Below are 104083 nucleotides of genomic sequence, written 5' to 3' on the forward strand. Positions count from 1 at the left end.
CAGTGATTGAGCGGTACACTTCAGTGATTGAGCGGTACACTTCAGTGATTGAGTGGTACACTTCAGTGATTGAGAGGTACAGCCCAGTGATGGATCAACACACCTCAGTGATGGAGCACCACAGCCCACTAATACACCATCCCCAGCATGTGCGTTAAAGCCTTAACATAAAGCGTGGCCAGGTTCTTATGGCAGTTTACAAAACCAAAACCTACAACAGCCACAAAACATCAGTCACAATCCATGTCACCTTCAACCATCTCCACAACAGGGGCAGGAGAGAGGTAAGGAATACCAAGTCCCAATCCTCTTACTATAAACAACAACCCAATAACAACCACAAACACTGGCACAGCCTTTTGTATACGCTGTTTTATATTGGCATTTAAAAATTTTCCCAAATAAATGGCAGTGGTCATTAAAGGAATGGTCCCCAAACCAAACAAAAACATGTACAAGCTGCCCTGTAAGGCGCTGGCAGTGGCCAAAGACCCAAAAACAGCCATATAAACCAAACCACATGGCAAAAACCCGTTTAAAAACCCAATGGTTAAAAACGTATCAGCCGATTTCTTTTTCATGGCCTGGCCCAAACCCGTTTTTACCCTGGAAATCACCCTGTAAATAGGCTTGGAAAAATTGTATTTATTGAATGTTTGGGTAGGGATAACAACAACCACAATCATTAAAACACCAATAACTATGGATAATTGCTGCTGAATCCCAAAAAGATAAAGCCCTTTGCCAACAAGTCCAAAGACAAGGCCTATAAAACTATAAGCAAGCAACCTCCCAAAATGATAAGTACTTATTTGAAGGACCTTTTTTAAAGAATGGCTTCTGTCAACAGGAAGCATAAAGGCAATGGGACCACACATACCAACACAGTGGAAACTACCTAAAAGACCCAGTACAAGTGCAGACCAAAGCATGTTTTTTACAATTAATATATATATCTATGTCAGGTAAAGCGCAGTGCATATCTATTCTTTAAAAAAATAACCAAAACGCTTTTTTAACTGCTTCCAGGCAACCTAAACTTTAATACATGATTTCTTTTTTATACAAATAGGCATCATCTTGATAGGTCCAATCTATTTTTAAATTCCATCTGCCTTCCAGCATTTTGTTCCCAGGAATAAGCATGCCATGGTTGTCAATAGCAATAGGCATATCAAAATCCAGCTTTTTATTGGAAGTTCTGTATAGATAAACAGTCCCAGAAATCTTGTCAGAATCTAAATTTTCCGGAAAAGAAATTAGCAAACCCTCTTCAGTTTTACTCCAACTAAGGTTTTCAGAAAGGTTTTTGGAATTTTTCTCCTTATTTATTTCATCCTGAAAGCCTAACTCTGCTTTGTAATATTCCTCTATCACCAAATCATGATCGTATTTACTATTGGTATTCATACTAATAATAAAATACATGATAAAGCTAATAAAGCATATAAAAGCAATAACAATACCTGTTCCCCAATTTATTTTCATATCAAAATTTATTATATCATTCCTTTTAAACCTGTTTGCAATAAGCAGATAAACAAATAATCTTCTTAAATTGAATAACCTTCATCTTATAATATCATCACCAACCTTGCCTGCCTGCCAAGCAGGTAAAAACCAACAACCAAAAACCAACAACCAAAAACTACCAACTAATGATAGCTTCTAGGAGCTAAAAAGTTTACGGTTGTGGTTTCAATCAATTCGTCGCCACTATAAACCTCTATCATCAATTTGTTTTTATCACCATCAAGGTCTTTTTTGTCAATTTCTATAAACAAAGTCCCTTCGGCCAAGCCTTGTTCTGGGACCGTAAACGTGTTAGAGTTGGAAACCAATTTAATTTCCCCTTTGTATTTTCTAAGTTTAAAACTTACGTTTTCTATGGTTTTGGTGGTTTTATTAATAAGCTTATAGGTAAATACGTTACTTATAATATCGCCTTCTTTATGTTCATAAAGCTGTCCTGGCAACCTTAAAACGGTCGCTTCAACATCATTTCTTAGCAAGAGCATGCCAAAAAGAACACCAATTAAAATAACAAGAACAGCAATATAACCTTTCATTCTGGCTGTTAACTTGAATTTTTCTTTCTTTTCAATTTCATCTTCACTGGCATACCTAATAAGGCCTTTAGGCAAATTAATGCTCTCCATAATGTGGTCGCACTCATCTATACAAGCTGTACAGTTAACACATTCCAATTGGGTGCCATTTCTAATATCTATTCCGGTAGGGCAAACATGTACACATTGCAAACAATCTATACAATCACCATGTCCCAAGGCTTCCCTGTCTTCCCCTTTTCTAAATTTCTTTCTGCCGTTTTCACCTTCACCACGTTTGTGGTCGTAAGCAACCACTATCGATTTATTGTCCAAAAGCACGCCTTGCAAACGGCCATAAGGACAAGCAATAATACATACCTGTTCTCTAAACCAAGCAAATACAAAGTAAAAAACAGCCGTAAAAATAATTAAAGGGAATAAGGTACCTGTATGCTCCAGAGGCCCATCTGTAATATACTGTATCAGTTTATCGCTACCTATCAAGTAAGCCAAAAACACATTGGCTATTACAAATGAAATAATCACAAAAATGCTCCATTTTAAAACACGTTTTCTTATTTTTTCGGCATTCCAAGGTTGATTGTCCAGTCTTCGTTGTTTGTTTCTGTCTCCATCTATCCAATATTCTATTCTTCGGAAAACCATTTCCATAAAAATGGTTTGCGGACAGATCCACCCACAAAAAATCCTACCAAAACTTACGGTAAAAAGAGCTATAAAAATAACTCCTATAATCATGGAAATTACAAATAAATGAAAATCTTGTGGCCAGAAAGGAAAGCCAAAGATATTAAAGCGTCGTTCTAAAATATTGAACATTAAAAACTGGTTGCCATTAACCTTAATAAATGGCGCAGCAATTAAAAACAGTAAGAGAATATAGCTAACTATCTTGCGATATTCGTAAAATCTTCCACTAGGTTTTTTAGGATATACCCAAGCACGTTTTCCATCTTCAGTTAGCGTGCCTATGGAGTCTCTAAATTATTCGTTTTCTGGAGTTTCCATGATTTGAGATTAATGAATCAAGAATTAAGACAGGTTGGTTGGAAGATGTGGTCTTAATTCTTGACTCCAATGTTGTTTTTATAATTTTTTTTACTCTTTCCAGACATCTCCTTCTGCCTCTTTAGGCTTGGCAGGAGTTGTCCCTTGAAATTGTAAAACATAACTGGATACTTGAGCAATTTCCGATGGTTTTAAACTTTGTTTCCAGGCAATCATCCCTTTTCCGTTTCTACCACCTTCAGAGATTGTTTTAAACACGTTTTTAATGCCTCCACCTAAAATCCAGTGCTCATCCGTTAGGTTGGGTCCAATACCTCCACCACCATCTGACATATGACAGGCCACACAGTTTTCTTCATAAATAGTTTTACCAGCGCTTAAATCGGAAGCACTTGTTAATACTTCCACCGTATTGAAATCCACTAAATCTTTAGCTGTTTTTTTGTATTCTTCAAGAGCTATTTTAGCTTCGGCATATTCCGTTTCCAATTCATCGTATTGGTTTTCTCCATCAAAAATGTGGAACCTTACCAAATATACAGCAGCAAAGACAATAGAGGCGTAGAAGGCATATAACCACCAAGGTGGAAGGTCGTTATCCAACTCCTTGATACCATCATAATTGTGGTCCAGGATAATTTCGTGTTCTTCAGTCACTGGTTTGGAACCTAAAGACTTTTGATACACCGAATTGATCCAAGCCATCAGTTTAGAACTTTGTGGTTTTTTGGCGTCATATCTTGCTTTACCTGCTTCGTCTAAACTTTGATATAGAATGTTCTCTAAGGAATTTACTATGGCTTCAATTGCAATTAATACAAATAGAACAAAAACCAAAAATAATAGTACCATGGGATACTCTATAAATGCAGGTTGTTTACCAGAACTAACAAAGTATTCTACTAGTCCGAAAATGATAAAGAATACTAAGGGTACTCTTACCCATGAAGGGATTAAATGTCTCATAATGTATTGTCTTTTTGGTTATCTAATGGTATGTTGCTTACTTCGTTTATGTAATCTTTTTTGGCAGTAAAAACCCACCAAAACAGAACCACAAAGAAGATAAAAAATATCAGTAAAGAAATAATAGGGAAGATCTCAACTCCAGCTATTGTTTCCATATGGTTTTTTACGTATTTTAACATGGTTTCTTAGTTTTCTGTGGTTGATACCTCGTCTAAATCCTGAACTTTAATATCTGTACCCAATCGTTGTAAGTAAGCAATAAGTGCTACAATTTCTCGATTACGCATTTCTATAAAATCTTCACCACCAGCTTGTTTGTCTGCTTCATAGGTTTCAGCAAAATCTGGATCGGAATACAGGTTCTTTTCTATTTGAGTACCTTGTTCCAACATGTGTTGTTGGGCATTGGCAATCTCTTCTTCTGTGTATGGAACCCCTAGTTTTACCATGGTTCTCATTTTGGTTTCCGTGTGCGATTTATCAAGTTCGTTCTTTACCAACCATTGGTATGCTGGCATGATGGAACCTGACGATGTACTTTGTGGATCGTACATATGGTTTAAGTGCCAGTTGTCTGAATACTTACCACCTACACGGTGTAAATCTGGTCCTGTACGTTTACTTCCCCAAAGGAATGGATGGTCGTAAACATATTCTCCAGCTTTGGAGTACTCACCATAACGCTCCACTTCACTTCTAAACGGACGAACCATTTGTGAGTGACATCCAACACAACCTTCACGAATGTAAATGTCACGTCCTTCCAATTCCAACGGCGTATAAGGCTTTACACTTGTAATTGTAGGAATGTTCGATTTTACCATGATGGTTGGAACAATTTGCACAATACCACCTATTAAAATTGCTATGGTAGCATAAATGGTTAATTTTATAGGTTTACGCTCTAACCAAGTGTGCCATCCTTCACCAGCTGTACGACTTTTTGATACGTTTTGTAATGCAGGTGCTTCAGCCAACTCATCGGTAACTGCACTACCTTTTTTAATGGTAACAATGATGTTGTAAACCATGATTAACATACCTGTTAAGAATAAAGTACCACCTATGGCTCTCATCCAGTACATTGGCATGATTTCGGAAACGGTTTCTAAAAAGTTTCCGTAAACCAAGGTACCATCTGGATTAAATTGTTTCCACATACTTGCTTGTGTAAAACCTGCTACATACAGTGGTAAGGCATACATAATGATACCCAAAGTCCCAATCCAGAAATGGAAATTGGCCAAAGCCGTAGAATATAATTTGGTTTTTACCAATCTAGGTATTAACCAATAAATCATCCCGAAGGTTAAAAATCCGTTCCAAGCCAAAGCACCAACGTGTACGTGGGCAATAATCCAGTCTGTAAAGTGTCCAATGGCATTTACGTTTTTAAGGGACAGCATAGGTCCTTCAAAAGTTGCCATACCATAACCCGTAATGGCCACAACCATGAATTTTAAAACAGGATCTGTACGTACTTTGTCCCAAGCTCCACGTAAGGTTAACAATCCGTTGATCATACCACCCCAAGAAGGCATTAATAACATCACAGAAAAGGCAACTCCAAGGTTTTGAGCCCATTCTGGTAAAGCTGTGTATAATAAATGGTGAGGTCCAGCCCAAATGTAAATAAATATTAAGGACCAGAAGTGAACAATAGAAAGTCTATAGGAATATACAGGTCTGTTAGCTGCTTTAGGTACAAAATAATACATTAAACCTAAGAAAGGCGTGGTCAGGAAGAATGCCACTGCGTTGTGACCATACCACCATTGTACCAAGGCATCTTGAACACCAGCATACACCGAGTAACTTTTAAATGCTGAAACAGGAAGCTCTAAACTATTGAAAATATGAAGTACAGCAACTGTTACAAATGTGGCTATATAAAACCAAATAGCTACATAAAGGTGTCTTTGTCTTCTTTTAATCATGGTTCCAATTAAATTGGCTCCAAAAACCACCCAAACCACAGCAATGGCAATATCAAAAGGCCATTCCAATTCAGCATATTCCTTTGAAGTGGTAAATCCTAGAGGAAGCGTGATAGCTGCTCCAACAATAATTAATTGCCAGCCCCAAAAGTTAATTTTACTTAAAACATCGCTATACATTCTGGCTTTAAGCAAACGCTGTGTGGAATAATATACTCCAGCAAAAATGGCGTTTCCTACAAAGGCAAAAATTACAGCATTTGTGTGTAAAGGTCTTAAACGGCCAAAGCTTAACCACGAAATACCGTCGGTTAGATTTGGGAATAAAAACATAAATGCCAATAGTAATCCTACCAACATACCCACAACTCCCCAAAGCATGGTTGCATAAAGGAAATTTTTAACGATTTTATTATCGTAATAGAATTGTTGTACTTCCATAATAGTTTAATTAGTCTTTTTTGGTTCTTTATTTGTTGATTTTGTTTGTTCTTTTACTAGTTCATCTTCAAAAAGCATCCTTACAGATGGCGTGTAACCATCATCAAACTGTCCACTTCTTACTGCCAAGATAAATGCAATAAAAAAGAATATGGCAACTATAATACTGATACTTAGTAATATGTAAATAACACTCATACCTATTGAAGTTATGCCTCAAAAATAATGTTGAGACTGTTTTAAAAACATGATAATTGTCATGTTCATTTTATTTGTAATCATTCTAACTTTCTACCTAATAAATTTGTTGCAATGGTAGTAAACACTACAATGCTAATGGAACTTAAAGGCATTAAAATAGCAGCAATAACTGGTGCCAATTGTCCTGTTACTGCAAAATAAAGCCCTATTACGTTATAGCAAAAAGATAAAACAAAACTCCATTTTATAATCTTAATAGCGCTTTTTGACGCTTTTATATATTTAAATAACTGATTGAACTTTGAAGCATCCAAAATGGCATCACAAGCTGGTGAAAACACATTCACGTTTTCAGATATGGAAATACCAACATTACTTTGTGCTAATGCTCCAGCATCATTAAGCCCATCTCCAATCATGAGAACTTTGGCACCTTCGGTTTGATGATATTTAATATACTCCAACTTGTCGTTTGGTTTTTGATTAAATATTAGCTTCGTCTTCGAAGGTAACAATTTTTTTAGATTTTCTTGCTCTCCTTCATTATCTCCTGATAAAATTACCAAATCGTACTCTTTTTTTAACTTATTGAAAAGCTTTGACAATCCCTTCCTGTAATTGTTGTAAAAAGTAAATTTACCTTTGTAAACATTATTGGTGCTTATATGTACCGAAGTATTCAGGACTGTGGTGTCTGAAGTGTTTCCAACAAAACTGGCTGAACCAATTTTTATATTGTTGTTGTTATGTGAAGCTTCAATGCCTTTCCCCAGATGTTCTTCAAAATGATTTAAGGTAATGATGTTGTGCTCGTCTAAAATATCATATAAAGTTCTGCTTAATGGATGATTTGATCCACGAAGTGTGTTTTTTAAAAGCATTTCTTCCGAAGCTGTAAGTGCATCTCCTTGATAGGTTGCATGACTTTTTTTATTGGTAGTTATGGTTCCGGTTTTATCAAAAATAATGGTATTTATTTCGGCCAGTTGCTCTATAACCGAAGCATTTTTCACATAAAACTTAAGTTTACCAAAAATGCGCAACAAATTTCCAAAAGTAAAAGGCGCAGAGAGTGCTATGGCACAAGGACAAGCAATAATTAAAACAGCAGTAAAAACGTTTATGGCTTTAGAGGGGTCTACATACAACCAATACGCAGTGGCTATAAAAGCAATGCTTAATACGGCAAAAGTAAACTTTTTGCTTATGGCATTGGTAAGGGTTGTAAAACCATCTTCTTTATCTTTGCTGAACACATCGTTGCTCCAAAGCTGCGTTAAATAACTTTGTTCCACTGTTTTTAACACGTCCATTTCTATAACTCCAGAGGTTTGTTTGCCTCCAGCAAACAGTTTATCTCCAGACTTTTTGGAAACGGTTTCCGATTCACCTGTAACAAAACTGTAATCTATGGAAGCCTTACCACTAATTAGAATACCATCTACAGGAATCAATTCTTCATTCCTTATCAGTAACCTGTCGCCTTTTTTAATATCGTAAACCTGAATAGGGATTTCTTTGCCATCTTTAGAGATTTTGGTTACAGCAATAGGGAAATACGATTTGTAATCGCGTTCAAAAGATAAGAAGGCATAGGTTTTTTGTTGAAAAAACTTCCCTAGGAGCAAGAAAAATATCAACCCTGTTAAACTGTCAAAAAAACCGGAACCATAATCGAAAATAATTTCAATGGTGCTTCTTAAAAACAGAACAGCTGCTCCAAGTGCAATTGGGACATCTATATTTAAAATTTTAGAACGAAGGCCTTTATAGGCCGATATAAAATAGTCTTGTGCCGAATAAAAAATAACCGGAACAGAAAAGGCAAACATGAGCCAACGAAACAAATGCTTGTATTGTTCCAGCCAGTATTCGCCAACTTCAAAATATTCTGGAAACGATAAAAACATCACATTCCCAAAAGCAAAGCCAGCCACTCCCAATTTGTAGATTAAAGATCTGTTTACATTGCTTTTTCCGGTTTTAAAATCCTCCAAGCTTATATAGGGCTCATATCCAATGGAACTTACCAAGATAACAACCTCTTTTAAGGAACATAGATTGGGATTATAGGTAATACGAACATTTTTCTTTCCAAAATTTACTTGAGAGGAAGAGATGCCAGGATTTAGTTTGTTGAGGTTTTCCAGGATCCATATACAGGAACTGCAATGAATATGAGGAATGTACAAGGTAACAATTTGCGTGTTGCCATCATTAAACTCCAACAACTTGTCTATAATGTTTTGCTGTTCCAGAAAATCGTATTTTCCTTGAATTTCTTTAGGAATGGCTCCAGGAGCACTCTGTAAATCGTAATAACAAGTTAAATCGTTTTCTGAGAAAATTTCATATACGGTCTTACAACCATTACAACAGAAAGATTTTTCCTGAAATGTAATGGCATGATTGCCACAAGAATCACCACAGTGGAAACATGACTGATGCTCCATAAATAATTTGCTCTTTTAAACCCAATACAAAGGTTAAAAGATAGTAAGAATTTAGATATGATATTTGTCATGTTTTGATTAATTTTACAAAACTTTAGAAAATAGGTATGAGTAAGTGTGAACAGTGTATTGTAAGGGAGTTTAATTCTTTAAAGTCGTTATCAAAAGAGGAGTTGATGAACATATCTGGATGCAAGACATCCAGGTTTATCAAAAAAGGGGAAGTTATTTTTGAAGAAGGCGAAACCTTAAAAGGGGTTTACTGTGTTAAGGATGGAATTTGCAAACTAACCAAGTTAAGTGCCAACGGAAAAGACCAAATTGTAAAGTTAGTTGTAAAAGGTGATTTGCTTGGGCAACGGTCCTTAATTAGTGATGAGTCTGTAAATTTAAGTGCTGTAGCTTTAAACAACATGGAAGTGTGCTTTATCCCAAAAGCCGAAATATTCAGCAATCTTAAAAACAATTCCGATTTTTCCATGGACATGCTAAAACAAATGGCACACGATTTAAAAGAATCGGACAATGTTATTGTAAACATGGCTCAAAAATCTGTTAAGCAACGTTTAGCCGAAGCACTTTTATATATACACAACAGTTTTGGCGTTAATAAAGATGGCATATTAAACGTGGTCCTTTCCCGTGAAGATTATGCCAGTGTGGTTGGAACTGCAACAGAATCTGCCATAAGGGTTTTATCTCAATTTAAAAAAGAAGGTTTGATATCCACTACAGGAAAGCAAATAAAAATTGAAGATATAGAAGGTTTAAAGCGTGTGGAATAATCTTAATTTTCCACTTTTTTCACTTCTACATAAAAATCTAAATCCACTTCCATAGTGTGATCTTCAATAGGCATGGTTTTCCATTCAGCAGTTGGGTATATCCATTGCTTGTTATTGTCCAATGTCACTTGAATTGGCATGTCAAAATCCTCTACTATATTGATCCAACGGTATCTTAACTGGTTGTTATCAATGGAGTATTCCAAGGTTGGAATGCGAGTGTCCCTCAAGTACTGATTAAAAAAAGCAGTTAAATCAATGCCACTTTGTTCGCTAATATAATTCTCTATTTGTTGGGTGGTGACTGTTTGATGGTAAAAGGTTTTGTTTAAACCACGTAATATGTCTCGCCATTTTTCATCGTCTTCAATAAGCTGTCTCAAAGTATGCAACATGTTGGCACCTTTGTAATACATGTCTCCAGAGCCTTCTTTGTTAACATTATATGGCCCAATGATGGGTTTGTCGTTCTTTATGTTTTTTCTAACTCCTATAACATATTCGGAAGAGGCTTCTTTCCCATAATAATAATCCACATATAAATTTTCGGAATACGATGTAAAACTCTCATGGATCCACATATCAGCAATGTCCTTATAGGTAATGTTATTGGCAAACCATTCGTGACCAGACTCGTGAATGATGATAAAATCGAATTTCAATCCCCAACCAGAGCCTGAAACATCGTTGCCCAAATATCCTTTTTTGTATTGATTGCCATAAGTCACGGAACTTTGGTGCTCCATCCCTAAATATGGAACTTCAACAAGTTTAAAGCCATCTTCGTAGAAAGGGTAGGGACCAAACCAATGTTCAAAAGCTTTCATCATTTTGGGTGCATCTTTAAAATGATTCTTAGCCCTTACCAAATTATCCCTTAAAACATAATAATCCATGGTTAAAGGACCCTTTTCACCTTCATATATTTCAGAAAAATGCTCGTAATCCCCAATGTTTACATTTACACCATAGTTGTTTATGGGATTGCTAACAAACCAATGGGAGGTTACTGTATTATCGCTATGTTTTTCAATGTTTCTTAATCTGCCGTTGGAAATATTTGTTAGGTTTTTAGGAACGTTAACACTAATCAACATGCTGTCAACCTCGTCGTACATATGGTCTTTGTTGGGCCACCAAACACTGGCTCCCAGACCTTGACAGGAAGTGGCTATAAATGGAAAGCCATTTTTGTCTTCTTCCCAAGTAAAACCTCCATCCCAAGGCGCTTTTTTGGCTTCTCTTGGTTTGCCTTCGTAATATACGTCTAAAGATTGTATGCTTCCTTTTTGTTGCTGGTCTATTAAGCTTATAAAATGCGCATTCCCATTATGTTTCACGTCCAATTCTTTACTATTTTGGACCACTTTGGTAATTTTTAGAGGTGCTTGCAAATCTATTTGCATGACCTTGTAAGGTTCCAAAACAGTGTATTGAATGGTGTTTTTACCAGAAATGGATTTGGTTTCTGGAGCTATTTTTACATCTAAATGGTAATAGGTTAAATCCCACCATGCACGTTCTGGGGTTATGGAACCACGTAAGGTGTCTTGATGGGTAAAACTGTTTTTTTCTGAAAGGAGTTCTTGAGCTTGGTTTGTAATAGAAACCAAGAATATGCATACAAAACTTAGGAATGTATTCTTCATGTGGATAATTTTGCACTAAATTAATGAAAATAAAAAAAGCCGTTTCAAATTGAAACGACTTTTTTCCTTCTAACCAAACTTAATTTAAAAGCAATATTTATTTTCAGCTTTTACTTTTTCTGCAATAGCAATTCTTAAATCAACGATATCTGGATAATTAGTGTATTTCACAAAACGTTTTAATCCCATAAGCAACATGCGTTGCTCGTCTCCTTCAGCAAAAGAAATAATACTTTCTTTTCCGTTTTTTTCAACAATAGAGACAGCATTGTATAAGTATAATTTAGCCATGGCAATTTGTACAGCTTGTGCATCTTCACCAAAACGTTTCGCATTTTTCTCTGTTCTTAATATGGCAGATTCAGCCATATAGATTTCAATCAAGATATCAGAAGCAGCTATCAATAATTGTTGATGTTCTTCTAAATCTGGGCCAAATTTTTGAACTGCAGCTCCAGCAACCATTAAGAATACTTTTTTAAGCTTGGCAATCATCTCTTTTTCTTCAGAAAACAACTCAGAATAATCAGGTGTTTCAAAAGATGGGATTCCCATTAATTCTTCCTGAACTTTTGTTGCAGGACCCAATAAATCCACATGGCCTTTCATGGCTTTTTTAACAAGCATACCTACTGATAGCATTCTGTTTATTTCATTGGTACCTTCATAAATTCTAGCGATTCTGGCATCTCTCCAGGCAGCTTCCATAGGCGTTTCTTCAGAGAATCCCATACCACCAAATATTTGGATGCCTTCGTCTGCACAATTTTGTACATCTTCAGAAACAGCTACTTTTAAAATGGAGCATTCTATGGCATATTCTTCAACACCTTTAAGTTCTGCTTCTTGGTGCGAATTTCCAGCGGCTACCCTTAAAGCAATTCTATCTTCAATATTTTTTGCAGCTCTGTATGTTGCGGATTCTCCTGCATAAGCACTTGCAGCCATTTCGGCCAACTTGTATTTTATTGCCCCAAAATCTGCAATAGGTGTATTAAATTGTTTACGCTCGTTTGCGTATTGAACAGCGGTTGTTAAAATACGACGTTGAGAATCCAAACAAGCACCAGCTAATTTTATACGTCCTACGTTAAGGGCGTTCATGGCAATTTTAAATCCTTCACCACGACCAGCTAACATGTTTTCAACTGGAACAACGGTATCGTTAAAGAATACCTGACGTGTTGAAGAGGCACGAATACCCAGTTTGTGTTCTTCTTCGCCCAAAGTGATTCCATTAGGATTGTCTTTATTATATTCCACAATAAATCCAGTAATGTTTTTATCGTTTTCAATTCTTGCAAACACAATCATTAAACGGCAAAATCCTGCGTTCGAAATCCACATTTTTTGTCCGTTGATTTTGTATGATTTACCATCTTCTGATAAGGTAGCCGTTGTCTTTCCAGAATTGGCATCACTACCAGCTCCAGGTTCTGTTAAGCAATAAGCTCCAAACCATTCGCCTGTGGCTAATTTTGGCACATATTTTTGTTTTTGTTCTTCGGTTCCATAAAGCGTAATTGGCATGGTTCCAATTCCTGTATGCGCACCAAAAGCAGTACTAAAGGAGCCAGTTCCACTGGATATGTAATCGCAAACCAATAAGGTTGACACAAATCCCATGTCCAGACCTCCATATGCTTCTGGAACAGCAACACCTAAAAAGCCAAGTTCTCCAGCTTTACGCATCACTTCTTCTGTAAATGCAAAGTCTTTAGCTTCAAATCTTGCCTTATGGGCAATGATCTCGCGTTCATTGAATTCCATAACGGCTTCTTTCATCATTTTTTGTTCTTCTGAAAAATCTTCAGGAGTAAAAACGTCTTCACATTTTGTTTCTTTCACCAAGAATTGACCACCTCTTAATAATTCTTTATCTTTTGTTTCCATATTGTAATTTTAGATTAAAGAAGATAGATAATAGAGAATAGACTCAATTTAGCCCATTTTGGAATCCCATTGTCATTCGTTGGAATTCTTCTATTTTTTCTTCAAGTATTTTTAATGTTTCGTTATTTATATAATTTCTGTGTTTTGCTACTAATAGTTGTGTGCCTAATTCGAAAGAAGAGCCTAAAGCAATATCTAGGAAATGACTGAAAGATTTATCTGTTCTTGCAGATCCTTCGGCAATATTACTAGGCATTGATATAGTACATCTGCTTATTTGTGAACTAAGATCAAATCTTTCATGCTTCGGAAAATTTAGTAATAAGTCTGATATATCGTTAGTAATTTCTAATCCAAGTTTCCAAATTTTAAGATTCTTATAATTATGTCTATTCTTAGCACACATCAGTCTTTTTTCTTTTTTCTATATTCTATTTTCTACTCAGGAAAGAAACTCAAATATCCCACAAGCACCTTGTCCTGTTCCTACACACATGGTTACAGCACCATATTTACCAGTCATATTACGCTTTCTCATCTCGTCAAATAACTGTACTGAAAGCTTGGCTCCTGTACATCCTAGAGGATGACCAAGTGCTATCGCTCCACCATTTACATTAATGATGTCAGGGTTTAAATTTAATTCGCGAATTACCGCTATGGATTGTGAAGCAAAGGCTTCGTTTAATTCTATTAGTGCTAAGTCGTCTTGTTTTAAACCAGCCAATTTCAATGCTTTTGGAATGGCTTTAACTGGACCAATTCCCATGATGCGAGGCTCAACACCAGCAGCAGCATAATTTACCAATCTTGCTATAGGTTCCAATCCCAATTCCTTAACCATCTCTTCGCTCATAATCATAACAAAAGCTGCACCATCACTCATTTGAGAGGAGTTTCCTGCAGTCACGCTACCATTGGCAGCAAATACAGGACGTAATTTTGCCAAAGCTTCAAGATTGGTTCCTTTTCTTGGTCCTTCGTCTTTGGTTACTGTATAAGATTTGGTAGCTTTTTTCCCGTTTTCGTCTATATAAGTTTGTTCTACTTCTATAGGTACGATTTGATCTTGAAAACGATTTTCAGCTTGAGCTTTTAATGCTTTCATATGTGAGTGGTATGCAAATTCATCCTGGTCTTCACGAGAGACCTTGAATTGTTTTGCAACTGCTTCTGCTGTATTTCCCATGCCCCAATAATAATCTTCGTGACCTGCTTTTACGGTATCGTAATTCAGTTCTGGCTTAAAGCCTGTCATTGGTACGGCACTCATGCTTTCTGCGCCACCAGCAATGATGCAATCTGCCATTCCAGCTTGAATTTTAGCCGAAGCCATAGCTATTGTTTCAATACCAGATGCACAAAAACGGTTAACGGTAACACCAGGAACATCCACGCTTTCTAAGCCAATTAGCGAAATAAAGCGTGCCATGTTCAATCCTTGTGAACCTTCTGGCATGGCGTTTCCAACAATCACGTCGTCGATGCGCTTCTTGTCTAAATTTGGCAATTCTTTCATCATGTGCTTGATGGTTTCTGCTGCCAACTCATCTGTTCTTTTAAAACGGAACACGCCTTTTGGTGCTTTACCTACGGCTGTTCTGTATGCTTTTACAATGTAAGCTTGTTTGCTCATAATAGTATTAAGATTTTAGTATCAAGTATTAAGACTGTTTAAGTGATTGTTGAAGAGAATAGTTCATTTTGGTAACCTCTAGAATTTCACTGATTATTGGTCTTACTTTTTCTTCTGTAATTAAATTTAATCGTTTGGATAAATAAAGTTGTGTTAATAATTCATATGAAGAACCGTTGGCAATTCCTAAAAACTGCATGAATTCCCCATTAGTATTTCGTCCAGCACCTTCAGCAATATTTGAAGGAATAGAAACTGCACTTCTTCTTAATTGAGATGTCAACCCGTATTTTTCTTCTACAGGAAAATTTTTAGTAGTTCTATAACAATTTTCTGTAATATTCATTGCTTTTTGCCATATTTTCAATTCTTCAAATCTGTGCATGATTTCCAGTATTAAGAAGTTCGTATTAAGTATTAAGACTTAAAAAATTCATTTAAATTATATTTTTTTAATTCCTTGTCTTTGTACTCAGTACTTAATTCTTTGTACCAAATACTTAGTACTTTTACAACTAGTTACGCAGTGGTTTTCCAGTTTTCAACATGTGCTGAATGCGTTCTAAAGTTTTTCTTTCAGTACAAAGTGATAAGAATGCTTCTCGTTCCAGATCCAATAAATATTGTTCACTTACCAAGGTTGGTTCCGATAAATCGCCTCCAGCCATCACGTAAGCTAATTTATTAGCTATTTTTTGGTCGTGCTCACTTATGTAATTACTGTCTTCCATAGAATCTGTTCCTACTAAAAACATTCCTAAGGCTTGCTTACCAAGTACTTTAACGTCTGTACGTTTTACAGGTTGCGTATAACCAGCTTCTGCCATTAATTTTGCATAAGCTTTGGCAGTTGCAATTTGTCTGTCTTTATTAACGACTACCACATCTTTTCCTTTTTGAAGAATGCCTAAATCGAAAGCTTCGTATGCCGAAGTGGCTACTTTAGCCATTCCGATGGTTAAGAAATACTCCTGCAACACATTTAATTTTACATCTCCTTTTTTAAAGGTATCAGAAGCTCTTAAAGCCATTTCCTTAGAACCTCCACCTCCAGGAATCACACCAACACCAAATTCTACAAGTCCGATGTAAGTTTCGGCAGCTGCAACCACTTTATCTGCATGCATGGAAAGTTCGCAGCCTCCTCCAAGAGACATGCCATGAGGAGCAGCAACGGTTGGAATTGCTGAATAACGCATACGCATCATGGTATCTTGGAAGTATTTGATGGCCATGTTAAGCTCGTCGTATTCTTGTTCGGCAGCCATCATGAAAATCATTCCAATGTTGGCTCCAACAGAGAAATTTGCAGCTTGATTACCAATGACCAAGCCTTGGAAATCCTTTTCAGCTAAATCCACTGCTTTATTCAATCCAGCGAGTACATCACCACCAATGGTGTTCATTTTACTCTGGAATTCACAGTTTAAAATACCATCTCCCAAATCTTCGATAACGACTTCCGAGTTTTTAAAGACCTCGTTTGATTTTCTAATGTTATCCAAAATAATGAAGGCATCTTGACCAGGAATTTTTTCTTGAGACTTGGTTGGAATGTTATAAAAATAGGTTGCTCCATCTTTAACTGTATAGAAGCTTTTGTTGCCTGTTGCGAGCATATTTTTTACCCAGGCATTAGGCTCCAGACCTTCGGCCTTCATGAGTTCGATGCCTTTTTCCACACCAATGGCATCCCAAATTTGGAAAGGACCATGTTCCCAACCAAATCCAGCTTTCATCGCGTCGTCTATTTTATATAATTCATCTGAAATTTCTGGGATTCTATTGGATACATAAGCAAACATGGCAGCAAAATTCTTTCTGTAGAATTCTCCAGCTTTATCTTTTCCAGAAACTAGAATTGGAAAACGGTCAATGACTTTATCAACGGTTTTGGTTAATTCCAAGGTGGCAAATTTTGCCGATTTTTTATCTCTATATTGAAGGGTGTTTAAATCTAAAGTCTTTATTTCCTTTCCTTCTTTTTTATAAAATCCTTGGCCAGATTTGCTTCCCAGCCATTTGTTTTCCATCATGGTATTGATGAAATCAGGCAGTTTAAACAGCTCATGAGCTTCGTCATTAGGACAATTTTCATAAATGCCGTTTGCCACATGAACCAAAGTATCCAAACCAACCACATCAACCGTTCTAAAGGTTGCCGATTTTGGACGACCAATCACTGGACCAGTCAATTTATCGACTTCTTCAACGGTTAAGTCCATTTCCTTGACTTGATGGAACAAACTTTGAATTCCAAAAATCCCAATTCTATTTCCAATAAAAGCAGGTGTATCTTTGGCAACCACAGAGGTTTTGCCCAGGAATTTTTCACCATATTCATTTAAGAAATCCAAAACTTCTTGAGATGTTTTGGGACCAGGAATGATTTCGAATAACTTTAAGTAACGCGCTGGATTGAAAAAGTGTGTGCCACAAAAATGTTTCTGGAAATCGTCGCTTCGTCCTTCACTCATAAACTTAATAGGGATTCCAGAGGTATTAGACGTAATTAAAGTTCCAGGCGTTCTATGTTTTTCAAGTTTTTCAAAAACTTGTTTTTTAATGTCAAGACGCTCTACAACCACTTCCATGATCCAATCTACATCTTTTACCTTTGCAATATCGTCTTCTAAATTCCCAGTAGTAATCCTGTTTGCAAAAGATTGATGGTAAATAGGAGAGGGCTTCGATTTTAAAGAAGCCGTTAGGGAATCGTTTACAATCCTGTTTCTTACAGCTTTATCTTCTAAAGTGAGACCTTTAGCTTTTTCAGCATCGGTAAGTTCTCTAGGAACAATGTCCAGCAATAGCACATCCACACCAATATTGGCAAAATGACATGCAATACCACTTCCCATGATTCCGGAACCTATAATGGCTATTTTTTTAATACGTCTTGTACTCATTTTATTTTTAAATGATTTATCTATTAATACTTGATGTTGTTAACCTCGTTGGTATATATTTTTTTATTTGAAATTAAATCGTTTATGGTTTCTGCTACTTCATAAAACGCCATTAATTTTTCCAAAGGAATATTTTTCTTGATGGCTTCGTTGAATTTTAACACCCTGTCTTTGGAGTAGGCCCTTTTTTCTTTTCCAAAATCGGTTAAGTAAATCAAGACACCACGACCATCTTCAGGATTGGGTTTTCTTTCAATTAAACCTCTGGTTTCCATAGTTTTTAATATTCTGGACAAACTGGTTGCCTCCATACCCATTTTTGGACCTAGGGATGTTGAAGGGGTTCCACCTTCTGGGTCTATACTTAATAAAGTAAAGCCAGTGGCCATGGTGCTATCAAATTTTGCAGCTTCTTCATTGTACATTTTTTGGACAGCTAACCATGTGGTTCTTAGAATATAATCAATGGTTTTATCTTTCATATTTAGTGTTTATGAAATCCAAAGATAAGTAAAATTTATTATGCATGCATAATAAATTTAAAAAATTTTAATAGGAAATGGGTTAAAAAAAACTCCTTTATCAAATAAAGGAGTTTGTGATTTAAGAGCGATATATTTTCTCGATGAGGTCTTTGTAAATTTCTTTAATAACCTTTCGTTTCATTTTCATGGTAGGTGTTAAGTGACCATCTTCAATGGTCCAAGCATTTGGTGTTATTTCAAATTTTTTGATTTGTTCCCAATGACCAAACTTTTTATTGGCCTCATCTATTTCTTCTTGAATTCTTTCCCTTAGTTTTTGGTTAGAGGCTATATCTTCTTTGGATTTAAATGTAATATGATGTCTTTTTGCCCATTCTTCAATAAATTCGTAATTGACTTGGATTAATGCTGCAGGCATTTTTTCGCCTTCACCAATCACCATAATTTGTTCAATAAAACGGGATTGTTTAAACTGGTTCTCCAATAGGGCAGGAGCTACGTATTTTCCGCCAGAGGTTTTAAACATTTCTTTTTTTCTGTCTGTTATTTTCAGGAAGCCATCACTATCTATCTCACCTATGTCTCCAGTATGGAAATAGTCGCCTGTCATAACTTCGGCAGTTTTTTCAGGTTCTTTGTAGTAACCTTTCATGACATTAGGTCCTTTTACCAAAATTTCGCCATCTTCAGCAATTTTAACGTCTACATTATCTATTATGCGACCAACAGTTCCAATTCTAAAACCACCATCCCTTTGATCGTTTACAGAGATTACAGGTGAGGTTTCGGTTAAACCGTAACCTTCCATAATTGGCATTTCGGCTGCTGCGAAAATCCTGGTTAATCTAGGTTGTAATGCTGCGCTTCCAGAGACCATAAGGTCCAACTGACCACCTAAACCTTCTTTCCATTTGCTGAAAATGAGTTTTCTAGCTAATTTAAGTTGTGTTTCGTACCACCAACCATTGGCTCCATAAGGTTCGTACTTAAGGCCCAATTCCACAGCCCAAAAGAACAAGGCTTTTTTAATGCCGCTAAGATCTGCTCCTTTAGCGATTATTTTATCGTACACTTTTTCATATAAACGTGGTACAGCTGTCATGACATGAGGTTGGACTTCTTTTAGGTTGTCACTCATTTTTTCTATGGATTCTGCAAAATATATTTCAACACCACAATATTGATATAGATACAGGATCATGCGTTCAAATACATGACAGACTGGTAGAAAACTCAACGATTTTGAATGTCCATAATCAAAAGGGACACGTTTTTCACTATCCAATACGTTGGACACGATATTTTTATGGGTAAGCATGACCCCTTTAGGTCTACCTGTTGTTCCGGAAGTGTAAATTAAGGTTGCCAAATCATCGGTTGTTACTGCACTTTTCCTGGTTTCAACGTCTTTTTGGTTGCTGTCGTCCTTTCCTAATTCCAAAACTTCTTTCCAGTTTTTTTCTCCAGCAACTTCATCAAAAGTATAAATGGCTTTTAGTTTTGTTTGACTTTTAATGGGGTTAAGTTTTTCTAAAATTTCAGCATCAGAAACAAAACAATAACTTGCTTCTGAGTGATTTAAAATGTATTCGTAGTCCTCCTTGGAAATGGTAGGGTAAATAGGTACATTTTGAGCACCAACCTGTAATACACCAATATCCAAGACATTCCATTCGGTTCTGTTGGTAGTTGAAATAACAGCAATTTTATCGTTAGGCTTCACTCCCAAACGTAACAAGCCTCTACTGATAGCGTTTGCTTGATTTACATATTCCTTTGAGGATATGGACTCCCAATTTCCGTTGCTTTTTGAAGTAAAAGCTTTTTCTAAATTGTAAGTTTTTAATTGGTGATACGGAAAATCGAAAAGTCTGGTAATTTGAGTCATCTGTTTATGGAATTTGAAGACTTGCAAATTATGAAAAAAAAGTGATATTTAATTGTTGCCATAAAAAAAGGAGCTTAAAAAATGAAAGCTCCTTGATTTATAATTATTTAAATATTCTATTTTTTGTTTTCCAGCCATTTTCTAGCATTAACAAAGGCTTCCAGCCAAGGGGACACTTCATCTTTTCTGTTATCAGGATAATTTGCCCAATTCCATTGAAACGTTGAACGTTCTATGTGTGGCATGGTTACCAAATGCCTTCCCGTTTTATCGCACATCATGGCTGTATTGTAATCTGAACCATTAGGATTGGCTGGATATTCTTCGTAACCATATTTGGCAACTATGTGATATTGATCTTCAGATTTTGGCAAACTGAATTTTCCTTCGCCATGGGAAATCCAAACCCCAAGAGTGGTTCCTTCTAACGTAGACAGCATAACTGAATTGTTTTTTTGAATTTTCACAGAAGTAAATGCGCTTTCATGTTTGTGTGAGTCGTTGTAGGTCATTTTTCCATGCACATCATGTTCTGGGTTAATAACTTCCAATTCCATAAATAATTGACAGCCATTACAAATCCCAACCGATAGTGTGTCTTCTCTTTTAAAGAAATTTTTGAGGGCAGTATTGGCTTTTTCGTTGTACATAAAAGCGCCTGCCCAACCTTTGGCAGAACCTAAAACATCAGAATTTGAAAAACCACCAACAGCGCCAATAAACTGAATATCCTCCAAGGTTTCACGGCCAGAAATTAAATCGGTCATGTGCACGTCTTTCACGTCAAAACCAGCTAAGTACATGGCATTGGCCATTTCGCGCTCTGAATTAGATCCTTTTTCACGGAGAATAGCAGCTTTTGGCCTGTCTTTGCGAGGAGCTCGTGACATGGCAATTTCCTTTTCTGAATCAGATTGCTTCGTTTCACTCGCAATGACGTCTGATAATTTTCCAGTAAAATGCTTCGGGAATTTATACTGTAAAGGCTGTTTTTTATAGTTGTCAAATCGGTCTTGAGCCAAGTTGTTTGCTGTTTGTTTTTGGTCCAGTAGGAAGGAGGTTTTGTACCAAACGTCACGTAATCTAGAGACAGTAAGTGTAAACACCTCTTGGTGGTTAATGATGCTTAAAACATCAGAATTTGTGACTTTTCCTATGTTAAAGAATTCAATATTGGCATTTGTTAATACCTGCTCCACCGAATTATCTGTAGCTTGGAAGACAATTCCAGAATTTTCAGCAAATAAAAGTTTTACAGAGTCTTTTTCTGCTAATTCCGTCAGGTCTAATTCGGCTCCCAGATTCACATCGGCAAAACACATTTCCAGTAAGGTTGTAATTAAACCACCAGAAGCCACATCATGTCCAGCAACAATTTTATCCTCTTTTATTAACTGTTGTATGGTATTGAATGTGTTTTTAAATTGTTGCGCATCTTTTATGGATGGAGTGTCATTTCCAATTTTATTGAGCACTTGCGCAAACGAACTACCTCCCAATTTAAATTGGTCTTGAGATAGATTGATATAATAAATAGTGCCAGTTCCAGAGGTTTCGGTTTTTTGGAACACAGGTTCAACTACCTTATGGATATCGTTGCAATTTGCAGCAGCAGAAATAATGACTGTCCCTGGGGAAATAACCTCTTCATTAGGATATTTTTGTTTCATGGAAAGCGAATCCTTTCCAGTAGGAACGTTTATGCCCAACTCGATAGCAAATTGTGATACAGCTTCTACAGCTTCGTATAAACGCGCATCTTCACCTTCATTTTTACAAGGCCACATCCAATTGGCAGACAACGATACACTTTTCAATCCGTCTTTTAAAGGAGCCCAAACCACATTTGTTAAGGCTTCAGCAATGGCATTTCTACTTCCGGCTTTGGGTGAAATCAAACCAGATATAGGTGCATGGCCAACAGAGGTTGCAATGCCTTCTTTCCCTTTGTAATCTAAGGCCATCACACCACAATTGTTTAAAGGAAGTTGTAAAGGGCCTGCACATTGCTGTTTGGCTACTTTACCACCAACGCAACGGTCTACTTTATTGGTTAACCAATCTTTACAGGCAACAGCTTCCAGCTGCAATACTTGATCCAGGTAGTCCAGAATATTTTTGGAATTATAGCTCAGGTCTTTATATATTCTATGAACCGTTTTGTCTGTCATGATGGTTTTTGGAGAACTACCAAACATATCTTCAAGTGCCAAATCCATAGGTTTATCGCCTTTGGTTTTAGACTCAAACGTAAACCGATGGTTTCCTGTCACATCACCAACAGTGTACATAGGTGAACGTTCACGTTCTGCAATTCGGTTTAGTGTTTCTAAATGTTTTTCGGCTATGACCAATCCCATGCGTTCTTGAGATTCGTTTCCAATTATTTCTTTAGCCGAAAGAGTTGGGTCGCCAACAGGTAACTTATCCAAATCGATTTTCCCACCAGTGTCTTCAACCAATTCTGAAAGACAATTTAAATGTCCACCAGCTCCATGGTCGTGAATGGACACAATATGATTTTCATCGCTTTCCACCATGCCACGAATGGCATTGGCAGCGCGCTTTTGCATTTCTGGATTGGAACGTTGCACAGCATTCAGTTCAATACCAGAAGCAAATTCTCCTGTATCTGCTGAAGATACAGCAGCTCCACCCATTCCAATTCGGTAATTTTCACCACCTAGAATCACGATTTTGTCACCTTCTTTAGGTGTGTCTTTTAAAGCTTGGTCTGCTTTACCATATCCAATACCACCTGCTTGCATGATCACTTTATCGTAACCAAGTTTTCGTAGTTTATATTCTTCGTTGGCACTCTGAACGGCATCGCTGTTTTCGTCATGCTCAAAAGTTAACACAGAGCCACAAATTAAAGGTTGACCAAATTTGTTTCCAAAATCTGAAGCACCATTGCTTGCTTTTATTAAAATATCCATTGGTGTTTGGTACAACCAAGGTCGTGCTTGCATGTTTTGTTCCCAAGGGCGGGTTTCTTCCAGTCTGGAATACGCTGTCATATACACAGCAGTTCCAGCAAGTGGCAACGAGCCTTTTCCTCCAGCCAATCTATCGCGAATTTCACCACCAGAACCTGTTGCAGCACCATTAAATGGCTCAACAGTTGTAGGGAAATTATGGGTTTCAGCTTTTAGGGAAATGACAGAATCAAATTCTTTCACTTGGTAATAGTCTGGTTTATCTGCTGTTTTAGGAGCAAATTGCTCCACCTTTGGCCCTTTAATAAAGGCTACGTTGTCTTTATAGGCTGAAACAATATCGTTTGGATGTTGTTTTGAGGTTTCTTTTATTAGTTTGAAAAGAGAGGTAGGTTTTTCTTTACCATCTATTACAAAAGTGCCATTAAAGATTTTATGGCGACAGTGTTCAGAATTCACTTGAGAGAACCCAAAGACTTCAGAATCTGTTAAGGGTCTCCCAATTTTTTTTGAAACACCATTTAAGTAGTCTATTTCCTCATCACTTAAGGCCAAACCTTCTTGTTGGTTATAGGCTGCAATATCTTCAATTTCCAGAATAGGCTCAGGCTGAATGTTAATGGTAAACGTTTCTTGATTCAAGCCTTGATATTTCTCTGAAATCATTGGGTCAAAATCTTTGAAGTCTGCATTTACAGCTTGAAATTCTTCAATTCTTGTAATGCCTGCTATTCCCATATTTTGGGTGATTTCAACAGCATTGGTACTCCAAGGTGTGATCATGGCAGCACGAGGACCAACAAAAAAAGCATCGAGAGATGCTTGTTCTATTTTTGGCTGGTTGCCAAATAACCATACCAATTTAGAGATGGTTTCAGTTGATAATTCTTTTGTTGCTTGAACAGCAAAAACTTTGCTGTTTTGGTTTCCGAAGAAATGAATCATTATGTATGAGTTAGGTTGTGCCTGCTTATTTGGCAGACAGGTTGTTTTCTTTTAAAGTGCAAATTTACTTTTTTTCAGCGTAATAATTGCTATTTACATTCTTGAAAATTTTGAGTTATTCACGTGGTTATTAACCAAAAAAAAAGCGACTGGTTATAGTCGCTTTTGTATTTATTTTTTAATAAGCTTCTTGCTTATGGTTGTATTTCCTTGTGTGAGTTTTAAAATATATACACCTGAATTTAAATTGTCAAGCTGAATGCTTTGAGACTGATGTATTGTTTTAGTTAGCACTCTTTTCCCTAGAATGTTATAAATTTCTATTTGAGTTTTTTCTGTACTATTCAATTGAATATTTAATTGATTTGAAACAGGGTTTGGATAGATGTTGAAAGTCTCTTGACTGAATTCTTCATTGCTTAAAAGCCCACAAGTCCATTTCAAATCATCGAACATTACACGATTTGAAGGATTAGTATTGTTATTGATAACAAATGATGTTACTTGAGAAATATTGCAAGGAATTGTAGTAGTTTGAGCTGTGTCACTATAAGGGATTGTTGCAATAATATTTCCGTTTATAACCAAATCAAAAGTTCCAGAATCTCCTCCAAAAACTCTTTGTGTCGTTATGGTTACACTTTCAATAAATTCAAAATCAGGATTAGTGTTTAGCATACCATTACGAATAGTAATAGCTCTTCCGTTTAGAGTTTGGTCTGTACGAGCATCCGTAGCATTCCAAGTATATCCTTGATCTCCAGTCCACGTTCTATCTGAATATGAACTTGAATTTGCTGGGATATCGTTAAAAGTTTCATTTATACAGTATAGACCTGAGCCATTTTCTTCTTGAGTTGTTTCGCAGGCTTCATTGCTAAATCCAGACTCATTCCCAGCAGCATCTCTAGCTTTTACTTTAAAACAATAAGTTGTATTTACTCCTAAATTTAAAACTGTAATTGATGTTTGATTTGTTGTAAAATTAGTATAAACATCATCAATATAAATATCGTAAGCAATAACTCCAATATTGTCTGTTGAGGCAGTCCAAGAAAGTTCTATCGAATGAGGTTGAGGATTAAAAGCTACCAAGTTTATTGGATCTGTAGGTGCTTCGGTATCTGGAGTTGGGTTCCAGATCATATTGGCATAACTAGGATTGTCTATAAAAGGGTTTCTGTTTCCTTGATGAATGTATGCTGCGTTGTTTCTGTTCAATTCCCTTTGGTTAACGGCATCATTATTGTGCCAATCCAAAAGTAAGGCAATAAACCAATCCTCATAAACTTGATCGTTAGTGCCATTTAACATAGGGTGGCTCCATGAATCCACTTGGTCTTCATATCTTACAGCAAAATACAACAGGCATCTTGCAATATCTCCTTTAAATTCGTCTATAGGTTCAAAAACAGTTCCCGAATAGCCAGAGATACTGCTAGGGCCTCTTTTAGAACCATTCATATAGGTTGTAGTGGCTGAATTTGTTTCACCAAAAGCCAAACTGCCTCGTCCATTGTTTACATAACCATCGGTTGGGATTACTTGATGTATGTCTCCAACCATTGGCATGGCACTTCCATAGACACTTTGAGGCATTAAATGTTCGCCGTTATAGCAATCCATTTCGCTGTTGTAGTTTCCACACTTGTCACTTGGGTTGGCATAATAGCTGTAATTATAAGGATCTGTTGAGGTTGGATTCTCGGAGTACATATCCATTACAGATCCATCGTTTTCATAAAAATCATCGACATCTGTTGCTCTGTAACCTGTTGCCAAATCAAATAATTGATCGTAGGTTTTAGGACTATGGCCATTGGTGATTATATTTTTTAATTGTGTTTTTAAGGTGTAACCGCTTCCTGTTGCAGTGCTATAATAACCAGCTGGGATTTGAGCGAAAGTAGTTACTGAAACCAGTAATAATAGTAAGGTGTAAAAATGTTTCATTCGTATTATTTTTTCTTTTCTAATAAGGCCATGTAAAATCCATCATAACCCGTTTTGTGGGACAAGATGCTTTTGTCTTTTACAAAGGTAAAATCTTTTCCCATTTCAGATGTTAAAAAAGTCTCCACTTGCTTTTTGTTTTCTGAAGGAAGGATAGAACAAGTAGCATAAACCATTTGTCCTGCAGGTTTTACCATTCTGGAGTATTGTTGTAATATTTCTTGTTGTGTTTTTTTTATGTTTTCCAGAAACTCTGGTTGCAGTTTCCATTTGGCATCTGGATTTCTGCGTAAAATACCAAGTCCGGAGCAAGGTGCATCTATAAGTACGCGATCTGCTTTATCGTATAGTTTTTTTATAACTTTAGTGGAATCTATATGTCTTGGTTCTATGTTGTGAGCTCCATTGCGTTTGGCTCTACGTTTTAATTCCTTTAATTTGTTATCGTAGATGTCCATGGCTATAATTTGCCCTTTGTTTTCCATAAGTGACGCCAAGTGCAATGCTTTGCCACCAGCTCCTGCACAAGCATCTACCACGCGCATACCTGGTTGCACATTCAGGAATTCGGCCACTAATTGTGAGGAAGCATCCTGGACTTCAAAAAGGCCATTTTGGAAAGCTTCTGTAGTAAAGACATTGGCACGTTCCTTAAGTTTTAGTGCATGGGGATAGTCTTTAATAAATTCGGTTTCAATATCTAAATCAAATAATTCGGATTGTAGTTTTTCTTTGGTTGTTTTAAGGGTATTGACTCTTAAAATAACGTCAGCTTGTTCGTTTAAAGCTGCAATTTCTTTGGTCCAAACGGCTTTGCCTAGCTCTTTTTCGCCAAGTTCATCTAACCAATCTGGAATGGACTCCTTGTATTTTCTAATTTTGGAGAGTTCGTCGAAACGTCCTTTTATTTTACGGGTTGGCGTGTTTTCAAAATATTTCCAATCAGGAAGTTTAATGCCTCTTAAGGTGGCCCAAACTGCAAAAATACGCCACAGGTTGTCTCTGTCGAATGGTTCCTTCACTTCAGCAATTTCAGCGTATAAGCGTTTCCATCTTACTATGTCGTAAGTGGTTTCGGCTACAAAAGCGCGATCTCTTGCTCCCCAACGTTTGTCACGTTTTAATAGTTGTTGTATAACTTTATCTGCATATTTGTCTTCATTGAAGATTAGGGTCAATCCATCAATAACGGCAAAGCATAAATTTCTGTGTAATCTCATTTCAATTTTATAAGCTTGCAAAGTTACGTTAAAAGAGATGAATTTTCGAATGTTTTTATTATTTAGATGAATAGGCTTATCTTTCCTGAAAAATTTTTAAGATGAGGAGCATTATTTGTTTGGTTTTGATTTGTGGTTCTATGGTTTCCTGTAAAGATGAAGCGACTTTTATCCCAAGGGATTTTAATACTGTAGAAATAGAAACCATATTGGAGGATTCTTTGCTAAGTATTCGAGCCATAGACATTTTAAATGATGGCAGTTTGACATTTGCAGCCAATAATGGTGCCTATGGACTTTATGATCCAAAGAAAGAAAGTTGGCAAATTTCAAAGCAGGTTTATGATACTTTACAACTGGAATTTAGATCTGTTGCGCATACCACTTCTGATTTTTTTATGTTAAGTGTGGGAAATCCAGCCATGTTGTTTAAAACTGGAGATCAAGGGACTATGGAATTGGTTTATTTTGAAGAGCATCCAAAGGTTTTTTATGATTCTATGATTTTTTGGAACGATCAGGAAGGTATTGCCATTGGAGATACTACAGAGGATTGTTTAAGCATCATAATTACAAGGGATGGAGGGAACACATGGCATAAGCTTTCTTGCGATGTGTTGCCAAAAGCTAAGGAAGCTGAAGGTGCGTTTGCAGCCAGCAACACCAACATTGCAGTTAAAGGCAATAATACTTGGATTGCCACAACAGCTGGAAGGGTTTATTTTTCTGAAGACAAAGGTGAGTCTTGGAGCGTTGTACAAACACCTGTTATTAATACCAAAGAAACTGAGGGCATTTATTCCATGGCTTTTTATGACAACAATAATGGATTTGCCATTGGTGGAGATTATACCAATCCGGAGAGCAATACATCCAATAAAATTATCACCAAAGATGGAGGAAACACCTGGACGCTTATAGCTTCTGGAAAAGAACCAGGTTATAGAAGTTGCGTACAGTATGTTCCAAATGGAAACGGAAAAGAATTGGTGACTGTAGGCTTTAAGGGCATAGATTACAGTAAGGATGGAGGTGATTCATGGAAAAGCATAAGTAAGGAAGGGTTTTACACGCTTCGGTTTTTAAACGATAGTGTGGCCTATGCTGCTGGCCAAAATCGCATAAGTAAATTAATGTTTAAATAAAAAAAGAAGCCATTGGCTTCTTTTTTGTTTAATGTCCTTCCTTCCTGTCAGAATGATGTCGTTTTCTATATTCCTCAAACATTTTTTTGTTGAAATCGTCTTCAGCTTTTTTTAACTGAACAATTTTTTTTGCAGAAATAACTTTTTGTAAATCAATAATCAAACTGTTGTATATCTCGTTTCTTCTATTGTTTAAAGCCTTCATGCCTTCCAACATGTCTTTTGCTTGCGCTTCGGTCAAGCTTTCTATATCCACTTTTTTTCTGCTTTCATGTGCCTCTTTTTTAAGGGCTCTTTTCTCTTCTTCAAAATTATTGTAAATAGGCCAAAATTTTTCGGCTTCGGCTTTGGTTAAATTCAATTGTTCTGTTATGTAAGCAGTTTTAAGGGCTTTTATTTTTTCGTGTTTGTCCTGGGCATGCAGGTTTATGGCCAAACTAACAAAGACTATTAAAAGAATTGATTTTTTCATATCCAATATGTTGTTATTCAGAAATAAAATCATCTAAATCTGATGTGTTGTATAAATAATTTTCTAAAGATGCATCGCTAATGGATTCTTCTAAAATAAAAGAGGAAATATCTATATCTTCTATAATTTCAGTTTCCAAATCCATGTTTTCAAACTCTTGATTGGACACATAATTTTCTAAAACTTCGGTTTCTATAGTTTCAAAACTAAGGTTCTTGTTAAAGAGGTTCAAATTAAAAAGCAATATTACAGCTGCAGCTATACTGCTTATGGTTATCATGTTTCTTTTTGAGAACAACGTGATGACTTTGCTTTCTTGTTTTTCTGAAACTTGACTGATAATTTTGTCTTCAAGGGTTTCAAAATAATTTACAGGAGTTTTAAAACTTGTTTTGTTTATTTTTTCGTCCAGTTGAATTTGAGACCACAGGGTATCTTCCAAATTTGTAAAATAATCTGGAGGGGTTTTAAACCCTGTTTTTTTAATGGTATGTATCTTTTTCTTTTTCATTTTAACAGTTAGACTGTTTTTTGTTGTAAAAGTTTAATTGTTAGTTAAATAGTCTTCCAGTTTTTTTATGGCAATGTGGTAAGATGCTTTCAAGGCGCCTTCACTGGTATCCAATATTTGTGCCATGTCTTTATATTTTATATCCTGAAAATATTTCATGTTAAAAACCAATTGCTGTTTTTCCGGCAAGGTGGCAATGGCGAGCTGCAATTTGTATTGTATGTCGTTTCCTTCAAAATACACATCAGCTTTTAGGTTGTCTATGGCCAATTGTTTTATGTCTTCGTTGGACATTTGTAATTGTTTAGCCCTTTGTTTTATAAAGGTCAAGGACTCGTTGGTGGCAATTCTGTACATCCAAGAAAAAAGTTTGCTATCTCCTTTAAAGTTATGAATATTTTTATAGATTTTTATAAAAGTGTTTTGAAGTACATCGTCTGTGTCGTCATGAGATTTAACTATATGACGAATATGCCAATACAAGCGTTCTTTATAAAGAGTGATGAGTTCTTTAAAAGCACTGTCTTTATGCTGGTTGGATTGAAGCTGTTCTAATAATTTAGATTCGTCTGTCACCTGATAATTTTAATATTAGACCTTACAAAGTAATGAAAGTTTAATTTTAAAATTTATCAAAAAGTTAAATTATTGTTAATCAAAAGGTTAATTTGTTAAACATCGATAAACGGCATCATTACTACGATGAAAAACATTTTTTATTTGTTTTCTTAAAATTTTTGTATTATGTTTACATCAATCAACCTACTTAATTGTTAGTTTCTCCCCAAGTCTAACAATAGCAAAAAAGGACAATATGAAAGTATTGTCCTTTTTTATTTTGTTTAAACCACTTAGCCCTAATATTTTTATGTTTGTTATATTTTTATGAATGGTTTTTTAACAAGAAATTTTAGCATCTAGATTCTAGAGCTGTTTTATGTGCTGTTTTAATAACGAAATTGTACAAGATCAAATTGTAATTTTTTTAAGTTAAGGTTCGCAATCTCTTTGAATTGCCTTAACTTAATGAAATTATTGCTCAAAACTCTGCATTTCTACCAGTTTTTTGTACATGCCATTTTTTGCCAATAATTCATGGTGGGCTCCTTGTTCTACAATTTCCCCTTTTTGCATCACTATAATTTCGTCGGCATTTTGTATGGTGGATAATCTATGGGCAATAACAATAGAGGTTCTGTTCTTCATCATGTTCTCTAAAGCTATTTGAACCAAACGCTCACTTTCAGTATCCAGGGCAGAAGTGGCTTCGTCCAGAATCATGATAGGAGGGTTTTTTAATACAGCTCTTGCTATGCTTAAACGCTGTTTTTGGCCTCCAGAAAAATTATTTCCTGCATCTCCAACATTGGTTTCTATGCCGTTTGGTAAGTCTTTTACAAACTCCCAGGCATTGGCAATTTTTAAAGCCTCCATAATCTCTTCGTCGGTAGCATCTGGTTTTCCAATCAGGATGTTATTTTTTATGGTATCGTTAAAAAGTATGGAGTCTTGCGTGACCAATCCCATAAGGTTCCTTAGAGAATTTTTTGTTACATTTTTAATATCTGTTCCATCTATGGTTATGCTACCCTCATTAATGTCGTAAAACCTGGTGACCAAGTTTGCTATGGTACTTTTTCCACTTCCCGATTGGCCAACAAGAGCTACGGTTTTTCCTTTAGGGACTTTTAGGCTAAAGTTTTTCAAAACCAACTCGTTATCGTACTTAAAAGAGATGTTGTTAACAGATAATTCATTTTGGAAGTCTTGAAGAACAGTGGCATTTGGCAAATCGGACATGGTATCTTGCTCATGTAAAATTTCAAACACGCGATCTGCTGCTGCAATACCGTTTTTAACCCTGTAAGATGCTTTGCTTATGGCTTTAGCAGGTGTTAAAATGGCATATGCCAATCCCATGAATGCTAAAAAATCTGTACCTTCAATTACTTTTTCAACAAGTACCAATTGACCACCATACCATAATAATACTGCAATGGTAGTGATGCCCAAAACTTCGCTAACAGGTCCAGCAAGATTGTTTTTCAATCCAATTTTATTTGATAATTTAAGAATTTTATTGGCAGAATTGGTAAAGTTGTTTTTAAAAATGGTCTCTGCATTATAACTTTTTACAATCTTTAGCCCTGTTAAGGATTCTTCAACAATGGAGATTAATTTTCCAGATTCTTGCTGTGCTTTTAAAGAATTGCTTTTTAGGCTTTTTCCCAATCTTGAAATTAAAAGCCCAGCAACTGGAATAAAAAGCAATACAAAAAGCGTTAGTTTCCAACTGAAGGTAAACATGAAAATTAAAGAGAAGATAATGGTTGCAGGTTCCCTAACTATAAGTTCCAAAACAATAAAAAAGGAGTTTTGCATTTCGTTGATATCACCCAAAATTCTGGCCATGACATCTCCTTTTTGTCTTTTTGAATAAAAACTTAAGGGAAGTTCTATAATTTTTTTGTACATATCTTTTCTCAGGTTGTTCAAGACACCATTTTTGAGATACATCATGTGTTGCATGGATAAATAACCGAATAAATTTTTAAGAAGAAAGGTTGAAATAACCAATGAAATAACAATCACCAAAGCCATTTGTGCATTGCCGTTTTCCAAATAATTGCTCACTTTATAATTTAAAAGCTGCTCGCCATAGGTTTTAATGCCTTTAATGCCATTCCAAACCGGAGCTTCCCTAACTACAGCTGTTTTATCGAATAAAACATTTAACATGGGAATAAGCGAAATAAATGCAAGTGCACTAAACAAAGCATATAATAAATTAAAAAAGACATTTAAAAAAACGTGTTTTTTAAAGGTTTTGATAAAAGGCCAAAGTTGATTTATTATTTTCTTCATTTAAATAAGGTGCATATCCTTAATGATAGCGTTGATCTTGGTTTCCAATTGTTGTTCCTTAGCTTCAAAATCAGACACAGAGTCCAATGTGGTGTTAACGCTAATATAGAATTTGATTTTTGGTTCTGTTCCACTAGGTCTTAAAGCTATTTGGCTCCCATCTTCAGTATAATAAATCAACACGTTAGATTTTGGTACAGAAATAGGTGCTTCTTTTCCGGAAATTGGGTTTAAGGCAATGGAACTTTGATAGTCTTCTATTTTAATGACTTTGGAATTATTTATTACCGAAAGTGGTTTGTTCCTGAAGTCAATCATCATTTGTTTGATTTCCTGGGCACCTTCAATTCCTTTTTTAGTGATGGATATCAATCGTTCTTTATAAAAACCATGAGTTACATACAATTGGATCAATTCTTGGTACATGGAACTGCCTTTGGCTTTTGCCTGAGCTGCAATTTCGCAGGCAAGTAAAGTTGAGGTTACAGCATCTTTATCCCTTACAAAATCACCAACCATAAATCCAAAACTTTCTTCGCCTCCACCAATAAAATCAAGTTCAGGGAAGTCTTTGATCATTTTGGCAATCCATTTAAATCCTGTCAAGCCTATTTTACATTCCACATTGTATGCCTTTGCCAACACGTTCATCATGGGTGTGGAAACAATGGTGGAGCCAATAAATTCCTTTCCTTTAATTTTTCCTTCTGTTTGCCATTGTTTTAACAAGAAATCCGTCATCAGTAACATGGCTTGGTTTCCATTCAGTAAGGTCATTTTTCCATTAAAATCCCTAACAGCAACACCAATTCTGTCACTATCTGGATCTGTACCAATTACCAAGTCTCCTTGTACTTTGTCTGCCAATTCCAGAGCCATTTTTAAAGCTTCGGGTTCTTCTGGGTTTGGAGATTCAACCGTAGGGAAATCGCCATTTGGTTCAGCTTGTTCTTCAACTATATGGAGGTTTTTGTATCCAGCTTGTTTTAGGGTATCTGGTATGATGGTAATGGAAGTGCCATGTAAAGAAGTAAATACAATATTTAACTGGTCTTTAGCTTGTTGCTCTGTATTAAAACTTCCGTTTTTTATGGATGCCTTTATAAATACATCGTCAACTTCTTTTCCAACAACTTGAATTAAAGCCTTGTTGGCTTCAAATTTAATTTCAGAATAATCCAAGTTGTTTATTTCGGTTATTATTTCGGCATCTTGAGGTGGTACCAATTGGCCTCCATCTTGCCAATATACTTTGTAACCATTGTATTCAGGCGGATTGTGAGATGCTGTAAGTACAATACCACAATGGCAACCTAAATGTTTTAAAGCGAATGAGAGTTCTGGTGTTGGACGTAAATCCTCAAAAATATAGACCTGAATGTTGTTGGCTGAAAACACATTGGCAACAATATTTGCAAGGGTTTTACTGTTGTGTCTGCAATCGAAGGCAATGGCCACTTTAAGGGGTTCATTAGGAAACGATTTGTGTAGGTAATTGCTAAGCCCTTGTGTGTTTTTCCCTAAAGTATATTTGTTTATCCTGTTGGTGCCAATGCCCATAATGCCACGCATACCTCCAGTACCAAATTCTAAGTTTTTATAGAAGCTTTCTTTAAGCAATTTTGGGTTGGTGGCTATTAAGTTTTTTATGTAGTCTTGCGTGTCGTTATCAAAAGTTGGTGTTAGCCAAGTGTTTACTCTTTCTAATAATTCAGGTTCCATGTAAATCATATTCAAAAAAAAATGTCATGCAAAAATAAGGATTTCAAAAAAGATAATGGGGCAATACAAATTAAAAAATCCGGAACGCTTAAATATTTAATTCATCTTTAATTAAATAGCGTTTTTTTTCCTGCTTGGTCCTAAGAATGATTTCCCCTAAAAAACCAGCTACAAAAAATTGTGTACCTATAATCATGGTCACTAAGGCAATATAAAACTGAGGACGTTGAGTTATTAATCTGCCATAAGGATTTAGGTACAGCTTATCAATTCCGAGATAGATGGCGAAAGCAAAACCAATAGCAAACATTAAAACTCCCAAGGCTCCAAATAGGTGCATGGGTCTTCTACCAAAGCGCGATAAAAACCAAATGGTGATTAAATCCAGAAAACCATGAATAAACCTATCCATGCCAAATTTGGTCACACCATACTTTCTTGCCTGATGTTGCACCACTTTTTCTCCAATGTTGGTAAAACCTGCATTCTTTGCCAAAACGGGAATGTATCTGTGCATTTCACCATTAACATCAATATTTTTTACCACATTTTTGTGATAAGATTTTAAACCACAATTAAAATCGTGAAGTTTGACCCCAGAGGTTTTCCTTGCTGCATAATTAAAAAGCTTGGAAGGTAGGTTTTTAGAAATCACAGAGTCGTAGCGTTTCTTTTTCCAACCGGAAACCATATCGTACTTATCGTTAACTATCATGTGGTACAGCTCTGGAATTTCTTCAGGATTGTCCTGAAGGTCTGCATCCATGGTAATGACAACATCTCCTTGTGCTTTATCAAAGCCAGCATGTAAAGCTTGCGATTTTCCAAAATTCTTTAAAAACCGAATGCCTTTAACATGGCTGTCTTTTTCTGCCAATTGTTGTATGGTAGCCCAGGAATTATCTGTGCTGCCATCGTCTATGAATATGATTTCATAAGAAAAACCATTGGATTGCATGACGTTTGCAATCCAATGGTATAATTCGTTTAAAGATTCTTGTTCGTTAAGTAGTGGTATGACTACTGATATATTCATATAAAAAATGTCGAGATTGAAAGCTCAAAAATAATGAATTTAATTAAGCTTCTGGGTTATCTTTCTTCACTACCAAGGCTACAATAAGACCAACCACGCTAAACCCAATAAGTTGGAAAGCTATAGACTGCAGTACTTTAGATAAAGCAAACATATTGTCTTCTTTCTCCATTTGTTCTACAACTTGGGCAATGGCATCTTCAGGAGCGTTAAAACCACGCATCATTTCTACTTGAGAATCCAATATTTTTTCCTGTAAGAGCGTAGCCGCTTCAGGGTCAATAACGTTAAAAACAATATAACTAACCAAAGCGCTAATAACAATTCCAATGGCTACAGTTATAAAATAGGATGAAAAGGCACCTTTAAAATTAATAAAACCACCCAATAATTTTTTTGAGCTCATGGAAGAAATAATTCCAAAAACTATAACCAAAATCATTAATCCAATACCATACCACCATTTTGTAAATAAGTCTAGGTTTACAGCATAAGCAATAACAGTTAGTAAGGATAAAGCGCCTCCTAAATAAAGGCCATAGTTAATTCCATTAGATTTAATTGAAGTTTCCATATTAGTTGTAAGTTTATTATTTTATAGTTAGTTAGTAAACAAATATAGTAAAACGTTACAGCTAATTTTCTAAAAACAATAAATCTTCAAAAAATAAAATTAAAAGTATTGTTCATTTACAAAAAATTCTTAAATTTGCACCTCAAAATTTGTGAAAGAAATTAAAGCTTTAAGCGATGAAAAAAGATATACATCCAGAAAATTATAGAATAGTAGCCTTTAAAGATATGTCTAACGACGATGTGTTTTTAACAAAATCTACTGCGAAAACCAACGAAACCATTGAAGTTGATGGTGTTGAATACCCATTGGTAAAAATGGAAATTTCTAGAACATCTCATCCTTTCTACACAGGAAAATCTAAATTGGTGGATACTGCTGGACGTATCGATAAATTTAAAAACAAATACGCTAAGTTTAAAAAATAAACCTAGTCTCAATATATTTTAAAAGCCTTAAGATTTATCTCTAAGGCTTTTTTTGTTTTCTATTTTTACGTTACTTTTGAATGGAATCAGCTAGATTTATTTCCATAATCTTAATTTTATCTTCTCATGAACTATATTCTTTTTGATGGTCCTTCGCGCAATAATTTATTGCCTTTTACCTTTACTCGTCCAGTTGCAGATATTAGAATTGGTATTTTAACCATTAGGGAAAAATGGGAGGCATATTTGGATTTTACAACTACAACGGTAACCGAAGATTATCTTTCAGACAAATTCCCTATGGTGGAAATGGATGAAAACATCATGATCAATGCGTCTTTTTTGCCCAACCAGACCTTGGCAGAAATGGTTAAAAACCTAGAAGCCAATCAGGCCATTTTCAATAATGAGGATGTTATAGCTTTTTATACCAAAGATACGCAAGACGATATTGACTTTGATGCGTACGAAGCCATAGAATATGTTGACGATGTTTTAAAAATAGAACATACTTGGGATATTTTCTCAAAAAATGGCGAAGCCATCCAGGAAGATTTTGAACTGCTCACCAAAGGCAGGCAATCTCAACCCATTCCAGAAATGACAGTCGCTTTTAACAGATCTGATATTTTTATAGAAGAAGGTGCCAAATTGCCTTTGTGCTCCCTTAATGCCGAAAATGGCCCAATTTACATTGGTAAGAATGCCGAAATCATGGAAGGCAGCATGATACGAGGGCCTTTTGCTTTATGCGAAGGAGCGACGGTTAAAATGTCTGCTAAGATTTATGGTCCTACAACGGTTGGACCTTTTAGTAAAGTAGGAGGAGAGATCAATAATTCGGTGATTTTTGGCTATTCCAACAAAGGTCACGATGGGTTTTTGGGAAATTCGGTTTTGGGAGAATGGTGCAATCTTGGAGCAGACACCAATAATTCCAATTTAAAAAACAATTATGCAGAAGTAAGGCTTTGGGATTATCAAACCGAGAGTTTTGCTAAAACAGGCTTGCAGTTTTGTGGTTTAATGATGGGAGATCACAGCAAATGTGGCATCAATACCATGTTCAATACTGGAACCGTAGTTGGTGTAAGTGCCAATATTTTTGGGAGTGGGTTTCCAAGAAATTTTGTTCCAAGTTTTTCATGGGGAGGAAGTTCCGGTTTCACAACCTATTTAACCAAAAAAGCTTTTGAGGTGGCCAAAGTGGTTATGTCCAGAAGGGATATAGAGTTCACAGAGGTCGATGCAGCTATTCTGGAGCATGTTTTTGAAGACACTAAAAAGTTTAGACGGAACAACCATAAAGTTATTGATTAAACTGTTTTTAGGGGTTTGGTATATCCATAGGCTCCAATTATTGGTAATTTGCAGAAAAAAAACGCATTTTATCGAGAGTTTAATTACTTTTGTCGGCAATTACATTTTCATAGTTTTATATGTTTAGCCTTAAATTTAAGAACCTTACGCAGTTTACATTCATATATTTTTTGGTGCTTGCTATAGATATTCTAGTAAAACTTTATGGACCTATTGAATATAGGTATTTTTCCAAACCCTTTTTAATTCCTCTTTTGCTGTTATATTATTATCATAACAAAGAAACCCATAATAAAAGAGGGCAATTATGGGTGTTTTTGGCGTTGACCTCCTTTTTAATTGGTGATATTTTAATCATTAACCATCTCAATCAGGTTTCATTAGCTGCGAGTTTGCTTTTTTTTACGCTCGGAAAGTTGTTTTTTAGTCTTAAATTCATCCATAAAGAAGATTTTAATGTTGTTAGGTTAATTCCTTTTTCAATACTTCTGTTTGCTTATATTTTTCTCTTGGTTGGTTTTGTGTATCAAGATTTAAACGTGTTTTTTTCAGCAGCCATATTTAGTTTCTTTTTTACCTTGGTGATATTTCAATTCGCCTTTTTAAGAAAGGGTGTATATTCTTCAAGAAGTTATTATTATGTATTTTTTGGGGTTCTGTTATTTTTGGTTAGTGAGAGCATCATGGCCATAAAGACCTTTAAACAAAACATACCATATCAGGACTTTTTAATTATGCTGGCTTATGGTAGTTCCATATATCTTATAACTATGGGAATTGTATTTGAGAAAGATGCAGTGGGAGACAATGAAAAGGTAACTTAATTTTTCTTTACATATTTTAAATCCAATAAATTTATGGGGTTGATTCCCAAGCCTTCTACGTTTTTTCGTGTAAACCTAACTACTTCATCATAAAATAAGGGCACTATAGGAGTTTTGCTCATAACCAAACTATCCATTTTTGTATAAAGATTTTCTCTTTTTAATGTGTTGGTTTCAGTAAATGCCTGTTCATACCACAAATCAAATTGTTCATTTTTAAAATGGGTATAATTTGGCCCATTTGGAGCAAAATTCTTGCTGTAATATAGGGATAGGTAATTTTCAGCATCTGGATAATCGGCAACCCAACTGGCTCGAAACAAATCTAATTTTCCATTGGCTTTGGCATCTTTTAAAGTGGCAGCAGGAATGACATCTATATGCACGATTAAACCGGATTTTTGTAATTCCCTTTGTATGAATTCACAAAAGCTTAAATAATTACTGGTTGTTGTAATGGTGATTTCTGGATTTTTAATGCCTGTTTCTGCTTTGAATTGTTCAATAAGTTGTTTGGATGTTTCCGGTTGATATGTAAATCCTATGGACTCGTTAAAACCTGGCAAACCCTTTGGTATGAAGCCTCCATAGGCAGGAATTCCAATCCCATTTCTTAAATATATCATCATTTTTTTTCTGTCAAAACCCAAATTAACAGCTTTTCTTAAAAGTGCAGATTGAATTTCCGGAACGTTGGAGTCCATGTAAAAAGCTAAATACTCTGTGTTTAAATAAGGGCCTCTAAGCATGTTCACCTTGTTGGCATATTGTTCTCTAAGTTCTCCTTTTGCAGTTAGTATTTCGTCTTTATAAGATGCATCCAAACCAGATACATAATCTAAATTCCCTTGGGCAAATTGTAAAAACTCACTTTGTTTGTCTGGCAAAAACGTAATGGCTACAGCTTCTAAATAAGGTAATTTTTGTCCTGTTTCATCGGTTTCAAAGTAATGGTTGTTTTTTCTGAACACCAATTTGATGTTTTCTTCCCAACGCTTAAATTTAAAAGGGCCAGTTCCAATAGGATGCGATCGGAATTCACTTTTGTAATGCGATACAATTTCTTTTGGGACTACGGAACAGTATTTCATGGTTAACAATCCTAAAAAAGCAGGAAAAGGTTGTTTTAGGGTAATTTGAAATAACGTATCGTTAATGGCATGGAATGATTCCACTTTATTGAGGACCCAACTTCCAGGAGATGCAATTTGTTTATCCAACAATCGATTAAAACTATATTCAAAATCACTGGCCTTGACCGTTCTGGTAGCGTTTTTCCCAAACAAATCATGCTTATGAAAAAAAACATCGTTTCTAAGTGAAAAAGTATAAGTAAGTGCATCCTGGGAGATTTGCCATTGTTTGGCAATACAGGGCTGCACATTTAAATGCTCATCCATTTGAACCAAACCATTAAACAATTGGTTTACGGCCCAAATATCTGCATTGTCTTTGGCAAAAGCAGGATCTAAAGAGCCTATGTTTTTATGTTCGTTGTAGCGAAATACGTTAGTTGAAAGGTTTTCTTTACTGTTACAGGCAAAAAAAAGTAAGAAAAGTATGAGTATAAATTTCATTTATAAATTTAAAAGGCTATATTTATTTTTAAATTCAAACTCTAAAATTATGAAAAAAAATTACATTCTATTTTTATTAACTGTTTTATTTGCTTGGGTAGGTCATGCCCAAACAACTTTAACACAATCTGTAGATCCGGTTAACGTAACAGATGGAGGTGTGGCCTGTTGGTCTTCTGGAACTGGAGAATATCGTGAAAACTCCTTTTTTAGAGCTTACAACTTGGCAGATTTTTCAATTGTGGACGACTTTCAAGTAAGTTCTGTGCAATATGGGCAAGGAACTGCTGATGATGGCAAGGTTATTACAGTAAACCTTTATACTGCAACTTCAGACAACCTAACCTCTGCAACATTAACACTTGTAGCGACAGCTACCCATTCTTCAAGTTCAGCAGATGATTTATCTTTGGTAACCGTGCCAATTGCAGCAACCATTCCTGCTGGTTCCACCATTGCTTTTGAAGTTATGGCAGGAGACAGTGGCACAAATACTGGAGAAACATTTTTTCCAGGAATCAATGCTGCTGGAGAAAATGATGATAGTTATTTAAAAGCTACTGGCTGTGGTATCACTGTACCAACGACAGCAACAACTATTGGTTTTCCAGACAACCAATACGTTATGAATGTGGTTGGAAACATTCTTGGAATAGAAGAGTATAGCTTAAATAACATATCCATATTTCCAAACCCAGTTCAAAATGAGCTAAACATTCAATTGCACAATTCCATTACGGTAAAACAAGTGAATGTTTATTCAATAACTGGACAAGTGGTTTTAAAAGCTCAAAACACAAGAAAATTAGATGTTTCTGATTTATCTCCTGGCGTTTATTTAATGAAAATTGAAACAGATAGAGGAGATGTAACCAGAAAAATAATTAAAAACTAGACCCATATATAATACATGTTTCTAAAAAAAAGAGCGCTTTAACTGTTTAAAGCGCTCTTTTTCATTAATTTTGCAACCCTCTTTCTATTCAAGAGGATGATTTTTAATTATTTTTAATATCCAGACATGATGTTATTAGCATGTCATGTCATAAAAAAAATCCAAAGGGTTTCTATTTTTAAGGAAACGTGTATTTGATTATGAGAAAAAAAGTTGCATTCTACACCTTGGGCTGTAAGCTTAATTTTTCGGAAACGTCCACCATTGCCAGAAATTTTAAAGATGAAGGTTTTGATAGGGTTGAGTTTCATGACAAAGCCGATATTTATGTTATAAATACCTGTTCGGTTACCGAAAATGCAGATAAGCGTTTTAAAACCATTGTTAAACAAGCTCAAAAATTGAATCCAGATGCTTTTGTGGCTGCCATTGGTTGTTATGCGCAGTTAAAGCCTCAAGAATTGGCAGACGTAGATGGCGTGGATTTGGTGCTTGGCGCCACTGAAAAATTTAAGATTACAGATTATATAAACGACTTGTCCAAAAACGATTTTGGTGAAGTACATTCCTGCGAAATTGAAGAGGCCGACTTTTATGTTGGAAGTTATTCCATAGGAGACAGGACGCGTGCCTTTTTAAAAGTACAGGACGGTTGCGACTATAAATGTACCTATTGTACCATTCCGTTGGCCAGAGGTATTTCCAGAAGTGATACCTTGAACAATGTGCTTAACAATGCCAAAGAGATTTCTAAACAAGACATTAAAGAAATTGTGCTAACAGGAGTTAACATAGGCGATTACGGAAAAGGGGAGTTTGGTAACAAAAAGCACGAGCACACCTTTCTGGATTTGGTAAAGGAACTTGATAAAGTTGAAGGTATAGAAAGGTTGCGTATTTCTTCCATCGAGCCTAACTTATTAAAAAACGAAACCATAGATTTTGTTTCCAAAAGCAACACATTTGTCCCTCATTTTCATATCCCTTTGCAAAGTGGCAGCAATAAAATATTAAAACTCATGCGAAGACGTTATATGCGCGAACTGTATATAGATCGTGTTGCCAAAATTAAAGAGGTCATGCCACATGCGTGCATAGGTGTGGATGTAATTGTAGGATTTCCCGGGGAAACAGACGAACTGTTCTTGGAGACCTACAATTTTTTAAACGAATTGGATATATCTTATTTACATGTTTTTACTTATTCTGAAAGGGACAATACTTTGGCAGCCAATATGGATGGTGTTGTACCAAAAAGGGTTAGGGCCAAAAGAAGTAAAATGCTAAGGGGATTATCTGCAAAAAAACGACGAGCTTTCTATGAAAGCCAATTGGACACTACAAGAAAAGTGTTGTTTGAAAGTGAAAACAAAGAAGGTTATATACAGGGCTTTACTGGTAATTATGTAAAAGTAAAAGCACCTTGGAATCCAGAGTTGGTGAATACCATTCATGAGGTTTCCTTAACCAAGATTGATGACGATGGCCTGGTAAGGCTGGAGTTTTTAAAAGAAATGGTAAGCTAAAAATAAAAAAATCCGAAACTTAAAAATTTCGGATTTTTTGTGATGTTACATATCTTTAATTTATATTCTAACGCCAACAGGAAGCATGCGTTTGTATTTTCTGTTTTTTCTCACAAATTTGGCAATTTCAGGACTAGTGGGAACCACACTTAGGTTGCGCTCTTCAATATCTTGGAAAACAGTCACTAAAAAGTCGTTTTGAAACGCTTCAGAATTAATCTCGTCTGGGATGATAAGCTTGGTTAAAAATATCTTTCGTTCTTGTAGCGAATACTCGATTTTTGCTAAATGATCATCAATTTTCAATTCATACTGACGTAAAAAGTCATTGTCCACAAGTTCAGATGCTTCAATCATAATAAGAAAGTTTTTTATTTAAATGGAATTTATAGGAGTCAGTGCTATTTTTCAATAGTTTTGTAACGCAAATTTACGAAAAAATATTGTAAAAATTCATTTTTTACCTACTTAAAAGCTTATGAGTCAAGATATCATACATGTTTATTTTGTTCCAGGAATGGCTGCCAGTCCATTGATTTTTGAAAACATTAAATTACCCAAAGACCAATTTAAGATGCACATGTTGGAATGGTTGATACCTGCTAAAAATGAGTCCATTACGCAATATGCCAAACGCATGGTGGAACTTATAGAACATGATAATGTGGTGTTGGTGGGAGTTTCCTTTGGTGGGATTATGGTTCAGGAAATGAGCAAACACATCAAATTAAAAAAACTAATTGTGGTTTCCAGTGTGAAAACAAAGCACGAGTTTTCCAAACGCATGAAACTTGCCAGGATGACCAAAGCCTATAAAATAATGCCAACCAGTTTGGTTAATAATATAGATGCTTTGGCAAAATACACATTTGGCAACACCATAAAAAAGCGTGTTGCTTTATATAGAAAATACCTTTCTGTTACCAATAAGCAATACCTGGATTGGGCCATTAAACAGGTTATTTGTTGGGATCAGGAAAAACCGTTGCCAGAAGCCATTCATATCCATGGAGAAAAGGACGCCGTTTTTCCTCATAGATGTTTAGGCGAATGCATTACTGTAAAAGGAGGTACACACATTATGATTATTGATAGATATAAGTGGTTTAACAAAAATTTGCCAAAATTAATTTTAGATGAAGAATTGGCTTAAATATTGCTGTAATTTTATTAAATTTATAAAAACTTTTTAAGATGAAATGGGTTAAAAACACACTGGCTTTCATAGGGTTAACCAGTTTAATGATGATTTTTGTGTATGCACTGCAAGATGCACCTACAGACGAAAATTTCGAAAAAAAATTAATTAACGACTATAATGTTTATGCACTACAAATTCCAGAACATTTAAATTTTGCTGGAGAAGATATCCCTTTGGATGATCCAGATATTTTGGAACGAATGGATAGGGAACTGTTGGTTAACACTTATTGGCAATCAAATGGCTTGTTGATGTTTAAGAGAGCCCATAAATATTTTCCAATTATAGAGCCTATCCTTAAAAAGCATGGTGTTCCAGACGATTTTAAATATTTGGCCGTTATTGAAAGTGGATTGATGAATGTGGTGTCTCCAGCTGGAGCCAGAGGTGTCTGGCAAATCATGCCAACCACTGGTAAAGAGTATGGCCTGGAAATTAACGATAATGTTGATGAACGCTACCACTTGGAAAAGTCTACTGAAGTTGCTTGCGAGTATTTAAAAAAATCCAAAGAACAATTGGGGTCTTGGACTTTGGCAGCTGCTGCCTACAATGCTGGTAATTATGGCGTTTCCAAACGTTTGCAAGAGCAAGATGTTACGGATTATTACGATTTGCTTTTAGGGGAAGAAACTGGTAGGTATTTATTTAGAATTGTAGCCTTAAAAGAAATCCTGTCCCATCCAGATAGGTATGGTTTTAACTTTAGAGAGAAGGATTTATATACTCAAGTGCCAACTTACAAGGTGGAGGTTGATACAGCAGTTACAGATTTTGCGTCTTTTGCCAAAGGGTTTGGAATAAATTATAAAATTTTAAAAATCCACAATCCTTGGTTACGGGAACCACATCTAAACAACAAGTCCAGAAAACAGTATTTCATAGAAATCCCTAAAGAGGGATATTATAAAACAAAATCGTAACACCTAGGTTTGGACATAAAAAAAGCTTAATCCCAAAAAGATTAAGCTTTTTTTAAGGACCTTAGTCTCTGTTATCTTCGTTTTCCAGCACGTGGCTGTCTGTGTCCACCAAAATGTTGGTTGGGCATTTGCGCTTTTTTCATATTGTCTTTCATCATCTTGATTTGCTCAGTAAGCATGTTCCTTTTATCCAGTTTTTGTGCTTCACTCAATAATAACTGCGCTTCATTTTTTCTACGTTTGCTAAAAGCAATTCCAGCCAAGTTTAATTTGGCCATTGCCATATCGTGATCCATGCTTAAACCTAAAGCAACAGCCTTTTTAAAATATTTTTCGGCTTCGTTCATGTTTTCTTGAGACACCATAATGCCATGAAGGAAATTATAATAACCTTGCTGCTTTTTTACCAAAGCCGTTTCTGGGTTTTTTATCCTGTTTAACCATTTTTTGGCACCAGTAAAATCTTGTTTACGCAATCTTAAAAAAGCCAATAATATAATTTCATTCTTAAAATATAGAAAAATAAAAATTGTAGATAGTAAAAGGTACATAATACCATTACCTATGAAACCTTCTGTAAATTGGTATATGGCATAAGCAATTATTAAAGCTGCAATAATTAATTTAAATACTTTATTGTACATGTTTTTTAGTTTTATAAGTTGTTTTTGAAATAATAGTTGTTGGGATTTCCACAGTTTCCATTTGGTTCATAACTGTTGTTCCTTTGGTTGTGGAAGTAACCGTTATGAGTTCTGGAAAACCAGAAAGTTTATTTGCAATCACATGGGTATCTTGAGAGCCTTTAAGTTTCATAACATGAGATTCCTCTTCTGAAACCATGGAGATATTGCTCGTAGCATCCAGAACAATGCTTTTGTTGAATTCTTTTAAGGTCCAATTGTTTTTTGCCGTTATTGCTCCAGAGTAGGTGTTTGTCCACTGGTCGCCAACCAATACTTTCTTGTTAGGGTAAAGGTAGGTCATCTGTTCAAAGCTCCTGGAAAGGCTTTCGTTGCCATACTCTTCTTTTAAGGCCTCTATGGTTAGCTCTTTGGTAAACTGGTCTTCTATGCCTGCATTTTCAACCATTTTTTTTATCATGGCCTGAGTTCCTGAGACATTAAGGATTTTACCTGTTTTAAGCATTTCAATTTTTAGGACAGAACTTGTTAATCCAGAAAACATTTTAGACTCTAAATCGTCTTTTTTATCTTCCAAATGGGTGTCCACATTCATTAAATCTCCATAAATATTGGATGTTGTTTTTAATTTAAACCTCTTAAATTTAAAATTTATTAGATAAGAACTGTCTGTTTTAGCAGTCACAATTAAATTAAAATCGCATTCTAAATTGTTGGACATTTCATGTTTGGAACCATTCATATCTTGGGTAATCTGTTGTGTTGAAATTTGTGTAATGGTCAGGTTATCACCAATATTAAGCTTGTATTCCAATGTGTTTTGCGAAAAAACAAGATTAGAGATAACCAGTAAACAAACAGTTATTTTAACAACAAAAGGGTTCATTTTATGAGCATGGATTTTGTAGTGCAAAGAAACTAAATTTTTATTGAAAAAATATTTTTAAAATAAGGTTTGTCAAATAAAAAAGGGTTTGTATATTTGCGCTCAGTTTTAGATAAAGGTTAAAACAGATTATTTAGATAAAATAAAGAAGATATTAAAGATAATAAGTAATGAGTAAAAGAACATTTCAGCCGTCAAAGAGAAAGAGAAAGAACAAACATGGCTTTAGAGAAAGAATGGCTTCTGCCAATGGTAGAAAAGTACTAGCTCGTAGAAGAGCAAAAGGTAGAAAGAAATTATCTGTATCTTCTGAAGCAAGACATAAAAAATAATGATTAACAATTGTTGATATATAAAAGGTGTTACTTTACGGTAACGCCTTTTTTTATATCTACAAATCAGTAATTTTGCAAACACAATTATAACAATACATTACTAAGAAAATGCCTAAAAATTCAAAACTAAAGTCTATTTTAATTATTGGTTCTGGTCCAATTGTCATCGGCCAAGCATGTGAATTCGATTATTCTGGAACCCAAGCATTAAGATCGTTAAGAGAAGATGGAGTTGAAACAATTTTAATCAATTCCAATCCTGCAACCATCATGACCGATCCATCTATGGCAGATCATGTTTATTTGTTGCCTCTTACCACCAAGTCCATTATTCAAATTTTAAAGGAACACCCTCAAATAGATGCTGTTTTACCTACTATGGGAGGTCAAACGGCTTTAAATTTATGTATAGAAGCAGACGAAAAAGGCATTTGGAAAGATTTTAATGTAGATATTATTGGTGTTGATATTGATGCCATCAATATTACAGAAGATAGAGAAAAGTTTAGGGAACTTATGTTAAAAATAGGCATACCTATGGCACCTCAAGCAACAGCCACATCTTATCTTCAAGGTAAGGAAATTGCACAGGAATTTGGTTTTCCATTGGTTATTAGGGCTTCGTTCACACTTGGTGGCGCAGGAGCATCGTTTGTATATAAAGAAGAAGAGTTTGATGAATTGTTAACACGTGGTCTGGAAATTTCTCCCATCCACGAAGTCATGATCGATAAAGCCTTGATTGGTTGGAAAGAATATGAACTGGAGTTGTTGCGTGATGCTAACGACAATGTGGTGATTATTTGTTCCATAGAAAATATGGATCCTATGGGAATTCACACTGGAGATTCCATAACTGTGGCTCCAGCCATGACTTTAAGTGATAGAACGTATCAAAAAATGCGAGATATGGCTATCCATATGATGCGCAGTATAGGTGATTTTGCAGGAGGTTGTAATGTGCAATTTGCCGTGAGTCCAGACGACGAAGAAAATATCATTGCCATAGAAATTAATCCACGTGTGTCACGTTCTTCAGCTCTTGCCAGTAAAGCTACAGGATATCCTATTGCAAAAGTAGCAGCTAAGTTGGCCATTGGTTACCATTTGGACGAGTTGGACAACCAGATTACAAAATCTACTTCAGCTTTGTTTGAACCCACTTTAGACTATGTGATAGTGAAAATTCCTCGTTGGAATTTCGATAAATTTGAAGGAAGTGATAGAACTTTAGGACTTCAAATGAAATCGGTTGGAGAAGTAATGGGTATAGGTCGCTCTTTTCAGGAAGCATTGCACAAAGCCACCCAATCACTGGAAATAAAACGCAACGGTTTGGGAGCAGATGGAAAAGGCTATAAAAATTACGACCAGATCATCAGTAAATTAACCTATGCAAGTTGGGATCGTGTGTTTGTAATTTACGATGCCATTCAAATGGGAATCCCTTTAAGCAGAATACACGAAATCACCAAAATAGATATGTGGTTCTTGAAACAATACGAAGAACTCTATCATCTGGAAAAAGAAATTTCCAATTATTCCATTGAAACCCTCAATCGGGAATTATTACTTGAAGCCAAACAAAAAGGGTATGGAGACAGACAGATTGCTCACATGCTCAATTGTTTGGAAAGTCAGGTCTATAAAAAACGAGAAGAATTGGGCATAAAACGTGTTTATAAACTGGTTGATACTTGTGCTGCAGAGTTTAAAGCCCAAACACCATATTATTATTCCACGTTTGAAAATGAAATGGAAACTGCAGATGGAACACTTTATCCACATAATGAAAGTATTGTTTCCGATAAGAAAAAAATTGTGGTTCTTGGTTCAGGACCAAATAGAATTGGACAAGGCATTGAGTTCGATTATTGCTGTGTTCATGGTGTTTTGGCAGCTGCCGAATGCGGATACGAAACCATTATGATCAACTGTAATCCTGAAACAGTTTCTACCGATTTTGACACAGCAGACAAACTGTATTTTGAACCTGTTTTTTGGGAGCACATTTACGATATCATCAAACATGAAAAGCCTGAAGGCGTTATTGTACAACTTGGTGGACAAACAGCTTTAAAACTGGCAGAAAAGTTGGATAGATATGGTATTAAAATTATAGGTACTACCTATCAATCTTTGGATTTGGCAGAAGATAGAGGGAGTTTTTCAAAACTGCTTAAAGAAAATGACATTCCTTACCCAAAGTTTGATGTTGCCACAACTGCTGAAGAAGCCCTTGCTGTTGCCGATAAATTGGATTTCCCTATTTTGGTAAGGCCATCTTATGTTTTGGGAGGCCAAGGCATGAAAATTGTAATCAATAAAAAAGAACTGGAAGAACACGTGGTAGACTTGCTTCGAAGCATTCCAAACAATAAATTGCTTCTGGACCACTATCTTGATGGAGCTATAGAAGCCGAAGCAGATGCCATTTGCGATGGTGAAAATGTTTACATTATAGGGATTATGGAACACATAGAGCCTTGTGGTATTCACTCTGGAGACAGCAATGCCACTTTGCCTCCTTTTAACTTAGGTGAGTTTGTAATGCAACAAATTAAGGACCATACCAAAAAGATTGCCCTGGCTTTAAACACGGTTGGTTTAATTAATATTCAGTTTGCCATAAAAGATGATATTGTATACATTATTGAAGCCAACCCTAGAGCATCCAGAACGGTTCCGTTTATCTCCAAAGCATATGGAGAACCTTATGTAAATTATGCTACCAAAGTGATGTTGGGAGAGAAAAAGGTAACCGATTTTAACTTCAATCCTCAATTAAAGGGATATGCAATTAAACAACCTGTTTTCTCATTCAATAAATTTCACAACGTCAATAAAAAACTGGGTCCAGAAATGAAAAGTACTGGAGAAAGTATCTTGTTTATTGAAAGCTTGAAGGACGATGAATTTTACAACTTGTACTCTAGACGCAAGATGTATCTAAGTAAGTAATGGATTTATTCGGTAAAAAATATCTTTAATATTGCTAATAATTATTACATTAGCTATGTAAATCAAATCTATTTCATGAACCGAAGGCAAATTTTATTTATAGGATGTTTATTGACGTCTCTTTTAAACTTTGCACAAAACGATATTTTTAACATTGCTCGCTCTGGTTCTGTTGCAGATGTACAGACTTTAATGAAAATAGATTCAGACACCATTAATGCCGTAAACGATAAAGGGTTTACTGCTTTAACCTTAGCTTGTTATCATGGAAATGAAGCGGTTGCACTGTATTTGTTGAATCATGTAAACAATGTTAATGGTGTCAGTAAATATGGTACACCATTAATGGCAGCAGTTTTTAAGGAGCAAGTGGTACTTACAAAAGCTCTGTTGGAAAAAGGTGCCAACCCCAATATATCCGATGTAAATAAAACAACACCTTTGCATTATGCTGTACTGCTGAAAAATAAAACCCTTATTGAATTATTATTGGATGCCAATGTAGATAGGACTTTAAGGGACAGCCGTGATAAAACTGCTTTAGATTATGCCTTAATGGATGACAACAAAGCTATCATTGAACTTTTGAAAAAATAATATTACCTATGAAAAACATTACTTTTGCCTTAATAGGTGTTTTTACCTTCATGAGTACCTTTTTATACAGTCAGACTTATACTACAGGTGTTATTGAACTGTTTAACGACCAAACTAATTTATATACAGCACAAATAGACGTTAGCAGCACTCTTGTTACCTTAACCTTAAGTGGTCCAGATAATAAATATTTGGGGTTGGGATTTGATGCCATGAGCATGACAGCAGGAAAGGATGTGGTTATTTGGTTAAATGATGGCACTTTTAAATTAACCGATAGATCTTTTATAGGTGTTGGTAGTGAACCAGTAATGGATGCAGAACAAGATTGGACCATTGTTTCCAATACCACTTCTGGAGGACAAAGACAAGTGGTCGCAACAAGACTTCCAAATACTGGAAACCCTAACGATTATGTGTTTTCAACATCAGCTTCCTCTATAGATTTGGTATGGTCTTTTGAAGCTGGTACAGGATATATTATGGGTTGGCATGGAGCCAATAGAGGTTCTACAAGAGAGTCTTTTACCTTAGGCACCCAAGAGGTTGTAAAAACCGAGTTTTCTATTTATCCTAACCCAAGTAAATCCCGTTTAAACGTCAATTTAAAAACCTTAAGCAATGATGCCAGAATTGAAGTACTGGACATACTTGGAAAAAAAGTTTATTCAAATTCCTTAAACACGTTACAAAATACCATTAATGTCTCCAAATGGCATTCTGGTGTTTATTTGGTTAGGATTTCCCAAGCGAACCAAGTGGTAACCAAACGGTTTGTTAAACAATAACAGATGTTTTTTAACATCGTTCTCAAACCATCACGTTTGTGCTTGATGGTTTTTTTATTTGATATAAAGATATAGGATACCTGTAAGTATGGCTATTCCAAAGCTAATTAGCGTTCCTATCAAAATATATTCTGTTAACTTTCTGTGTTTGCTTTCTTTTAAATCCCCAAACCTAAATACCGATTTTGCGGTTATTAAAAACCCAACAGCTTCCCAGTGATTTGTTATAATAAACACAAATACCAACATACGTTCCAACATGCCTATATATCTGCCAGCATCCTTTAAGGATTCATTTCCCGTTGTCAACTTTTCTATGTCCCATTTGCTAAATATGGTCATCATGATTATGGAAACAGGTTGTGTTAAAAAAAGCACACAAGTTATTAGCAACAAGCTGTTTTTTGTTACAAAATTTGCCAGATGAAAGCTGTTGTCCGTAAATAGAAAGTAAGCAACAAAAATTACTATTATATGTAATAACTGATCTAAAAAAAACCATAAACGCTTTGTTTTTTTCTTTTGAAATGTGAGCTTTAATACATCTATGATAAAATGGGATATTGTAATACCTACAACAACAGGCCATAAAGACAGGTCCCAAAGAAGTAATACCAATAAGAGGAAATGAATGGCAATATGGGCATATAGTACAGGGGATTTTAGCTTCTTTTTTTCTTTTTTCTTGATTGATTTTTTTGTTTGAAAAACAAAATCGCCAATTAAATGAGCCAAGAAAAGTTTAATTAAAAGTATCATAATTCCTTAGATATTTTTTGTTGATACATGTTGTTAAGCTCTAAAACCTCTTCCAAATTAGCTCGTTTTTGCCTTCTGCTTATAGTATTTTGGTTAATGCCCAAACGTTTTCCCAATTCTTCTTGAATGGCATTGGGATGTTCTAAACTCAATTTTACAATTTCGGCTTGATGGACTGTCCATCGATCCATACTTATGGCAGCCAATTTAAAATATAAGTTTAATTCTTGATCTAAAGTTTTATTGGAAGTTTTTATTTTAAGGCTTTGTTTGCTTTTTTTTAGGGTTTCTAAAGTTGTTCCAGAATTTAGAAATGCTTCTCCTTGAGATTCTGTTACAAACTCACCACTATACGTTTTAGATCCAAGGCCTATGGCAAGCCTGACATCCAAACCCTTTATGGTTTTTATACAAGCTTTGATATATACGGCAGCTTCAAAACTTTTTTCAACCTGTTTTATTTCTATTTGAAAACTATCACCTCTATAAATTTCCCATAACGAATGATCCTTTTCTATGGTCGCTAAAGCATTTTTTAATGTTTGCAACCATAATTTTGGGTTGTTTAAGGACCTTGATTTAATGATGTCTCCTGTTATTACACTGGTCATGGGTCTTGTTGCCATTCTTGCTTTTTTATATGTGATAATTTAAAATATCCTTTTATTACGTGATAATTTAAAATATCCTTTTATTACGTGATAATAAAGATAACTTGTTTTGTTTAAAAAGCAAATAAATTTCTTGAAAATTAATAATTTCAATTGAAAATCAGAGGGATATAACAATTAAAGTTCAATTTTCACCTTGTAAGGTTCCAAGATATGTAAGTAGTTTTCTGCTGCAAAGGTTTTATGGTTAAACACTTCGTGTCTGTTTTCTTTAGATTTTATAAGTTCAATGGCTTTTAAAAAACGTCTTATTTCTATGGAATTGCTTAAAATTAAACCAGGAACAGCCACAGATTCATTATCGTCGTTTTTGGCAACCATGGTAAAATAGGAGGAGTTGCAATGTTTCACGTTTCCTGTTCGTATGTTTTCTGCAATAACACGAATGCCCACAACCATAGAAGTATTGCCAACATAGTTCACAGATGCTTTCATGGTAACCAATTCACCAATTTCAATAGGATTGAGAAAATCGACAGTATTAACAGAAGCAGTTACACAATACGCTTCAGAGTGTTTGGATGCACAGGCAAAGGCAATTTGATCCATTAAATTAAGAATGTAACCACCATGAATTTTGCCATTAAAATTGGAATGGGATGGTTGCATTAGCTCAGAGATTGAAATACGTGAATTTGCTGCTGGTTTGTATGTTTTTTTCATTTAATAGCGTCTGTTACTGCGTTCTTTGTCTTCTTCCACTTTAGTTATAAAGTATTTTGTGTCTCCAAGCCAGAAAATCTTGCTATAACGTTCAAAGTAATGAAGTTTTACGTATTTTCCTTGTAAATCCTTTAAGTCCTGAATGACCTCTTTTTCTTTATCTTCAACTGAAAACTCAAACAATTGTGCTTCGGAAACACCTTGGCTTATTTCGCCTTCCCATGTTTTTATGAACACACCTTTACTGCTAAACTTAACCAGTTCGCCAGCACGAATCCCTTCGCTATAGCTAGCAAAATAAATAAAGGCAAAATAGCCTGCCAAAGCTAGAATAAGTACGATACTAAATTTTATTAAAAATCTTTTCATGGGATTTGCAATTTAATCGTCTGTGTTTTCGGCTCTTTTTAAGAGTTTTTCATTTTGTTGTTTACTGGCTTTGGCACCTAAGGTTTTTAGTGTTTCCACGCGTTTTATTAAGTTTCCTTTACCAGTAAGCTTTACCATGGCACTCTCGTAGGATTTTTGAACTGTGCCAATTTGGTTTCCAACTTTAATAAGTTCTTCGGTTAAATTAACAAAAGAATCGTAAAGTCTACCTGCTTGTGTGGCAATTTCTATAGCATTGGCTTTTTGTTTTTCGTTTTGCCACATGCTGTCAATGGTTCTTAAAACAGCCAACAATGTTGTAGGTGTTACAATGATGATGTTTTTTTCGAAGGCATCCGAATACAGTGCAGGATACTCCATAGATGCAATGGCAAAGGCCGATTCTATTGGTATGAACAACAACACAAAGTCTGGACTGTCCATCTCATAAATTTGATGGTAATTTTTTTCGCCCAATTCATTAACGCGCTTTCGTACAGAAAGCAAGTGGTTTTTTAAGTGCGTGGCTTTTTCGGCATCTTCCACTTCATTAATATAACGTTCATAAGCCACAAGGGACACTTTGGAGTCCACTATCAATTTCTTGTCTCCCGGTAAGGAAATGATAACATCTGGCATGACACGCTTTCCTGTTTCTGTGGTAAAGCTTTGTTGCACAAAATATTCGCTGTCTTTTTTTAATCCACTGCGTTCCAGCACACGTTCCAAAACCAATTCGCCCCAATTTCCTTGCATTTTGGTGTCTCCTTTTAAGGCTTTGGTTAAATTGCTGGTCTCTTTGCTCATCTGTTCGTTAAGCTCTTTTAGACCTAAAATTTGTCTACGTAAATCGGCACTTCTGGTAATGTCTTCTTTGTTGGTTTCTTCTACGCGTTTTTCAAAATGCTTGATTTTTTCTTCCAAAGGTTTTAAAATGGCATCTAGGTTGTCTTTGTTTTGTGAGGTAAACTTTTTGGATTTTTCGTCCAAAATCCTATTGGCAAGATTTTCAAATTCCTTGGAAAATTTTTCCTGTAGTTTTTCTACTTCGGCCTTTTGTTCTTTTATTTTTTCCTGAAGATTTTCAAATTCTGTATTGCGTTTGGTTAATTCAGAACTTAATTGGTCTTTTTCATTTCGGATGTCGTTGCGTTCTCCTTCAATTTTACTTGAATGTTGTTTTAAGTCCTCGATGATTTGATTTAATTGCTTCTGACGTTCTTCCAAAGTGCTTAATTCCCCTTTGCTTTTCAGTTTTGCAATGGTTAGGCCAATGTATGCGCCAATGCCTCCAGAAACCAGGATGGAAATAATGAGAATGATGTTGTCGTTCATGAATTGAAATTGAATTTTATCAAAGATAGTTAATTTGTTATTCAGAGCGAAGCGAAGAATCTTAAATAAGGCACATTAAAAAGTTCAATAATAAGTTATTTTTTCACCCTAAAACTTCCTGTATGTTTGTCGAAAACAATTAAGTCTTCTGGGAAAAGCGTGTTAAAAACCCCCTTGGAAATAAGGTTGCAAGGTGCATCTGTGATAACCGTTTCTTGTGTCATCACAATCATTTTATCACAAAGTTGGATGGCTAGATCTATTTCATGGGATGAAAAGAGAATGGTTTTGTTGGTCTCTTTTACCAATTTTTTAAGCAGTTTTAAAATATATGCTTTGTGGTACATGTCTAGATGTGTGGTTGGTTCATCCAATATTATTAAATCTGTGTCTTGAGCCAAAGCACGAGCAATCAAGACTTTTTGAAGTTGCCCATCGCTTAGTTCAAAACATTTTTTGTGTTTTAAGGTTTCAATATTGGTTAGGTTTAAAGCTTGATGAATGCTTTCCATATCTTTGGTGTTAAGGTTTCCTACCCAATTGGTATATGGATGTCTGCCCAAAGCCACCAATTCAAAAACAGATAGGTTTCTTGAAGCAATAGGCTCTGTTAATACCAAGCTCATGGATTTTGCAAGTTCTTCGGAAGTATAATTTGAAAGTAATTTATTGTGAATGTAAATGTTACCTTTTAAACTTTCCTGAACATTGGTAAGAGTACGTAATAGAGTGGATTTACCAATCCCGTTGGCACCAACCAAACCTATTAGCTCACCTTTTTGTAGCTCGATTTGAATATTTGAAGCTATTATAGTAGGAACTTTCTTGGACTTATAACCTATGGAAAGTTGTTCGGTTTTTAAAATAATATGTAAATTTTTATGAGCCACGAATTCACGATTTGTTTTTCTTTCCTATTTATTCTATTTCCGATACTTTTTAAAAAATCATTTTACGTTTTCTAACCAACAACCAAATAACCACTGGAGCTCCAATTAAAGAAGTTATGGCATTGATAGGCAAGGTGTAATCACTAGTTGGTAATTGTGCAATGCTATCGCATATAAGCATGATAATGGCTCCAAACAAAAATACAGCAGGCAACAAAATTTTATGGTTTGAAGTATTGAATACTTGTCTGGTAATATGAGGAATGGCCAAACCAATAAAAGCAATTGGTCCAGCAAAAGCAGTTATGGTTCCTGCCAACAAGCTGGTAGCCAAAATAATTACGAAACGACTTTTCTTAATGTTCAAGCCCAAACTTTTAGCATAATTTTCACCTAACAATAACGTGTTCAATCCTTTTATGGATAATATGCTTAAAAGCATTCCAAAACAATAAACAATTAAAAAAATAAAAAGCTCGTTCCAAGACAGATTGCCCAAACTGCCAAAGCCCCAAAAAATGTATTGCTGTAATTGTTCGGCTGAACTAAAATAGGAGAGGACACTTACAATAGCAGCCGTTATGCTGCCAAACATGAGTCCTATAATTAAAATGGCCATAGTGTCACTTACTCTGGAGGAAACCACCAAAACAGCAAGCAGCACTAAAAAACTTCCCAAACTAGCAGCAATAACAACAATCCATTTGGAGATTAACAACGAGGCAAACATACCACCAAATATTCCAGATCCTAAAATAACCAAAGCAACTCCCAGACTGGCTCCAGAACTAATACCCAAAACAAAAGGTCCAGCTAATGGGTTTCTGAATAAGGTTTGCATCAATAATCCAGAAATGCCCAATCCAGAACCAACCAGAATGGCTGTAATGGCTTTAGGCAATCTATAATCTTGTATGATATAAGGCCAAGATTCATGGTCCAAAGTTCCTATAAAGCTTTTAAAAACGGCTTGTATGGGAATGGAAACGGACCCTAAACCAATGTTCACAAAAAAGCAAATAATCAATATAAAGATTAATGCTATAAAGGATAAGGTGTATGTATTGGTTTTTGGCAATTAATGTAATGGTTTATAAAAATAAGGTTTATAATCTGCTAGTAAATCTGGATGACAAATTTTAATAATATCTTTTAAAACTAAATCTGGTCTGGCAATCCCTAATTCGTAATATAACACACCTCCAGTGCTACCAGTTGTGTTTGCAAAGGTATAAATGCTTTTGCTTTTATAGGCATCGAATTTTGTATAATGTTGGTTGGCACTTTCCAAAGCTTCGTAGGAGGTGTAATAGGATGGGTTGATCCATATATCTGCATTTTTGGCTTTATCAAAAACCACTTCAAAATTTAAAGACAAACTTCCATTTCCTTTAGTGTCAGCCCAAAGATAATTAACGTTGGCATCCTTTAATATCTCTGCTTCAGTACTAGTGCCATTGGGCAAATACCAGATGTCCTTGTGCATGGCACCACTTAACACACTTGGTTTGCTTTTGGCATCCAAAGCTATTGATTTGGCTTCTAAATAATTTTTTTCAATGGTATTAAAAATAGAATCGGCTTTCTGTCTTTTGTTAAACAGAACACCAAAAAACTTAATCCATTCTGCTTTTGCCAATGGGGAATGTTCTATCCAATCGCCATTGTAAATAACTGGAATCCCAGATTTTTTTATGGTTTCAAACGTTTTATTGTTTCCATCTATGCCAAAACCTATAACCACTTCTGGTTGTATTTCAAGTAACACTTCAGTATTGATGCCTTCGTTTTTCCCCAACTCCCTAACTTTTCCCTTATCAACCCTAAAGCGTGTTTTTTCAGAAGAAATATAATCTGTTCCAGGAAAACCAACCAAACTCTTTTCAACGCCCAATAATTCCAGGGCTGGAATGTGTGTAGTGGAAGTAACCACTATTTTTTTTACAGGAATAGTAATAATACCATCAAATTCATCATTGTTTAAAGTGATTTTGGGCAACATGTTTTTATGGACCAAGGCATACCGATACGTTTTTTCGGCATTTGGCCAAGGACTGTTAATGGTTAAGGTGCTGAAATTTTCATGATGCGTTATTTCAAATCCTTCAGCATAGGACAATGGTACTTTGAATACATCTGTTATGGTAACCGGTTGATAATCTTTGTTTTTGCAGTTGAAAAGCAGCAAACAAACACCTAAAAATAAATATCGCGAAATCATAAATTGTGTAACTTTTGTAACTGTCCATTATGGTATGGGTTTATATTTTTATAAAAAATAAAAACCATGAGAGACGGTTCAAATTTAACAATATATATAGTAGCAGGAATCATAATATTTCATTTTTTAGTTGGGTTTATTTATCTTATCTACAAACTCAATAAGAAAAAGTAATCTTTTTATAGAAATACATTTTTATTCCATTACTTTTGCAGAGAATTTTGGTTTGATGTTGCCACAAAGAATTTTTTTCGAGGATTGTTTAAAAGGTCCCCAAACAAGTTCGGGATGGTTTCGCCAATTAAAAGGGAATCAAGTGAAAAGCTTGTTGATTACAGATTGCCGATTGAAGGACAACGGGTTCCAAAATCAGTAATCAAAAACAAATCATCAATCTTCATTCTTGAACTGTTCCCGCAACTGTAAGCTATTAAGCTTCATGTAAACTTCAATGTCACTGTCCGATGTTTCGGAATGGGAAGACCTAACATGAAGACGCAAGTCAGGAGACCTGCCAAATTCAAAAAAAATAAGTCAAACTTTCGGGACAAAAGTTGGGTATGAAATTCATGCTATTCTCGAGCAATTATTAATTGAAATGAACAAAAAAACATTTGTTTTTGGCGTACTTTGTGGTATGTCATTATTTACTGTTGCACAACAACAAGCCGTGTCAACAGAAGTAGAAACCTTAGAAGAAGTTGTAATAACAGATTCTAAATTTTATTTAAACCGTGAAAATTCCGGAAAGGTTATTACCAAAATAACTTCAGAGGAGCTTGAAAAGCAGCAAGGAAAATCGGTTGCTGAAATTATTAATGCAACAGCAGGAATTGAAATCAATGGTGCCAATAGCCAAGCTGGACAAAATTTAAATTACTATGTAAGAGGAGGAAAAAACCGACAGGTATTAATTCTTATAGATGGCATAGCTGTATCAGATCCTTCACAAATAGCTAACGATTACGATTTACGTTTATTAAATGCCAATCAAGTAGAATCCATTGAGATTTTAAAAGGTGCTTCCAGTACACTTTATGGATCTGGAGCTGGAACAGCAGTGATTAACATAAAACTGAAAGAAGCATCCAAAAAAGCGATATCTGCAAATTTTAAAAGTACTATTGGTACCAATCAGTCCCAAGAAGACACCAATTACAACTTAAATAACTTTCAAAATAATGTTTCTGTAAATGGTACTTTAAATAAGTTAAGCTACTTGGCGAGTTTTGGAAATCAGTATACAGATGGTTTGTCGTCTTTAGCAAATGGCACCGAAACAGATGTGTACAACGCCATTAATGGTAACTTGAAATTGGGTTATAGATTTTCTGAAGCGTTTAAAATGACAGTGTACGGAAGTTGGGATAAGTTTAAAGCCGATTTTGACGATGGGTTTGCTAGTATGGATTCCAACGACCTATCAACAACCAAACAACAGAGATACGGATTTTCGCCAGAATACACCTATAAAAAAGGGAGTCTCTCCTTAAATGCAGCCTATAATAAAGTAGAACGTGACATAGAATCCAGTTATCCTGCTTTATACAATGCTGAAAGTTTTACAGCCGATTTGTTTAACAGATATACTTTTAGCAAAACACTTTATACAGTTTTGGGTGTACAGGTAAAACAAGACCATATGGAGAGTTTTACCATTCCTTTTGGTGGAACCGATTTTGAGCAAGGTATTGATCCGGAGATTGCCAAATATACAAATGTAGATCCTTATGCAAATGTGGTTTATGTCTCAGCATTTGGTTTACAAGTAAATGCTGGAGCACGTTTAAACAATCATAGTGAATATGGCAACCATGTGGTTTACAGTTTAAACCCTTCTTATAAAAAGGATTTTAATTTTGGCTATTTAAAAGGGTTGGCTAGTTATGGTACTGCCTATATTACACCTTCATTATATCAACTTTTTGATCCCTTATATGGCAACAAGGACCTGCAGCCTGAAGAAAATGCCACGTTTGAGGTTGGAGCAGAAATTCATTTCAATGATAAAGCTACTGTAAGTGTGGTTTATTTTAACAGAAAGGAAGAAAATTTTATAGATTTTGTTGATTTGGGAAGTTGGGTTTATCAATATCAAAATGTTAATGAAAACTTTACGGCAAGTGGTATTGAATTTGTTGCCGATTATAATATTACAAAAGCATTAAAACTTTCGGCAAATGCCACTTACACAAAGGTGGACGAAGATTTAAGTTTAAGAATTCCAGAATTGAAAGTAAATGGTTTGTTGGGCTATCAGCTTTGTGAATCAACCTTTATGAGTGTTTCTTACCAGTTTACAGATAGTAGAACAGATTCATTTTATAATAACATAAGCTATATGAATGAAGAGGTTAATTTAAAAAGTTATAACCTGTTGGATTTTTATGTGAGCCATAACATTTTAAATAATAAAATGACTCTTTTTGCTAATGTTACAAACATTTTAAACGAAGATTATCAAGAATTGTATGGCTATTCTACAAAAGGCAGAAATGTGAATATTGGATTTAGTCTTACTTTGTAAGTATAATTGAATTTGTCAATCAGAAACCTACCTGTCGGGAGACAGGTAGGTACAACTGAAGCATCCTTCATTTAGTTAAAATGAGATTCATCACTTTTTATTGAATGACATTGCTATTTTCCATCAATATACATCCTGTTTTTTGTCAAAGTGAAATCCTTGCTATCTCCAACCAGTTCCAGGTTGCTAAACGGTTGCAAGGAAATCTTACCAGTATCAACAATATGTTGTAAAGCAATGGCCAACAGAGTTTCATCAGGATCTCCTAAAACCCCTAAATTCCCATACGTCTCCTTAGCAGGGAAATTTGGATAAAGACCATCAATATAGTCTGTGTTTCCAACAGCATTCAGTGTTTTTAAAACCAAGGGTTGCATGGCATAGGTATGTGTTGGGTTAATATTTTGACCACTAAAATCGGGAGAATCGTAAAGGGTTATGGAGGCTTGGTACTTTCCAGTGGTAGCTGTTCCAATTTGTATAACCTCAATATATGGATTTAAACAATTAATCACCAATTCACTGGCAGAAGCAGTGCTTTTGGATGTAAGTACATACACCTTTCCAAGATTTAAGCTGTTCAATGGTGTGCCATCATCATTATTTGTAAACGTGTAAATTAAAGCATTTGGATCCAATTGCGATTGTATGTCGCTATTCCATTGTTGTGTTGCAAAAGTCTGTCCTGTAAATTGTCCGGTAATCATACTGGATAATAAAATAGCAGTATTAACAGATCCACCAGAATTGTATCTTAAATCCAGTACCAAATTCTGAATGTTTTGGGATTGAAAATAATTAAAGGTATCGTTTAATTGCGAATCAAAATCCCTTGTAAACCCATTATACATTAAATAACCCACATTTTGATCTGCTATTTGCAGAACTTGTTTGATGAAAATAGGGTTTTCGGTATAAGGTGATTTTGTTAGGTTCACACTCGTGTTGGTAGGTACTACAAAATCATCTTCGGTCTCTGGTGTGCCATTATCATTATAGGTAGCAAGATTAATAGTGTAATTATTTGGGCTTAATAACTGTCTGTAATTATCTAGGTTTAACGAGACACCATTTACTGCATTAAAAATCATACCTCGTTGTATGCCTTTGTTTTCGGCATCTGTATTGGGTAACACATAACGTACATAAGCAAAAATATCATAGCTGGTACTGGAAAACCTCACCAGGCCAAACTCCATGCCGTTATTGTAGGTGGTTCCGTTTAGTTGTTGTTGTAACTCTATGTAGTTATCGGTTATCCAACTAAACCTATCTATGGTTTGTCTTTGGTACATAAGACTTTCAAAACAGTCTTCGGGAGCAGTAAAACTATTTAAAAAAGTTTCGTATTCAGAAGCTGTAAATCGATCATCTGCTAAATCTGGTACGTTATCTTTATACAAGTAATACCTGTTTAAACCTTTCCAAACAAAGTCGTTTAGGTCTTTCGTGGAAATAGGACTATCGTCCAAATCTTCAAAGCAACCTACAGTTATAAAGGAAATAAAAAATAATATGAAGAGTAATTTTAGGTTTTTCATAATTATAGCAAGGCTTTTCTAACTTTTAACAGGAATAAAAATACTTACTTTATCTTAGACTAAAAATTTTTTGTAACAAAACAATACATGTATCGTCGTAATAGTAAACAGGCATAAACCAACTGTTTCAAACCAAACCAAACAAAACTATGACACAGGCAGAATTTTTACATATTGTCATGCCTTTTAAAGACAAAGTATTTCGTTTAGCAAAACGCTTGCTGGTTTCAAAAGAAGAAGCTGAGGACGCTACACAGGAAATTTTGTTGAAACTGTGGAATAATAAAACAAAAATTGAGGAATATAAAAATGTGGAAGCATTTTCTATGACGATGACAAAAAATTTTTGTTTGGATAAATTAAAATCAAAACATGCACAAAATTTAAAAATTGTACATAGTAATTATCAAGACAACAACACGTCTTTACAAAAACAAATAGAATTAAACGACAGTGTTGATTGGGTGGGGAAAATAATAGAAAATTTACCTGAACAACAGAAAATGGTCATTCAATTAAGGGATATAGAACAATATGAATTTGATGAGATTGCAAAAATGTTGGATATGAACAACACTGCGGTTAGAGTGGCTTTGTCCAGAGCGAGAAAAGCAATAAGAGAACAATTAACCAATACGCATAGTTATGGCACCAAATAAAATAGAAAAGTTACTAGAAAAGTACGAAAATGGGGAAACAAGCCTAGCCGAAGAGCAGCAGTTAAAAAGCTATTTTTCACGAGAAACCGTTGCGCCTCACTTAGAAATGTACAAACCTATGTTTGCCTACTTTTCAGTAAATCAAAAAGAAACGTTTACCAAAACCGTTCCATTAAAAACCAAAAGAATCTTTAATTACAAGTGGATTTCGGTTGCAGCTGTGGCAGTTCTTTTATTAGGTTTCTATTTTAGCATGCCACTGTTTCAAGAAGATGACGATCTAGGAACTTATGACGATCCTATGATGGCTTATAACGAAGTGGTTAAATCTTTGGAGTTAATTTCCACCAGTCTTAATAAAGGCACCCAAAAAATAAGTTATCTCAATCAAGTGGAAACAGGCATGTCTAAAGTTAATTATCTAGGCGAAATGGAAACCAAAAGCAAAATTATATTTAAATAAACCTCCTTTACGCCAAGCTTAAAGGACTAAACAATGAACAAAAAATGAAATCGATTAATAATTTAAAAACAAGTAAAATGAAAAATAAAGCAATCCTTTTTTTAATGGCTATCATGTTATTGCCATTAACATCCATGGCACAGGATATTTTTGCCAAATACAGCGAAAATCCAGATGTAACGTATGTGTCCATTAAACCAAAAATGTTTCAAATGTTAGCTAAGATGGACATCAATTCTGATGATCCTGAAGCTCAAGAATACATTAAAATGGTTAATAGTATAACCAGTTTTAAAGTGATCACTACAGATAACAAAGCCATTTCCAGTGATGTATCCAAATGGGTTCAATCCAGAAAAAGTTCTTTAGAGGAATTAATGGTTGTAAAAGACGATGGCGTAAACATGACTTTCTATGTAAAAGAAGGTAGAGACGCAGATCATGTGAGTGAATTCCTTATGTTTGTTGATGGTTTAAGTGCTGTTACCAAAGACGCAAATATTAATATGAATGGCGAAAAACGAGAGTTTGAAACCGTTGTGGTGTCTTTAACGGGAGATATAGATTTAAACCAAATATCGAAACTTACCCAAAAAATGAACATTAATGGTGGTGAACATTTAGAAAAACAAGAAAAAAAATAATTCCATGAATCCATCAATCAAATTAACATTTTTTAGCTTACTGGCATGTATCATGCTGGTAAGTTGTAATAATGGGGAATCTTTACAAACGTATTTTGTAGATAATCAAGAAACACCAGACTTTATTTCTGCCGATATCCCTACAACCATTGTGGAATTGGATCAAACCACCTTAACAGAGGACCAAAAGGAAGCATATAATTCGGTTAAAAGATTAAATTTTTTAGGATTTAAACTTACCGAAAACAACCAAGATGCCTATGCCCAGGAACTTTCAAAAGTAAAATCTATTTTAAATGACAAAAAATACATTGAACTTATGGAGTTTAACGATAGAGCTGCAAAAGTAGTGGTTAAATATATAGGTGATGATGATGCAGCCGACGAATTTATTGTGTTTACCAGCTCCAAGGATATGGGCTTTGGGATTGTAAGAATTTTAGGAAACAATATGAGACCTGAAAAAATGGCAACCTTAGTTGGTGCCATACAAAACGCAGATATAGACAGCTCGCAATTAGAAGATATTGCAGGATTTTTTAAATAACAACCTTTAAAACACCCTTTCAACAGGCTTGAAAGTAATAAAAAAGGCTTCTAAATAATTAGAAGCCTTTTTTGTAAATTATAAAATATCCTCTTCGTTTAGGGCTGAAACGGTTTCCTCTTCAACCTCCTGACTTTTTTGTTCTTTTTCAAATAATTTTTTGTTGGTGAACAAATTAATAACAACCAATAGAAACAGAATTAAAAGCACAGCTACAATAACATAATTACCTAAGATACCAATTATTCCAGAGATAGAAAACCCTAAAACCACCACAGTACAGAGAATTAGCGATTGTTTGTCTGTAAGTATCATGTTATATTCCTGTATAGTTACTTGGTGTAATGGCTTTTAATTCTTTTTTAATGGCATCTGAAACCTCTAAGGTATCGATAAAGTTTGAAATGGAGGTTTGAGTGATTTTTTCGTTGGTTCTGGTCAAACCTTTTAAAGCCTCATAAGGATTTGGGTACGCCTCACGACGTAAAATGGTTTGAATGGCTTCAGCCACAACAGCCCAATTGTTTTCTAAATCCTCTGCAAACTTACTTTCATTTAGCAATAATTTGTTGAGACCTTTTAAAGTGGATTTAAACCCAATAAGTGTATGCCCAAAAGGCACACCTACATTACGTAACACAGTACTATCGGTTAAATCTCGCTGTAATCTGGAAATAGGAAGTTTGGCTGATAAATGCTCAAAAACGGCATTGGCAATACCCAAATTGCCTTCGCTATTTTCAAAATCTATTGGATTTACCTTATGTGGCATGGCACTACTGCCAACTTCACCAGCTTTTATTTTTTGTTTAAAATAATCCATGGACACATAGGTCCAGATGTCTCTATTTAAATCAATTAAAATGGTATTGATGCGTTTTATGCAATCAAACAATGCAGCCATGTGGTCGTAATGCTCAATTTGTGTGGTTGGAAAAGAGTGTTGTAGGCCTAGTTTTCCTTGCACGAAATTTTTCCCAAAAGCTCTCCAGTCTATATGTGGATAAGCCACTTTATGAGCATTGAAATTTCCAGTGGCTCCACCAAATTTTGATGCACTTGGAATATCGTTCAACAAATTAAATTGCTCTTCCATTCTTACAACAAAAACGTTAATTTCCTTTCCTAAACGCGTAGGGGAAGCCGGTTGGCCATGGGTTCTGGCTAACATTGGTATCTGTTCCCATTCCTTGGAAAGCTCTTTAAGTTTGTTTAGAAGTATGTTGAATTCTGGAACATACACCTGATTCATGGCCTCCTTGATACTTAAAGGAACTGCTGTGTTGTTTATATCTTGTGAGGTCAACCCAAAATGGATAAATTCCTTGTATTCTGAAATGCCCAAACCATCAAACTTTTCTTTTATAAAATATTCAACAGCTTTCACATCGTGATTGGTCACTTTTTCAATTTCTTTAATGGCAGAAGCATCTATGGTCGTGAAATTTTTATAAATAGCCCTTAAATCTTCAAACAAACCAGTGTTGAAGGTTTTTAGTTGTGGTAAAGGCTGTTCGCATAAAGCAATAAAGTATTCAATTTCTACTTGAACACGATATTTTATTAAAGCTTCTTCAGAAAAAAATGGTGCCAATTCGTTTACTTTATTTCTGTAACGGCCATCAATAGGAGAAATAGCATTTAAGGATGTTAAAGACATGTGTTGTGTTGGTTTTGTGCATTTTCACTACCGTTTGAATGCGAATTTGAAAGCTGCAAAGATAAGGAAATCATTAACGATAGACGCTTAAAGCATAACGATTTTTTTCTATTTTTTATAACATATTCCTAAAGGATTTTTAAATTTTTTGAACCTATTTTTTTATTTTCTTTAAAATATGTTTTGCTCTTGCTTTAAAACCGGAACTTTGCATTTGGAAATCCCGTTCTAAAATGAGCGCCAACTCTGGATGGATCCATTCAACATCTTTTCCAAACAAGTAAAGCGTGTTCATGGAATAGGCTTTGGGAGCAATTTTTTCATCGTTTATCATGTAATCAAAACACGTTTCAATAATCCGTTCTTTATGTTTGGCTTTTAAGGTTTGTTTTAAGGCATTTTGCTCTTTGGAGTAGTAAGCTTTTGCAACATGCTCACAAATTTTGGCTATGGGTCTTACAGCTGGATCTAAATGAACTTTGTGGATGTTTTCGGTAAACACATCCAGATAAGGTAAGAGCATTTTCAAATTTTCACCACATACAAATTCCAGGACCCAAGCAGCACGACAGGACATGTCATCATTTACCATAAATAGTATTTCCAATAATTCTGGCAACAAATCTGGGTTCTCAATAATATAATTGGCATAATGCAAACGCTTTTCCCGCGAATGGTTTACATAATTTAATTCGTTATAAAGTTGTTCTTTAGTCACTGGAAATTCATATTTTTAGGTTTTAAAAATAGTTAAAATGAAATCAACATGTAAAAATCATGTATTTATTATGTGTTTTGAATGCTAATTTTCAACATTCAAAGTATTAAGAAACCATTATAGAATATAAAAAACAGAGATATGAAAATCATTAAAAAAATACTCATTCTATTGCTTGTGGTATTTGTGGTTGCACAATTTTTTGGGCCAGAAAAAAACGTAGGTGAACTGGCTTCCATTGAACCTTTTTTGTCAGAGACCAATCCACCAGAAAATATTAAGGCCATTTTAAAGGAAAGTTGTTATGATTGCCATAGCAATGTTACCAGATATCCTTGGTACAATAACATTACTCCTGTTAATTATTGGTTGGCAGATCATGTAACCGATGGTAAGAAGCACTTTAACATGTCTAATTGGGAAGGCTTATCCACAAAGAAAAAGGACCATAAGTTTGAAGAATTAATAGAAATGGTTGAAGAAAAAGAAATGCCTTTGCCTTCTTATACATGGACTCATACAGAAGCCAAACTTACCGATGCTCAAATACAGGATATGGTTTCTTGGGCAAAACAAGTGCGATTTAAATATAGCTTGGAACCAAAACCTGATTAAATAATGTTAGTTGTGGTTTATAGATTTAGTGACTGCCACATTAACAAAATACATTCGAGTATTTGTGACAAAAAAACTTCTAATCATTGGTTATGTATGGCCAGAACCCAACAGTTCTGCTGCTGGAAGTAGGATGCTGCAACTTATAGAGCTCTTCCTGTCGTATAATTATACCATTACTTTTGCGAGTCCTTGTGCCAAAAGCGACAAAGCTTTTAATCTGGAAACAATAGGCGTGAAGCAAGTTGCTATCGAGCTCAACAATGTTAGCTTTGATGTTTTTGTGAAAACACTTGATCCACAGATAGTCTTCTTTGATAGATTTATGATGGAAGAACAATTTGGTTGGAGAGTGGCAGAGCAATGTCCTAATGCCATTAAAATACTAGACACTGAAGACTTACATGGTCTTAGAAAAGGAAGACAAGAGGCTTTAAGGGCAGGAGAATCGTTCAATTTGAATCATTTATACAACGACACTTCAAAACGTGAAATTGCAAGTATTTACAGGTGCGATTTAAGTTTGATTATTTCTGAAGCAGAGATGGAACTCTTGAAAACAGATTTTAAAGTTCCAGAATCTTTGTTGCTATACGTGCCATTTTTACTTAACCTCCTTTCGACATCTAAAATTGAAAAACTTCCAAATTTTCAAGAAAGACAGCATTTTATAACGATTGGGAACTTTCTTCATGAACCTAATTTCAATGCTGTTTTATATTTAAAGGAAACCATTTGGCCTTTGATACGTAAACAGTTGCCTAAGGCAGAATTACATGTTTTTGGAGCTTATGCGTCTCAAAAAGTGACCAATTTGCATAATGAAACCCAAGGTTTTTTAATTAAAGGGTTTGCTGAAGATGTATCCAAAGTAATGGAAAAAGCAAAGGTGTGTTTGGCTCCCATTCGTTTTGGAGCAGGCTTAAAAGGAAAGCTGGTTGATGCCATGACGTCTGGAACACCATGTGTTGTCACATCAGTAGGAGCTGAAGGAATGTTTGGTTCTTTAAAACCCAATGGTTTTGTGGTGGATAACCCTATAGATTTCTCGAATAAAAGTGTGAAATTATATCTGGATGAAACGTTATGGTTTGAAAAACAACAAAACGGTATTGAAGTTTTAAACAAACGTTTTCAAAAAGCGTCCTTTCAAAACAATATATTGGAAAGAATAGAAGGGATTAGCATGCAACTAGAAACACATCGATTAGAAAATTTTACAGGACAAATGCTGCAACATCAATACCTGCAAAGCACAAAATATTTAAGCAAATGGATTGAAGAGAAAAACAAATAATAAGATGTTACTCTTTCCATTTAATGTTACAGCCAATACTTGGTTTTTGAGTATTGTTGTTGTTTTTGTTTTCTATTATGCAATTCAAGGCATGGCGCACATCTGCTCCTGTAACGGGAATATTGTTTTCAGGTCTGGAATCATCCAGTTGCCCTCTGTAAATCAATTTTAAATCTTGGTCAAACACATAAAAATCGGGTGTGCAGGCAGCTTGATATGCTTTTGCCACTTGTTGGGATTTGTCATATAAATATGGAAAAATAAAACCTTGCTCCAAGGCATTTTGTTTCATTTTGTCTGGTGCATCTTCTGGATAATTTTCAACATCGTTGCTGGAAATAGCAATAAAATTCACCCCTTTGCTTTTGTAATCTTTCGCCATTTGGCTAATTTCTTTATTCACGTGTTTTACAAAAGGGCAATGATTGCAAATAAACATGATAACCGTTGCCTTTAAACCTTTTAGTTTTTCTAAAGAATAATTTTTTTCCGAAACGGTATCCAATAAATTAAAAGTAGGTGCTTTTGTTCCTAAAGGAAGCATGTTTGAAGGTGTTCTAGCCATATGTTGTAAATTTAATCTAAAAATATAAATTACAATTTTATAATCAATAATCCAAATGGAAAGGAATTACTTGGATATACTTATATTGCAACTTTATTTGTTTAAAATCAATATAATTTTCACTAAAAAAAACGAACCAATCAAATTTTTAAAAATGAGTGATACCATTCAGTTTGAAGACTTTGCAAAAATAGATTTACGGGTTGGAACCATTATAGAGGTAGCCAATTTCCCTGAAGCTAGGAAACCAGCTTATCAGTTAACAATAGATTTTGGTGAATTGGGAATAAAAAAAACCTCTGCACAAATAACAACACTTTATAAAAAAGAAGAGTTGCTGCAAAAACAAATCGTAGCCGTTGTAAATTTTCCAAAAAAACAAATTGCCACTTTTATGAGCGATTGTTTGGTTTTAGGAGCAGTAAATGGACAAGATGTTGTTTTGTTGAACCCTGAAAATAAGGTGAAAAACGGCTCACCAGTCTCATAAATTCATGTTGGAACTTGATAAGGTGAAAATTAATTTCGATAACCAAAGCCTTTGGGTATTAAACATAGCCTTGGCAGTGATTATGTTTGGTGTAGCATTGGGGATAAAACCAGGGGATTTTAAACGCTTGTTCAAACAGCCCAAACTGGTGTTGATTGGAGTGTTGCTGCAATTTGTTTTATTGCCATTGATTACTTTTTTACTGGTTTTAATTATACAGCCGCAACCAAGCATAGCTTTGGGTATGATGATGGTTGCAGCTTGCCCTGGAGGTAATATTTCCAATTTTATGACGCATCTTGCCAATGGAAATACAGCACTATCGGTTAGTTTAACTGCGTTTGCCACTTTTATTGCTGTGTTTATGACGCCATTTAACTTTCAGTTTTATGGATATTTGTATGAGCCAACCTCTTTACTGTTAAAAGAAGTTCAGTTAAATCCTTTGGAGTTATTGGAGCTTGTGGTTGTTATATTAGGAATCCCTTTGGTCTTGGGTATGTTGTTTCGGGCAAAAAACGAAAACTTGGCAATATTAATTTCAAAACGTTTAAAACCATTATCTATTTTAGTGTTTGTGGTGATAGTTGTTATAGCTTTTACCAATAATATTGATGTATTCAATACCTATGCTCATCATGTAATTGGTATTGGAGTCCTGCATAATTTTTTGGCCATTTTACTTGGTTTTATGGTTGCAAGAGCCTTTAAGCTGTCATATCAAAATCAAAAAACATTGGCTATAGAAACTGGAATTCAAAATTCTGGATTGGGATTGCTGCTCATTTTTACTTTTTTCAATGGTTTGGGAGGAATGGCCATTATGGCTGCATTTTGGGGCATATGGCATATAGTTTCAGGCTTGGTTATCTCTTATTATTGGTCTTATAAAGAAAAGAAAATATTGGAAGTATCTTGAAAAAACTTTGGTTACATATGGTTAGGGTTTACCTAAGCATGGGACTTTTTTTTTATTACAAAAAAATAAGTGTTGTTAAGGAAGAAGTTATTCCTAAAAACAAACCTATTTTGTTATTGTCCAACCACCAGAATGCTTTAATTGATGCTTTATTGATAGCTACCACTTCTGGAAGGTTTTCTTATTTTTTAACGCGAGCTAGTGTGTTTAAGAAAAAGTTGGTTTCAAAATTGCTATACAGTGTAAACATGTTACCAGTATATAGGGTTAGGGATGGTTGGAGTACCATAAGTAAAAACAATTACATATTTAAAACTTGTACCCAGAAGCTTAAAAACAACGAAGCAGTTGCGCTTTTCCCTGAGGGGAATCATCATATAAACAGAACGGTTAGGCCCTTAAGCAAAGGGTTTACCCGAATTATTTTTGAAACTTTGACCACATACCCGGAATTGGATTTGCAATTGGTTCCCATTGGTTTAAATTACAAAGAAGGGACTACTTTTGGAGATAGCGTGGCCTTGTATTATGGCAAACCCATTCCAGCAAGAACCATGGTTTCTACATTTTCCAATCAAGAAATAGTAGCTTTAAGACACATTGTACAAGAAAAATTAAAGGGCTTAACCACACATATAGATGCAGAGGTTTACAAGCAAACCATTGAGAAATTAAACTTGTTGCAGGTTGATTTTTTAAATCCGATAGCAGTTAACAAATGTATTGAATCACATTTCAAAGATTGTCAAAGTACAGTAAAAACCAATAACAACGTAATCAAGCAAATTTTTAGGGGCTTGCTCGTTTTAAGTCTTTTTGTGCCTGTATTCATTTGGAGATATTATGTAAAGCCTAAAATAGTTGAGGTAGAGTTCATCGCTACATTTAGGTTTGCCATTGCCATAACCTTGGTGCCTATTTGGATGTTGCTTTGTGCTGTATTTATGGCATTTTATTTTGGTTTGGTCTATGCCTTGGTCTATTTTATAACTGTCTTGATTATAGCTTTGCTAAGTGTCAAATTGTAATTTTTATGTATAAAAAAAAGCCACTACGGAGTAATGGCTTTTTAGGTATAAGTTTTGTTTTTTAAATGTCGTCAAAATCCACATCCGTAAATTTTTCAGTAGAAGAGCCATCCACAGACGTTTCCACTGTGTCTGTATCATATTCTTTTTTAAAGTCTTTTTGATGACGCTCACTGATGACTTCATCTCCTTTTTCGTTAATGATATAATCTGTCATTTCATTTAAAATACTGTTGAACTCTGTAAAATCTTCTTTGTATAGATAGATTTTATGTTTTTTATAATGAAACGAACCATCATCGTTTGTAAACTTTTTACTTTCAGTAACAGTTAGGTAATAGTCTCCAGCTTTAGTAGATCTAACATCAAAGAAATAAGTTCTTCTTCCAGCTCTTAATACTTTAGAAAAAATCTCTTCTTTCTCCATCATATCATTATTATTCATAATCGTATTGTTGTTTATAATAGTTTTCCAAAAATCTAAAAAAAAGAGTTACCAACCAACATTTTGTGTTATTTCTTTTCATTCAATTTACAACAAATGTTTAGAATTAAAACAACTTTTATTGTAACTAACTGTCCTTTAATAGTTATTGATTGGTTTCGCTTAATTGCTTTAAGTATAGATTTTTGTAGTAACCATCAGTGTTTATTAAGCTTTCATGATTTCCAGATTGTACAATGTTACCATCGTCCAGGACAATAATTTGATCGGCATTTTTAACCGAAGAGACTCTGTGGCTCACAATAATGGTTGTTTTACCTTGAGCCAAATCTTGCAGGTGCTTTAATATCTGTTCTTCGGTTTCTGTGTCTACAGCAGATAAAGAATCGTCAAACAATAAAATCTTTGGGTCTTTAATTATAGCTCTTGCAATTGAAATACGCTGTTTTTGACCTCCTGACAAGGTGATGCCCCTTTCTCCCAAAACGGTATCGTAGCCTTTGGAAAAGCCCATGATGTTATTGTGTACTTGTGCATATTTTGCTGCTTGAATAACTTCTTGGTCTGTAGCATTTTCTTTCCCAAATTTAATGTTGTTTTTTATGGTGTCAGAAAACAAAAAAGCATCTTGAGGTACATAACCAATGCTGTCCCTTAAACTGGTTAAATGAAGTTTGTCTATAGGTTTTTGATCTATGAGTAACTCGCCTTTATCAATATCATAAAGCCTTCCTATTAAATCTAAAATGGTGGATTTTCCCGATCCTGTTTTACCAATAATGGCCAAGGTTTTACCGTGTTTTAGTTTAAAAGAAATGCCTTTCAGGGCTTCAATATTCGTATCGTTGTAGGTATAATGTACATTTTTAAACTCAATGTCACCAATAATGTTTGAAGGTTCTTGGGCTGTATTGGTAATTTCCGGTGTAATTTTTAAAAATTCATTGATTCGCTTTTGGGAAGCTTCTGCTTGCTGGACAATAGAGGTTACCCAACCAACGGTTGCTACTGGCCAAGTAAGCATGTTTACATATATGATGAATTTTGTAATAACACCCAAGCTAATGTCGCCATGAATATATTGAAGTCCACCCACATAAATTACAATCAGGTTGCTAATACCTATAAGTAAAATCATCATAGGGAAGAAGAAGGCGTTTACCTTTACAAGGTTTAATTGTTTTTGTTTGCTGGTTTCTGATAAATCATGGAAGTTTTTTGAGGTTATGGTTTCCAAACCATAGGCTTTAATGATGGAAATGCCACTAAAAGACTCCTGGGTTGAAGAGGATAAATGCGACAAATATTGTTGGACTATGGTACTTCTTTTATGTATTTCCTTACTTAACTTATAAATAATAAAAGACAATATAGGTAAAGGAATAATGGTGTAAAGCGTTAATAAAGGCGCTTGTTTGTACATAAAACCTATGGATATGGCAAATAAGGTAATGGTGTTGATACTGTACATAATGGCAGGACCTACATACATGCGTACACGCCCAACATCTTCACTTATTCTGTTCATTAAATCTCCAGTACGATTGTTTTTATAGAATTTTAAAGGCAGCACTTGGTAATGCTTATAGATTTCATTTTTTAAATCGTATTCTATGTATCGCGACACATTTATTATGGTTTGCCTCATAAAAAAGGTTAAAATACCAGTAATCAAGGCAGCTCCAATAATGTATACTATGTTTATTAATAGCTCTTTTTTAACAGTAGCAATATCTGAAACTTCACCTTGAAGGTATTCGTTAACCACATCAATGGAACTCCCAATAAGTTCTGGAGTGAACAAGAGAAAAATTTTAGAGACAATGGTTATTAGGATCCCAATAATTATTTGCCATTTATACTTAAAAAAATACTTGTTAAGATGTTGTAGTTCTTTCATTTAACTTATGGAAACAGATAAAGTTTTTAACAATTTCGCTTTTTAGCATTAATAATTTGTGTAAACCTTAATAATGGACTAATTTTGCACGTTGTTTTTAAAAAAAATCTAAAAACACAACCTATAACTTTAAAATATAAAAAAATGGTTACAGACGTTATCAACGCAAACGAACTTCACAAAGCTGATCCGGTTTTCGGTCAACTTTCATTCGATAATCATGAACAAGTTGTGTTTTGCAACGACAAAGATACAGGATTAAAAGCAATAATTGGAATCCATAATACTGTTTTAGGTCCAGCACTTGGAGGAACCAGAATGTGGAATTACACCAATGAATGGGAAGCTTTAAATGATGTGCTTCGTCTTTCTAGAGGTATGACATATAAATCTGCCATAACCGGATTGAACCTTGGTGGTGGTAAAGCCGTTATCATAGGAGATGCAAAAACTCAAAAAACGCCAGAGTTAATGAAAAAATTTGGTGAGTTTGTTCATTCTCTAAGTGGAAGATATATTACTGCTGAAGATGTTGGAATGGAAACAGCAGATATGGATTTGGTAAGACAGGTAACCCCTTATGTAACAGGAATATCCGAAGAGTTGGGTGGAGCTGGAAATCCGTCTCCTATTACAGGCTATGGAGTTTTTATGGGAATGAAAGCTGCTGCTAAATTTAAATTTGGTTCAGATGTCTTGGAAGACAAAACGGTTTTTGTTCAAGGTATTGGGAATGTTGGGGAAGCCCTTGTAGAGCATTTAGTGGACGAAGGAGCCAAAGTAACCATAGCAGATATCAACCAGGAACGTTTGGAAGCCATCAGAAAAAAATATGGTGTTACCATTTATGGTGGCAGCGATTTATATTCAGAAGACATGGATATTTATGCGCCATGTGCTTTAGGAGCCACTATTAACGATGATACCATATACAAACTTAAAGCCAAAGTTATTGCTGGAGCAGCAAACAATCAGTTGGCTGTTGAAGAAAAACATGGTAAAATCCTTCAAGAAAGAGACATTGTATATGCACCAGACTTTTTAATTAATGCTGGAGGTATCATAAATGTGTACGCAGAGTTGGAAGGTTACGATAGAAAGGAGATTATGCGTAAAACCGAAAATATATACAATACTACCTTGGAAATATTATCAAATGCTAAAACGCATAACATCACAACCAACCATGCAGCTTTAAACATAGCTCAAAATAGAATTGATACAAGAAAAAAAGAGAATAAGAGATAATTCTTTAAAATAATATTATTTTTGCCAGGCGAGAGTTACAAAACTTTCGCCTTTTTAATTGAAAGCAGATTGTTGTTTATATAAAACAGGAATTTCATATAAAATTACACATTAAAGTTCTTTGTACATATGCTAAACAGAAGACATATTAGAATTAAAGTCATGCAAACTATCTATTCCTTTAAAGGAGGTGAAAGTGATAGTTTTGATAAAGAGCAAAAGTTTTTGCTACACAGTTTAGATAATATTTACAACTTGTATTTATTATTGATTTCCTTACTAATAGAAATCCAAAAAAAATCTGAAGATTACCTGGACAAAACCAGTAAAAAACACCTTGCTACCAAGGAAGAAAAAAATCCCAACAAAAAACTGGTAAACAACGAAGTGCTTTTAATGCTAAAAAACAATGTCTTGCTTCAAGATGAATTGGAACAGAGAAAGATCTCCAATTGGGATTTGGATTCCGAATATGTGGATGTTATTTTCCGTGAAATATTGGCAAGCGATCTGTATGCTCAATACATGCAAACCAAAACCACCAGTTTTAAAGAGGATAGAGCTTTTGTGGTAGATATTTTTAGCGACATTATAGCTCCAAATGACAAATTGTACGATTATCTGGAAGATAAGAACTTGACATGGATAGACGATCTGCCAGTGGTTAACACTGCCATTTTAAAACTTTTACGTAAAGTAAAACAAGACGCCTTGGCAACGTACTTTTTACCAAAACTCTATAAAGACCTGGACGATAAAGCTTATGCTATTGAACTGTTTAAAAAAACACTGTTAAACCAATCCAAATTTTCTGAAGTCATCAAAGGCAAGACCCAAAATTGGGACTCAGAGCGCATTGCCAGTTTGGATACGGTTTTATTGAAAATGGCTATTTGCGAAATCCAGAAATTCCCTTCTATTCCTATAAAGGTAACCATAAACGAATATTTGGAAATCGCTAAAGAATACTCCACTCCAAAGAGCAGTATTTTTATAAATGGGATTTTGGATAAGTTGGTAAAAGAATATCAAGAAACCGATACCTTAAATAAAACAGGTAGAGGGTTGATGTAGTTAGAAATTATTATTACTTTTACAAATTAAATTAAACAAAAAAAATAATTTATCATGAAAAAAGCAATCTTAGGGTTATCAGCTCTTTGTTTAATAGCATTTTCATCTTGCAAAGAAGATGCTTCAAAAAAAATCAATGAAGAAAACGTTGCTGTAGCAGCAGAAAGAGATGCAAATTCTTCAAAATTTCCAGTAATTACATTTGATAAAACGGAACACGATTTTGGTGAAATTGAATCCAAACAAAACGTTGAAACTGTTTTCAATTATACAAATACTGGAGAAGCACCACTGGTAATAACAGATATTAAAAGTTCTTGTGGTTGTACAGTTCCTCAAGATTGGAGTAAAGAACCATTACAACCAGGGGAATCTGGTCATTTTACTGTAAAGTTTAATGGAACTGGAGCCAATAAAGTTTCTAAAACAGTTACCATTACTGCCAATACAGAAGCAGGAAAAGAAACTGTAAAAATTACTGCTTTTGTTAAACCAGATCCTAATGCACCAGTAAAACCAGCTCAAGCAAAAGCACCAGTTGGAGCCATGGGAGCACCAGCTGCCGTAAAATCCAGTACACAACCAGGTCACGAAGGTCATAACCACGATTAATTACATGGGAGAAGGAATTAGTAGTTTTTTGCCGTTTATTTTAATGTTTGTAGTAGTGTATTTCTTTATGATTGCACCTCAAATGAAACGTCAAAAACAAGAAAAAAAGTTTGCTGCCGAGTTAAAACGTGGCGATAAAGTAATTACTAAAAGTGGCATGCATGGAAAAATTGTTGAGTTAAACGATGCTGACTCCAGTTGTGTTATTGAAACACTTGCTGGAAAAATAAAATTCGACAAATCTGCCATTTCAATGGAAATGAGTAAAAAGTTGAATGCTCCTGCAGAAACTAAAAAGTAATTAGTTTAGATACTAATATAATAGAAAAAAGCTTTAGAAGACAATTCTTCTGAAGCTTTTTTTAATAAAGGTTGAATCGATAACATTAGGTAGCTGGAAATTCATTAACGGTTTTTGTATTTATCGTTTAATCCAACACCTTTTAAAATCATGGGTTTTATTTTTTCCAATCTGGACATTTTGGTTTTTTTCTGCTTGGCCAATTCTATATATTCACAATATTCACGTTGTTTTCCTGGAGTAAGTGCCTTAAAAGCTGCTTGAAAGTTTTTATTGGTTTCCAATGCAATTTGTAACTCTTTGGGAATAACAATCGTTTTCCCCATTTTTTCTGGTTTTATCTCTTTGCCCAATTTTTGATTTTCTATGGCTTCTGTCACATAAGCCAAAACAGCATGTTTGTCTACGTCATCTATGGATTCAAATCGCATTTGTCTTAAGCCCTTTGTTTTTTCTTGGGCTTGTTCCAAGAGATTGTTTTTGTCTTTTAAAAAAACACCATTAAAAAACCATATCCCAAAATGATTTTTAAAAGCTCCAAGTCCAACCACATTCTTACCATTTAATGTATAAACAGGAGCATTCCATTTGAGGGTTTCTTCCAATTCAGTAGTGTTGATAAGATCTCTTAAAAGCGATAAAGCCTCACCAAAATGGGAGTTTTCTTCTATATACTCTTCAACAGAACTTACTTTTTTCATTATGGGGTTTTTTGAAATTAAAAAATCACAATTTTTCTAAATCCGTTAGTTTTTGGCTTTTAAAGCCGTTAATTCTGCTATTTTGCAAATTACTTCTGTTGCTTTTATCATGCTTTCCACAGGAACATACTCATAACGACCATGAAAATTATGACCTCCAGCAAAAATATTGGGACAAGGTAGGCCCATATAACTTAATTGTGAACCATCTGTTCCACCACGAATGGCTTTTATTAAAGGTTTGATGCCAAGTTGTTTCATGGCTTCTTCGGCAATATCCACAATATGCATAACAGGTTCCACCTTTTCTTTCATATTGAAATATTGGTCTTTGATGTCTATGGTAATAACCTCTCTTTCGTATTGTTCATTGATATCGTTGGTTAATTTAACCATAACTTCTTTCCTGGCTTCAAAATGTTGTTTGTTGTGATCCCTAATAATATACTCCAAAATGGTTTCTTCAACTTCCCCTTGAATGGAGTACAGATGGAAAAAGCCCTCATATCCTTCGGTATGTTCTGGTGTTTCCAACCTTGGTAAGGAATTGATGAATTCGGTTGCTATATACATGGAATTAACCATTTTTCCTTTGGCATATCCTGGATGTACAATCTTGCCTTTTACCTTTACCACAGCTCCAGCAGCATTGAAGTTTTCGTATTCCAACTCACCAATTTGGCTGCCATCCATGGTGTAGGCCCAATCTGCACCAAATTTTTCAACATCGAATTTATGGGCACCACGACCAATTTCTTCGTCTGGAGTAAAGCCAACACGAATAGGTCCATGTTGTATTTCCGGATGATTGATCAAATACTCCATCGCCGAAACAATTTCTGTGATCCCAGCTTTATCGTCTGCTCCTAAAAGGGTTGTACCATCTGTGGTTATAAGTGTTTGCCCTTTGTAAAGCAGCAAGTCTTCAAAATAGTCTGGAGACAATACAATATCTTCTTCGGCATTTAAAACAATGTCCTTGCCATTGTAATTTTCCACTATCTGAGGTTTTACATTGGCTCCTGTAAAATCTGGACTGGTATCAAAATGCGATATAAAGCCTATGGTTGGTACTTCATGATCCACATTGCTTGGTAAGGTTGCCATAATGTAAGCATTCTCATCTATGGTAACATCTTGCATACCAATGGCTTTTAGTTCTTCAGCCAATTTGTTGGCCAAATCCCATTGTTTTTTGGTGCTTGGTGTGGTATCGCTTTTTGGATCGGATTCCGTGTCTATGGTTACGTAGCTTACAAATCTGTTTATTATATGTTGTTTGTCTATCATCTTGATATGTTTTTTGTAGGAATGTGATGTTGATAACGTTGTCAAAAATACCAATAATTTATAAAACTAATGTTAGCATTTTTAATCAAATGAATAGTATTTTTGCCAAACAACACAACCACTATGTACAAATTACTTATTAGACCCGTTTTTTTTCTTTTTGATCCTGAGAAAATTCACCATTTTACATTTTCTTTGCTTCGTTTCATCAATAAAATCCCTTTAATCCCCAGCCTTTTAAGAGGTTTATATATTGTTGAAGATTCGCGTTTGGAAAGAACCTTATTTGGTTTAACATTTAAAAACCCTGTAGGATTGGCTGCAGGATTTGACAAAGATGCCAAACTTTATAATGAGCTTGGAAACCTAGGGTTTGGTTTTGTTGAAATAGGAACTCTGACTCCAAAAGCACAACCTGGAAATCCAAAAAAGCGGTTGTTTAGATTAAAATCCGATAAAGCCATTATAAACCGAATGGGTTTTAATAATGGAGGTGTGGATGAAGCTGTTACAAGACTTAAAAAACCTTCGAAATCTTTTAAAGAACGTGGGATTTTAATTGGAGGGAATATTGGAAAAAATAAGCTCACTTCCAATGAAGAAGCTGTAAACGATTATAAAGTTTGTTTCAACGCTTTATATGATTATGTTGATTATTTTGTGGTAAACGTAAGTTCGCCAAATACACCAAACCTTCGTGAGTTGCAGGATAAGGAGCCTTTAACAAAGCTTCTTAAAGAACTTAAAAGTGAAAATTCAAAAAAACAAAACCCAAAACCAATTCTTTTAAAAATAGCTCCAGATTTAACAGATTCTCAATTAATGGATATCATTGCCATAGTAAACGACACTAAAATTGATGGTGTAATTGCAACAAACACAACCATTTCGAGAGAAGGCTTAACAAGTGACAAGAAAGATGAAACTGGAGGTTTAAGTGGAAAACCATTAACAAACCGTTCTACAGAAGTTATTAGGTTTTTAGCAGAAAAAAGCAATAAAGCCTTCCCAATTATAGGAGTAGGAGGCATACATACTGCCACTGATGCCTTGGAAAAACTAGATGCAGGAGCCGATTTAATACAGCTTTACACAGGTTTTATTTATGAAGGGCCTAAGTTGGTTAAGACTATTAATAAAGCGTTATTGCAGTAGAAAATAAATTTACTGCTTTATGTTTACAGAAATTTGTTACCTGAATTACGACATTCTCATATCGTTTATAATTGCTACTTCGGCCTTGGCTATTTCTCCAGGACCTGATAACATTTATGTGCTCATGCAAAGCATATCACACGGAAAATCTTCTGGTTTGGCAACGGTTTCCGGATTGATTTCTGGCTGTTTGGTACACACTACTCTAGTGGCTTTTGGTGTTTCGGTATTGATTAAAGAGAACGATTATTTGTTTTTAATTATTAAGCTTTTTGGTGCTGCTTATTTGTTGTATTTAGCTTATAAGGTTTTTAAAAGCGATGCTTCCTTACATTTAAAATCTGGGCATGTGCCAAAGAAAACAGTGTTACAATTGTTTAAACAAGGTTTTTTAATGAATGTTTTAAACCCTAAGGTTTCCTTGTTTTTTTTGGCCTTGTTTCCAGGATTTTTGTTCAGTACCACTTTAAGTGATGTCACACAGTTTTATGTTTTGGGCTTTTTGTTTATGGCAGTGTCCTTCATTATTTTTTCATCCATTGCAATTTTGGCTGGCACTATTTCTAATTACATACAGCAACATAAACACATAGGGAGTTATTTAAAATGGTTGCAAATTGTTGTGTTTGTTGGAATTGCTGTTTTCATCTTGTTTTCTAAAAAATAGTACTATTTTTACATCTCCAATGAAGAACTAATGTCAAAACACGTTAAAGTTATAGAATGCCCTCGAGATGCCATGCAAGGCATTAAAGACTTTATTCCTACAGAAAAAAAAGTTCAGTACATTCAGTCTTTGTTACGAGTTGGTTTTGATACCATAGACTTTGGGAGTTTTGTGTCCCCAAAAGCCATTCCACAAATGGTGGATACAGCCAAGGTACTAGAACAACTTGATTTAAGTAAAACAGAAAGCAAACTTCTTGCCATTATAGCCAATACTCGTGGCGCACAGGATGCTTCAGTACATCAACAAATTGATTATTTAGGGTATCCGTTCTCCATTTCTGAAAACTTTCAAATGCGAAATACACATAAAACCATTGCGCAATCTGTGGTGACGTTAAACGAGATTTTGGAAATTGCAGATAAAACAGATAAAGAAGTGGTAGTTTATATATCAATGGGCTTTGGAAACCCTTATGGAGATCCCTGGAATGTGGACATAGTAGGAGAGTGGACCGAAAGACTCAATAACATGGGAGTTAAAATTTTGTCCTTAAGCGACACCATTGGTAGTTCCAATCCAGAAAACATCAGTTATTTATTCTCAAACTTAATACCTAAGTATCCAGAAATTGAATTTGGAGCACATTTACATACCACGCCTACTACCTGGTTTGAAAAAGTGGATGCAGCCTATAACGCTGGCTGTACTCGCTTTGATGGAGCCATTCAAGGTTTTGGTGGTTGTCCAATGGCCAAAGACGAGCTAACAGGTAATATGCCTACAGAAAAGTTGCTTTCATATTTCACTCAAAAAAAAGTTTCCAACCTGAATGCTTTAAGTTTTGAAAGCGCTTATAACGAAGCCACCAAGATTTTTTCAGCATACCATTAAAATTTCTTTTCATATAATTTTCATGTTTTCAGCAAGTTAAAAATTTTGTTAATTTTTTATTTTAAATTAATCTAAATAAACTTTGAAGATTTGATATGAGGTATTACTTTTGCCGAATATTTATCAAAATTATTTATAATAAATCTAAATAAAAACAAATTAACTAAAAATGAAAAACGTATTATTGGTCGTGGCCTTACTTATATCAACCATGACATTTTCGCAAACCGTTCCAGACTCTTTATACACAAATCCACAGCAACAGGAAAATGCTGCACAACGTATTTTATCTGGGAATGTGAGTTCTGGAGTAACCGTTGGAGGTTATGGAGAGATAACTTACAACCAACCAGAAGGAGACAATGGTGAGTTGGATGTGCAACGTCTTGTATTGCTATTTGGTTACAAATTTAGTGATAAAGTACAGTTTGTAACAGAAGTGGAGTTGGAACACGTAGAAGAAGTATATGTAGAACAAGCTTTTTTACAATATAGCTTATCTGATAGAGTAAACCTTAGAGGAGGTTTAATGTTAGTGCCTATGGGCATTGTTAACGAATATCACGAACCTACTACTTTTAATGGTGTGGAGCGTCCTAGCATGGATAAAAGTATTGTGCCAACTACCTGGAGAGAAATAGGGGTTGGGGTTTCCGGTAGATTCGATGAGATTTCTCTAGGATATCAAGCATATGTGTTTACAGGTTTTGCTTCAGTAAACGGTTCTAAAGTTTTAGGAGGAAAAGATGGGTTAAGAAACGGAAGACAAAAAGGGATTCAATCTACGGTAGATTCTCCTAACCTTTCGGCAAAATTGGATTATTACGGACTTCCTGGACTACGTTTGGGATTATCTGGATATGTTGGTCGTTCTCAAGCACAAGACGATGTTGAAGATATTGATGGCTCTAGCGTTGGTTTATCCATGGTTGGATTGGATGCCAGATATGCTTATAAGAGACTTACAGCTCGTGGACAATTTGTTTATGCAGGTTTAACAGATACTGAAGCTTACAATGAGTTGTATTACGATTTAGATGCAGATCCTACCCAAGGCTTGGGAAGTGCTATGCAAGGTTGGTATTTAGAAGCTGCTTTTAATTTATTGCCTTTAACAAAAGAACAACAACTATATGCTTTTGCTCGTTATGAAGACTATGATACCAATGCAAAAGTAGAAGGGGACCTGTTGGTGAATGACGCTTTTAACAGAACCGAATGGACCTTGGGTTTAAGTTATAAATTGACTCCTGGAGCTGTTGTAAAAGCAGATTATCAGTTTAAAAACGATGCCACAAATAACGACTTACCAAACCAATTGAATTTTGGAATTGGTGTTTGGTTCTAATTCAAGAATTAGTTTTTAATTGTCCTATAGCTAAAGTTGATATGCACATGTCACTTTAGCTATTTGGCTTTTTAGTTGTTAAGCCTAAACATTTAAAATATCTTTGTAAAATGAATTTGAAATATATTGTCATGCTAGTGGTTATTCTGGTTTATCAAAATATAAGCCTGCCTAAAAACATCCAAAAGAAAGTGGATAAGGAAATATCTGAAACCTTTCAGGTAGAAACCTTCCAATTTAACCCTTTTAAGGTTCCTGCTGAAATTTCCAAGCAGCTGCCTTCTGAATTTGGATCAGATAACTTTTTTCAAATTCAAACTAATAACAAACTACTTGGATATGCTTATGTATCCAAAGCGCCAAGCAAAACAGACCAGTTTGATTACTTGGTACTTTTAGATGCAGAATTGGTGGTGCTAAATGCCAAAGTTTTAGTGTATAGAGAAGATTATGGTGGCGAGATAGGAAGCAAACGTTGGTTAAAACAGTTTGTGGGTAAAACACAAAACGACGATTTAAGATATGGAGACAATATCATGGCCATTTCTGGAGCAACCATTTCGGTAAGATCCATGATTGCTGCAATGAATAACTTGTTGCAATCACTTAAAATACTTCATTCCAAAGAAATTATATAACATGCAGCTAAACGGATTGTTACATATCTTCCCAAAAGAAATAAAGCTATTGATCGCAGCTTTTGTTATTGTGTTGAGTGTTGGTTTTTATACAGGTTTGCTTTTTGTGGGCGAAACTTCAACGGCAAACCCAAATGGGATTGAAGAGCAGTTTTTGGGAAACGAATCCAATGAAGATGCCACTGTAATGAAATTCAAAAAAAGCGAACAAGAAATGCTTACCTTGGTTCATAACCACATTCTCTCCATGTCCCTTATTTTCTTTTTGGTTGGTCTTGTTTTAAGCACGACCAAGCTTCATAAAAAACTGAAACTGTTTTTAATGATTGAACCTTTTCTTTCTGTTGTACTTACTTTTGGAGGCCTCTATTTGCTTTGGTCAGGACTTGTATGGATGAAATATATTGTAATGGTTTCCGGTTTTTTTATGACAGCAAGTTACTCTCTTTCAATTTTAATTATTTTATATCAACTTTTTGAAAAAAAGACTTCATAATTTATTTTCTTGTACTTTTAACAAGACAAATGATTAATTTTTATGAGGCATTTTTTTATTTTATTGTGTTTTTTTTCAACATTAAACAGCCATTCCAAAGAGTGGAACTGTTTAAAAACCTATCAATCCCAAACAGGAAACACAGAACTTCAAGCTTCCGATTGGCTTCGGAAAGACAGAAAAAACAACACCTTGGTTTGGCAACAGGCCAATGTGTATAATTTAAAGCACAATCTCTCTTCAGAATATCAAACCATTAAACAGCGAACCGATTTTTACTTATGGCTCAACAAGGCTTTAAATGAAAAAAAAATGGACGTGGTGTGGCCTAAAATGGCACATTTCATTTCAAATAAATTAGAAAAAATCAAATCCTTTCCTTTTAGCATCTTTACTGGAAATGAAGTGAAACATTATGCAGAAAAAGGTAGCGAAACGGTTTTTATGAAGGCTTTTGAAACGGTTCGGGAACTTTATTTTTCAGATTCGGTATTACAATCTGATGAAGCATTGACTTGGGATGAAAACATTATTTACCAGGAACAATATGTCTGGTTGGATGAAATTTATAAAGAGGTTGATGCCAGGACCTTAAAAACCATCGACAAAATGGCCAAAGGAAAATGCATTTACACGTTTATGGTACCGAAGGAAGTCGCATTTACTGGCGATTTATCAAACAAAGAAAATAGATATGACTATGCTTTAAACACTTTAAGGGTTTATTGTAAAACCGAATACCAATAATTTAATAAAAACTTAAAACTTAAATCGCCATAAATATTGTACATTTGCACGCAATTATAAATGTAATTGCATCATGACATCACATTCAAACAAAATTGTTGGCGAAGGTTTAACCTACGACGACGTCCTATTGGTACCTGCTTACTCAGAAGTATTACCTCGCGAAGTAAACATTCAAACCAAATTCACTAAAAATATTACCATAAACATCCCAATAGTCTCTGCAGCTATGGATACGGTTACAGAAAGTGCTATGGCTATTGCCATTGCACGTGAAGGTGGCATTGGTGTGCTTCATAAAAACATGACAATAGCACAACAAGCCAACGAAGTTAGAAAAGTGAAACGTGCAGAAAGCGGTATGATCACAGACCCTGTAACGCTTACTACAGATGCCAAGGTTGTTGATGCCAAACAAAACATGAAAGAGCACAGTATAGGAGGTATTCCCATTGTTGATGACCAAGGGTTTTTAAAAGGGATTGTAACCAATAGAGACTTGCGTTTTGAAAAAGATGGTGAAAAACCCATAGTAGAAGTAATGACTAGCGACAGATTGGTAACAGCACCAGTTGGAACCTCTTTACAGCAAGCAGAAGTAATTTTGCAAGACCATAAAATTGAAAAATTATTGATTGTTGACGACAATTATAAATTAGCAGGTTTAATAACCTTTAGGGATATTACCAAACTAACTCAAAAACCTATTTCAAATAAAGATGTATATGGACGCTTACGTGTAGCTGCCGCTCTTGGAGTAACAGCAGATGCTGTGGAACGTACCGAAGCTTTGGTAAAGTCTGGTGTGGATGCTGTTATAATAGATACAGCTCATGGCCATACCAAAGGGGTTGTGGCAGTTTTAAAACAAGTAAAAGCTAAATTTCCAGAACTGGATGTCATTGTAGGAAATATAGCCACAGGTGCAGCAGCCAAATATTTAGTGGAAGCAGGAGCAGATGCAATAAAAGTTGGTATTGGTCCAGGTTCTATTTGCACCACACGTGTGGTTGCTGGAGTTGGATTCCCACAATTTTCAGCTGTTTTGGATGTGGCTGAAGCCATTAAAGGAAGTGGTGTTCCCATTATTGCAGATGGAGGTATTCGTTATACAGGCGATATTCCTAAAGCCATTGCTGCAGGAGCAGATTGCGTGATGCTTGGCTCTCTATTGGCAGGAACCAAAGAAAGTCCTGGTGAAACCATTATTTATGAAGGAAGAAAATTCAAGTCTTATAGAGGTATGGGTTCTGTGGAAGCTATGAAACAAGGTAGTAAAGACCGTTATTTCCAAGATGTAGAAGATGATATTAAAAAGTTGGTGCCAGAAGGCATAGTTGGACGCGTGGCTTATAAAGGGGAATTGTTTGAAAGCATCCATCAGTTTGTAGGAGGGTTGAGAGCTGGAATGGGATATTGTGGTGCAAAAGATATTGCTACCTTAAAAGAAACTGGACAGTTTGTAAAAATTACAGCCTCTGGAATTAATGAAAGCCATCCTCACGACGTGACCATTACCAAAGAATCGCCAAATTATTCCAGATAGATATTTTTTTTAGTCTATCTTTTAATTTTTATAATTTTGTAATAATAAATAAGTTAGAATTATGAAACCTGAAGTAACAACAGATTTTCAAACCGGTCAGGCAGAAATATTTAAGAATCCCTTTTTGGAACGGTTAACCAAAACAGACCCTATCTCAAATATTATAGTTTATGGTTTGGTTAATGCCATTTTGGTCTATATAGCTATAGGTGTTATAGGATTGAGTGTTTGGGCTTTTTTAGGTTTGTTTGTATTTGGTTTGTTCTTTTGGACGTTTGCTGAATATATGTTACATCGTTTTGTGTTTCATTGGGTTACAGAAGCTAAATGGTCTCAAAGGTTTCATTTTATCATGCATGGAGCGCATCATCATTACCCAACAGATAAAGAACGTTTATTAATGCCACCAGTTCCTGGTATCATCCTGGCTTCTTTGTTGTTCGGGATGTTTTATGTTGTTTTTTGGATGATTGGGTATTCAAATTTGGTCTATGGGTTTTTCCCTGGCTTTTTTATAGGCTATTTAATGTACTCTTTTGTGCATAGAGCCACACATGTAATGCGTCCTCCCAAACGTTTTAGGGATTTATGGCACCATCATAGTCTGCATCATTACAAATATCCCAATAAAGCGTTTGGTGTTTCCAATACGTTTTGGGATAGAGTATTTGGAACCATGCCTCCTAAAAAGGAAAAAAAGAAAGCTTAAATTTAGTAGTCTGTCTCAATTTTCATGGGTTTTTTAAAAAATCCAATAAATTTTTCACCCCTTCAGTAGCCGATTTTGGGATAACCGTAATTTTCTGGTAGCGAACCCTTGCAGGTTTAGGGTCTATATAGTAAATAGGTGTTTGGCTTGGAACAAAATCCATTAAACTGGCAGCTGGATACACTTGCATGGAAGTGCCTATAATAACCAAAATATCTGCTGTTTCACAAATATCAATTGCTTTTTCTATCATTGGCACAGCTTCTCCAAACCAAACAATATGTGGTCTCATTTGGTGTCCTTGTTGACACAAGTCTCCTAATTGGATGTCTGTTTTCCAGGTTTTAATATCCTCTTCGTTCATACTGCTTCTGGCCTTGAGCAACTCGCCATGCAAATGAATGATGTTGGAACTTCCTGCACGTTCATGTAAATCATCCACATTCTGGGTGATTATGGTTACTTTATAAGTGCTTTCCAAGGCAGCCAAAGCTATATGGGCTTTGTTTGGTTTTACAGAAAGCAATTGTTTTCGTCTTTGGTTATAAAAATTTAAAACCAATTCTGGATTTTTGGCAAAACCTTGTGGTGTGGCCACTTCCATAACATCATGTCCTTCCCAAAGTCCGTCGGCATCTCTAAAGGTTTTAATGCCACTTTCGGCACTTATTCCTGCTCCTGTAAGTACAACTAGATGTTTCATTTGGTGAAACTATAAAATTTAGTTCATAAATAAAACAAAAAAGGAAGACGACTTCATTTTAAAAATTTATATATTATGTGTAATATTACAGATAATTAATTTTTGAATATGAAGAAGCTACTTAAGTTGCTAAATGTCTTGTTACCATGTATGGTGTTAATGGGTTGCAGTAGTGATGATCACATTACACCTATTCCTTCAAGTTTAACTTCTAAAACCTATGCTGTATCCTCAATTTTCGATAACAATGTCAATGGAACAGCAAAGTTTATTAAAAACGATGATAATTCTACAACCGTAGAAATTCGTTTGACTGGAATTTCTACTGGAACATCGCATCCTGCATCCATAAATTTCAATACTGCTGCTGAAGGTGGTGACATTGCTATTACATTAAATGATGTTAATGATACTACTGGCTTCAGTACCACCACATTTTCAACATTAGATAGTGGAACAAGCATTACCTATGATGATTTGTTGAGTTTTGATGGATACGTGAATGTGCTTTATAGTGAGTCGCAACCAGACCATATTCTTGCTCAAGGTGATATTGGACAAAACGAACTGACAGATGTTTCCAAAACATACAGTTTAAGTGAAAAGGATGTGCCTGGAATATCTGGACTGGCCACTTTTTATGAAAGGGAAAATGGTGAAGCCCTTGCCATTATTCAAATAACCAATGCAGTAAATGGGATGATGCATCCTGCACATATCCATAACAACACTGCTGTAGAAGGTGGAGATATAGCATTTACCTTTAATCCTGTTGATGGGAACACAGGAATAAGTGCAACCAATATAGCTGCTTTGGATAACGATGTTGCGTTTTTATACATAGATATCATAAATTTTGATGGTTATATTAATGTGCATGAAAGCGATATGAGTTTAGGAACCATTGTGGCACAAGGTGACATTGGACAAAACGAATTGTCTGGTGTTTCCACATCTTATGTTTTAAACGAAGTGAATACCTCAGGAATCTCTGGAACAGCTACATTTTACGGTAGAAATAATGGTGAGGCTTTGGCTGTAATTGCGTTGCAAAACACACCTTTGGATGGGTTGCATCCTGCCTATATTTACTCCAATGATGTTGCTACAACTGGTGATATTATCTTCACTTTTAATCCAGTGGATGGTAATACAGGAATAAGCGAGACCAATGTATCTGCTTTGGACGATAATGCTGTATTTGAATACGATGATGTATTGGGTGTTAATGGTCATATAAACGTACTTTTAAGTGAAGCACAACCCACCATTGTTTCTCAAGGCAATATAGGGGCAAACGATTAAGATGTTTAAGTTTTAATACTGAAGACCTGATGTCACAGTCAGGTTTTTTTATTTTTATGACATGGTAGATTTAAAATTATTGGCATACCTGGAAAGTTACCTAACCGAAAACAGAAGGCAACGTTTTGATAAGGTTTTAGAGGAACGAACCAAACATTTTACGGTGGCTACAGAAGATGTGTACCAACTTCACAATACCAGCGCAGTCATTAGAAGTTGTGATGTGTTTGGAATACAGGAAGTGCATATTGTGGAAGAAAGAAATTCCAAACGTATTGATAGGGAAATTGCCATGGGAGCCCAGAAATGGGTGGATTTAAACAGGTTCCATTCCGTGAAAACCTGTATTCAGGATTTAAAACAAAAAGGCTATCAAATTGTAGCTACCTCACCTCATGCCAACAACTGTTTGCTTCATGAATTTGATGTGACTAAAAAATCTTGTTTTTTCTTCGGAAGAGAAACAGAAGGACTGTCTCAAGAGGTTATTGGCCAAGCAGATACGTTCTTGAAAATTCCTATGTACGGATTTACAGAAAGTTTAAACATTTCGGTTTCTGCAGCTATTGTTTTACAGCATGTAACCACCAAACTAAAACAAACAGATATAGACTGGAAACTTAGTTTGGAAGAACAGCAACAAAAACGATTGGATTGGATCAAGAAAACCATTAAAAGTTATGATGAGATTGTGGAGCGGTTTTATGAGTCATCTTAGCAGTTGTTTCAATATCGCAGAAAACATAAATTAAAAAAACCGAAAGAATTTCTTTCGGTTTTTTTTATGGGTTTATAATTTGCCGTATTTCCTATTTCGGCTTAGCACTTTATACTCTTCATAACATTCGCTAATGGCGTCCAGGATTTGCAGGTCGTTTGCAGTTTCAATAAAATTCTTGGAATAATTGCATTGTCTGATAATTTCATCCAAATCCACTCGATCCACTTGTAACAGTGCCACCAACATTTCCCTATCGAACCTATTGGCCAAAAGGGTTCTTATTTCGTCGTCTTGCTTCATTTTCTTTAGCTTACGCATTTCGTTGGGTTGTTTGCCAAACATGCTATGTAAAAAATCGGCTGGATTAAAAACTGCGCCAAGGACTCGGGTTACAGCATTTGATGATGAACCACCAGCTTCATATCCTGTTTGTAATCCGGAAATACTGTAACGATAATTGGTGTTCATAGGAACTTGTTGAATATCCACTTCCAAAAAACCTGTAAGTTTAAACTCGTTGACTACTACTTCTTCCAAGGCAAAAGCCAATTCAGTCAATTCTATGGTAGAACTGCCAAACTTTATCCAGTCGTTCGTAACCCGAACACGAATGGACTTAAACCCTAAATACGAAAAATGAAGGGTATCTGTTGCTTTGGCTTTAATTTCAAATTCCCCTCTGGCATTGGTAGTTGTTCCTTTTACTTGATTGATATTAACAATATTAACACTTTCCAAAGGCACACCTTCGGTAGCATTAATAACAACCCCTTTAACAGTTGTGTCTTCCTGACCAAACATTAGGGAGGTTCCTAAAAAAAGAGTAAAAAGAAAAAATAGTTTTTTCATTAAAGCCATATTGAGCATAAAAGTACTAAACTAAACGAAAATACGTCTAGGGTTCTTATATTTTGACTAAAAATTAACAAAATTACTGACTGTTAAGGCAGTAAAGTTTAACGTCTGGATCGTCTAGGCCTTGATAAGCCAGCTTCAGACTTAGAACGTCTTGGTCGGGATTCGTTGCTTACAGAGCTGCGTCTGTCGCTTCTGTTACCCTCGCCTCTAGAACCAGAACGTCTGTCTCCTCTTGGTTTATCTTCACTACGTCTTTTGCTTCCTCCACCATCACGACGTCTTTTGTTCCTACTGGTTCCTTTACCTTTGTCTTCGCTTATTTCAACATTTACAAAGCGTCCTTCATGTTTAAAATCTGTAAAGAAAGCCAATACTTTTTCCTGAAGTTCTTTTTCAGTATTGAAGAATGAGAAACTTTCTTTTACATCTACTTTAAAAACATCGTCCCTTCCTAAGTCTAAGGCTTCTTTTAAGAAATCTTTCAATTTCATCCAGTCGTAACCATCCTTTCTTCCTACGTTAATAAAATAACGTGTGTCGTTGCTGTTTCCACCAAAACCACGCCCACTTTCACGACTATCTTCACCACGTGAGGTATCAGTTATATTCAGGTTTTTGGTTTTTTGGTAGTAATTAAAGAATCTGGTAAACTCAACCGAGAAGAATTTTTTAATCAATTCGTCTTTGGTAGTGTCAGCAAATAGCTTGTTGATGCTTTCCAAATATTTATCAATTTCATGATTGATTTCTGTATGGTGAATTTTATTGGCAAGCGACATTAATTGAACTTCGCAAATTTCCATCCCATCTGGTATGTCTTTTTTTACAAAATCTTTTTTTATAATGCGCTCAATGCTTTTTATTTTCCGAACCTCACTTTTTGAAACAATAACCATGGAAACACCTGTTTTTCCGGCACGTCCAGTACGTCCAGACCTGTGTGTGTAGGTTTCAATTTCGTCTGGTAATTGATAGTTTATAACATGTGTAATATCGTCCACATCTATCCCACGAGCAGCTACATCTGTAGCCACCAACATTTGTATTTGTTTGTTTCGGAAGGATTTCATGACCAAATCACGTTGGTTCTGACTTAAATCGCCATGTAAAGCGCCAGCACTATAGCCATCTTCTATTAATTGCTCGGCTACTTTTTGAGTATCGCGTTTGGTTCTACAGAAAATAACCGAAAAAATATCTGGATTGGCGTCTGCCAAACGTTTTAAGGCTTGATAACGGTCTCTGGCATTTACCAAATAGTATTCATGAGACACCTGATTGGTACTTTCGTTTTTGTTCCCTACGGTTATTTCAATAGGGTTTTTCATGAATTTTTTAGCAATATTGGCTACTTCTTTAGGCATGGTAGCACTAAAAAGCCATGTACTTTTATCTTGTGGTGTATGCGATAAAATATCTGTGATATCTTCATAGAATCCCATGTTCAACATTTCATCAGCTTCATCCAACACAGCATATTCTATTTTTGAGATGTCAACCATGTTACGACTAATCATATCTTTCATTCTACCAGGAGTTGCAACAATAATTTGGGCACCTCTTTTAACTTCCCTGGCTTGCTCTGTAATGCTGGCACCACCATAAATGGCAACCACATTAAGTCCTTTGCAATATTTTCCGTATTGTTTAAGTTCGTTGGTGATCTGTAAGCAAAGTTCACGGGTAGGAGATAGGATCAATCCTTGGGTTGTTCTGCTATCTATTTGAATTTTTTGCAGCATGGGAAAACCAAATGCAGCAGTTTTACCTGTTCCGGTTTGCGCTAAGGCAACCAAATCGGTTTCTTTTTCAAGTAAAATAGGGATGGCTTTGGCTTGGACATCACTTGGGGTTTCAAAACCCATGTCTGTAATAGCTTGCAATAGGTCGTTGTTAAGACCTAAATCTTGGAATGTGTTCATTCGTTTAAATAAGTATTCGATTATATTTTGTGGTGTTACAAAAGAAGCGAATCGACATACTTAAACCTAAACCTCCAGTAACACATCCTCTCTCTGAGGAATTTTTTTTCAGAACTTTAGGCTCTGATAAATTTCGTGCAAAGGTACACTTTTATTTTATATGTTAATGGTAATTGTGTGAGAATCTAAATATTAGTTGCATGAGAGGTTTGCAAGAACAATTTTTAAATGGATATAACTGTAGTTCTTATGTGTATTGATTTGTTAATGTGTTAAGATAATCAACCAACTGTCCAACAGCTTTTCCACGATGTCCAATTTGGTTTTTTTCTTCTAGGGGTAATTCTGCAAACGTTTTTGTGTTCCCTTCGGCTTTAAAAATAGGGTCGTACCCAAAACCGTGTTCACCATGTTTTTCTTTGGTAATGTTCCCTTTGCAAATACCTGTGAAGGTTTTTAGTTCTCCATCTAGATGCAATGCTATAACCGTTTTAAACTGGGCTTGTCTGTTGGTTTTGTCTTTTAATTTTTCAAGCAATAAATTCATATTGTCATCGGCATCGCGTTGTGGTCCTGCATATCTGGCAGAATACACTCCTGGTTCACCATGTAAAATTGGAACTTCCAAACCTGTATCGTCTGCAAAACAGTTGTAACCATAATGTAATTTAATGTATTCTGCTTTTTGTATGGCATTGCCTTCTATGGTGTTTTGGGTTTCAGGAATATCTTCCAAACAGCCAATATCTTTTAAGCTAAGCAGCTTAATGGATGCTGGTATCAATACTTGAACTTCCTTGAGTTTGTTTAGGTTGTTGGTGGCAAATACGAGTTGCATAGGCGATACATTGTTAAAAAGACCTGTTATTTTATTTCAAAACAACGGAAAATAATATTAAATTCATTGAAAATTTTAAAAATTTACAATCTCCAAAATCTTTATGGTGAAACAACCACTTATATTTATCTGTCTTTTGTGTTTTTGCATGTCTATGCAAGCCCAGAAATTAAAAGAGTTGGATTCGTTAAGTGCCAGGGAAGTATTGGATACCTTGCTAATAGATAGGGATATGAACAATTGGTCCATTAGGTTGTTTACCAATTACAAAGGGCAAAGTTTTAATTTGATAAACGATAACGACAAGTTGTCTTTTAAACCCAATAACAGAGCTGGTGTGGGTTTTGGTTTGGGAACCAGCAAATTAATTATAGATATTGCTTTTAATTTAAAAGGTCAGGAAAAACATCCTACGCAACGTTTTGATATGCAAGGTTCTTTGATTGTAGGTTATAATCATTTGGTAAGTTTGTACGTTCAGAGGTACAAAGGGTTTAATGTAAAAAACAATTTTAATGCTCCTGAATTTTTTAGGGACGATATCACTTCACTATCATTAGGTCTAAGTTATTTGTACACGTTTGATAGAATTTCGTTTTCTTCTTCAACGTTAAGGGCAGGTTTGGTTAAAGAAGAAAGAAAGCATTATATAACAGGTGGTATTGGTGGATTTATGGTTTATGATAATTTTTCTGGAGACAGCTCTTTGATTCCAGACAATGAGACATTTAATCCTGATGCCTATTTAAACGAATTTAAAGGAACTGGCTTGGGGATTTCGGGAGGTTTATTGGCTGTTTTTGTTTTGCCAGCCAACTTTTTTGCCACTTTAAATGTCATCCCAGGAATTGGAGTTATGTATAAAAAAGCACAATCAGACGTAAATGATTATAGGGTCTCCAATCCTTTGTTGTATAAATTGGATTATAATGCAGGAATTGGTTATAGTTATAAGCGTTTTTATGCCACGTTGGTTTATGGAAGCAGTATTTATACCACTAATTTAGATTATGGCTTAAATTACTTATTCAGTAATACCAAAGCCAAAATTTCTGTAGGATATAAAATTAAGGTGGATAAAAAGCTTAAAACACCTTTTTAATTTTTTTGATGTTTTATCATCTTTAAATACAGGTTCTCAACTTTGGTTCTGGCCCAAGGCGTTCGTCTTAAAAACTTTAAACTGGATGTTATGGATGGGTTGTCTTGAAAACAACGAATACGTATCTTTTGTCCTAAATACTCCCAACCATAGTGGGCTTCAAGTTTTGTTACAATTTGCTCCAGTTTAATACCATGCAAGGGATTGTTGGGTTGTGTGCTCATTTATAAATCTTGAACCAATTCTTTTATTTTCACAGCTTTTTCAAAATGATCCAATTTTTGGGTTAAAATCCACCAGGTGGCAGCTTCCATCAGTAATTCCGGATTATCGTTTTTATTTGCGAAAAAAGCATAAAAGGACAAACCAACATGAGTGCCTTTTTGTGCTATTTTCTGATTACAGACAGCTATTATTTTATTTTTTAATTCTTGTGTCACAACAAATTTATCTTCTGCTTTTTGGTGCCCTATTGGGATTCTGTTTGGCTTTGCGATTACTATTCTTGCCTTTGTTGGAGGAAGCTCTGTTGGAATTCCTGTTTTGTCCACCACCTCGTTTTTTTGGTTCTGTTGACGCATTTGGATCCGGTTCAAACCCTTCCAGGATATCTACAGGGATTTTCATGCCTACCAATTTTTCAATATCCCTTAAATAGGTCGTTTCGTCTGCACTTACCAAAGATATGGCTTCTCCACTGGCTCCAGCACGACCTGTCCTGCCAATTCTATGCACATAATCCTCTGAAATGTTTGGCAATTCAAAATTAACCACATGTGGTAACAAAGGAATATCCAAACCTCGAGCTGCAATATCTGTGGCTACCATAACACGAACACTTCCATTTTTAAATCCAGCCAAAGCTTTGGTCCTGGCACCTTGACTTTTATTGCCATGGATGGCTGCTGCAGAAATATTGGCACTCACCATTTTTTTGCACAGTTTGTTGGCGCCATGTTTGGTTCTTGTAAAGACCAATACTTGCTTCCAGTTGCCTTCGGAAATTAACTTGATGATTAAATCGGTTTTTTTACCACTTGCAACACGATATACTTTTTGGTTAATGGCATCAACTGTTGAGTTTTCTGGTGTCGCTTCTACTTGAACAGGATGATGTAAAATGCCGTTTGCCAATTTCCTGATGTCTTTTGAGAAGGTTGCCGAAAACATTAAGTTTTGGCGTTTGGCAGGCATTTTGCTCATTATTCGTTCCATATCGCGCAAAAAGCCCATGTCCAACATCCTATCGGCTTCATCCAAAACAAATATCTCTACTCTTTTTAACGATAACAACCCTTGACTTTCCAAATCCAGCAAACGTCCTGGAGTGGCCACCAAAACATCTATACCTTGACGTATGGCTGCTGCTTGCGGTTTTTGGTTGACACCTCCAAAAATAACGGCACTTCTTATGTTTAAAAATTCACTGTATTCTTTTACGTTGGCATACACTTGGGCAGCCAATTCACGTGTTGGGGTTAATATCAAGGCACGAATTGGCCTAAATTTAGAGTTTTCACTTTCAGAAAGAATATGAAGTAAAGGCAAGGTAAATCCTGCTGTTTTTCCTGTTCCGGTTTGGGCAGAAGCCAAGACATCTTTACCTTGTAAGATAGGAGGAATGGCTTTTAGCTGAATAGGAGACGGTTCATTATATCCCTTTTTACTGATTGCCTTAAGAATGGCTTCAGAAAGGCCTAATGTGTTAAATGACATAGATTGTTTTTGTTGAATGACAATTTGAATGCCATTTTAAATTTGCTGCAAAGTTACAGCTAATTTTCCCGATGTCACTTTTTATTTCATGTGTTTATATTTATTTTTTTTACAAGGTCACATGCAACATCCATATAATCATTTCGCTATGTGACAAAATTTTTGGTCAAAGATGTTTCATTTTATTAAAGGCATAGACAGGACAAATCGATTAAATATGTGTTAAACAGCTTATCATAGGTTAAAAGCACTCCTTAAATTACACAGGTTTTTCAGTTAAAACACAAAGGATTTGTTTTTATTGTAAAAAGAATTAACTTGGTCAAACAACATTTTTTAGCAAACAAACAACTAGTTATCTGAATGTTATGTTGTGGATTTTAATTAAAAATAATCAAAAATAAAATAGAGATATGAGACTTAAAAAGATGGTAAAAAAAGCCATGCCAAATTTTATAATGAACCAGATTCATTCGTATAAGAGAGCAGCAGGACTAAAGAAGGATGCTGAAGAATTCAGTAAGCTTGAAACAGTTGCTTGTGATGCTTCCAATTTACGTTCTGCACATGGTATATCGCTTTCAAGTATCTTAAATTCGGATACTATTGAAGCTCAATGGGCTCAATCCAAAAAAGAAATCGAACAATTTACCATTCCTGGTAATACTGGTGGAGTCAATTATGGTGACAGAAGAGCTATCTATTATTTAATTAATTATTTTAAACCTCAAACCATTCTGGAAATAGGAACTCACATAGGAGCTTCCACCTTAAATATTGCTTCTGCACTTTATCACAGTCAAGTTAAACAAGGTAACAAGGTAGATTTTACCACTTTGGATATAAGAGATGTTAATTGTACCAAAACAAAGCCTTGGTTGGATTATGGCACTAAATATTCACCTTTGGAAATGATTGAAAATTTTAATTACGATTCCTTCGTTACTTTTATTTCCAATACCTCTTTGGAGTTTCTGTCCAAAAACGATAAACAATACGATTTTATATTTTTGGATGGAGACCATTCTCAAGCCACTGTTTACAAAGAAGTCCCTTTGGCCTTGAGTAGGCTTAAGAAAAATGGTGTTATCTTATTGCACGATTATTTTCCAAACTCAAAACCGTTATGGTCTAACGGAACTGTTATTTATGGACCTCATGTGGCCGTTGAAAGACTCATTAAAGAAGGAGCCGATTTGGTTGTATTGCCATTGGGCGAACTGCCTTGGCCAACCAAATTAGATTCCAATGTAACCAGTTTGGCCTTGCTTATGAGAAAGAGTGATTAAACTGTTTTTAAATTGTTTAGGAAGAATAGATATTTTCACTATGTGAACCAACTTTTAAAAAACGAACACGAGATTTGTAGTTTTTTTAAGAAATTTATAAGATGTATTTTTTATGTAATTGATAAATATCAGTTGAAATATGTTTCTTTTTAAATAATATTGTAATAGATTATAAATTCAATAAAAAACAATTATCATGAACATTATCATTCAATACGTAAACATGGATTCCAGCGAATCCCTATCTCAATACACAACGGAAAAATTAGAAAAATTAGCCAAAAAATACGATTGGTTAATTTCTTGTGATGTGTTTTTTAAACAAGATAATAATCAAAAAGAACAAGGTAAAATTTGTAATATGGAGCTGAGTTTGCCTGGACCTAGAATATTTGCTACTTCAACAGAGAAAAATTTTGAGATGGCAGTAAAAGAAACCATTCACGATTTGGATATTCAGCTTAAAAAAAGAAAGCAGACTTATTCCACACATTAGTTTCTTTAAATTCGTTTTTAAAAAAATAAAACCACAAGTTTACTGGTAATAGTGAATTTGTGGTTTTTTTGTGAGTATTTGTTATTTTTTGGTTTCCCATAAAACATTGTTTTCTAGCATAGGCGCAATGATGTTAAATGTCAAAACACTTGGTTGTTTTTATAATTAGATAAAGCAATTTTAATATAGAGTTGTTGGTTAAGACAAAGGTATTTGTTGTAGCGTTAATGTGTTTGGGTTTAGGAATTTTATTTTAGGGTTTGGGTTTATTGATGATGATAAGGCTCGTTCCTTAAAATGGTAAACCCTCTGTAAAGTTGTTCCACAACAAACAACCGAATCATTTGATGTGAAAAAGTCATTTTAGAAAAAGATAGTTTCCCTTGGGCTTTGCTGTAAACCTCATTGGAAAAACCATAAGGGCCACCAATTGCAAAAACCAATTGCTTGATACCAGAATTCATGTGTTTTTGTAAATATTCCGAAAATCCAACAGAACTCAATTGCTTACCGTTTTCATCCAATAATATCAATATGTCCTGATTTTGCAGTTTGCTTAAAATCAGTTCGCCTTCTTTTTGTTTCTGTTGGTCTTCGCTTAAATTTTTAACCTTCTTTAAATCCGGAATAATCTCAAATTCAAATTTTACATAAAAGCCCAAACGTTTCTGATAATCGTCTATTAAAGCTTGAAGTTGCTTGTTGTCTGTTTTGCCAATGGCTAAAAGTTTTATTTGCATATCTTGATAAGTAGGGCTTAAACCCCAATCCTGTTAAAAATTAAAAACAAATTTACGTTTTAATTGGAATTAAGAATTTAGAATGCCAAGAATTTACTTTTCAATTAGTATTTTTACGGTAAATTATTTCGCAAATGATTAGTAAAGAACAGTTCCAAAAAGAAATAGAATTAATAGTTGCAAACGCCATTCGTGAAGATGTAGGAGATGGAGACCATAGCTCGTTAGCATGTATTCCGGAACAGGCTACAGGAAAGGCCAAATTATTGGTCAAGGACAATGGCATAATTGCTGGCGTGGAGTTTGCCAAAACAGTGTTCCAACATATAGACAAAGACCTAAAAATGGACATCCTAATTGAAGACGGTTCTAAGGTGGCATATGGCGACATTGTATTTTATGTTGAAGGTGCTTCCCAATCTATTTTAAAGGCTGAACGATTGGTGTTGAATGCCATGCAGCGCATGAGTGCCATAGCTACCAAAACCAAGCAGTTTGTAGATTTGCTGGAAGGTACAGGAACTAAAATTTTAGACACTAGGAAAACCACTCCTGGCATTCGGGCTTTAGAAAAATGGGCTGTTAAAATTGGAGGAGGCGAAAACCACAGGTTTGCACTTTACGATATGATTATGTTAAAGGACAACCACATAGATTTTGCTGGAGGCATTACAAAAGCCATCAATAAAACCAAAGCGTACCTTAAAAACACCAATAGGGACTTAAAGATTATTGTAGAAGCAAGAAATTTGGAAGAGATCCAGGAAATTCTCCAAAACAAAGGTGTTTACAGGATTTTGATAGACAATTTTAACTATGAGGACACCAAAAAGGCAGTGGCTTTAATTGGAGATACTTGTTTAACAGAATCTTCTGGAGGCATCAACGAAAAAACCATTAGAAAATATGCCGAATGTGGTGTGGACTACATTTCTTCGGGAGCATTAACCCATTCTGTTTACAACATGGACTTAAGCCTAAAAGCAGTATGATTCTTAATTTAAAGTTTCAAATTCAAAGTTCAACATTCAAAATTTGTCTAAAAACAAGAAAATCTTGAATCTTAAATTAAAAATCTTGAATTAATAAATGACCAAGCCCATAGAAGATAAATTAAGCAAAATCCCTGTTTTAAACTGGATTGTAAGCTTTTTGAAAAAAATTAAATTACCTGGTTTGGAAGGGCTTTCGTTGTACGATTTAATGGAATTGTATATTATAGGTATTGGAAAAGGCGCGTTAACAACCAGAGCAAGTGCCATTGCATTTAGCTTTTTTACAGCTTTGTTTCCTTTTTTGCTCTTTATATTGATTATAATCCCATTAATCCCAATTGACGATTTTAGAATAGAGTTTTTAAATTTTTTAAATTCATTTTTACCACCTACCACATCCGAATTTTTCTTTAAAAATATTTTCGAGAATATTGAAGCTACAGAGCGTGGAGGTTTATTGTCCTCTGTGTTTTTAGTGTCCATTTTTTTAATGGCAAATGGTATTAGCGCAGTATTTGCTGGTTTTGAAAGTTCTTACCACGAACAACTCACCAGAAATGTGGTAAAACAATATCTATTTGCCATGGGAGTGGCTTTAATATTATCTTTTTTGTTGATAATCACTGTTGTGGTGCTAGGGTATTTTGAAATTTATGTGTTGGGGAATTTAGAAAGTCATGGAATTTTGGAAAAAAGCAATCTGCAATTCTGGATTCCTTTTGCTAAATATGTGTTTTTTGTAATTATGGTTTACCTGGCAACAGCTGTATTGTATTATTTTGGAACCAGGGAAGGTAAAGAATCCAGGTTTTTCTCTGTTGGCACTTTGTTTACAACCATTTTAATTATTTTAAGTTCTTATTTATTTGGAATATATATTGAAAATTTCTCCAAATATAATGAGCTTTATGGTTCTATTGGAGCCTTATTGATCTTGCTGTTTTATTTGTGGTTGAATTCCAATATTTTGCTTTTGGGCTACGAGTTGAACGCCTCATTGAACCGATTGAAAAAAATAAAGAGTAATGTTTATATTTTAAATACCAATAAACCAAACGATACGGATAAACAACCTTAAGGTTCCCTTTTTTTAACAGATAGAAAAAACTTAACAAAAACACCATTCAGCCTTGCACTTTATAGACGTCATACTTCCCTTACCACTTCCAAAACTGTTTACCTATAGCATTACGGAAGCTGAAGCCGGTTTTTTAACACCAGGAATGCGTGTGTCCGTGCCTTTTGGAAAAGCAAAAATTTATACAGCTTTGGTGTTTAACATTCATACTACCGAACCACATGCCTATGAGGCCAAGGACATTCATCAAATTTTAGATAACGAAGCCATTGTAACCAAAAAACAATTGGAGCATTGGAAATGGATTTCAGAATATTACATGTGCACATTGGGCGATGTCATGCGAGCAGCCTTGCCAAACGCCTTCTTGTTGGAAAGTGAGACCATCATCACAAAAAACACCGAAACACAAGTAAATGAGGCAGAACTTCAGGATGAGGAGTTTTTGATTTTTGAAGCTTTAAACCATCAAACATCCCTTAAAATTCAAGATATAGTAAGTATTTTGGATAAAAAAAATGTGCTGCCTGTTATTAAAAGCATGTTGGATAAGCGCATTGTTCTGGTTGAAGAGGAAATTTATGAAAAATACAAACCCAAACTGGTACGCTATGTAAAATTACAGACAAAATTTTCTTCGGAAAAACATCTGCAAGATCTTTTGGAAGACCTTGGCAGAGCACCAAAACAAAGAGAGGTCGTACTAACATTGTTTACTCTTTCTGCTCAAACCAAAAAGCCCATAAAAGTTTCGGAATTGACAGACAAAAGCAATGCGTCTTCAGCCATAGTAAAATCATTGATAGATAAAGACATTCTAGAAGAATATTACATTCAAACAGATAGAATTCAATATTCTGGAGAAAAAAACAATCCTTTAAAAACCCTTAATGAACCTCAAAAAATAGCCTTTCAAGAAATTAAGGCATCTTTTGAAAAGTACCATATTACTTTGTTACATGGTGTCACGTCTTCTGGTAAAACAGAAATTTATGTCAAATTGATTGAAGAGGTTTTACAACAAGGGAAACAAGTTTTGTACCTGTTACCTGAAATTGCTTTAACAACGCAATTGGTAAATAGGTTACAGGATTATTTTGGAGAAAAAGTAGCGGTATTTCATTCTAAATATTCATCTCAGGAACGTGTTGAGGTTTGGAATCACTTAATACGTCATTCGTATAAAGCACAAATAATTTTAGGGGCTCGTTCTTCGGTTTTATTGCCTTTTCATGATTTGGGATTGGTTATTGTGGACGAAGAGCACGAATCGTCTTATAAACAATTTGATCCAGCTCCAAGATATCATGCAAGAGATACAGCTATTGTTTTGGCACATTTGTTTCAATGTAAAACACTTTTAGGCTCTGCAACTCCCAGTATTGAGAGTTATTACAATACCAAATTGCAGAAGTATGGGTTGGTTGAATTATCCACCAGGTACAATAATGTATTGATGCCTGATATAGAGCTTGTGGATATAAAGGACAAGCATAAGCGCAAACGCATGACAGGACATTTTAGCGACAGATTGATTGAAGAAATGACAGAAACGCTTAAAGAAGGTCATCAAATTATTCTGTTTCAAAACAGGAGAGGTTTTTCGCCCATTGTAGAATGTCAAACCTGTGGTGTGTCTCCACAATGCCCAAATTGCGATGTGAGTTTAACCTACCATCAATACAAAGATCAACTGCGTTGTCATTATTGTGGCTATCACTCAGTAATGATTAAAGCCTGTGAAGCCTGTGGGAGCGTGGATTTGGATACCAAAGGCTTTGGTACGCAACAAGTAGAGGAGGAGGTAAACAAGCTTTTTCCCAATTATAAAGTGGCTAGAATGGATTTGGACACGACCAGAGGGAAATATGGTTACGAAAAAATAATCACGGCTTTCGAACAGCAAGAAGTGGATATTTTGGTTGGTACACAAATGCTTACCAAGGGCTTGGATTTTAGACATGTAAAATTGGTAGGCATCATGAATGCTGACAACATGCTTAATTTTCCGGATTTTAGGGCTCATGAACGTAGTTTTCAACTTATGTTGCAAGTGTCTGGACGGGCAGGAAGAACCGAAAAAAGAGGGAAAGTGCTCATTCAAACCTATAATCCATACCATAAGATTTTACAGCAAGTAACTACAAATTCTTACATGGAAATGTATGAGGAGCAAATGGACGAACGCCGAAACTTTAAATATCCACCTATTTACAGACTGATTAAAATTACCTTTAAACACCGTAATTACAATAAGGTAAATGTTGCTGCCGACTGGTATGCCAAATCCTTACGTATGGTTTTTAAAACCGATATTTTAGGGCCGGAATTTCCACCTGTTTCTAGGATAAGAAATCAATTTATAAAACATATAATTGTTAAAATTCCACCAAAGCAATCTGTATCTAAAACTAAAGAAGCCATTATTAAAATTAATAATAGCTTCTTCGCTGTAAAAGATTTTAGGGCTGTAAGAGTAATTTTAAATGTTGATAATTACTAGTTTTAAGAGATGTTGTTTAAAGCATCTACCAGTTGGGTCTTTTTGTTTCTGCTTAAAGGGATTTCGTAAGCGCCAACTTCAACATTCTTACTGTTAAACCTGTCTATTTTATCTAAATTGACAATATAGGATTTATGGATTCTTAAAAACTTGCCTTCAGGAAGCTCACTTTCAAAAGCTTTCATGGTGGAAAGTACTACCAAGCTGGTTTCTTCGGTAACCAGTTTTACATAATCGCCAAGCGCTTCAATCCATTTAATGTCTTTAATGTAAACTTTACGTTTTTTAAGGTTGCTTTTTACAAAAATGTGCTCGCCTTCGGTTTCGTTAAAGTCTAATTTTAATTTATGTTGCTCTACAGCTTTGTCAACAGCAGTATTAAAACGTTCCCTGGTTATCGGTTTGTGCAGGTAATCTGTGGCATCATAATTAAATGCCTTAAAAGCATACTCGGTTTTTCCGGTAACAAATATAATTTGAGGCTTGTTGTTTAATACATCTAAAAGTTCAAACCCATTTAACACTGGCATTTCAATGTCTAAAAAGATTAAGTCAACTTTATGGGTATTAAGTCCATTTTTAGTCTCTAGAGCACTATTGTATTCTGCAATTAGGTTAAGGGATGGATGATTTTCAATCAACTTAACAATTGAGAGGCGCTGAATTGCTGAGTCATCAACTACTACACAGTTTAAAGTCATAACATTTAGTTTATTTCGGTTAAGATATCGACAATAGTACGAAAAATTCGGTTAAAAACCAAAAAACATCGGTAAAACGTTAATTTTAACATAATTTAACATTTCAAATTTAAGCATTAAATATGTTTCTTTTAATGTTGTAATATATAAA

The 104083-nt window shown here is 35.1% G+C and carries 100 protein-coding genes and 1 riboswitch; of the genes, 44 read left to right on the forward strand and 56 right to left on the reverse strand.

Annotation, left to right across the window (positions count from 1 at the left end; all coding sequences use genetic code 11):
- Positions 1 to 230: 230 nt before the first annotated feature.
- The 8 genes from AACY93_RS04755 to AACY93_RS04790 form a co-directional block, all read right to left on the reverse strand.
- A complete protein-coding gene (locus tag AACY93_RS04755) occupies positions 231 to 932 on the reverse strand; it encodes a sulfite exporter TauE/SafE family protein (RefSeq protein ID WP_286853275.1) in 702 nt (233 codons plus the stop codon).
- A gap of 109 nt (positions 933 to 1041) precedes the next feature.
- Entirely contained in the window at positions 1042 to 1488 is a 447-nt protein-coding gene (locus AACY93_RS04760) for a FixH family protein (protein WP_286853274.1), read from the reverse strand.
- Positions 1489 to 1655: 167 nt separating this feature from the next.
- Positions 1656 to 3044 carry a cytochrome c oxidase accessory protein CcoG gene (gene ccoG / locus AACY93_RS04765; RefSeq protein WP_339611351.1) on the reverse strand — a complete coding sequence of 463 codons (1389 nt, stop codon included), beginning with the start codon at positions 3042 to 3044 and terminating at the stop codon, positions 1656 to 1658.
- A gap of 126 nt (positions 3045 to 3170) precedes the next feature.
- Entirely contained in the window at positions 3171 to 4046 is an 876-nt protein-coding gene (locus AACY93_RS04770) for a cbb3-type cytochrome c oxidase N-terminal domain-containing protein (protein WP_286853272.1), read from the reverse strand.
- The gene (locus AACY93_RS04775) at positions 4043 to 4228 is read right to left on the reverse strand and encodes a hypothetical protein (protein WP_007649826.1); all 186 of its coding nucleotides are present in this window, start codon (positions 4226 to 4228) and stop codon (positions 4043 to 4045) included. The genes AACY93_RS04770 and AACY93_RS04775 overlap by 4 nt, the downstream gene beginning before the upstream one ends.
- A gap of 6 nt (positions 4229 to 4234) precedes the next feature.
- Complete coding sequence (gene ccoN / locus AACY93_RS04780) at positions 4235 to 6427, reverse strand: cytochrome-c oxidase, cbb3-type subunit I (RefSeq protein WP_007649828.1); 2193 nt, start codon at positions 6425 to 6427, stop codon at positions 4235 to 4237.
- A gap of 6 nt (positions 6428 to 6433) precedes the next feature.
- On the reverse strand, positions 6434 to 6625 hold the full coding sequence (gene ccoS / locus AACY93_RS04785; RefSeq protein ID WP_007649830.1) for a cbb3-type cytochrome oxidase assembly protein CcoS: 192 nt from the start codon (positions 6623 to 6625) through the stop codon (positions 6434 to 6436).
- Positions 6626 to 6705: 80 nt separating this feature from the next.
- The gene (locus AACY93_RS04790; protein ID WP_286853271.1) at positions 6706 to 9081 is read right to left on the reverse strand and encodes a heavy metal translocating P-type ATPase metal-binding domain-containing protein; all 2376 of its coding nucleotides are present in this window, start codon (positions 9079 to 9081) and stop codon (positions 6706 to 6708) included.
- Between the two features lie 107 nt (positions 9082 to 9188).
- Between AACY93_RS04790 and AACY93_RS04795 the strand changes: the two genes are divergently transcribed.
- Positions 9189 to 9866, forward strand: a complete 678-nt coding sequence (locus AACY93_RS04795) for a Crp/Fnr family transcriptional regulator (protein ID WP_286853270.1) — start codon at positions 9189 to 9191, stop codon at positions 9864 to 9866.
- 2 nt (positions 9867 to 9868) lie between these two features.
- Here the strand turns inward: AACY93_RS04795 and AACY93_RS04800 are convergent, their stop codons facing one another.
- The 11 genes from AACY93_RS04800 to AACY93_RS04850 form a co-directional block, all read right to left on the reverse strand.
- Entirely contained in the window at positions 9869 to 11515 is a 1647-nt protein-coding gene (locus tag AACY93_RS04800; protein ID WP_286853269.1) for a M1 family metallopeptidase, read from the reverse strand.
- Positions 11516 to 11599: 84 nt separating this feature from the next.
- Positions 11600 to 13408, reverse strand: a complete 1809-nt coding sequence (locus tag AACY93_RS04805; RefSeq protein WP_286853268.1) for an acyl-CoA dehydrogenase family protein — start codon at positions 13406 to 13408, stop codon at positions 11600 to 11602.
- 43 nt (positions 13409 to 13451) lie between these two features.
- Complete coding sequence (locus AACY93_RS04810) at positions 13452 to 13814, reverse strand: four helix bundle protein (protein ID WP_286853267.1); 363 nt, start codon at positions 13812 to 13814, stop codon at positions 13452 to 13454.
- Between the two features lie 36 nt (positions 13815 to 13850).
- Complete coding sequence (locus AACY93_RS04815) at positions 13851 to 15044, reverse strand: acetyl-CoA C-acyltransferase (protein WP_007649840.1); 1194 nt, start codon at positions 15042 to 15044, stop codon at positions 13851 to 13853.
- Between the two features lie 28 nt (positions 15045 to 15072).
- Positions 15073 to 15429: a four helix bundle protein gene (locus tag AACY93_RS04820; protein WP_007649841.1), complete on the reverse strand. Its 357-nt coding sequence runs from the start codon at positions 15427 to 15429 to the stop codon at positions 15073 to 15075.
- A 130-nt stretch (positions 15430 to 15559) separates the two neighbouring features.
- Positions 15560 to 17953 (reverse strand): 3-hydroxyacyl-CoA dehydrogenase/enoyl-CoA hydratase family protein, encoded by a 2394-nt coding sequence (locus tag AACY93_RS04825; RefSeq protein WP_339611312.1) that lies wholly within the window; start codon positions 17951 to 17953, stop codon positions 15560 to 15562.
- 23 nt (positions 17954 to 17976) lie between these two features.
- Positions 17977 to 18435: a MarR family transcriptional regulator gene (locus tag AACY93_RS04830; RefSeq protein WP_286853265.1), complete on the reverse strand. Its 459-nt coding sequence runs from the start codon at positions 18433 to 18435 to the stop codon at positions 17977 to 17979.
- 121 nt (positions 18436 to 18556) lie between these two features.
- A complete protein-coding gene (locus AACY93_RS04835; protein WP_286853264.1) occupies positions 18557 to 20326 on the reverse strand; it encodes an AMP-dependent synthetase/ligase in 1770 nt (589 codons plus the stop codon).
- Positions 20327 to 20442: 116 nt separating this feature from the next.
- The gene (purL, locus tag AACY93_RS04840) at positions 20443 to 24210 is read right to left on the reverse strand and encodes a phosphoribosylformylglycinamidine synthase (RefSeq protein ID WP_287006096.1); all 3768 of its coding nucleotides are present in this window, start codon (positions 24208 to 24210) and stop codon (positions 20443 to 20445) included.
- Between the two features lie 171 nt (positions 24211 to 24381).
- Entirely contained in the window at positions 24382 to 26163 is a 1782-nt protein-coding gene (locus tag AACY93_RS04845; protein ID WP_007649846.1) for an endonuclease, read from the reverse strand.
- A 5-nt stretch (positions 26164 to 26168) separates the two neighbouring features.
- Positions 26169 to 27383, reverse strand: a complete 1215-nt coding sequence (locus tag AACY93_RS04850; RefSeq protein ID WP_286853263.1) for a methyltransferase domain-containing protein — start codon at positions 27381 to 27383, stop codon at positions 26169 to 26171.
- A gap of 101 nt (positions 27384 to 27484) precedes the next feature.
- On the opposite strand from AACY93_RS04850, the gene AACY93_RS04855 reads away from it, so the two are divergent.
- Positions 27485 to 28528: an oxidoreductase gene (locus AACY93_RS04855; protein WP_286853262.1), complete on the forward strand. Its 1044-nt coding sequence runs from the start codon at positions 27485 to 27487 to the stop codon at positions 28526 to 28528.
- Positions 28529 to 28556: 28 nt separating this feature from the next.
- Here AACY93_RS04855 and AACY93_RS04860 read toward each other — a convergent pair whose 3' ends face one another.
- The 7 genes from AACY93_RS04860 to AACY93_RS04890 all read right to left on the reverse strand — a co-directional run bounded on the left by AACY93_RS04860 (position 28557) and on the right by AACY93_RS04890 (position 35708).
- Positions 28557 to 29000, reverse strand: a complete 444-nt coding sequence (locus AACY93_RS04860; RefSeq protein WP_286853261.1) for a Spy/CpxP family protein refolding chaperone — start codon at positions 28998 to 29000, stop codon at positions 28557 to 28559.
- 13 nt (positions 29001 to 29013) lie between these two features.
- On the reverse strand, positions 29014 to 29511 hold the full coding sequence (locus AACY93_RS04865) for a hypothetical protein (RefSeq protein ID WP_286853260.1): 498 nt from the start codon (positions 29509 to 29511) through the stop codon (positions 29014 to 29016).
- 33 nt (positions 29512 to 29544) lie between these two features.
- Positions 29545 to 30087: an RNA polymerase sigma factor gene (locus tag AACY93_RS04870; protein WP_286853259.1), complete on the reverse strand. Its 543-nt coding sequence runs from the start codon at positions 30085 to 30087 to the stop codon at positions 29545 to 29547.
- A 456-nt stretch (positions 30088 to 30543) separates the two neighbouring features.
- Positions 30544 to 32376 carry an ABC transporter ATP-binding protein gene (locus tag AACY93_RS04875; protein ID WP_286853258.1) on the reverse strand — a complete coding sequence of 611 codons (1833 nt, stop codon included), beginning with the start codon at positions 32374 to 32376 and terminating at the stop codon, positions 30544 to 30546.
- Positions 32377 to 34107 (reverse strand): phospho-sugar mutase, encoded by a 1731-nt coding sequence (locus AACY93_RS04880; RefSeq protein ID WP_286853257.1) that lies wholly within the window; start codon positions 34105 to 34107, stop codon positions 32377 to 32379.
- Between the two features lie 79 nt (positions 34108 to 34186).
- Positions 34187 to 35134: a glycosyltransferase family 2 protein gene (locus tag AACY93_RS04885; RefSeq protein ID WP_286853256.1), complete on the reverse strand. Its 948-nt coding sequence runs from the start codon at positions 35132 to 35134 to the stop codon at positions 34187 to 34189.
- 43 nt (positions 35135 to 35177) lie between these two features.
- On the reverse strand, positions 35178 to 35708 hold the full coding sequence (locus AACY93_RS04890) for a DUF4199 domain-containing protein (protein WP_007649858.1): 531 nt from the start codon (positions 35706 to 35708) through the stop codon (positions 35178 to 35180).
- Positions 35709 to 35884: 176 nt separating this feature from the next.
- Between AACY93_RS04890 and AACY93_RS04895 the strand changes: the two genes are divergently transcribed.
- The 3 genes from AACY93_RS04895 to AACY93_RS04905 all read left to right on the forward strand — a co-directional run bounded on the left by AACY93_RS04895 (position 35885) and on the right by AACY93_RS04905 (position 38280).
- Positions 35885 to 36136, forward strand: a complete 252-nt coding sequence (locus AACY93_RS04895; protein ID WP_007649859.1) for a type B 50S ribosomal protein L31 — start codon at positions 35885 to 35887, stop codon at positions 36134 to 36136.
- A gap of 126 nt (positions 36137 to 36262) precedes the next feature.
- On the forward strand, positions 36263 to 37456 hold the full coding sequence (locus AACY93_RS04900) for a GlmU family protein (RefSeq protein ID WP_286853255.1): 1194 nt from the start codon (positions 36263 to 36265) through the stop codon (positions 37454 to 37456).
- A 119-nt stretch (positions 37457 to 37575) separates the two neighbouring features.
- Complete coding sequence (locus AACY93_RS04905) at positions 37576 to 38280, forward strand: lysoplasmalogenase family protein (protein ID WP_286853254.1); 705 nt, start codon at positions 37576 to 37578, stop codon at positions 38278 to 38280.
- Here the strand turns inward: AACY93_RS04905 and AACY93_RS04910 are convergent.
- The gene (locus AACY93_RS04910; protein WP_286853253.1) at positions 38277 to 39857 is read right to left on the reverse strand and encodes an ABC transporter substrate-binding protein; all 1581 of its coding nucleotides are present in this window, start codon (positions 39855 to 39857) and stop codon (positions 38277 to 38279) included. The two genes, AACY93_RS04905 and AACY93_RS04910, sit on opposite strands and share 4 nt — an antisense overlap.
- 49 nt (positions 39858 to 39906) lie before the next feature.
- On the opposite strand from AACY93_RS04910, the gene AACY93_RS04915 reads away from it, so the two are divergent.
- The gene (locus AACY93_RS04915) at positions 39907 to 40752 is read left to right on the forward strand and encodes a T9SS type A sorting domain-containing protein (protein WP_286853252.1); all 846 of its coding nucleotides are present in this window, start codon (positions 39907 to 39909) and stop codon (positions 40750 to 40752) included.
- Positions 40753 to 40952: 200 nt separating this feature from the next.
- Entirely contained in the window at positions 40953 to 42278 is a 1326-nt protein-coding gene (gene mtaB / locus AACY93_RS04920) for a tRNA (N(6)-L-threonylcarbamoyladenosine(37)-C(2))-methylthiotransferase MtaB (protein ID WP_286853251.1), read from the forward strand.
- A gap of 60 nt (positions 42279 to 42338) precedes the next feature.
- Here the strand turns inward: mtaB and AACY93_RS04925 are convergent, their stop codons facing one another.
- A complete protein-coding gene (locus AACY93_RS04925; protein ID WP_007649865.1) occupies positions 42339 to 42635 on the reverse strand; it encodes an N-acetyltransferase in 297 nt (98 codons plus the stop codon).
- 121 nt (positions 42636 to 42756) lie between these two features.
- On the opposite strand from AACY93_RS04925, the gene AACY93_RS04930 reads away from it, so the two are divergent.
- Together AACY93_RS04930 and AACY93_RS04935 are read left to right on the forward strand one after the other, a co-directional pair.
- Positions 42757 to 43431, forward strand: coding sequence for a YqiA/YcfP family alpha/beta fold hydrolase (locus AACY93_RS04930; RefSeq protein WP_007649867.1), 675 nt, complete (start codon positions 42757 to 42759; stop codon positions 43429 to 43431).
- A gap of 41 nt (positions 43432 to 43472) precedes the next feature.
- Positions 43473 to 44402 carry a lytic transglycosylase domain-containing protein gene (locus tag AACY93_RS04935; RefSeq protein ID WP_007649869.1) on the forward strand — a complete coding sequence of 310 codons (930 nt, stop codon included), beginning with the start codon at positions 43473 to 43475 and terminating at the stop codon, positions 44400 to 44402.
- A gap of 71 nt (positions 44403 to 44473) precedes the next feature.
- On the opposite strand, the gene AACY93_RS04940 is transcribed toward AACY93_RS04935, so the two are convergent.
- Complete coding sequence (locus tag AACY93_RS04940) at positions 44474 to 45046, reverse strand: hypothetical protein (protein WP_007649871.1); 573 nt, start codon at positions 45044 to 45046, stop codon at positions 44474 to 44476.
- Positions 45036 to 45959 (reverse strand): DUF6263 family protein, encoded by a 924-nt coding sequence (locus AACY93_RS04945; RefSeq protein ID WP_286853250.1) that lies wholly within the window; start codon positions 45957 to 45959, stop codon positions 45036 to 45038. Before AACY93_RS04945 ends, AACY93_RS04940 begins: the two co-directional genes overlap by 11 nt.
- A gap of 143 nt (positions 45960 to 46102) precedes the next feature.
- Between AACY93_RS04945 and rpmH the strand changes: the two genes are divergently transcribed.
- From rpmH to AACY93_RS04965, 4 genes are all read left to right on the forward strand, one after another.
- Positions 46103 to 46264 (forward strand): 50S ribosomal protein L34, encoded by a 162-nt coding sequence (gene rpmH / locus AACY93_RS04950; RefSeq protein ID WP_040492009.1) that lies wholly within the window; start codon positions 46103 to 46105, stop codon positions 46262 to 46264.
- 111 nt (positions 46265 to 46375) lie between these two features.
- Positions 46376 to 49228: a carbamoyl-phosphate synthase large subunit gene (gene carB / locus AACY93_RS04955; RefSeq protein ID WP_286853249.1), complete on the forward strand. Its 2853-nt coding sequence runs from the start codon at positions 46376 to 46378 to the stop codon at positions 49226 to 49228.
- Positions 49229 to 49303: 75 nt separating this feature from the next.
- Positions 49304 to 49825, forward strand: a complete 522-nt coding sequence (locus AACY93_RS04960) for an ankyrin repeat domain-containing protein (RefSeq protein WP_286853248.1) — start codon at positions 49304 to 49306, stop codon at positions 49823 to 49825.
- An 8-nt stretch (positions 49826 to 49833) separates the two neighbouring features.
- The gene (locus tag AACY93_RS04965) at positions 49834 to 50613 is read left to right on the forward strand and encodes a T9SS type A sorting domain-containing protein (RefSeq protein WP_286853247.1); all 780 of its coding nucleotides are present in this window, start codon (positions 49834 to 49836) and stop codon (positions 50611 to 50613) included.
- Positions 50614 to 50667: 54 nt separating this feature from the next.
- Here the strand turns inward: AACY93_RS04965 and AACY93_RS04970 are convergent, their stop codons facing one another.
- From AACY93_RS04970 to AACY93_RS05005, 8 genes are all read right to left on the reverse strand, one after another.
- Positions 50668 to 51372, reverse strand: a complete 705-nt coding sequence (locus AACY93_RS04970; protein ID WP_286853246.1) for a DUF3307 domain-containing protein — start codon at positions 51370 to 51372, stop codon at positions 50668 to 50670.
- Entirely contained in the window at positions 51369 to 51998 is a 630-nt protein-coding gene (locus AACY93_RS04975; RefSeq protein ID WP_007649885.1) for a SatD family protein, read from the reverse strand. Before AACY93_RS04975 ends, AACY93_RS04970 begins: the two co-directional genes overlap by 4 nt.
- Positions 51999 to 52160: 162 nt before the next feature.
- Positions 52161 to 52706 (reverse strand): acyl-CoA thioesterase, encoded by a 546-nt coding sequence (locus AACY93_RS04980; RefSeq protein WP_286853245.1) that lies wholly within the window; start codon positions 52704 to 52706, stop codon positions 52161 to 52163.
- Positions 52707 to 53075 carry a 6-phosphogluconate dehydrogenase gene (locus tag AACY93_RS04985; RefSeq protein ID WP_286853244.1) on the reverse strand — a complete coding sequence of 123 codons (369 nt, stop codon included), beginning with the start codon at positions 53073 to 53075 and terminating at the stop codon, positions 52707 to 52709.
- 12 nt (positions 53076 to 53087) lie between these two features.
- Entirely contained in the window at positions 53088 to 54410 is a 1323-nt protein-coding gene (gene rmuC / locus AACY93_RS04990) for a DNA recombination protein RmuC (protein ID WP_286853243.1), read from the reverse strand.
- Positions 54411 to 54505: 95 nt separating this feature from the next.
- On the reverse strand, positions 54506 to 55300 hold the full coding sequence (locus AACY93_RS04995; RefSeq protein WP_286853242.1) for an ABC transporter ATP-binding protein: 795 nt from the start codon (positions 55298 to 55300) through the stop codon (positions 54506 to 54508).
- A 49-nt stretch (positions 55301 to 55349) separates the two neighbouring features.
- Positions 55350 to 56378: an iron ABC transporter permease gene (locus AACY93_RS05000; protein WP_286853241.1), complete on the reverse strand. Its 1029-nt coding sequence runs from the start codon at positions 56376 to 56378 to the stop codon at positions 55350 to 55352.
- Positions 56379 to 57521 (reverse strand): ABC transporter substrate-binding protein, encoded by a 1143-nt coding sequence (locus tag AACY93_RS05005; RefSeq protein WP_286853239.1) that lies wholly within the window; start codon positions 57519 to 57521, stop codon positions 56379 to 56381. It lies immediately after the preceding gene.
- 272 nt (positions 57522 to 57793) lie between these two features.
- Positions 57794 to 58055, forward strand: a riboswitch (cobalamin riboswitch).
- Between the two features lie 64 nt (positions 58056 to 58119).
- On the opposite strand from AACY93_RS05005, the gene AACY93_RS05010 reads away from it, so the two are divergent.
- Complete coding sequence (locus AACY93_RS05010) at positions 58120 to 60048, forward strand: TonB-dependent receptor plug domain-containing protein (protein ID WP_286853237.1); 1929 nt, start codon at positions 58120 to 58122, stop codon at positions 60046 to 60048.
- 113 nt (positions 60049 to 60161) lie between these two features.
- Here AACY93_RS05010 and AACY93_RS05015 read toward each other — a convergent pair whose 3' ends face one another.
- A complete protein-coding gene (locus AACY93_RS05015) occupies positions 60162 to 61589 on the reverse strand; it encodes a S41 family peptidase (protein ID WP_286853236.1) in 1428 nt (475 codons plus the stop codon).
- A 149-nt stretch (positions 61590 to 61738) separates the two neighbouring features.
- On the opposite strand from AACY93_RS05015, the gene AACY93_RS05020 reads away from it, so the two are divergent.
- From AACY93_RS05020 to AACY93_RS05035, 4 genes are all read left to right on the forward strand, one after another.
- Entirely contained in the window at positions 61739 to 62248 is a 510-nt protein-coding gene (locus AACY93_RS05020; RefSeq protein ID WP_286853235.1) for an RNA polymerase sigma factor, read from the forward strand.
- Positions 62235 to 62711: a hypothetical protein gene (locus AACY93_RS05025; RefSeq protein WP_007649914.1), complete on the forward strand. Its 477-nt coding sequence runs from the start codon at positions 62235 to 62237 to the stop codon at positions 62709 to 62711. Before AACY93_RS05020 ends, AACY93_RS05025 begins: the two co-directional genes overlap by 14 nt.
- A gap of 77 nt (positions 62712 to 62788) precedes the next feature.
- The gene (locus AACY93_RS05030) at positions 62789 to 63355 is read left to right on the forward strand and encodes a DUF4252 domain-containing protein (protein WP_286853234.1); all 567 of its coding nucleotides are present in this window, start codon (positions 62789 to 62791) and stop codon (positions 63353 to 63355) included.
- Positions 63356 to 63359: 4 nt separating this feature from the next.
- Complete coding sequence (locus AACY93_RS05035) at positions 63360 to 63902, forward strand: DUF4252 domain-containing protein (RefSeq protein WP_286853233.1); 543 nt, start codon at positions 63360 to 63362, stop codon at positions 63900 to 63902.
- A 78-nt stretch (positions 63903 to 63980) separates the two neighbouring features.
- On the opposite strand, the gene AACY93_RS05040 is transcribed toward AACY93_RS05035, so the two are convergent.
- The 3 genes from AACY93_RS05040 to AACY93_RS05050 form a co-directional block, all read right to left on the reverse strand.
- Entirely contained in the window at positions 63981 to 64217 is a 237-nt protein-coding gene (locus AACY93_RS05040) for a hypothetical protein (RefSeq protein WP_286853232.1), read from the reverse strand.
- Between the two features lies 1 nt (position 64218).
- The gene (purB, locus tag AACY93_RS05045; protein WP_286853231.1) at positions 64219 to 65562 is read right to left on the reverse strand and encodes an adenylosuccinate lyase; all 1344 of its coding nucleotides are present in this window, start codon (positions 65560 to 65562) and stop codon (positions 64219 to 64221) included.
- 154 nt (positions 65563 to 65716) lie between these two features.
- Complete coding sequence (locus AACY93_RS05050; RefSeq protein ID WP_286853230.1) at positions 65717 to 66280, reverse strand: adenylosuccinate lyase; 564 nt, start codon at positions 66278 to 66280, stop codon at positions 65717 to 65719.
- Positions 66281 to 66421: 141 nt separating this feature from the next.
- Between AACY93_RS05050 and AACY93_RS05055 the strand changes: the two genes are divergently transcribed.
- Complete coding sequence (locus AACY93_RS05055; RefSeq protein ID WP_286853229.1) at positions 66422 to 66895, forward strand: heme-binding domain-containing protein; 474 nt, start codon at positions 66422 to 66424, stop codon at positions 66893 to 66895.
- A gap of 64 nt (positions 66896 to 66959) precedes the next feature.
- A complete protein-coding gene (locus AACY93_RS05060; RefSeq protein WP_286853228.1) occupies positions 66960 to 68192 on the forward strand; it encodes a glycosyltransferase family 4 protein in 1233 nt (410 codons plus the stop codon).
- Between the two features lie 7 nt (positions 68193 to 68199).
- Here the strand turns inward: AACY93_RS05060 and AACY93_RS05065 are convergent, their stop codons facing one another.
- Positions 68200 to 68757 carry a thioredoxin family protein gene (locus tag AACY93_RS05065; RefSeq protein WP_286853227.1) on the reverse strand — a complete coding sequence of 186 codons (558 nt, stop codon included), beginning with the start codon at positions 68755 to 68757 and terminating at the stop codon, positions 68200 to 68202.
- Between the two features lie 154 nt (positions 68758 to 68911).
- Between AACY93_RS05065 and AACY93_RS05070 the strand changes: the two genes are divergently transcribed.
- From AACY93_RS05070 to AACY93_RS05080, 3 genes are read left to right on the forward strand one after another with little or no spacing between them, the layout of a single operon-like run.
- Entirely contained in the window at positions 68912 to 69247 is a 336-nt protein-coding gene (locus AACY93_RS05070; RefSeq protein ID WP_286853226.1) for a tRNA-binding protein, read from the forward strand.
- A gap of 4 nt (positions 69248 to 69251) precedes the next feature.
- Positions 69252 to 70166, forward strand: coding sequence for a bile acid:sodium symporter family protein (locus AACY93_RS05075; protein ID WP_286853225.1), 915 nt, complete (start codon positions 69252 to 69254; stop codon positions 70164 to 70166).
- Positions 70167 to 70204: 38 nt separating this feature from the next.
- A complete protein-coding gene (locus AACY93_RS05080) occupies positions 70205 to 71194 on the forward strand; it encodes a lysophospholipid acyltransferase family protein (protein WP_286853224.1) in 990 nt (329 codons plus the stop codon).
- Positions 71195 to 71255: 61 nt separating this feature from the next.
- Here AACY93_RS05080 and AACY93_RS05085 read toward each other — a convergent pair whose 3' ends face one another.
- Together AACY93_RS05085 and AACY93_RS05090 are read right to left on the reverse strand one after the other, a co-directional pair.
- Entirely contained in the window at positions 71256 to 71639 is a 384-nt protein-coding gene (locus tag AACY93_RS05085; RefSeq protein ID WP_007649934.1) for a PUR family DNA/RNA-binding protein, read from the reverse strand.
- 145 nt (positions 71640 to 71784) lie between these two features.
- Positions 71785 to 73539, reverse strand: a complete 1755-nt coding sequence (locus tag AACY93_RS05090) for an ABC transporter ATP-binding protein (RefSeq protein ID WP_286853223.1) — start codon at positions 73537 to 73539, stop codon at positions 71785 to 71787.
- A gap of 144 nt (positions 73540 to 73683) precedes the next feature.
- On the opposite strand from AACY93_RS05090, the gene AACY93_RS05095 reads away from it, so the two are divergent.
- From AACY93_RS05095 to yajC, 4 genes are all read left to right on the forward strand, one after another.
- Positions 73684 to 74787, forward strand: coding sequence for a Glu/Leu/Phe/Val dehydrogenase (locus AACY93_RS05095; RefSeq protein ID WP_286853221.1), 1104 nt, complete (start codon positions 73684 to 73686; stop codon positions 74785 to 74787).
- Between the two features lie 162 nt (positions 74788 to 74949).
- Positions 74950 to 75861 carry a transcription antitermination factor NusB gene (gene nusB / locus AACY93_RS05100; protein WP_286853220.1) on the forward strand — a complete coding sequence of 304 codons (912 nt, stop codon included), beginning with the start codon at positions 74950 to 74952 and terminating at the stop codon, positions 75859 to 75861.
- A 54-nt stretch (positions 75862 to 75915) separates the two neighbouring features.
- On the forward strand, positions 75916 to 76473 hold the full coding sequence (locus tag AACY93_RS05105) for a DUF1573 domain-containing protein (protein WP_286853218.1): 558 nt from the start codon (positions 75916 to 75918) through the stop codon (positions 76471 to 76473).
- Positions 76474 to 76477: 4 nt separating this feature from the next.
- Positions 76478 to 76774 carry a preprotein translocase subunit YajC gene (gene yajC / locus AACY93_RS05110; protein WP_286853217.1) on the forward strand — a complete coding sequence of 99 codons (297 nt, stop codon included), beginning with the start codon at positions 76478 to 76480 and terminating at the stop codon, positions 76772 to 76774.
- 104 nt (positions 76775 to 76878) lie between these two features.
- Here yajC and AACY93_RS05115 read toward each other — a convergent pair whose 3' ends face one another.
- Complete coding sequence (locus AACY93_RS05115; protein ID WP_286853215.1) at positions 76879 to 77475, reverse strand: DUF1801 domain-containing protein; 597 nt, start codon at positions 77473 to 77475, stop codon at positions 76879 to 76881.
- Positions 77476 to 77520: 45 nt separating this feature from the next.
- Positions 77521 to 78765: a peptidase T gene (pepT, locus tag AACY93_RS05120; RefSeq protein ID WP_286853213.1), complete on the reverse strand. Its 1245-nt coding sequence runs from the start codon at positions 78763 to 78765 to the stop codon at positions 77521 to 77523.
- Between the two features lie 123 nt (positions 78766 to 78888).
- Between pepT and AACY93_RS05125 the strand changes: the two genes are divergently transcribed.
- From AACY93_RS05125 to AACY93_RS05165, 9 genes are all read left to right on the forward strand, one after another.
- Entirely contained in the window at positions 78889 to 79920 is a 1032-nt protein-coding gene (locus AACY93_RS05125) for a quinone-dependent dihydroorotate dehydrogenase (protein WP_286853211.1), read from the forward strand.
- 19 nt (positions 79921 to 79939) lie between these two features.
- Positions 79940 to 80587 (forward strand): LysE family translocator, encoded by a 648-nt coding sequence (locus AACY93_RS05130; RefSeq protein ID WP_286853210.1) that lies wholly within the window; start codon positions 79940 to 79942, stop codon positions 80585 to 80587.
- 30 nt (positions 80588 to 80617) lie between these two features.
- The gene (locus AACY93_RS05135; RefSeq protein WP_007649960.1) at positions 80618 to 81481 is read left to right on the forward strand and encodes a hydroxymethylglutaryl-CoA lyase; all 864 of its coding nucleotides are present in this window, start codon (positions 80618 to 80620) and stop codon (positions 81479 to 81481) included.
- Positions 81482 to 81650: 169 nt separating this feature from the next.
- Positions 81651 to 82829, forward strand: a complete 1179-nt coding sequence (locus tag AACY93_RS05140; RefSeq protein ID WP_007649962.1) for a porin — start codon at positions 81651 to 81653, stop codon at positions 82827 to 82829.
- Positions 82830 to 82939: 110 nt separating this feature from the next.
- On the forward strand, positions 82940 to 83467 hold the full coding sequence (locus AACY93_RS05145; RefSeq protein WP_286853209.1) for an FMN-binding protein: 528 nt from the start codon (positions 82940 to 82942) through the stop codon (positions 83465 to 83467).
- Position 83468: 1 nt separating this feature from the next.
- The gene (locus AACY93_RS05150; RefSeq protein ID WP_286853208.1) at positions 83469 to 83963 is read left to right on the forward strand and encodes a hypothetical protein; all 495 of its coding nucleotides are present in this window, start codon (positions 83469 to 83471) and stop codon (positions 83961 to 83963) included.
- A gap of 42 nt (positions 83964 to 84005) precedes the next feature.
- A complete protein-coding gene (locus AACY93_RS05155) occupies positions 84006 to 84710 on the forward strand; it encodes an Insecticidal toxin complex protein (RefSeq protein ID WP_286853207.1) in 705 nt (234 codons plus the stop codon).
- 73 nt (positions 84711 to 84783) lie between these two features.
- Entirely contained in the window at positions 84784 to 86256 is a 1473-nt protein-coding gene (guaB, locus tag AACY93_RS05160) for an IMP dehydrogenase (protein WP_007649972.1), read from the forward strand.
- A 61-nt stretch (positions 86257 to 86317) separates the two neighbouring features.
- Positions 86318 to 86965 carry a sterol desaturase family protein gene (locus AACY93_RS05165; protein WP_007649978.1) on the forward strand — a complete coding sequence of 216 codons (648 nt, stop codon included), beginning with the start codon at positions 86318 to 86320 and terminating at the stop codon, positions 86963 to 86965.
- Positions 86966 to 86987: 22 nt separating this feature from the next.
- Here the strand turns inward: AACY93_RS05165 and AACY93_RS05170 are convergent, their stop codons facing one another.
- The gene (locus tag AACY93_RS05170) at positions 86988 to 87668 is read right to left on the reverse strand and encodes an NAD-dependent deacylase (RefSeq protein WP_286853205.1); all 681 of its coding nucleotides are present in this window, start codon (positions 87666 to 87668) and stop codon (positions 86988 to 86990) included.
- Positions 87669 to 87776: 108 nt separating this feature from the next.
- Between AACY93_RS05170 and AACY93_RS05175 the strand changes: the two genes are divergently transcribed.
- Together AACY93_RS05175 and AACY93_RS05180 are read left to right on the forward strand one after the other, a co-directional pair.
- A complete protein-coding gene (locus AACY93_RS05175; protein WP_286853204.1) occupies positions 87777 to 88973 on the forward strand; it encodes a hypothetical protein in 1197 nt (398 codons plus the stop codon).
- Between the two features lie 61 nt (positions 88974 to 89034).
- Positions 89035 to 89691 (forward strand): RNA methyltransferase, encoded by a 657-nt coding sequence (locus tag AACY93_RS05180; RefSeq protein ID WP_286853203.1) that lies wholly within the window; start codon positions 89035 to 89037, stop codon positions 89689 to 89691.
- A gap of 72 nt (positions 89692 to 89763) precedes the next feature.
- Here AACY93_RS05180 and AACY93_RS05185 read toward each other — a convergent pair whose 3' ends face one another.
- The 3 genes from AACY93_RS05185 to AACY93_RS05195 form a co-directional block, all read right to left on the reverse strand.
- Complete coding sequence (locus tag AACY93_RS05185) at positions 89764 to 90543, reverse strand: carboxypeptidase-like regulatory domain-containing protein (protein ID WP_040492047.1); 780 nt, start codon at positions 90541 to 90543, stop codon at positions 89764 to 89766.
- Between the two features lie 107 nt (positions 90544 to 90650).
- The gene (locus AACY93_RS05190; protein WP_286853202.1) at positions 90651 to 92474 is read right to left on the reverse strand and encodes a DEAD/DEAH box helicase; all 1824 of its coding nucleotides are present in this window, start codon (positions 92472 to 92474) and stop codon (positions 90651 to 90653) included.
- 247 nt (positions 92475 to 92721) lie between these two features.
- The gene (locus AACY93_RS05195) at positions 92722 to 93312 is read right to left on the reverse strand and encodes a non-canonical purine NTP diphosphatase (protein ID WP_287006400.1); all 591 of its coding nucleotides are present in this window, start codon (positions 93310 to 93312) and stop codon (positions 92722 to 92724) included.
- A gap of 154 nt (positions 93313 to 93466) precedes the next feature.
- Here AACY93_RS05195 and AACY93_RS05200 point away from each other — a divergent pair, with 154 nt between their 5' ends.
- Positions 93467 to 94414, forward strand: a complete 948-nt coding sequence (locus AACY93_RS05200) for a DUF4421 family protein (protein ID WP_287006402.1) — start codon at positions 93467 to 93469, stop codon at positions 94412 to 94414.
- Here the strand turns inward: AACY93_RS05200 and AACY93_RS05205 are convergent.
- The 3 genes from AACY93_RS05205 to AACY93_RS05215 are packed head-to-tail and all read right to left on the reverse strand — an operon-like array spanning position 94411 to position 96130.
- Positions 94411 to 94638, reverse strand: coding sequence for a VF530 family protein (locus AACY93_RS05205; protein ID WP_287006403.1), 228 nt, complete (start codon positions 94636 to 94638; stop codon positions 94411 to 94413). The two genes, AACY93_RS05200 and AACY93_RS05205, sit on opposite strands and share 4 nt — an antisense overlap.
- On the reverse strand, positions 94639 to 94854 hold the full coding sequence (locus AACY93_RS05210) for a DUF6500 family protein (RefSeq protein ID WP_287006405.1): 216 nt from the start codon (positions 94852 to 94854) through the stop codon (positions 94639 to 94641).
- A 7-nt stretch (positions 94855 to 94861) separates the two neighbouring features.
- Positions 94862 to 96130, reverse strand: coding sequence for a DEAD/DEAH box helicase (locus tag AACY93_RS05215; RefSeq protein WP_287006406.1), 1269 nt, complete (start codon positions 96128 to 96130; stop codon positions 94862 to 94864).
- 413 nt (positions 96131 to 96543) lie between these two features.
- Here AACY93_RS05215 and AACY93_RS05220 point away from each other — a divergent pair, with 413 nt between their 5' ends.
- Both AACY93_RS05220 and raiA read left to right on the forward strand, forming a co-directional pair.
- Complete coding sequence (locus AACY93_RS05220) at positions 96544 to 97419, forward strand: class I SAM-dependent methyltransferase (protein ID WP_287006408.1); 876 nt, start codon at positions 96544 to 96546, stop codon at positions 97417 to 97419.
- Between the two features lie 196 nt (positions 97420 to 97615).
- Positions 97616 to 97915 (forward strand): ribosome-associated translation inhibitor RaiA, encoded by a 300-nt coding sequence (raiA, locus tag AACY93_RS05225; protein WP_007649991.1) that lies wholly within the window; start codon positions 97616 to 97618, stop codon positions 97913 to 97915.
- Between the two features lie 266 nt (positions 97916 to 98181).
- Here raiA and rlmH read toward each other — a convergent pair whose 3' ends face one another.
- Positions 98182 to 98655, reverse strand: coding sequence for a 23S rRNA (pseudouridine(1915)-N(3))-methyltransferase RlmH (gene rlmH, locus AACY93_RS05230; RefSeq protein WP_007649993.1), 474 nt, complete (start codon positions 98653 to 98655; stop codon positions 98182 to 98184).
- 134 nt (positions 98656 to 98789) lie between these two features.
- On the opposite strand from rlmH, the gene nadC reads away from it, so the two are divergent.
- From nadC to priA, 3 genes are all read left to right on the forward strand, one after another.
- Complete coding sequence (gene nadC, locus AACY93_RS05235; protein WP_007649995.1) at positions 98790 to 99647, forward strand: carboxylating nicotinate-nucleotide diphosphorylase; 858 nt, start codon at positions 98790 to 98792, stop codon at positions 99645 to 99647.
- A 97-nt stretch (positions 99648 to 99744) separates the two neighbouring features.
- Positions 99745 to 100728 (forward strand): YihY/virulence factor BrkB family protein, encoded by a 984-nt coding sequence (locus tag AACY93_RS05240; RefSeq protein WP_287006411.1) that lies wholly within the window; start codon positions 99745 to 99747, stop codon positions 100726 to 100728.
- A gap of 52 nt (positions 100729 to 100780) precedes the next feature.
- Positions 100781 to 103231 carry a primosomal protein N' gene (priA, locus tag AACY93_RS05245; protein ID WP_287006413.1) on the forward strand — a complete coding sequence of 817 codons (2451 nt, stop codon included), beginning with the start codon at positions 100781 to 100783 and terminating at the stop codon, positions 103229 to 103231.
- Positions 103232 to 103233: 2 nt separating this feature from the next.
- On the opposite strand, the gene AACY93_RS05250 is transcribed toward priA, so the two are convergent.
- Positions 103234 to 103932, reverse strand: a complete 699-nt coding sequence (locus AACY93_RS05250; protein WP_287006415.1) for a LytTR family DNA-binding domain-containing protein — start codon at positions 103930 to 103932, stop codon at positions 103234 to 103236.
- Positions 103933 to 104083 lie beyond the last annotated feature (151 nt).

Origin of the sequence: uncultured Xanthomarina sp. (assembly GCF_963971605.1) — a bacterium.
In the GTDB taxonomy this organism is placed as follows: domain Bacteria; phylum Bacteroidota; class Bacteroidia; order Flavobacteriales; family Flavobacteriaceae; genus Xanthomarina; species Xanthomarina gelatinilytica.

What these genes read in the sequence shown, in the direction of transcription:
- AACY93_RS04755 (WP_286853275.1), bottom strand. Translation starts at nt 932, where the DNA reads ATGCTTTGGTCTGCACTTGTACTGGGTCTTTTAGGTAGTTTCCACTGT.
- AACY93_RS04760 (WP_286853274.1), bottom strand. Translation starts at nt 1,488, where the DNA reads ATGAAAATAAATTGGGGAACAGGTATTGTTATTGCTTTTATATGCTTT.
- AACY93_RS04770 (WP_286853272.1), bottom strand. Translation starts at nt 4,046, where the DNA reads ATGAGACATTTAATCCCTTCATGGGTAAGAGTACCCTTAGTATTCTTT.
- AACY93_RS04775 (WP_007649826.1), bottom strand. Translation starts at nt 4,228, where the DNA reads ATGTTAAAATACGTAAAAAACCATATGGAAACAATAGCTGGAGTTGAG.
- ccoN (WP_007649828.1), bottom strand. Translation starts at nt 6,427, where the DNA reads ATGGAAGTACAACAATTCTATTACGATAATAAAATCGTTAAAAATTTC.
- ccoS (WP_007649830.1), bottom strand. Translation starts at nt 6,625, where the DNA reads ATGAGTGTTATTTACATATTACTAAGTATCAGTATTATAGTTGCCATA.
- AACY93_RS04790 (WP_286853271.1), bottom strand. Translation starts at nt 9,081, where the DNA reads ATGGAGCATCAGTCATGTTTCCACTGTGGTGATTCTTGTGGCAATCAT.
- AACY93_RS04795 (WP_286853270.1), top strand. Translation starts at nt 9,189, where the DNA reads ATGAGTAAGTGTGAACAGTGTATTGTAAGGGAGTTTAATTCTTTAAAG.
- AACY93_RS04800 (WP_286853269.1), bottom strand. Translation starts at nt 11,515, where the DNA reads ATGAAGAATACATTCCTAAGTTTTGTATGCATATTCTTGGTTTCTATT.
- AACY93_RS04805 (WP_286853268.1), bottom strand. Translation starts at nt 13,408, where the DNA reads ATGGAAACAAAAGATAAAGAATTATTAAGAGGTGGTCAATTCTTGGTG.
- AACY93_RS04810 (WP_286853267.1), bottom strand. Translation starts at nt 13,814, where the DNA reads ATGTGTGCTAAGAATAGACATAATTATAAGAATCTTAAAATTTGGAAA.
- AACY93_RS04815 (WP_007649840.1), bottom strand. Translation starts at nt 15,044, where the DNA reads ATGAGCAAACAAGCTTACATTGTAAAAGCATACAGAACAGCCGTAGGT.
- AACY93_RS04820 (WP_007649841.1), bottom strand. Translation starts at nt 15,429, where the DNA reads ATGCACAGATTTGAAGAATTGAAAATATGGCAAAAAGCAATGAATATT.
- AACY93_RS04825 (WP_339611312.1), bottom strand. Translation starts at nt 17,953, where the DNA reads ATGAGTACAAGACGTATTAAAAAAATAGCCATTATAGGTTCCGGAATC.
- AACY93_RS04830 (WP_286853265.1), bottom strand. Translation starts at nt 18,435, where the DNA reads ATGAAAGATAAAACCATTGATTATATTCTAAGAACCACATGGTTAGCT.
- AACY93_RS04835 (WP_286853264.1), bottom strand. Translation starts at nt 20,326, where the DNA reads ATGACTCAAATTACCAGACTTTTCGATTTTCCGTATCACCAATTAAAA.
- purL (WP_287006096.1), bottom strand. Translation starts at nt 24,210, where the DNA reads ATGATTCATTTCTTCGGAAACCAAAACAGCAAAGTTTTTGCTGTTCAA.
- AACY93_RS04845 (WP_007649846.1), bottom strand. Translation starts at nt 26,163, where the DNA reads ATGAAACATTTTTACACCTTACTATTATTACTGGTTTCAGTAACTACT.
- AACY93_RS04850 (WP_286853263.1), bottom strand. Translation starts at nt 27,383, where the DNA reads ATGAGATTACACAGAAATTTATGCTTTGCCGTTATTGATGGATTGACC.
- AACY93_RS04855 (WP_286853262.1), top strand. Translation starts at nt 27,485, where the DNA reads ATGAGGAGCATTATTTGTTTGGTTTTGATTTGTGGTTCTATGGTTTCC.
- AACY93_RS04860 (WP_286853261.1), bottom strand. Translation starts at nt 29,000, where the DNA reads ATGAAAAAATCAATTCTTTTAATAGTCTTTGTTAGTTTGGCCATAAAC.
- AACY93_RS04865 (WP_286853260.1), bottom strand. Translation starts at nt 29,511, where the DNA reads ATGAAAAAGAAAAAGATACATACCATTAAAAAAACAGGGTTTAAAACC.
- AACY93_RS04875 (WP_286853258.1), bottom strand. Translation starts at nt 32,376, where the DNA reads ATGAAGAAAATAATAAATCAACTTTGGCCTTTTATCAAAACCTTTAAA.
- AACY93_RS04880 (WP_286853257.1), bottom strand. Translation starts at nt 34,107, where the DNA reads ATGATTTACATGGAACCTGAATTATTAGAAAGAGTAAACACTTGGCTA.
- AACY93_RS04885 (WP_286853256.1), bottom strand. Translation starts at nt 35,134, where the DNA reads ATGAATATATCAGTAGTCATACCACTACTTAACGAACAAGAATCTTTA.
- AACY93_RS04890 (WP_007649858.1), bottom strand. Translation starts at nt 35,708, where the DNA reads ATGGAAACTTCAATTAAATCTAATGGAATTAACTATGGCCTTTATTTA.
- AACY93_RS04895 (WP_007649859.1), top strand. Translation starts at nt 35,885, where the DNA reads ATGAAAAAAGATATACATCCAGAAAATTATAGAATAGTAGCCTTTAAA.
- AACY93_RS04900 (WP_286853255.1), top strand. Translation starts at nt 36,263, where the DNA reads ATGAACTATATTCTTTTTGATGGTCCTTCGCGCAATAATTTATTGCCT.
- AACY93_RS04905 (WP_286853254.1), top strand. Translation starts at nt 37,576, where the DNA reads ATGTTTAGCCTTAAATTTAAGAACCTTACGCAGTTTACATTCATATAT.
- AACY93_RS04910 (WP_286853253.1), bottom strand. Translation starts at nt 39,857, where the DNA reads ATGAAATTTATACTCATACTTTTCTTACTTTTTTTTGCCTGTAACAGT.
- AACY93_RS04915 (WP_286853252.1), top strand. Translation starts at nt 39,907, where the DNA reads ATGAAAAAAAATTACATTCTATTTTTATTAACTGTTTTATTTGCTTGG.
- mtaB (WP_286853251.1), top strand. Translation starts at nt 40,953, where the DNA reads ATGAGAAAAAAAGTTGCATTCTACACCTTGGGCTGTAAGCTTAATTTT.
- AACY93_RS04925 (WP_007649865.1), bottom strand. Translation starts at nt 42,635, where the DNA reads ATGATTGAAGCATCTGAACTTGTGGACAATGACTTTTTACGTCAGTAT.
- AACY93_RS04930 (WP_007649867.1), top strand. Translation starts at nt 42,757, where the DNA reads ATGAGTCAAGATATCATACATGTTTATTTTGTTCCAGGAATGGCTGCC.
- AACY93_RS04935 (WP_007649869.1), top strand. Translation starts at nt 43,473, where the DNA reads ATGAAATGGGTTAAAAACACACTGGCTTTCATAGGGTTAACCAGTTTA.
- AACY93_RS04940 (WP_007649871.1), bottom strand. Translation starts at nt 45,046, where the DNA reads ATGTACAATAAAGTATTTAAATTAATTATTGCAGCTTTAATAATTGCT.
- rpmH (WP_040492009.1), top strand. Translation starts at nt 46,103, where the DNA reads ATGAGTAAAAGAACATTTCAGCCGTCAAAGAGAAAGAGAAAGAACAAA.
- carB (WP_286853249.1), top strand. Translation starts at nt 46,376, where the DNA reads ATGCCTAAAAATTCAAAACTAAAGTCTATTTTAATTATTGGTTCTGGT.
- AACY93_RS04960 (WP_286853248.1), top strand. Translation starts at nt 49,304, where the DNA reads ATGAACCGAAGGCAAATTTTATTTATAGGATGTTTATTGACGTCTCTT.
- AACY93_RS04965 (WP_286853247.1), top strand. Translation starts at nt 49,834, where the DNA reads ATGAAAAACATTACTTTTGCCTTAATAGGTGTTTTTACCTTCATGAGT.
- AACY93_RS04970 (WP_286853246.1), bottom strand. Translation starts at nt 51,372, where the DNA reads ATGATACTTTTAATTAAACTTTTCTTGGCTCATTTAATTGGCGATTTT.
- AACY93_RS04975 (WP_007649885.1), bottom strand. Translation starts at nt 51,998, where the DNA reads ATGGCAACAAGACCCATGACCAGTGTAATAACAGGAGACATCATTAAA.
- AACY93_RS04980 (WP_286853245.1), bottom strand. Translation starts at nt 52,706, where the DNA reads ATGAAAAAAACATACAAACCAGCAGCAAATTCACGTATTTCAATCTCT.
- AACY93_RS04985 (WP_286853244.1), bottom strand. Translation starts at nt 53,075, where the DNA reads ATGAAAAGATTTTTAATAAAATTTAGTATCGTACTTATTCTAGCTTTG.
- rmuC (WP_286853243.1), bottom strand. Translation starts at nt 54,410, where the DNA reads ATGAACGACAACATCATTCTCATTATTTCCATCCTGGTTTCTGGAGGC.
- AACY93_RS05005 (WP_286853239.1), bottom strand. Translation starts at nt 57,521, where the DNA reads ATGATTTCGCGATATTTATTTTTAGGTGTTTGTTTGCTGCTTTTCAAC.
- AACY93_RS05010 (WP_286853237.1), top strand. Translation starts at nt 58,120, where the DNA reads ATGAACAAAAAAACATTTGTTTTTGGCGTACTTTGTGGTATGTCATTA.
- AACY93_RS05015 (WP_286853236.1), bottom strand. Translation starts at nt 61,589, where the DNA reads ATGAAAAACCTAAAATTACTCTTCATATTATTTTTTATTTCCTTTATA.
- AACY93_RS05020 (WP_286853235.1), top strand. Translation starts at nt 61,739, where the DNA reads ATGACACAGGCAGAATTTTTACATATTGTCATGCCTTTTAAAGACAAA.
- AACY93_RS05025 (WP_007649914.1), top strand. Translation starts at nt 62,235, where the DNA reads ATGGCACCAAATAAAATAGAAAAGTTACTAGAAAAGTACGAAAATGGG.
- AACY93_RS05030 (WP_286853234.1), top strand. Translation starts at nt 62,789, where the DNA reads ATGAAAAATAAAGCAATCCTTTTTTTAATGGCTATCATGTTATTGCCA.
- AACY93_RS05035 (WP_286853233.1), top strand. Translation starts at nt 63,360, where the DNA reads ATGAATCCATCAATCAAATTAACATTTTTTAGCTTACTGGCATGTATC.
- AACY93_RS05040 (WP_286853232.1), bottom strand. Translation starts at nt 64,217, where the DNA reads ATGATACTTACAGACAAACAATCGCTAATTCTCTGTACTGTGGTGGTT.
- purB (WP_286853231.1), bottom strand. Translation starts at nt 65,562, where the DNA reads ATGTCTTTAACATCCTTAAATGCTATTTCTCCTATTGATGGCCGTTAC.
- AACY93_RS05055 (WP_286853229.1), top strand. Translation starts at nt 66,422, where the DNA reads ATGAAAATCATTAAAAAAATACTCATTCTATTGCTTGTGGTATTTGTG.
- AACY93_RS05065 (WP_286853227.1), bottom strand. Translation starts at nt 68,757, where the DNA reads ATGGCTAGAACACCTTCAAACATGCTTCCTTTAGGAACAAAAGCACCT.
- AACY93_RS05070 (WP_286853226.1), top strand. Translation starts at nt 68,912, where the DNA reads ATGAGTGATACCATTCAGTTTGAAGACTTTGCAAAAATAGATTTACGG.
- AACY93_RS05075 (WP_286853225.1), top strand. Translation starts at nt 69,252, where the DNA reads ATGTTGGAACTTGATAAGGTGAAAATTAATTTCGATAACCAAAGCCTT.
- AACY93_RS05080 (WP_286853224.1), top strand. Translation starts at nt 70,205, where the DNA reads ATGGGACTTTTTTTTTATTACAAAAAAATAAGTGTTGTTAAGGAAGAA.
- AACY93_RS05085 (WP_007649934.1), bottom strand. Translation starts at nt 71,639, where the DNA reads ATGAATAATAATGATATGATGGAGAAAGAAGAGATTTTTTCTAAAGTA.
- AACY93_RS05090 (WP_286853223.1), bottom strand. Translation starts at nt 73,539, where the DNA reads ATGAAAGAACTACAACATCTTAACAAGTATTTTTTTAAGTATAAATGG.
- AACY93_RS05095 (WP_286853221.1), top strand. Translation starts at nt 73,684, where the DNA reads ATGGTTACAGACGTTATCAACGCAAACGAACTTCACAAAGCTGATCCG.
- nusB (WP_286853220.1), top strand. Translation starts at nt 74,950, where the DNA reads ATGCAAACTATCTATTCCTTTAAAGGAGGTGAAAGTGATAGTTTTGAT.
- AACY93_RS05105 (WP_286853218.1), top strand. Translation starts at nt 75,916, where the DNA reads ATGAAAAAAGCAATCTTAGGGTTATCAGCTCTTTGTTTAATAGCATTT.
- yajC (WP_286853217.1), top strand. Translation starts at nt 76,478, where the DNA reads ATGGGAGAAGGAATTAGTAGTTTTTTGCCGTTTATTTTAATGTTTGTA.
- AACY93_RS05115 (WP_286853215.1), bottom strand. Translation starts at nt 77,475, where the DNA reads ATGAAAAAAGTAAGTTCTGTTGAAGAGTATATAGAAGAAAACTCCCAT.
- pepT (WP_286853213.1), bottom strand. Translation starts at nt 78,765, where the DNA reads ATGATAGACAAACAACATATAATAAACAGATTTGTAAGCTACGTAACC.
- AACY93_RS05125 (WP_286853211.1), top strand. Translation starts at nt 78,889, where the DNA reads ATGTACAAATTACTTATTAGACCCGTTTTTTTTCTTTTTGATCCTGAG.
- AACY93_RS05130 (WP_286853210.1), top strand. Translation starts at nt 79,940, where the DNA reads ATGTTTACAGAAATTTGTTACCTGAATTACGACATTCTCATATCGTTT.
- AACY93_RS05135 (WP_007649960.1), top strand. Translation starts at nt 80,618, where the DNA reads ATGTCAAAACACGTTAAAGTTATAGAATGCCCTCGAGATGCCATGCAA.
- AACY93_RS05140 (WP_007649962.1), top strand. Translation starts at nt 81,651, where the DNA reads ATGAAAAACGTATTATTGGTCGTGGCCTTACTTATATCAACCATGACA.
- AACY93_RS05145 (WP_286853209.1), top strand. Translation starts at nt 82,940, where the DNA reads ATGAATTTGAAATATATTGTCATGCTAGTGGTTATTCTGGTTTATCAA.
- AACY93_RS05150 (WP_286853208.1), top strand. Translation starts at nt 83,469, where the DNA reads ATGCAGCTAAACGGATTGTTACATATCTTCCCAAAAGAAATAAAGCTA.
- AACY93_RS05155 (WP_286853207.1), top strand. Translation starts at nt 84,006, where the DNA reads ATGAGGCATTTTTTTATTTTATTGTGTTTTTTTTCAACATTAAACAGC.
- guaB (WP_007649972.1), top strand. Translation starts at nt 84,784, where the DNA reads ATGACATCACATTCAAACAAAATTGTTGGCGAAGGTTTAACCTACGAC.
- AACY93_RS05165 (WP_007649978.1), top strand. Translation starts at nt 86,318, where the DNA reads ATGAAACCTGAAGTAACAACAGATTTTCAAACCGGTCAGGCAGAAATA.
- AACY93_RS05170 (WP_286853205.1), bottom strand. Translation starts at nt 87,668, where the DNA reads ATGAAACATCTAGTTGTACTTACAGGAGCAGGAATAAGTGCCGAAAGT.
- AACY93_RS05175 (WP_286853204.1), top strand. Translation starts at nt 87,777, where the DNA reads ATGAAGAAGCTACTTAAGTTGCTAAATGTCTTGTTACCATGTATGGTG.
- AACY93_RS05180 (WP_286853203.1), top strand. Translation starts at nt 89,035, where the DNA reads ATGGTAGATTTAAAATTATTGGCATACCTGGAAAGTTACCTAACCGAA.
- AACY93_RS05185 (WP_040492047.1), bottom strand. Translation starts at nt 90,543, where the DNA reads ATGAAAAAACTATTTTTTCTTTTTACTCTTTTTTTAGGAACCTCCCTA.
- AACY93_RS05190 (WP_286853202.1), bottom strand. Translation starts at nt 92,474, where the DNA reads ATGAACACATTCCAAGATTTAGGTCTTAACAACGACCTATTGCAAGCT.
- AACY93_RS05195 (WP_287006400.1), bottom strand. Translation starts at nt 93,312, where the DNA reads ATGCAACTCGTATTTGCCACCAACAACCTAAACAAACTCAAGGAAGTT.
- AACY93_RS05200 (WP_287006402.1), top strand. Translation starts at nt 93,467, where the DNA reads ATGCAAGCCCAGAAATTAAAAGAGTTGGATTCGTTAAGTGCCAGGGAA.
- AACY93_RS05205 (WP_287006403.1), bottom strand. Translation starts at nt 94,638, where the DNA reads ATGAGCACACAACCCAACAATCCCTTGCATGGTATTAAACTGGAGCAA.
- AACY93_RS05215 (WP_287006406.1), bottom strand. Translation starts at nt 96,130, where the DNA reads ATGTCATTTAACACATTAGGCCTTTCTGAAGCCATTCTTAAGGCAATC.
- AACY93_RS05220 (WP_287006408.1), top strand. Translation starts at nt 96,544, where the DNA reads ATGAGACTTAAAAAGATGGTAAAAAAAGCCATGCCAAATTTTATAATG.
- raiA (WP_007649991.1), top strand. Translation starts at nt 97,616, where the DNA reads ATGAACATTATCATTCAATACGTAAACATGGATTCCAGCGAATCCCTA.
- rlmH (WP_007649993.1), bottom strand. Translation starts at nt 98,655, where the DNA reads ATGCAAATAAAACTTTTAGCCATTGGCAAAACAGACAACAAGCAACTT.
- nadC (WP_007649995.1), top strand. Translation starts at nt 98,790, where the DNA reads ATGATTAGTAAAGAACAGTTCCAAAAAGAAATAGAATTAATAGTTGCA.
- AACY93_RS05240 (WP_287006411.1), top strand. Translation starts at nt 99,745, where the DNA reads ATGACCAAGCCCATAGAAGATAAATTAAGCAAAATCCCTGTTTTAAAC.
- AACY93_RS05250 (WP_287006415.1), bottom strand. Translation starts at nt 103,932, where the DNA reads ATGACTTTAAACTGTGTAGTAGTTGATGACTCAGCAATTCAGCGCCTC.